The organism is Sphingobacterium ginsenosidimutans, assembly GCF_039536865.1.
Classification (GTDB): Bacteria; Bacteroidota; Bacteroidia; order Sphingobacteriales; family Sphingobacteriaceae; genus Sphingobacterium; species Sphingobacterium detergens.
On record NZ_BAAAZK010000007.1, the window covers coordinates 1 to 115,343 of the forward strand.

Annotated in this window: 96 protein-coding genes and 3 tRNA genes (1 of these 99 running past the window's edge); 53 read left to right on the forward strand and 46 right to left on the reverse strand. The window is 40.0% G+C overall.

Annotation, left to right across the window (positions count from 1 at the left end; translation table 11 throughout):
* Window positions 1-25 precede the first annotated feature (25 nt).
* From ABFX33_RS12300 to pfkA, 5 genes are all read right to left on the reverse strand, one after another.
* Window positions 26-98 (reverse strand) — tRNA-Gly (locus tag ABFX33_RS12300).
* A 52-nt stretch (window positions 99-150) separates the two neighbouring features.
* Window positions 151-223 (reverse strand) — tRNA-Phe (locus ABFX33_RS12305).
* 175 nt (window positions 224-398) lie between these two features.
* Window positions 399-1,397, reverse strand: a complete 999-nt coding sequence (gap, locus tag ABFX33_RS12310) for a type I glyceraldehyde-3-phosphate dehydrogenase (RefSeq protein WP_120258102.1) — start codon at window positions 1,395-1,397, stop codon at window positions 399-401.
* Window positions 1,398-1,401: 4 nt separating this feature from the next.
* A complete protein-coding gene (locus ABFX33_RS12315) occupies window positions 1,402-2,253 on the reverse strand; it encodes a hypothetical protein (protein WP_257089875.1) in 852 nt (283 codons plus the stop codon).
* Between the two features lie 18 nt (window positions 2,254-2,271).
* Window positions 2,272-3,249: a 6-phosphofructokinase gene (pfkA, locus tag ABFX33_RS12320; protein ID WP_410528652.1), complete on the reverse strand. Its 978-nt coding sequence runs from the start codon at window positions 3,247-3,249 to the stop codon at window positions 2,272-2,274.
* A 185-nt stretch (window positions 3,250-3,434) separates the two neighbouring features.
* Between pfkA and ABFX33_RS12325 the strand changes: the two genes are divergently transcribed.
* From ABFX33_RS12325 to ABFX33_RS12355, 7 genes are all read left to right on the forward strand, one after another.
* Window positions 3,435-4,106 carry an NUDIX hydrolase gene (locus tag ABFX33_RS12325; RefSeq protein WP_120258099.1) on the forward strand — a complete coding sequence of 224 codons (672 nt, stop codon included), beginning with the start codon at window positions 3,435-3,437 and terminating at the stop codon, window positions 4,104-4,106.
* 172 nt (window positions 4,107-4,278) lie between these two features.
* Window positions 4,279-4,878 (forward strand): TetR/AcrR family transcriptional regulator, encoded by a 600-nt coding sequence (locus tag ABFX33_RS12330; protein WP_346086286.1) that lies wholly within the window; start codon window positions 4,279-4,281, stop codon window positions 4,876-4,878.
* 28 nt (window positions 4,879-4,906) lie between these two features.
* Window positions 4,907-6,223 carry a TolC family protein gene (locus tag ABFX33_RS12335; protein WP_346086287.1) on the forward strand — a complete coding sequence of 439 codons (1,317 nt, stop codon included), beginning with the start codon at window positions 4,907-4,909 and terminating at the stop codon, window positions 6,221-6,223.
* A 14-nt stretch (window positions 6,224-6,237) separates the two neighbouring features.
* Window positions 6,238-7,293 (forward strand): efflux RND transporter periplasmic adaptor subunit, encoded by a 1,056-nt coding sequence (locus ABFX33_RS12340; RefSeq protein ID WP_346086288.1) that lies wholly within the window; start codon window positions 6,238-6,240, stop codon window positions 7,291-7,293.
* Window positions 7,294-7,358: 65 nt separating this feature from the next.
* A complete protein-coding gene (locus ABFX33_RS12345; protein WP_346086289.1) occupies window positions 7,359-10,499 on the forward strand; it encodes an efflux RND transporter permease subunit in 3,141 nt (1,046 codons plus the stop codon).
* Window positions 10,500-10,649: 150 nt separating this feature from the next.
* The gene (gene glmS, locus ABFX33_RS12350) at window positions 10,650-12,491 is read left to right on the forward strand and encodes a glutamine--fructose-6-phosphate transaminase (isomerizing) (protein WP_346086290.1); all 1,842 of its coding nucleotides are present in this window, start codon (window positions 10,650-10,652) and stop codon (window positions 12,489-12,491) included.
* Between the two features lie 8 nt (window positions 12,492-12,499).
* Entirely contained in the window at window positions 12,500-14,680 is a 2,181-nt protein-coding gene (locus ABFX33_RS12355) for a DUF4954 family protein (RefSeq protein ID WP_257089881.1), read from the forward strand.
* A gap of 90 nt (window positions 14,681-14,770) precedes the next feature.
* On the opposite strand, the gene ABFX33_RS12360 is transcribed toward ABFX33_RS12355, so the two are convergent.
* From ABFX33_RS12360 to lgt, 4 genes are all read right to left on the reverse strand, one after another.
* Window positions 14,771-15,343: a helix-turn-helix domain-containing protein gene (locus ABFX33_RS12360; protein WP_120258092.1), complete on the reverse strand. Its 573-nt coding sequence runs from the start codon at window positions 15,341-15,343 to the stop codon at window positions 14,771-14,773.
* A gap of 162 nt (window positions 15,344-15,505) precedes the next feature.
* On the reverse strand, window positions 15,506-16,048 hold the full coding sequence (locus tag ABFX33_RS12365) for a L,D-transpeptidase family protein (RefSeq protein WP_346086291.1): 543 nt from the start codon (window positions 16,046-16,048) through the stop codon (window positions 15,506-15,508).
* Between the two features lie 118 nt (window positions 16,049-16,166).
* Window positions 16,167-17,357: a tryptophan synthase subunit beta gene (gene trpB, locus ABFX33_RS12370; protein ID WP_346086292.1), complete on the reverse strand. Its 1,191-nt coding sequence runs from the start codon at window positions 17,355-17,357 to the stop codon at window positions 16,167-16,169.
* Window positions 17,358-18,016: 659 nt separating this feature from the next.
* Complete coding sequence (lgt, locus tag ABFX33_RS12375; RefSeq protein ID WP_346086293.1) at window positions 18,017-18,832, reverse strand: prolipoprotein diacylglyceryl transferase; 816 nt, start codon at window positions 18,830-18,832, stop codon at window positions 18,017-18,019.
* Window positions 18,833-18,994: 162 nt separating this feature from the next.
* On the opposite strand from lgt, the gene ABFX33_RS12380 reads away from it, so the two are divergent.
* The 16 genes from ABFX33_RS12380 (at window position 18,995) to ABFX33_RS12455 (ending at window position 36,438) form a co-directional block, all read left to right on the forward strand.
* A complete protein-coding gene (locus ABFX33_RS12380; protein ID WP_346086294.1) occupies window positions 18,995-20,113 on the forward strand; it encodes a M42 family metallopeptidase in 1,119 nt (372 codons plus the stop codon).
* A gap of 36 nt (window positions 20,114-20,149) precedes the next feature.
* Window positions 20,150-20,491: a DUF3467 domain-containing protein gene (locus ABFX33_RS12385; protein WP_120258089.1), complete on the forward strand. Its 342-nt coding sequence runs from the start codon at window positions 20,150-20,152 to the stop codon at window positions 20,489-20,491.
* 151 nt (window positions 20,492-20,642) lie between these two features.
* Window positions 20,643-22,151, forward strand: coding sequence for a carbon-nitrogen hydrolase family protein (locus ABFX33_RS12390; protein ID WP_120258088.1), 1,509 nt, complete (start codon window positions 20,643-20,645; stop codon window positions 22,149-22,151).
* 68 nt (window positions 22,152-22,219) lie between these two features.
* Window positions 22,220-24,262 (forward strand): M13 family metallopeptidase, encoded by a 2,043-nt coding sequence (locus ABFX33_RS12395; RefSeq protein WP_346086295.1) that lies wholly within the window; start codon window positions 22,220-22,222, stop codon window positions 24,260-24,262.
* Window positions 24,263-24,410: 148 nt separating this feature from the next.
* The gene (rplU, locus tag ABFX33_RS12400) at window positions 24,411-24,722 is read left to right on the forward strand and encodes a 50S ribosomal protein L21 (RefSeq protein WP_028068281.1); all 312 of its coding nucleotides are present in this window, start codon (window positions 24,411-24,413) and stop codon (window positions 24,720-24,722) included.
* A gap of 43 nt (window positions 24,723-24,765) precedes the next feature.
* The gene (gene rpmA / locus ABFX33_RS12405; RefSeq protein ID WP_046672918.1) at window positions 24,766-25,029 is read left to right on the forward strand and encodes a 50S ribosomal protein L27; all 264 of its coding nucleotides are present in this window, start codon (window positions 24,766-24,768) and stop codon (window positions 25,027-25,029) included.
* Between the two features lie 290 nt (window positions 25,030-25,319).
* Window positions 25,320-26,063 (forward strand): hypothetical protein, encoded by a 744-nt coding sequence (locus ABFX33_RS12410; RefSeq protein ID WP_346086296.1) that lies wholly within the window; start codon window positions 25,320-25,322, stop codon window positions 26,061-26,063.
* Between the two features lie 5 nt (window positions 26,064-26,068).
* Window positions 26,069-26,659, forward strand: a complete 591-nt coding sequence (locus ABFX33_RS12415; protein WP_346086297.1) for a hypothetical protein — start codon at window positions 26,069-26,071, stop codon at window positions 26,657-26,659.
* 324 nt (window positions 26,660-26,983) lie between these two features.
* Entirely contained in the window at window positions 26,984-27,952 is a 969-nt protein-coding gene (locus ABFX33_RS12420; RefSeq protein ID WP_346086298.1) for a formylglycine-generating enzyme family protein, read from the forward strand.
* Window positions 27,953-27,980: 28 nt separating this feature from the next.
* Window positions 27,981-29,294, forward strand: a complete 1,314-nt coding sequence (locus ABFX33_RS12425) for a Gfo/Idh/MocA family oxidoreductase (protein WP_346086299.1) — start codon at window positions 27,981-27,983, stop codon at window positions 29,292-29,294.
* Window positions 29,251-30,330, forward strand: coding sequence for an FAD:protein FMN transferase (locus ABFX33_RS12430; RefSeq protein WP_346086300.1), 1,080 nt, complete (start codon window positions 29,251-29,253; stop codon window positions 30,328-30,330). The genes ABFX33_RS12425 and ABFX33_RS12430 overlap by 44 nt, the downstream gene beginning before the upstream one ends.
* A gap of 15 nt (window positions 30,331-30,345) precedes the next feature.
* Window positions 30,346-31,269, forward strand: a complete 924-nt coding sequence (locus ABFX33_RS12435) for a hydroxypyruvate isomerase family protein (RefSeq protein WP_120258081.1) — start codon at window positions 30,346-30,348, stop codon at window positions 31,267-31,269.
* A 94-nt stretch (window positions 31,270-31,363) separates the two neighbouring features.
* Window positions 31,364-32,608, forward strand: coding sequence for an MFS transporter (locus ABFX33_RS12440; RefSeq protein WP_346087896.1), 1,245 nt, complete (start codon window positions 31,364-31,366; stop codon window positions 32,606-32,608).
* 42 nt (window positions 32,609-32,650) lie between these two features.
* Window positions 32,651-34,336 (forward strand): GMC oxidoreductase, encoded by a 1,686-nt coding sequence (locus ABFX33_RS12445; protein WP_346086301.1) that lies wholly within the window; start codon window positions 32,651-32,653, stop codon window positions 34,334-34,336.
* A gap of 19 nt (window positions 34,337-34,355) precedes the next feature.
* Entirely contained in the window at window positions 34,356-35,789 is a 1,434-nt protein-coding gene (locus ABFX33_RS12450) for a Gfo/Idh/MocA family protein (RefSeq protein ID WP_120258079.1), read from the forward strand.
* Between the two features lie 19 nt (window positions 35,790-35,808).
* Window positions 35,809-36,438: a gluconate 2-dehydrogenase subunit 3 family protein gene (locus tag ABFX33_RS12455; RefSeq protein WP_346086302.1), complete on the forward strand. Its 630-nt coding sequence runs from the start codon at window positions 35,809-35,811 to the stop codon at window positions 36,436-36,438.
* 58 nt (window positions 36,439-36,496) lie between these two features.
* Here ABFX33_RS12455 and ABFX33_RS12460 read toward each other — a convergent pair whose 3' ends face one another.
* The gene (locus tag ABFX33_RS12460) at window positions 36,497-37,222 is read right to left on the reverse strand and encodes an acyl-[acyl-carrier-protein] thioesterase (RefSeq protein ID WP_259178626.1); all 726 of its coding nucleotides are present in this window, start codon (window positions 37,220-37,222) and stop codon (window positions 36,497-36,499) included.
* Between the two features lie 324 nt (window positions 37,223-37,546).
* Between ABFX33_RS12460 and ABFX33_RS12465 the strand changes: the two genes are divergently transcribed.
* A complete protein-coding gene (locus ABFX33_RS12465) occupies window positions 37,547-37,813 on the forward strand; it encodes a hypothetical protein (protein ID WP_175991998.1) in 267 nt (88 codons plus the stop codon).
* Window positions 37,814-37,935: 122 nt separating this feature from the next.
* On the opposite strand, the gene ABFX33_RS12470 is transcribed toward ABFX33_RS12465, so the two are convergent.
* The 6 genes from ABFX33_RS12470 to panB all read right to left on the reverse strand — a co-directional run bounded on the left by ABFX33_RS12470 (window position 37,936) and on the right by panB (window position 45,251).
* Complete coding sequence (locus ABFX33_RS12470) at window positions 37,936-39,237, reverse strand: TolC family protein (RefSeq protein ID WP_346086303.1); 1,302 nt, start codon at window positions 39,235-39,237, stop codon at window positions 37,936-37,938.
* A gap of 7 nt (window positions 39,238-39,244) precedes the next feature.
* Complete coding sequence (locus ABFX33_RS12475; RefSeq protein WP_120258075.1) at window positions 39,245-42,328, reverse strand: efflux RND transporter permease subunit; 3,084 nt, start codon at window positions 42,326-42,328, stop codon at window positions 39,245-39,247.
* Window positions 42,329-42,334: 6 nt separating this feature from the next.
* Window positions 42,335-43,396, reverse strand: coding sequence for an efflux RND transporter periplasmic adaptor subunit (locus ABFX33_RS12480; protein ID WP_120258074.1), 1,062 nt, complete (start codon window positions 43,394-43,396; stop codon window positions 42,335-42,337).
* 185 nt (window positions 43,397-43,581) lie between these two features.
* Window positions 43,582-43,737: a 30S ribosomal protein THX gene (locus ABFX33_RS12485; RefSeq protein ID WP_257089904.1), complete on the reverse strand. Its 156-nt coding sequence runs from the start codon at window positions 43,735-43,737 to the stop codon at window positions 43,582-43,584.
* An 85-nt stretch (window positions 43,738-43,822) separates the two neighbouring features.
* Entirely contained in the window at window positions 43,823-44,425 is a 603-nt protein-coding gene (locus ABFX33_RS12490; RefSeq protein WP_346086304.1) for a hypothetical protein, read from the reverse strand.
* A gap of 10 nt (window positions 44,426-44,435) precedes the next feature.
* Window positions 44,436-45,251: a 3-methyl-2-oxobutanoate hydroxymethyltransferase gene (gene panB, locus ABFX33_RS12495; protein ID WP_259178638.1), complete on the reverse strand. Its 816-nt coding sequence runs from the start codon at window positions 45,249-45,251 to the stop codon at window positions 44,436-44,438.
* Window positions 45,252-45,334: 83 nt separating this feature from the next.
* Here panB and ABFX33_RS12500 point away from each other — a divergent pair, with 83 nt between their 5' ends.
* The 6 genes from ABFX33_RS12500 to ABFX33_RS12525 are packed head-to-tail and all read left to right on the forward strand — an operon-like array spanning window position 45,335 to window position 51,563.
* A complete protein-coding gene (locus ABFX33_RS12500; RefSeq protein ID WP_120258070.1) occupies window positions 45,335-46,078 on the forward strand; it encodes an RluA family pseudouridine synthase in 744 nt (247 codons plus the stop codon).
* Between the two features lie 19 nt (window positions 46,079-46,097).
* Window positions 46,098-46,691, forward strand: a complete 594-nt coding sequence (locus ABFX33_RS12505) for a TlpA family protein disulfide reductase (RefSeq protein ID WP_346086305.1) — start codon at window positions 46,098-46,100, stop codon at window positions 46,689-46,691.
* 19 nt (window positions 46,692-46,710) lie between these two features.
* Window positions 46,711-47,547 (forward strand): orotidine-5'-phosphate decarboxylase, encoded by an 837-nt coding sequence (gene pyrF / locus ABFX33_RS12510; protein ID WP_346086306.1) that lies wholly within the window; start codon window positions 46,711-46,713, stop codon window positions 47,545-47,547.
* A 42-nt stretch (window positions 47,548-47,589) separates the two neighbouring features.
* Entirely contained in the window at window positions 47,590-49,140 is a 1,551-nt protein-coding gene (gene guaA, locus ABFX33_RS12515) for a glutamine-hydrolyzing GMP synthase (protein WP_257089907.1), read from the forward strand.
* Window positions 49,097-50,380 carry an ABC transporter substrate-binding protein gene (locus ABFX33_RS12520; RefSeq protein WP_346086307.1) on the forward strand — a complete coding sequence of 428 codons (1,284 nt, stop codon included), beginning with the start codon at window positions 49,097-49,099 and terminating at the stop codon, window positions 50,378-50,380. The genes guaA and ABFX33_RS12520 overlap by 44 nt, the downstream gene beginning before the upstream one ends.
* A gap of 7 nt (window positions 50,381-50,387) precedes the next feature.
* Entirely contained in the window at window positions 50,388-51,563 is a 1,176-nt protein-coding gene (locus ABFX33_RS12525) for an RsmB/NOP family class I SAM-dependent RNA methyltransferase (protein ID WP_346086308.1), read from the forward strand.
* Window positions 51,564-51,654: 91 nt separating this feature from the next.
* Here the strand turns inward: ABFX33_RS12525 and ABFX33_RS12530 are convergent, their stop codons facing one another.
* A complete protein-coding gene (locus tag ABFX33_RS12530; protein ID WP_120258064.1) occupies window positions 51,655-52,128 on the reverse strand; it encodes a universal stress protein in 474 nt (157 codons plus the stop codon).
* Window positions 52,129-52,202: 74 nt separating this feature from the next.
* Here ABFX33_RS12530 and ABFX33_RS12535 point away from each other — a divergent pair, with 74 nt between their 5' ends.
* The gene (locus ABFX33_RS12535; RefSeq protein WP_257089912.1) at window positions 52,203-52,976 is read left to right on the forward strand and encodes a C40 family peptidase; all 774 of its coding nucleotides are present in this window, start codon (window positions 52,203-52,205) and stop codon (window positions 52,974-52,976) included.
* A gap of 57 nt (window positions 52,977-53,033) precedes the next feature.
* Here ABFX33_RS12535 and ABFX33_RS12540 read toward each other — a convergent pair whose 3' ends face one another.
* The 6 genes from ABFX33_RS12540 to ABFX33_RS12565 all read right to left on the reverse strand — a co-directional run bounded on the left by ABFX33_RS12540 (window position 53,034) and on the right by ABFX33_RS12565 (window position 57,768).
* On the reverse strand, window positions 53,034-53,621 hold the full coding sequence (locus ABFX33_RS12540) for a porin family protein (protein ID WP_120258062.1): 588 nt from the start codon (window positions 53,619-53,621) through the stop codon (window positions 53,034-53,036).
* 313 nt (window positions 53,622-53,934) lie between these two features.
* The gene (gene dnaJ, locus ABFX33_RS12545) at window positions 53,935-55,092 is read right to left on the reverse strand and encodes a molecular chaperone DnaJ (RefSeq protein WP_120258061.1); all 1,158 of its coding nucleotides are present in this window, start codon (window positions 55,090-55,092) and stop codon (window positions 53,935-53,937) included.
* A 10-nt stretch (window positions 55,093-55,102) separates the two neighbouring features.
* A complete protein-coding gene (locus ABFX33_RS12550; RefSeq protein ID WP_120258060.1) occupies window positions 55,103-55,651 on the reverse strand; it encodes a nucleotide exchange factor GrpE in 549 nt (182 codons plus the stop codon).
* 158 nt (window positions 55,652-55,809) lie between these two features.
* Window positions 55,810-56,490, reverse strand: a complete 681-nt coding sequence (locus tag ABFX33_RS12555) for a cell division ATP-binding protein FtsE (protein WP_346086309.1) — start codon at window positions 56,488-56,490, stop codon at window positions 55,810-55,812.
* A gap of 5 nt (window positions 56,491-56,495) precedes the next feature.
* Window positions 56,496-56,699 (reverse strand): fructose-6-phosphate aldolase, encoded by a 204-nt coding sequence (locus ABFX33_RS12560; protein WP_120258058.1) that lies wholly within the window; start codon window positions 56,697-56,699, stop codon window positions 56,496-56,498.
* Window positions 56,700-56,754: 55 nt separating this feature from the next.
* Window positions 56,755-57,768: an acyl-CoA reductase gene (locus ABFX33_RS12565; protein ID WP_257089913.1), complete on the reverse strand. Its 1,014-nt coding sequence runs from the start codon at window positions 57,766-57,768 to the stop codon at window positions 56,755-56,757.
* A gap of 157 nt (window positions 57,769-57,925) precedes the next feature.
* On the opposite strand from ABFX33_RS12565, the gene ABFX33_RS12570 reads away from it, so the two are divergent.
* Both ABFX33_RS12570 and ABFX33_RS12575 read left to right on the forward strand, forming a co-directional pair.
* On the forward strand, window positions 57,926-58,276 hold the full coding sequence (locus ABFX33_RS12570) for a 4Fe-4S dicluster domain-containing protein (protein WP_046672889.1): 351 nt from the start codon (window positions 57,926-57,928) through the stop codon (window positions 58,274-58,276).
* A gap of 175 nt (window positions 58,277-58,451) precedes the next feature.
* The gene (locus tag ABFX33_RS12575; RefSeq protein WP_346086310.1) at window positions 58,452-59,888 is read left to right on the forward strand and encodes a dicarboxylate/amino acid:cation symporter; all 1,437 of its coding nucleotides are present in this window, start codon (window positions 58,452-58,454) and stop codon (window positions 59,886-59,888) included.
* 81 nt (window positions 59,889-59,969) lie between these two features.
* Here the strand turns inward: ABFX33_RS12575 and ABFX33_RS12580 are convergent, their stop codons facing one another.
* From ABFX33_RS12580 to ABFX33_RS12620, 9 genes are all read right to left on the reverse strand, one after another.
* Window positions 59,970-60,350: a YchJ family protein gene (locus ABFX33_RS12580; RefSeq protein ID WP_257089916.1), complete on the reverse strand. Its 381-nt coding sequence runs from the start codon at window positions 60,348-60,350 to the stop codon at window positions 59,970-59,972.
* Between the two features lie 11 nt (window positions 60,351-60,361).
* Entirely contained in the window at window positions 60,362-61,174 is an 813-nt protein-coding gene (metQ, locus tag ABFX33_RS12585; RefSeq protein WP_120259248.1) for a methionine ABC transporter substrate-binding lipoprotein MetQ, read from the reverse strand.
* A 200-nt stretch (window positions 61,175-61,374) separates the two neighbouring features.
* Window positions 61,375-62,028 carry a methionine ABC transporter permease MetI gene (gene metI, locus ABFX33_RS12590; protein ID WP_346086311.1) on the reverse strand — a complete coding sequence of 218 codons (654 nt, stop codon included), beginning with the start codon at window positions 62,026-62,028 and terminating at the stop codon, window positions 61,375-61,377.
* A complete protein-coding gene (locus tag ABFX33_RS12595; protein WP_346086312.1) occupies window positions 62,021-63,040 on the reverse strand; it encodes a methionine ABC transporter ATP-binding protein in 1,020 nt (339 codons plus the stop codon). Before ABFX33_RS12595 ends, metI begins: the two co-directional genes overlap by 8 nt.
* A gap of 166 nt (window positions 63,041-63,206) precedes the next feature.
* Entirely contained in the window at window positions 63,207-64,067 is an 861-nt protein-coding gene (locus ABFX33_RS12600; RefSeq protein ID WP_257089919.1) for a fumarylacetoacetate hydrolase family protein, read from the reverse strand.
* Window positions 64,068-64,125: 58 nt separating this feature from the next.
* Window positions 64,126-65,058: a TIGR01777 family oxidoreductase gene (locus ABFX33_RS12605; RefSeq protein WP_346086313.1), complete on the reverse strand. Its 933-nt coding sequence runs from the start codon at window positions 65,056-65,058 to the stop codon at window positions 64,126-64,128.
* A gap of 288 nt (window positions 65,059-65,346) precedes the next feature.
* Window positions 65,347-66,189 (reverse strand): DUF3347 domain-containing protein, encoded by an 843-nt coding sequence (locus ABFX33_RS12610; protein WP_346086314.1) that lies wholly within the window; start codon window positions 66,187-66,189, stop codon window positions 65,347-65,349.
* Window positions 66,190-66,910: 721 nt separating this feature from the next.
* The gene (locus tag ABFX33_RS12615; protein ID WP_346086315.1) at window positions 66,911-69,286 is read right to left on the reverse strand and encodes a hypothetical protein; all 2,376 of its coding nucleotides are present in this window, start codon (window positions 69,284-69,286) and stop codon (window positions 66,911-66,913) included.
* A 54-nt stretch (window positions 69,287-69,340) separates the two neighbouring features.
* A complete protein-coding gene (locus tag ABFX33_RS12620; protein WP_346086316.1) occupies window positions 69,341-70,210 on the reverse strand; it encodes a hypothetical protein in 870 nt (289 codons plus the stop codon).
* A 228-nt stretch (window positions 70,211-70,438) separates the two neighbouring features.
* Between ABFX33_RS12620 and ABFX33_RS12625 the strand changes: the two genes are divergently transcribed.
* The gene (locus tag ABFX33_RS12625) at window positions 70,439-72,460 is read left to right on the forward strand and encodes a hypothetical protein (protein ID WP_346086317.1); all 2,022 of its coding nucleotides are present in this window, start codon (window positions 70,439-70,441) and stop codon (window positions 72,458-72,460) included.
* Between the two features lie 92 nt (window positions 72,461-72,552).
* Window positions 72,553-73,041 (forward strand): YdcF family protein, encoded by a 489-nt coding sequence (locus ABFX33_RS12630; RefSeq protein WP_346086318.1) that lies wholly within the window; start codon window positions 72,553-72,555, stop codon window positions 73,039-73,041.
* Between the two features lie 65 nt (window positions 73,042-73,106).
* Here the strand turns inward: ABFX33_RS12630 and ABFX33_RS12635 are convergent.
* Window positions 73,107-73,196 (reverse strand) — tRNA-Ser (locus ABFX33_RS12635).
* 127 nt (window positions 73,197-73,323) lie between these two features.
* Window positions 73,324-75,441, reverse strand: coding sequence for an HD family phosphohydrolase (locus ABFX33_RS12640; protein ID WP_346086319.1), 2,118 nt, complete (start codon window positions 75,439-75,441; stop codon window positions 73,324-73,326).
* Between the two features lie 152 nt (window positions 75,442-75,593).
* On the opposite strand from ABFX33_RS12640, the gene rpe reads away from it, so the two are divergent.
* The 4 genes from rpe to ABFX33_RS12660 all read left to right on the forward strand — a co-directional run bounded on the left by rpe (window position 75,594) and on the right by ABFX33_RS12660 (window position 82,771).
* On the forward strand, window positions 75,594-76,274 hold the full coding sequence (rpe, locus tag ABFX33_RS12645; protein ID WP_257089937.1) for a ribulose-phosphate 3-epimerase: 681 nt from the start codon (window positions 75,594-75,596) through the stop codon (window positions 76,272-76,274).
* A gap of 365 nt (window positions 76,275-76,639) precedes the next feature.
* Window positions 76,640-79,402, forward strand: a complete 2,763-nt coding sequence (locus ABFX33_RS12650; RefSeq protein WP_346086320.1) for a bifunctional aconitate hydratase 2/2-methylisocitrate dehydratase — start codon at window positions 76,640-76,642, stop codon at window positions 79,400-79,402.
* 51 nt (window positions 79,403-79,453) lie between these two features.
* Window positions 79,454-81,721, forward strand: coding sequence for an aconitate hydratase (locus ABFX33_RS12655; RefSeq protein WP_346086321.1), 2,268 nt, complete (start codon window positions 79,454-79,456; stop codon window positions 81,719-81,721).
* Between the two features lie 177 nt (window positions 81,722-81,898).
* Window positions 81,899-82,771 carry a hypothetical protein gene (locus ABFX33_RS12660; RefSeq protein WP_346086322.1) on the forward strand — a complete coding sequence of 291 codons (873 nt, stop codon included), beginning with the start codon at window positions 81,899-81,901 and terminating at the stop codon, window positions 82,769-82,771.
* 109 nt (window positions 82,772-82,880) lie between these two features.
* On the opposite strand, the gene ABFX33_RS12665 is transcribed toward ABFX33_RS12660, so the two are convergent.
* Window positions 82,881-83,717, reverse strand: a complete 837-nt coding sequence (locus tag ABFX33_RS12665; RefSeq protein WP_346086323.1) for an MBL fold metallo-hydrolase — start codon at window positions 83,715-83,717, stop codon at window positions 82,881-82,883.
* Window positions 83,718-83,962: 245 nt separating this feature from the next.
* On the opposite strand from ABFX33_RS12665, the gene pckA reads away from it, so the two are divergent.
* Window positions 83,963-85,579, forward strand: coding sequence for a phosphoenolpyruvate carboxykinase (ATP) (gene pckA / locus ABFX33_RS12670; protein ID WP_346086324.1), 1,617 nt, complete (start codon window positions 83,963-83,965; stop codon window positions 85,577-85,579).
* Window positions 85,580-85,653: 74 nt separating this feature from the next.
* Here pckA and ppk2 read toward each other — a convergent pair whose 3' ends face one another.
* The 4 genes from ppk2 to ABFX33_RS12690 all read right to left on the reverse strand — a co-directional run bounded on the left by ppk2 (window position 85,654) and on the right by ABFX33_RS12690 (window position 92,039).
* Window positions 85,654-86,463, reverse strand: coding sequence for a polyphosphate kinase 2 (ppk2, locus tag ABFX33_RS12675; protein WP_346086325.1), 810 nt, complete (start codon window positions 86,461-86,463; stop codon window positions 85,654-85,656).
* A 729-nt stretch (window positions 86,464-87,192) separates the two neighbouring features.
* Window positions 87,193-87,555 carry a hypothetical protein gene (locus tag ABFX33_RS12680; RefSeq protein ID WP_346086326.1) on the reverse strand — a complete coding sequence of 121 codons (363 nt, stop codon included), beginning with the start codon at window positions 87,553-87,555 and terminating at the stop codon, window positions 87,193-87,195.
* A gap of 167 nt (window positions 87,556-87,722) precedes the next feature.
* Window positions 87,723-91,265, reverse strand: coding sequence for a chromosome segregation protein SMC (smc, locus tag ABFX33_RS12685; protein WP_346086327.1), 3,543 nt, complete (start codon window positions 91,263-91,265; stop codon window positions 87,723-87,725).
* Window positions 91,266-91,334: 69 nt separating this feature from the next.
* Complete coding sequence (locus tag ABFX33_RS12690) at window positions 91,335-92,039, reverse strand: DsbA family oxidoreductase (RefSeq protein ID WP_257089946.1); 705 nt, start codon at window positions 92,037-92,039, stop codon at window positions 91,335-91,337.
* A 110-nt stretch (window positions 92,040-92,149) separates the two neighbouring features.
* Here ABFX33_RS12690 and ABFX33_RS12695 point away from each other — a divergent pair, with 110 nt between their 5' ends.
* Window positions 92,150-92,965: a patatin-like phospholipase family protein gene (locus tag ABFX33_RS12695; RefSeq protein WP_167457200.1), complete on the forward strand. Its 816-nt coding sequence runs from the start codon at window positions 92,150-92,152 to the stop codon at window positions 92,963-92,965.
* Between the two features lie 91 nt (window positions 92,966-93,056).
* Here the strand turns inward: ABFX33_RS12695 and ABFX33_RS12700 are convergent, their stop codons facing one another.
* Window positions 93,057-93,902 carry a glycerophosphodiester phosphodiesterase family protein gene (locus ABFX33_RS12700; protein WP_346086328.1) on the reverse strand — a complete coding sequence of 282 codons (846 nt, stop codon included), beginning with the start codon at window positions 93,900-93,902 and terminating at the stop codon, window positions 93,057-93,059.
* Between the two features lie 427 nt (window positions 93,903-94,329).
* Here ABFX33_RS12700 and topA point away from each other — a divergent pair, with 427 nt between their 5' ends.
* From topA to cmk, 3 genes are read left to right on the forward strand one after another with little or no spacing between them, the layout of a single operon-like run.
* A complete protein-coding gene (gene topA / locus ABFX33_RS12705) occupies window positions 94,330-96,729 on the forward strand; it encodes a type I DNA topoisomerase (RefSeq protein ID WP_346086329.1) in 2,400 nt (799 codons plus the stop codon).
* Window positions 96,730-96,731: 2 nt separating this feature from the next.
* Window positions 96,732-97,145 (forward strand): hypothetical protein, encoded by a 414-nt coding sequence (locus tag ABFX33_RS12710; RefSeq protein ID WP_120258027.1) that lies wholly within the window; start codon window positions 96,732-96,734, stop codon window positions 97,143-97,145.
* Window positions 97,145-97,840, forward strand: coding sequence for a (d)CMP kinase (gene cmk / locus ABFX33_RS12715; protein WP_346086330.1), 696 nt, complete (start codon window positions 97,145-97,147; stop codon window positions 97,838-97,840). The genes ABFX33_RS12710 and cmk overlap by 1 nt, the downstream gene beginning before the upstream one ends.
* 59 nt (window positions 97,841-97,899) lie before the next feature.
* Here the strand turns inward: cmk and ABFX33_RS12720 are convergent, their stop codons facing one another.
* The 4 genes from ABFX33_RS12720 to ABFX33_RS12735 all read right to left on the reverse strand — a co-directional run bounded on the left by ABFX33_RS12720 (window position 97,900) and on the right by ABFX33_RS12735 (window position 101,090).
* The gene (locus ABFX33_RS12720; protein WP_120258025.1) at window positions 97,900-98,193 is read right to left on the reverse strand and encodes a hypothetical protein; all 294 of its coding nucleotides are present in this window, start codon (window positions 98,191-98,193) and stop codon (window positions 97,900-97,902) included.
* Between the two features lie 162 nt (window positions 98,194-98,355).
* Window positions 98,356-99,555, reverse strand: coding sequence for a pyridoxal phosphate-dependent aminotransferase (locus ABFX33_RS12725; RefSeq protein WP_346086331.1), 1,200 nt, complete (start codon window positions 99,553-99,555; stop codon window positions 98,356-98,358).
* A gap of 96 nt (window positions 99,556-99,651) precedes the next feature.
* On the reverse strand, window positions 99,652-100,026 hold the full coding sequence (locus tag ABFX33_RS12730) for a DUF1573 domain-containing protein (RefSeq protein ID WP_077434338.1): 375 nt from the start codon (window positions 100,024-100,026) through the stop codon (window positions 99,652-99,654).
* A gap of 98 nt (window positions 100,027-100,124) precedes the next feature.
* Window positions 100,125-101,090, reverse strand: a complete 966-nt coding sequence (locus ABFX33_RS12735; protein ID WP_257089950.1) for a KpsF/GutQ family sugar-phosphate isomerase — start codon at window positions 101,088-101,090, stop codon at window positions 100,125-100,127.
* 101 nt (window positions 101,091-101,191) lie between these two features.
* Here ABFX33_RS12735 and recQ point away from each other — a divergent pair, with 101 nt between their 5' ends.
* From recQ to ABFX33_RS12750, 3 genes are all read left to right on the forward strand, one after another.
* On the forward strand, window positions 101,192-103,381 hold the full coding sequence (gene recQ / locus ABFX33_RS12740; protein WP_346086332.1) for a DNA helicase RecQ: 2,190 nt from the start codon (window positions 101,192-101,194) through the stop codon (window positions 103,379-103,381).
* An 18-nt stretch (window positions 103,382-103,399) separates the two neighbouring features.
* The gene (gene kdsA / locus ABFX33_RS12745; RefSeq protein ID WP_346086333.1) at window positions 103,400-104,215 is read left to right on the forward strand and encodes a 3-deoxy-8-phosphooctulonate synthase; all 816 of its coding nucleotides are present in this window, start codon (window positions 103,400-103,402) and stop codon (window positions 104,213-104,215) included.
* Window positions 104,216-104,295: 80 nt separating this feature from the next.
* Window positions 104,296-105,390: an SGNH/GDSL hydrolase family protein gene (locus ABFX33_RS12750; protein ID WP_346086334.1), complete on the forward strand. Its 1,095-nt coding sequence runs from the start codon at window positions 104,296-104,298 to the stop codon at window positions 105,388-105,390.
* Window positions 105,391-105,546: 156 nt separating this feature from the next.
* Here ABFX33_RS12750 and ABFX33_RS12755 read toward each other — a convergent pair whose 3' ends face one another.
* Both ABFX33_RS12755 and ABFX33_RS12760 read right to left on the reverse strand, forming a co-directional pair.
* Complete coding sequence (locus ABFX33_RS12755; RefSeq protein ID WP_346086335.1) at window positions 105,547-106,842, reverse strand: DEAD/DEAH box helicase; 1,296 nt, start codon at window positions 106,840-106,842, stop codon at window positions 105,547-105,549.
* Window positions 106,843-106,895: 53 nt separating this feature from the next.
* Complete coding sequence (locus ABFX33_RS12760) at window positions 106,896-107,228, reverse strand: DMT family transporter (RefSeq protein ID WP_346086336.1); 333 nt, start codon at window positions 107,226-107,228, stop codon at window positions 106,896-106,898.
* 222 nt (window positions 107,229-107,450) lie between these two features.
* On the opposite strand from ABFX33_RS12760, the gene ABFX33_RS12765 reads away from it, so the two are divergent.
* The 6 genes from ABFX33_RS12765 to ABFX33_RS12790 all read left to right on the forward strand — a co-directional run.
* Window positions 107,451-109,697 carry a tetratricopeptide repeat-containing sensor histidine kinase gene (locus tag ABFX33_RS12765; protein WP_346086337.1) on the forward strand — a complete coding sequence of 749 codons (2,247 nt, stop codon included), beginning with the start codon at window positions 107,451-107,453 and terminating at the stop codon, window positions 109,695-109,697.
* 13 nt (window positions 109,698-109,710) lie between these two features.
* Window positions 109,711-110,343, forward strand: a complete 633-nt coding sequence (locus tag ABFX33_RS12770; RefSeq protein ID WP_346086338.1) for a response regulator — start codon at window positions 109,711-109,713, stop codon at window positions 110,341-110,343.
* 98 nt (window positions 110,344-110,441) lie between these two features.
* Entirely contained in the window at window positions 110,442-112,496 is a 2,055-nt protein-coding gene (locus ABFX33_RS12775) for a hypothetical protein (protein WP_346086339.1), read from the forward strand.
* The gene (locus ABFX33_RS12780) at window positions 112,489-113,772 is read left to right on the forward strand and encodes a hypothetical protein (RefSeq protein WP_346086340.1); all 1,284 of its coding nucleotides are present in this window, start codon (window positions 112,489-112,491) and stop codon (window positions 113,770-113,772) included. The genes ABFX33_RS12775 and ABFX33_RS12780 overlap by 8 nt, the downstream gene beginning before the upstream one ends.
* A 97-nt stretch (window positions 113,773-113,869) precedes the next feature.
* Window positions 113,870-114,871, forward strand: coding sequence for a YihY/virulence factor BrkB family protein (locus ABFX33_RS12785; protein ID WP_257089969.1), 1,002 nt, complete (start codon window positions 113,870-113,872; stop codon window positions 114,869-114,871).
* Window positions 114,872-115,029: 158 nt separating this feature from the next.
* Window positions 115,030-115,343, forward strand: the 5' portion of a protein-coding gene (locus ABFX33_RS12790; RefSeq protein ID WP_346086341.1) for a DUF3592 domain-containing protein. It continues 91 nt past the right edge of the window; 314 of the gene's 405 nt are visible here — the first part of the coding sequence; it begins with the start codon at window positions 115,030-115,032; its stop codon lies beyond the right edge, outside the window.

Consider the following 115,343-nt stretch of genomic DNA (forward strand, 5'->3'; position numbering starts at 1 on the left):
ACCAGTTCCACCACCTAGGCAGGTGAGCGAAAAACGAGATTCGAACTCGCGACCCCAACCTTGGCAAGGTTGTGCTCTACCAGCTGAGCTATTTTCGCATTGGAATTATTTTTCAAAGTATCACAGAACATCGCGTTCCGCTTCTTTCGGTGGTGCCAGCTGGATTCGAACCAGCGACACAAGGATTTTCAGTCCTTTGCTCTACCAACTGAGCTATGGCACCTTTTCAATGTTAGCTGTTTGCCTTATTGATGCTGCAAATATAGAGGGATTATTTGAAATTCAAAAGGCAAAAGTGGTTTTTTTTGCGTTTAAACGCCAACCCGCTGATTCCTAAGCGGAAAAAATAAGGGCTATTCGATCTGAATAGCCCTTTGATATTGTCGAGGTGGATCTTATTAAGATAATTTACCAACTTCTAATACTAAATCAACGATTTTGTTTGAATAACCCCACTCGTTGTCATACCAAGATACAACTTTAACAAAGTTATCATTCAAAGAAATTCCAGCTTTAGCATCAAAGATTGATGTACGTGCATCACCCAAGAAGTCTGAAGAAACAACCTCATCCTCTGTGTAACCCAAGATACCTTTTAATTCGCCTTCAGAAGCTTCTTTCATAGCAGTTTTGATATCTTCGTAAGAAGCACCTTTATTTAAACGTACTGTTAAGTCAACAACTGAAACGTCAGCAGTAGGAACACGTAAAGACATACCTGTCAATTTACCTTTCAATTCAGGAAGAACCAAACCTACAGCTTTAGCAGCACCTGTAGATGAAGGGATGATGTTTTGGTAAGCACCACGGCCACCTCTCCAGTCTTTCACTGAAGGACCATCCACAGTTTTTTGAGTAGCTGTTACAGCGTGTACAGTAGTCATCAAACCTTCAACGATACCGAATTTATCATTCAATACTTTAGCGATAGGAGCTAAACAGTTTGTTGTACAAGATGCATTTGAAACGATATGTTGATCTGCTTTTAATTCTTTGTGGTTTACACCCATTACGAATGTAGGTGTGTCATCTTTTGCTGGCGCTGACATAACAACTTTTTTCGCACCTGCATCAATGTGTTTTTGAGCCAACTCTTGAGTCAAAAAGAAACCTGTAGATTCGATGATTACTTCAGCACCTACTTCATTCCATTTCAAGTTTGCTGGATCTTTTTCAGCAGTTACACGGATTGTTTTGCCATTCACGATCAAGTTGCCGTCTTTAACTTCAACAGTACCGTCAAATTTACCATGTGTCGAATCGTATTTCAACATATAAGCCATATAATCCGGCTCAACTAAGTCATTGATACCAACAATTTCAATTTCTGGACGATTGATAGCAGCTCTGAATGCTAAACGACCAATACGGCCAAATCCGTTAATTCCAATTTTCATATTCTTAATTTTTATTGATATAATATTTAATTAAATTATGTATCGGCTCCTTGACCACAGTGCCAATACTGATATTAAATTCTTCTGTTGCCACCTCTCGCAGGATGTTTTCATAATTGAAAGCTACCGAACCTGTAAAATTCACATCGCTATCCGGATACTCTTTCATTAATGGTTTAATGTATGTTTTAATGAAAATGCGCAGTCCGTTTTTGATCAGCTGGTTGATAAATAGGTGATCTTTATTTTCAAGTACAAAATCGGTAAATGAATTTAAAAAGTTGGTTGGTTGTGGTGCAATATAGACCTTCTCCAAAATACTTTTCTTGTCCAACGTAAATTCTTTTTCCAATTTATCCTTCAGATCGACCGGAAGCGTGTCTGTCATATAATGCTTCAGCAATTGCTGACTGTTCCAATTTGTGGCCCCTTCGTCTGCGAGAATGTAACCCAAGCCATAGTTGTTTTCAATGATTTTCTTTCCGGTGTAGTATGCGGCATTCGATCCACTTCCGATAATACCTACAATCCCTTTTTCATCTCCAAAGGTTGAAATGGCCGAAGCAATGACATCATGGTCTACTTTGACACGGGCATTGACGAAAAAACGCTCGAAAACATTTTTGATCTTATCTTTACGTTCTTTTGATGATGAACCGGCACCAAAAAAATAAATACGTTTAATTTTTTCGGCATTATTGATCAAATTGGTATTTCTATTTAAATGCTGTAGTATGGACCGCTCATCCTGGAGATAGGGGTTGATGCCAGTCATGCGAAATCCAGTGGTTATCCGGCCTTTATCGGCCAACCGCCAGTCTGAGAATCGAGATCCACTGTATACTACTGCTATCATAGTCTGCTTTATTTTATATTATAAAATCTCAGCCATTTCCAATAGATCAGGGCTAAGTTTAATTTCCTTATTGCTGATTGCTTCTTCGATCGGAGTAGTTTTGATTTCATTGCCACGGAGACCAACAGTGATCCGCGTGTTTCCTGCCAAAATTTCATTAACGGCAGCAAAACCCAATCGACTAGCCAACACGCGGTCAAAACTCGTTGGAGATCCACCACGTTGTAAATGCCCTAATATACTAACTTTCGTGTCGTAATGATCAAATTTTTCCTTTACTTTTTTTGCGACATAATAAGCACCTCCGTTTTGATCACCTTCTGCGACAATAACAATGGACGAAGATTTCTTTTTGATGGCTCCATCTTCCAAATGGCTGATTAAATCATCTATAGCCGTCTCTTTTTCTGGAAGCAAGATCGCTTCTGCACCACCGGCAATTCCAGCGTTTAATGCAATACATCCTGAATCTCTACCCATGACTTCAACAAAGAAAAGGCGCTCATGTGATGCTGCCGTATCCCTGATTTTGTCAATGGCCTCAATAACAGTATTGTTGGCTGTATCATAACCAATGGTATAGTCAGATCCGTAAAGGTCGTTGTCAATCGTTCCGGGGATTCCTACAATAGGAATCTCAAATTCTTTGGAGAAAAAATTTGCACCAGTAAAAGTCCCGTCACCACCAATAACCACCAACGCATCTATTTCTGCTGCTTTTAAATTGTCGTATGCGATTTTTCGTCCTTCAGTTGTTTTAAACTCAAGACAACGAGCTGTTTTTAGTATTGTACCACCACGCTGTATGATGTTGCTCACAGAGCGGGTATCCATTTCTTTGAAATTTGCGTCAATCAAACCCTGATAGCCCTGGTAAATTCCAGTGACCTGAAGGCCTTTGTGAAGCGCTGTACGGACAACTGCACGAATGCAAGCATTCATGCCGGGGGCGTCACCGCCAGATGTTAATACGCCTATTTTTTTTATTTCTTTTATCACACTCTATATTTTAGGTTCTACGAATATAAGATTTTTATAGTGTATATTCTACACTTTGAATAAATTTTTCATTATTTTTTTGCGCATCACGTTTAGGAAGCGTATAATTGTTACAGGTAACCCGATGATTAGTAGCCAATAAATTTAGCTCAGTATATTGCACATAAATAAATTTAGAAGTTTTGTATAGTAATTTTACCGTAGACTGCGTCATATTAGGCTTTCATGAAGGAGAATTAAAGGTTCTTTTGGCTGAAAGAAATGAATATCCTTTTAAGGATTGGTGGGCATTGCCAGGCTTCTTCGTGGATAATGACGAAGAGATGGAAGATGCCGTAAAGAGAATTTTGTATGAAAATACAGGTTTGAAGGATGTATTTATGGATCAATTGCATTCTTTTGCGGGCTTGAAACGGCACCCAAAAGGACGTATTCTGACAGTGGCTTACTATGCCTTGGTCCAGCTTGATAGTACAAAACTTAAAACAAAGCCTGTTACAAACTACATGAAGCAGGCGAAATGGTTTCCTGTTAGAAATGTTCCTGAATTGGCATTTGACCATAAGCAGATTTTGGATTTATGTTTGGAAAGATTGCAGCGTCGTTTGGCCTACAAACCGATCGCTTTTGAATTGCTACCTGAAAAATTTACCCTGACCCAATTGCAATTGGTGTATGAAGGTATCTTGAATAAAACATTGGATAAACGTAATTTTCGAAAGAAAATGCAGAATTATGGCTTTCTAAAGGAGTTGGATGAGGTCCAAACGGGTGTCGCTTATCGGGCGGCAAGGTTGTATAAACTGGACAAAAGAAAATTCCTCAAACATTTCCAGAATACTGTAGCGTTTTAATAAAATCTGAGTTATTAAGAAAAGGCAAACTTCTAAAGTTTGCCTTTTTTTGTTGTCAACTAAATATCAAATTAACAGCGATTTCAAAATATATTTTGTACGAGAAGTTACTTTTTATATTTTTGAACAATTTCTGATAAAAGTCAGAAAGTAGAAAGGAGTTTTTTGAAGAATGGAAGATAGAAAAGACCAGATCATTGATGCAGCTATAAGACGCTTTATGCATTATGGTTTTAGTAAGACAACAATGAATGAGATTGCGGAGGATATAAAAATCACCAAAGCGAATTTATATTATTATTACTCGGAGAAGAATGCGCTTATACGGGATGTTATTATACGCTTGACGGATGAGTACAGGGAAGAGGAAGAGAAGTTGGTCGCCGTGCATAAAGGTACAACCTACGATCTGATCATGAAGATTTTGGAATTACGCGATGCTTTTGTACGCAAGTATTATATGTTGCATATGAACGAAAACCTGGAATGGATTAAAGGGCTTTCGATGCAGGAGTTTTTTCAGTGTCTCCACAATCGTGACGTACAGGCACTTTATGAGATACTTAAGGGAGGCGCAGAGAAGGGGGAGCTCAATGAAGAGCATCTCTATGAAACAGCGGAAATCTATGTGGAACTGATGAAGAGCTTATCCTTGATGTGCAATATTTCCGATATCATTTCTGGAATACCAAATCAGGATCGTTTTGATGAAGTTTTACAGAAACAAAAACTGGCTACTAAGCTGTTTTTTAATGGTATAAATAAAAAGTAGATATAAAATTAGGACAAATAAATTAGGAATGAAAACAATCAGAATACTAGCCAGCCTTTTATTAGGTACGATGGTTTTCCAAAGTCATGCACAGCAGCAATTAAGCCTAAGTGATGCGATCAAATTTGCTTTGCAGAATAAAAAGGAAGCTAAAAAAGCTAAATTGGATCTCGAAAACTCACAATACCAGATTGATGAGGTGAGAGGTAGTGCATTGCCTCAGATTACCGCAAATGGTTCCCTGAAACACAATGTGTTAATTCCAGAAATGGCAATAGAATTTGGAGATCAGATTATTACTGCTAAAATGGGCCAAGCCTGGAATTCGGCAGCAATGGTTTCGCTCAATCAGCAGTTATTTAATCAGTCGATTTTTACAGGGTTAAGAGCAGCCAAAACAACAAAAGAATTTTATCAGATAAATGCACAGTTAACAGATGAGCAACTTATTGAAAAAGTAGCTAATGCCTACTACGATATCTACCAGGAACATCTTAAACTGCAAACAATAGAAAATAACCTACAAAGTACCACTAAAACCAAAGATGTAACAGAGGGACTTGTCAAAGCTGGATTAGCTAAAAAAATCGATCTTGATCGTCTTGTGGTCAACGTAAACAATCTGGAGGCACAGAGACAGCAGACGAGCAGCGCTGTGCAGATCAAGGAAAATGCACTGAAATTTGCGATTGGTAAATCAATAGAAGAGGATATTGAATTGTCAAACGAGACTTTTGAGATCAATCCGGTATTGGCAATGGAATCGGACAATATTGAGAATCGGACCGAGGTACAACTGATGAAGAAGCAGATTGAACTATATGACTTGAACAAGAAATCCAAAGTGGCAGATCTTTATCCAAAATTATCCTTGGGTGCTGACTTTGGTTTCAATGGTTTTGGTAAAGGATTTCCGATCGGTGGTAATTTTAACTGGCCAAAAACCTCGAGTATCGGCCTTAATCTTTCGGTGCCAATATTTACAGGTGGGACTACCAAAGCGAGAATCAATCAGGCTGATATCCAGATCAGACAGGCTCAGGTCGATTTAGAAGATACAAAGCTTGGTCTTAGTTTGGCAAAAGAAAATGCTAAATCTCAGATTAAGATCAGTTTGCTAACCATCGACAACAATCGTCGGAATGTTAAATTGGCCAAAGGTGTCCTAGATGATACAAAAAACAATTTCAACAACGGTTTGGCAACTTTAACGGAGTTGCTGGATGCGGAAAGAGCATTGGCTGATGCAGAAAATAACTTGAATACAAGCTTATTGAACTATAAGGTAGCCGAAGTACAGATTATTAAATCGAATGGCGAGTTAAAATCACTAATTAAAGAATAATTGACTAATACAATATGAAACGCGGAATTATTACCCTACTTATTATTGCTGCTGGTCTTGCAGGAATATTTTTTGTGTTAAATAAAAATAAAAAGAAAAACGAAGCGGAAACGGCTGAGGTTGCGAAAACAAATGCGGCAATTGCGGTCCGTATTGATACGGCAAAAGTAAGCTCAATGGACCTACGTTACACCGCTAATGGAACTTTTGCGCCAAAGCAAGAGGTCACTGTATCTGCAGAGACTGCGGGTAGAGTTGTGAAAGTATTGGTCGACGAAGGTTCCCATGTAAGTGCTGGACAAACCCTGGCAATTATTGAAGGTGACAAGCTGAATGTAAATGTAGCTAATGCGCAAGCCGCATTTACGAATGCACAGGCCGACTTACATCGCTTTGAAAGTGCTTTTTCTACTGGTGGTGTTACCAAACAACAGCTGGATCAGGTGAAATTGCAATTTGAAAATGCTAAGAATAATTTAAGAGCATCAAAATTGAATGCTGGTGATGTAACCATCAAGACATCTGTTTCGGGTGTGGTCAATGCACGTAAAATTGAACCTGGAACTTATTTAAATATTGGCGCTGCGGCTTTTGATATCGTTAATGTTGGTACCTTAAAATTACGCGTCAATGTTGATGAGAAAAATGTGGCTACGTTACGAGTAGGCCAGTCTGTTGATGTATCAGCAAGTGTATATGCAGACCAAAGATTCACAGGTAAGGTGACGTTTATTGCTCCTAAATCTGACGGAAGCTTGAATTTTCCGGTAGAAATTGAAGTCAATAACTCATCGAACCAATTGCGTGCCGGTATGTATGGCACAGCAATGTTTGGAGAAGGGGCCGCCAGTAATACATTGATCGTACCTCGCAATGCATTTGTCGGTAGTGTGAGTGATAATAAAATATTCGTTCTTAAAAATGGTAAAGCAATCGAAACCAATGTGAAATCCGGAAGAAATTTTGGCGATTACATTGAAATCTTGGGGGGGCTGCAAAATGGCGATCAAGTGATTGTTTCAGGTCAAATCAACTTGTTTGATCAGAGCCCTGTTGAAATTATTAAATAATGTATACTGAAAAACAGTAGCAAATGAAGTCGTGGTTTCATTACCATTAAAAACAAATAATTCTAATGAAAATTACCGAAATATCGATAAAACGTCCCAGTATAATTATCGTATTATTTATAATACTGACATTAGGTGGGTTGTTTTCCTATACTCAATTGGGGTACGAGTTAGTCCCTAAATTTGAGATCAACGTAATCACGGTGCAGACGGTCTACCCAGGGGCATCACCCTCCGAAGTAGAAAGCTCGGTGACTAAAAAAATTGAGGATGCAATTTCCTCGCTGGAGAGTATTAAGAAAGTAGAGTCGACTTCGCTGGAAGGTGTATCCATTGTGATGATTACCTTAAATAACGGGGCTGATGTCAACTTTCTGCTTACGGATGCGCAACGGAAGATCAATGCGGTTGTCAACGATCTACCCGATGATGTGAAAACACCATCATTGTCCAAATTCTCTTTGGATGATGTTGCGATTATGAGTCTAGCAGTAACATCTAATTTATCTGAGAAAGAATTGTATGACTTGTTGGACAACAAGATCCAGCCAGTTTTTGCGCGGATCAATGGGGTAGCCAAAGTGGATATGATTGGGGGCGAGGAACGTGAAATTCAGATTTCTGTGGATCCTAAGAAAATTGAAGGTTATGGCTTAACAATCGCTCAGGTACAACAGACTGTTGCCTCTTCAAATCTTGATTTTCCTACTGGTAACGTAAGCACACGCGACAACAGAACAACAATCCGTTTGGCGGGTAAAGTAACATCAATTGAAGAATTGCGTAATCTACCGATTACGACACCAGCAGGTGTACAGATATATTTACGCGATATCGCTGATGTGCAGGACGGAATCAAGGAAATCGAGAAAGTGGCCCGTTTGGATCGTCAGAACACCATCTTGTTACAGGTCTTTAAGCAATCGGATGCCAATGCAGTAGCCGTATCTGAAGGTGTTAAAAAGACAATTGGACAGGTGGAAAAAGATTATGCAAGCAACAAGATCAAGATTCTTGTCGCAAATGACTCTTCTGATTTTACATTGAATGCTGCCAATAACGTAATCCATGACTTGATGATTGCGATTGCCTTGGTAGGTTTTATCATGTTGTTCTTCTTGCAAAGTTTGCGTAATGCTGCGATTACCATGGTTGCTATTCCATTATCATTGATTGCGACATTTATTGGATTGCTGCTGATGGGCTATACCCTAAATCTGATGTCTTTATTGGGATTATCACTGGTTGTCGGTATTCTGGTGGATGATGCGATCGTTGTTATCGAAAATATCCACCGTCACATGGAGATGGGGAAAAATAAAGTGCGTGCAGCATTTGATGGGGCTTCGGAAATCGGTTTTACCGTAACGGCGATTACCTTAGTTATCGTGGTGGTGTTCTTGCCGATTGCGATGTCTACCGGTTTGGTGGCAAACATCCTCGCTCAGTTTTGTGTGACCGTAATTATTTCTACTTTGCTGTCCTTGCTGGTTTCATTTACAGTTGTTCCTTGGTTATATTCCCGTTTCGGAAAACTGGAGCATTTAAGCAAAACTTCTTTCTTCGGACGTATAATCCATGGATTTGAAAGTGGTTTGACAGCTTTTACACATTGGGTATCTGGATTGTTGGTTTGGGCATTAAAAAGCCGGATGAATAAATTGGCAACACTGGGACTAGCAGTAGGCTTATTGGTTGCTTCTTTTATGCTTGTGGTCAAAGGTTACATCGGTTCGGACTTCTTCCCTGGAATAGACCGTAAGGAATTTTTCATCCAATTGGAATTGGACAAAGATGCTTCTTTGGAGAAGACCAACTTATTGACGCAAAAGGCTGAAGCTTATATCAAATCTAAGCCGGATGTCAAAGAGATCATCACCACTGTAGGACAGTCTTCGGATGGTATGGCTTCGACAACAGGCTCACGTTATAAATCCGAAATCCACGTTATCATGGATAAGGAAAATTTTGAAGGTAATTCTCAGGTGTATTCTGCGACTTTAAAGCGTGAGCTGGAAAACAAGCTGATCGGTGCGAAGATTAAAACCGTGAATGTCGGTATCATGGGGGCTGAGCAGGCGCCGTTGAAATTAACCATCATCGGTTCTTCGGTAGAAGATGCACAGGAATTTGCGGAGAAAGCGGCAGATCAATTGCGTAAGATCCCAGGAGCAGCAGGAGTGAAGTTAACTTCTGAAGCTGGTAACCCTGAGATTAATGTGAAAATTGACCGTGATAAGATGACGTCTTTGGGATTGAACGTATCGACAGTCGGTATGACGATGCAGACTGCCTTTTCTGGAAATACAGACAATAAATATAGAGCGGGTGATAATGAGTATGATATCAATATCCGTTATACAGAAAGTGGTCGTGCGAGCATCGACAATGTTCGCGATTTGAAATTTATCAATAACAAAGGTGCTTCAATTTCATTGGAACAATTTGCAACAGTTTCTTATGGTTCAGGACCTACCTTATTGGAGCGTCGCGATAAATCTCCAGCGGTATCTATTCAGGGGCAGGCAATCGGTAGACCAATGGGTACCGTGGCACAGGAATGGCAGGCTCAATTTGAGAAACTGCCACGCAAACCCGGAATTGTCTTCATTTGGGGTGGTAACATGGAAAATCAGTCGGAAGGTTTCGGAACATTGGGAATTGCATTATTGGCCTCAATTATCTTGGTATACCTTGTGATGGTGGCGCTATATGATAGCTTTATCACACCTTTTGTGGTATTGTTCTCCATTCCATTGTCGTTTATCGGTGCTTTGTTGTTCCTCGCATTGGGTAATCAGACGTTGAATATCTTTACCATTTTGGGTATTATCATGCTGATTGGTTTGGTGGCCAAGAATGCGATCATGCTAGTCGATTTTGCAAACCACCGGAAAGAAGCTGGTGATAGCACTCACGACGCACTGGTCGCTGCTAACCATGCCCGTCTTCGTCCGATCTTGATGACGACAATTGCCATGGTATTCGGTATGATTCCGATTGCCATTGCTACAGGCGATGGTGCGGATATGAACAGAGGTCTGGCAATCGTTATCATCGGTGGTCTATTGTCGTCGCTATTCTTGACGCTCGTTGTCGTGCCGGTGGTATATTCGATCTTTGACCGCTTTGGCAACAAGAAGAAGAAGGACTATGATGCATTGATTGTAGAGGAGTATGATCATGTTGATGTAGCAGAACATTAAACATAAATCAATTTTACAAAAGAAAGGAGGCTAAGTCATTGGTCTCCTTTCTTTTTGTGTTAATTTTAGGTTAATCAATCGATTGCGTAAATATTTTTTATTACATTGCGGCGCATTAACAAAATATATATACTTAAAATTGAGACAAGCATGTGTGGAATTGTAGGATACACAGGTTACCGTCAGGCGTATAGTATCGTCATTGATGGATTGAAAAAATTAGAATACCGTGGCTATGACAGTGCTGGAGTGGCGCTGCACAAAGGTGAACAGGTTGATGTTTACAAAAAGACCGGAAAAGTAGTGAATCTAGAAGAATTCGTTTACGGTCAAGATCTCCAGTCAACAACAGGAATAGGGCATACACGTTGGGCCACCCATGGTGAACCTTCTGACCGCAATGCCCATCCACATTATTCAAACAGTGGACGTATCGCGATGATCCATAATGGTATCATTGAAAACTATGCTTCCCTAAAATCAGAATTAATTAATAAAGGTTACCAATTCAAAAGTGATACGGATACTGAAGTACTTGTTAACTTTATCGAAGAGATCCAATCACAAAATGAATGCTCCCTAGAAGAAGCAATCCGTATTGCTTTAAAAAGGGTGGTGGGTGCCTATGTGATCCTTGTATTGGAAGCTGGTCATCCAGATCGGATTATTGCCGCTAGAAAGGGAAGTCCCTTGGTTATTGGAATAGGTAAAAATGAGCATTTCTTGGGTTCAGATGCTTCACCGATGTTAGCTTATACCAAAGAAGTTGTTTACATCAATGACTATGAACTCGCGATTATCACACCCGATGAACTAATCCTCAAGAATTTGGGAAATGAGCGGATTACACCGTACATCCAAAAATTGGATCTGGAGTTATCCGCTATTGAAAAAGGTGGTTACGATCACTTTATGCTAAAGGAGATCTTCGAACAGCCACATACGATCTACGATTCAATGCGCGGTCGTCTGGATCTGCAGGCGAAGCAAATTATTCTGAGCGGAATTGAGAAGTACGCGAATGAAATCAGCGGCACCAATCGGATTGTCATTGTTGCCTGTGGTACGAGTTGGCATGCTGGCTTGATTGCCGAATATGTCATCGAAGAACTATGCCGCATCAATGTTGAGGTGGAGTATGCTTCGGAGTTCCGCTACCGCAATCCTGTGATCCATCCTGGAGATGTAATTTTAGCCATCTCACAAAGTGGTGAGACTGCCGATACATTGGTGGCGCTGGAAAATGCGAAAAAACAAGGTGCAATCATTCTAGGCGTGGTTAATGTTGTGGGATCTTCCATCGCACGTCTTTCTGATGCAGGTGCTTATACGCATGCCGGACCTGAAATCGGGGTGGCAAGTACCAAAGCTTTTACCGCACAGCTAACGGTTCTAAACCTGATCGCATTAAAAATTGCAGCCCTAAAAGGATCAATTTCTGAAGAACGTTTTCTGGAACTATCAGAGGAATTGCACGAAGTTCCTGAGAAAGTACAGTGGATCTTGGATACACAGATCGAAAAAATCCAACAAATTGCAAAAAAATATAAAGACGCAAGGGATTTCTTATTTCTTGGTAGAGGGTATAACTTCCCTGTTGCACTGGAAGGTGCACTAAAGCTAAAAGAGATCTCTTATATTCATGCCGAAGGTTATCCTGCAGCGGAAATGAAACATGGCCCTATTGCTTTGGTCGATGAGAACTTGCCTGTTGTTTTCGTGGCAACCAAGGATGCCTATCATGAAAAGATTGTTTCCAATATCCAGGAGATAAAAGCAAGGAAGGGCAAGATTATTTCTGTAGTTACCAGAGGTGACGCCGTTTCCGAAGGGCTGTCGGATGACTTTATGGAAATTCCGGAGGCAGATGAGATTATTGCGCCTTTAATCTCTGTTGTTCCTTTGCAGTTATTGTCTTATTATATTGGTGTGGAGTTAGGCTTAGATGTTGACAAACCTCGTAATCTCGCCAAATCTGTCACAGTAGAATAAGGAGGCGCATGAGTGTATTAAAGAAAAGACCTTTGGAGCATTTGGGATATGATTTTATCCCAAGTGAATTTCTTCAGGAAGGGCAGGATGAGTATACCCTGCGTTTTCAGCAGAATCCACGCAATGATTACCGTGACCTTACAGTAAATGAGGTTCAGGAGCTGATCGCCAATGGCAATTGGTCCAGTGACTGGTCTAAAGTCAAGGTATCCGCAATTTTTGATCCCAAGCAAATCCAAGGATGTAAATTCTATGGTTTGGTGCGTATTGGAAATCTCAGCCCGAGCTATTTGGAATACCGCAATCTACAACTTCCCATCGGCTTATATCATTCGACTATTATCAGTTCGGATTTTGGCGATGATGTGGCTGTACATCATGTGGGCTATTTATCCTATTTTATTGTGGGTAATGAAGTGCTGTTGAGTCAAATCAAAGAGATGGAGACGGGCAGCACCGCTAAATTTGGGAACGGAATTCTGCGGGACGGTGAAGAATCGGGCAAACGTATTCAATTGGAGCTCTGCAATGAAAATGGTGCCCGCTCGGTGTATCCTTTTGATGGAATGCAGGCGGCAGATGTCTATCTGTGGACACGAAATCGTCATGATCGGGCGTTACAACATCGTTTTGAAGAACTGACCGACCAAAAATTTGGCACACAACGTGGATATTATAGCCAGATCGGTGATCGCTGCGTTATCAAAAATACGTTCACGATCAAGAATGTTAAGATCGGTACCGATGCCTACATCAAAGGGGTGAATAAGCTTAAGAACGTAACGGTTAACTCTTCACAGGAATCCTATACGCAAATTGGTGAGGGCTGTGAGCTGGTCAATGGGATCATTGGCTACGGTTGCCGTATATTCTATGGAGTCAAAGCGGTACGTTTTATTTTGGCCTCTTATTCGCAGCTGAAATATGGTGCAAGGTTGATCAATTCTTATCTGGGTGATAATTCGACGATATCCTGCTGTGAAGTGCTCAATTCCCTCATTTTTCCAGCGCATGAACAACACCATAATAATTCTTTCCTATGTGCTGCATTGGTGATGGGACAAAGTAATATGGCTGCTGGGGCTACCGTTGGGTCAAACCATAATTCCAGGGCAGCTGATGGTGAGATTATTGCAGGGCGTGGTTTTTGGCCGGGCTTATGCGTGAGCCTCAAACACAACTCGAGATTTGCCTCTTACTGTTTAATTGTCAAGGGCGATTTTTTACATGAGTTGGATATCCAATTGCCTTTTACGCTGGTAAGTAACGATGTACAGCATGATAGGCTTGTACTTATTCCAGGGTATTGGTTTATGTATAATATGTACGCCTTGGTACGTAATGCCAATAAGTACGAAGCACGAGACAATAGGCATTTTAAAAATCAATATTTTGAGTACGATATGTTGGCTCCTGATACGGTCAATGAGATGTTTTCTGGAATGGAAACACTTGCTTTTGCGGTATCGGAAAGCCTTCAACAGGAAGAGGATAAGACACGGGAGGAGCGTATTGTGGCTGGGCGTGCCTTACTTGCCAATAATATTGATCTAAAAGATAAGACCATTGTTTTATCCGGAGCAGAGAATTCGCGCCGACCTACAGTGATTCAAAAAGTTGGCGAGGCCTATCATCTTTATCGCTCATTCATCAAGTATTATGGTGTTTTGCACCTGATGGATGCATTGGAGGAAGGTCGATCACTCGATGATATCATCGAGAGCCTTGCTGGCGAACAACGGACAAACTGGGAAAATATCGGTGGACAGCTTATAGAAAGTACTGCATTGCAGGTTTTTCTGGATGATATCAAGTCCAAAAAAATAGACTCCTGGGATGATATTCATGAGTTTTATCATGAGCGTAGCAAGGATTATCCATTAGATAAACGAAAGCATGCCTTATTGTCACTGATTGAAATTTTGACTTTGGAAGGTATGGAAATATCCAGAGATAAAATTGTATCTTTGTTGGATCAGGCTTTGGGACACCGAATCTGGATAGGCGAGCAGATCTATAAATCCCGCGCTAAAGATTACAAAAATCCGTTCAAGAATATGGTGTATGCCAATGATGAGGAACGCGATATAGTCGTCGGGAAGTTGACAGAAAACTCCTTTATCAATCAACAACAGGAAGAATTAGAGATATTTAAAATAAGGGTTGCTAATTTGAAAGGGCAATTTTAAAAGAAAGGCTTCCGCTCGGAAGCCTTTTCTTTTTTATCTTTAGGTACCAGATAGCGATCTGATCGGTTCTACGCATATATGCAGGAAAGTTTATCCAGCATCTTGAATCTTATCCAAGGGTTTCCGTTTATTTTCTTTGATATGCTTAAAATGACTTGGTGTCAGCCCAGTTACTTTTTTGAACTGATTGCTTAAATAAGCAACACTGGAGTAATTCAGTTGATAGGCGATCTCGCTTAGAGTCAGTTCATCATAGACCAGTAACTCCTTGACATATTCGATTTTCTGGCTGATGAAATATTTCTCAATCGTCATGCCTTCGACATCCGAAAATAGATTCGAAATATAGTTGTAATCGTGATAAATCTGATTACTTATTATTTCCGATAAATTGAGATTGGTGTTGTTGTTTTGGTTGCGGATTAGATCCAGCACCAAATGTTTGACCTGTTCAATAAGTACTGTCCGCTTGTCGTCGATCAATTCAAAGCCAAGGGCGGAAAAGCTCTCGGCCAATTGAGCAGACTGTTCTCTGTTTAACGTTTCTTCAATTTCGACCTGTCCTAAAGAAATATGTTTAATGTGAAGATTAAGCTTGGCCAATTCATTTTCGACAACCATGATGCATCTATTGCATACCATATTCTTTATTGCGAGCTTCATTCGATTTTTTTTAATACAAGTTACAAATCTAAACCCAAAAATCGCAAATTAATCGGACATTCTGTTGTAAGATTTGGGGCATATGTTGTAGAGTTTTGGTGCAGTAAAATCGCATGATCGAGATGCAGTAGTTTTAGATGGCTAAAATGTGCGGCGTTGACACTATGGATTAATCTCAATAGGGGTGCCTATAGGAACAGCGCGGTAGAGCTCATCAATTTCTGTGTTGGTCAATGCCATACAGCCTAAGGTCCAGTCTACACAACGTTGTAGTTTACCAATAAAGCCCATTCCGTTTCGCAGCCCATGAATTTTGATGTCACCACCGGCAGTTTTCCCTAGAGTTTTGGCATGGGCAACATCCTTTTCATTGGGATAGGAGACCCCTAAGTTTTTATGGTAGTCACTGTATTGATTCTTATCGTTGATATAATATAATCCTTCGGGAGTTTTTAGGTCACCCTCAATCTCTTTTGCGCCTACGGGCTGTCCACCGAGTGAGACCTGGTAGGATTTGAGTAATTTCCCCCGCGCATAAGCCAATAAGGTCCGTTTGGACTTATACACCACAAGCCTGTCGATTACAGCATTTTTTGATAAACGGGATTCCGGATAGAGGTTGTAGACTGTCAGCGCCAAAATGGATAGGAGCAATACGACAATACCTACTTTTAGCCAGTTGCCTGGACTCTTGCTTCGCTTCATAGGATCTATGTTATTTATATATCGTTTTGTGTATTTGACAGCTGTCTGATCCGCGTCAATGTAAGATACAAAGTCCCTGCAAAAGGGACTTTGTATTGTTATTTGAAATGGTCAGTTGTTAAAATTCACGATCCACATCCTTGTCGCCACGTCCGGATAGATTGACGATAGCAAGCTTATTTTTGTCTTTTAGCAGCTTAATGGCCAATGCAACAGCATGTGACGATTCGATTGCCGGAATAATTCCCTCTAATTTTGAAAGCAGTTTATACGCTGCGATGGCTTCATCATCTGTTACTGGGTAATAGTTTGCTCTATTGCTGTCCTTTAAATCTGCATGTTGGGGTGATATACCCGGATAGTCCAGTCCTGCAGATACCGAAGTAGAAGGAATTGGGTTGCCCGCATCGTCAACCAGGCAATAGGAATATGTGCCCTGGAATACAGTGGGGTTACCAAAAGATAGGGTAGCGGCTGTTTTAGGGTAGGTTCCCGAACCACCACCTTCGCCACCATTGATTTCAACTTCCTGATCTTCTAGGAAACCTGAAAATAATCCAATGGCATTTGATCCACCGCCTACACAGGCAAAGATACTATCTGGAAGACGTCCTTCTTGTTCAAGAATCTGTTGTCTGGCTTCTTTCCCGATAACGCTCTGAAAATATCCAACCATTTTTGGGTAGGGATGTGGTCCGACATGTGAACCCAAAAGGTAATAGGAAGAAGGGTTTTCGACATAGTACATCAATGCTGCGTCAACGGCGTCTTTAAGTGTACGGCTTCCGAGGTTTGTTGTGACAACCTGAGCGCCCAATAGTTCCATCCGTTTTACGTTCAATGCCTGACGGGCAGCATCAATCTCTCCCATAAATACCTTACAGGGGATATTTAACAATGCCGCCGCTGTGGCTGTTGCAACACCATGTTGCCCTGCACCGGTTTCAGCTATGATCTCGGTAGCACCCATTTGTTTGGCCAATAAAATCTGACCAATGCAATTGTTTATTTTGTGTGAACCCGTATGGTTTAGATCCTCCCGCTTTAGATAGATTCTGGAACCAACATATTCACTTAGGTTCTTTGCAAAATACAAAGGTGATGGACGTCCTACATAGTGTTTAAGGATGGAAATAAATTCTTTTTGGAATTCTTCTTTCTGTACATGGCTATCGAAAAATTCAGCTAACTTGTTTAACTGACTTTCCAGAACAGGTGGGATAAAAGATCCGCCATACTCACCATATTTACCATTGTATTGAAGCATGTTTTCGTTCGCTTCGACAGATGCACACTTTTCTAGACTCATTTTAGGCTTAAGTTTTCTTGTTGTAAAAATGTTTGATAATAAAAGAAGCCTAAATATAGTAATCTTTGTAGGTTTTGGATAAAAAACAACAAAATATGTTTATGAGTTGGATGTAGATAGTTGAATCAGGTTCATTCCCTTCACAACGATTTTAGGAATTTCAATATAATTAGCAAGACTTATATACTATCTATTTGTATAGAAAAAGCTAAATAATACGTGTTTTGTGTATTTTATTTCTATTCAAAAGAATTGTATTGTTATATAAATGTATGCTTATTATTTTTAATTATATATAATTAGTTTATAGAGTCCGTGTTCCAAGCGTTATTTGACAATTGTTTGTACCTTATCTGAGACTGATTCGGCCCTGATTCGCCCCTAGAAGCAGGTTTGAGCATGGTGCAAACAATATCAGTCTACACTTAATCCGTGTCTAACACGGACTCAACACGGATTCATGGTGGACTCAGTACGGTTTCATGGCGACCAAGATGTGACGCTGTGCAGGAGCAGGTTGCTACTGTGGTCAAGCAGAAACCGAAGCATTGACGAAGCAAATTTAGCTTTCGAATAGGACTATAAAAAAAGGCACCTTTCTCATAAAAGGTGCCTTGTGAAAGAGGTGTTTTGCGAACAATAGTCGATTATAGCCTGTTTTACGCTTTTGGTTTGCGGAAAATAAAATAGATCCCCACCAAAATAAAAGGTATACTCAGCAATTGCCCCATATTGAGTAGCATGCTTTGTTCAAAATCTTCCTGATCAATTTTAAAATGTTCCAATACCATCCGTGCACCAAATAACAAGACCATAAAAATGCCGAATAATTTTCCTTTTTGACGATTCGGGTTTGACTTGAATAGGGAGCCGATAATAATAAAGATGATAATATAAGCGATGGCTTCATAGAGCTGACCTGGATGGCGAGGGATGTTGTCATGACGGTCAAAAATGATTGCCCAAGGTAAATCTGTAGGGGTACCGACCATCTCAGAATTGAAAAAATTTCCGATACGGATCAGTGCACCAGCAATAGGAACGACCACAACCAATCGGTCTGCCAACCATAAAAAGTCTGTTTTTGTTTTGCGGCAGAAGAGGTAAAGTGCCGTGAGGATACCGATAGCCCCACCATGAGAAGCTAATCCGGCGAAACCTGTGACCTGAAATCCGTTTTTATCCCATTTGAAAGGAAGGAAAATTTCTAGAATATGGTCTTTATAATAGTCAAAATCGTAGAACAGACAATGACCAAGTCGTGCGCCAATCAACGTGCCGAGGAAGATATAGATGGAAAGTTGATCCAGTTGTTCTTGTGTGCGGCCTTCTTTTTTGAAAATACGCAACATAATGACATAGGAAACAAAAAAAGCGAGGAGCCAACATAAGGCGTAGTAACGGAGGGCAAACGCGCCAAGGTTGAACATCTCGGGATCAATATTCCAATGTATAGCACTTAGTATTGAATTCATATATTTTATGTCTGTTTAAATTACCATGGTAAAGATAAGGTTTAATCTTATTTTTCAATAAAATCAAAGTTAAATGTAAAAGGAATATTCCAAAAAACATTTTTACTTTTGCATTTCATTGAAATTTTCATATTTTGACGAAAGTAAATAGAAAAGGAAAAGATGGCTGAAAAGAATAAGAAAAAAGAACAGAAAACGACTGCGGTCGTAACAAAAGAGTCGCTTTCATTTTTTGAAAAATATATAAACAACGCTTCTCCCACAGGTTTTGAATGGGAAGGTCAACGTTTATGGCTGGATTATCTGAAACCTTATGTGGACGAAACATTCGTGGATAATTATGGTACCGCAGTTGGTGTTATCAACCCCAAAGCAAGTTATAAAGTAGTGATCGAAGCACACGCCGATGAAATCTCCTGGTTTGTTAATTACATTACAAAGGATGGATTGATCTACGTGGTGCGTAATGGTGGTTCTGATCATCAGATTGCACCTTCCAAACGCGTGAACATTCATACAGAAAAAGGAATCGTGAAAGCAGTATTTGGCTGGCCCGCCATTCATACACGTTCGGGGGAGAAAGAAGAGAATCCTTCGTTGAAAAATATCTTTTTGGATTGTGGATGCAGCAGCAAAGAAGAGGTAGAAGCCTTGGGTGTACATGTGGGTTGTGTGATTACCTATGAAGACACTTTCTCAATCTTAAATGACCGTTACTATATCGGACGGGCCCTGGATAATCGTGCAGGAGGCTTTATGATTGCTGAGGTTGCACGCCTGTTAAAAGAGAATAAAAAGAAATTGCCATTTGGATTATATATCGTAAATTCGGTGCAGGAAGAGATTGGTTTGCGTGGTGCTGAAATGATTGCAGACCGTATAAAACCGAATGTTGCCATTGTGACAGATGTGACACACGATACCCAGACGCCGATGATCAACAAGATCACACAAGGAGATTTATTCTCCGGAAAAGGTCCGGTATTGTCTTATGCGCCAGCAGTTCAGGTCAATTTGAATAAACTGTTGGTTAAAGTTGCTGAGGAGAACAATATCCCATTCCAACGTCAGGCATGTTCACGTTACACGGGGACAGATACAGATGCTTTTGCATACAGCAATGGTGGTGTGCCTTCAGCGTTGATTTCTTTGCCGTTGCGTTATATGCATACAACGGTTGAGATGGTGCATAAAGAAGATGTTGACAATGTGATCCGTTTGATCTATCAAACATTGTTGAATATCGAGGATGGACAGGACTTTAGAACATTTACAAAATAAAATTTAGGATTATATTAACTTACATTTAGAATTATTATGGAAAATAACCAAAATCAAAACGAATTGAGCATCGAGTTGACAGAAGAAGTAGCAGAAGGAATCTACTCAAATCTTGCGATTATCACTCACTCTAATACAGAATTTGTGGTTGACTTTATCCGTGTGATGCCAGGAGTGCCAAAAGCAAAAGTGAAATCAAGAATCGTTTTGACTCCAGAGCACGCAAAACGCTTGTTAGGTGCATTGGTTGATAACGTGAATCGTTTCGAAGCATTGAACGGTCCGATTAAAATGGATATGGGTGTTGCTGAACAACCACAACAAGGTGGTGATCCAACAGTAGCATTTCCTTTCGGAACTCCTCAAGGTCAAGCATAGTCAATAGCATAATCTATCGATAATTAAGGCGCCAATAAAACAATTGGCGCCTTTTTTTGTCTCCATTTGTGGGTATTATACTACCCTGATGTTTGGGCTTGGGCCCGACTTTTGCTATTTTTAGGAAAACTTATTTCAAAAGGAGATTTATATGGATATTCAAGTGCGCAACTTGACAAAGAAAGATTATGTTGGTTTGAAGAAATCAATGGAGCAAGCTTATGATGGCGTGGGGGAGACCTGGTCAAGGGAAAATATTCAGGATTTGATTGAAATATTTCCTGAAGGACAATTGTGTGTGGAGATAGATGGCCAAGTCGTTGCCTGTGCCTTATCTATTATCCTCAATTCTAAAAAGAATAATATCTATGACAGTTATTATGATATTATTGATGATGGTAAATTTACCAAACATAGTGATGACGGTGATACTTTGTATGGTATTGAAGTATTTGTACATCCAGAACATCGTGCATTGCGCTTAGGACGTCGTCTATATGATGCGCGGAAAGAACTGTGTGAACAGATGAACTTAAAATGTATTGTCGCTGGTGGCCGGATTCCCAACTACCATAATTACGCGGACAAAATGAGTCCAAGGGTTTATATTGAGAAGGTAAAACGCAAGGAGATCTATGATCCGACACTGACATTTCAACTTTCCAATGATTTTCATGTCAAAAAGATCCTGAAACATTATTTGCCGGAGGATGCTGAGTCGATGGAATTTGCGACCTTACTGGAATGGAATAATATTTATTATGAATCGGAGACCCGTTCGATTTCGACAACAAAACAAACCATTCGTCTAGGACTGGTGCAGTGGCAGATGCGCTTATTTGATAATATTGAAGCTTTCTATGACCAGATCGAATTCTTTGTGGATACCGTTAGTGATTATGGAACAGATTTCATCATGTTTCCGGAGTTTTTTAACACACCGCTAATGAGCCCCTATAATGACCTTCCCGAACGATTGGCGATGGAAAGATTGGCACAGCATACTTCCGATATTATTGATCGTATCCAGCAGTTTGCAGTTTCCTATAATGTGAATATTATTGCCGGATCTATGCCACTGATGGAAAATAAGAAGCTTTATAATGTTTCTTACCTCTGTCATCGAAATGGTAAGCTGGATGAATTTAAGAAAATTCATATTACACCAAATGAATTTAAATATTATGGCATGGTGGGCGGAAGTGAGGTAAAGGTATTTGATACAGACTGTGGTAAAGTTGGCCTGTTGATCTGCTATGACGTAGAGTTTCCGGAGCTGAGCCGCATTCTGGCCGATCAGGGAATGCAGATCCTATTTGTACCTTTTATGACCGATACACAGAATGGCTATATTCGGGTCAGAACCTGTGCACAAGCTCGTGCCATTGAAAACGAATGTTATGTGGCCATTGCGGGGTCTGTGGGTAACCTGCCACGCGTCAATAATATGGATATTCAATATTCGCAATCCGCGGTCTTTACGCCATCAGATTTTGCATTTCCAAATAATGCAATCAAAGCCGAAGCAACCCCCAATGCAGAAATGGTGCTGATCGCGGATGTGGATCTTTATGCATTACGTGATCTACATGAATATGGTACTGTAAAAGTCAAAAAAGATCGACGCAAAGACCTATATGAAGTAAAACTTTTGAAATAATTACGCTGTATTTTTGATGCGCTTCAAAATATGCTTAGCTTTAATTATATTCTTTAATCTAATAAAGTATGATACAAAAAGTCAAATGGGGGACGCTCTCAATCGTCTTAATGATGCTGTCATGTCAGTCCAATAAGAGCAAGGAGGGTGCACAAGAAGTCAGAACCAATTTTTTTGATGTTTCTGGCATGGACACAACAGTCAATCCTGGTGACAACTTCTTCCAATATGCGAATGGTGCATGGATGAAAAATACCCAGATACCGGCTTCCGAAACGGGCTGGGGCTCATTTTATATTCTAGCAGATGAAAATTTGCAGAAATTAAAAACAGTATTGGAAAATGCCGCTCAGTCGAACAGTGCGAAAGGGTCAGATCAGCAGAAAGCCGGTGATTTCTACGCGAGCGGTATGGATACCGTCACCATTGATAAACTTGGCGCCAAGCCGATAGAAGGAACGATTCAGAAAATCAATGCATTGAAAACTGTCGATGAACTGATCGCCTATGCGGCTGATGGATTTAAAGATGGCGATGGTGACCTTTTTAGCTTTTATGTGGCGGCCGATGATCGGATCAGCAATAAAAATGCACTTCAGTTTTTTCAAGGTGGTTTGAATCTGCCAGAGGCCAGCTACTATTTGGATCAGGATGATAAAGCCAAAAAGATCAGGGAAGCTTATGTGGCTTATTTAGTTAAATTGTTTGGATTAATCGGTGAGGGGGCCAATGCGCAGAAATCTGCTGAAGAGGTACTAAAACTGGAAACGCAAATCGCGAAATCACATTTAACGCCTGTTGAATTGCGGGATCCGATCAAAAACTACAATAAATTTGCCGTTCAGGATTTCCAGAAGCAAACCCCAAATTTGAACTGGAAAGATATTCTTGGGCGATTGGAGGTGAAGACTGATACGATTTTGGTACAGCAACCTAAGTTCTACCTCGCCTTAAACAATTTATTAAAATCACAGCCTGTAGATGTTTGGAAAACAAAACTAAAAGCTGATTTGGCAAACGCTTCTGCAACTGCGCTGAGTAAGGAGTTTCGCGATGCAAAATTTGAACTATTCGGCAAGACGCTCAATGGACAAAAGCAACAAAAAGAACGCTGGAAGTTGATGGTAAGCTCAGCGGATGAAAACCTGGGTGAGATTGTCGGTAAACTTTATGTCGATGACTATTTCAAGCCTGAAGCAAAACAGCGCATGATGGAATTGGTCGATAATTTGCAAAAAGTCTACAAGACCAGAATTGAGAAATTAGACTGGATGACACCGGAAACCAAGAAAAAGGCAATCGAGAAATTGGAAGCTTTTGTCAAGAAAATCGGTTATCCGGAAAAATGGAAAGATTATAGCGATGTAGAAGTTGCAAAAGATACATATTATGCGAATCTGCAGTCTTCGGCTAAGCATGCTTATAAGGAGATGGTCGGCAAGATAAGTAAGCCTGTCGATAAGAAGGAGTGGCTCATGACAACACCGACCGTAAACGCTTATTATAATCCACCGTATAATGAGATCGTATTCCCTGCGGGAATCCTACAATTCCCTTTCTTTGATGCCAATGCGGATGATGCGATCAACTATGGTGCTATTGGAGCTGTGATCGGTCATGAGATGACACATGGTTTTGATGACCAAGGTAGGCAGTATGATAAAGCGGGCAACTTAAATGATTGGTGGACAGCCGTAGATGCCAAACAGTTTACCGAGCGTGCAAATCAGGTAACGAAATTGTATGGAAGCTTCACCTTATTGGATAATCAACATGTCAATGGAGAATTAACGCTTGGTGAGAATCTGGCTGATATCGGTGGATTGAACATTGCTTATGATGCATTTAAACTGACCAAACAAGGGCAGGGGAATGAGAAGATTGACGGTTTCACAGGTGATCAGCGATTCTTTTTAAGTTTTGCACAGGTATGGCGGGTGAAAAGCAGCGATGAGCGCATGCGTTTACGTTTGAAAGTTGATCCACATAGCCCGGAGCAGTTCCGTGTAAATGGCCCTGTCTATAACATGGAAGCATTTTATAAGGCATTTAATGTGCAACCTACGGCTAAAATGTATGTTGCGCCGGAAAAAAGAATTTTAGTCTGGTAGGAGGTTAATGCTTGCTAGTCTGTTATTTCCGATGGAGATACATACGGATTGACGAAAAATGAAGGGAAAAAGATAGATTTATCTTTGAATTGTGATAAAAACTAATTACTTTTGCCCTTCATTTAATAACACATTTAATTAATTAACAATGTACGCAATAGTAAATATAGCAGGACAGCAATTTAAGGTTGCAAAAGACCAGTTCCTTTTTGTACACCGTTTACAAGGAGATGAAGGCGCTAGTATTGAATTTGACAATGTATTGTTAGCAGAAGACGGTGGTAAATTTACCATTGGTACACCTAGCGTTGCTGGTGCAAAAGTTTCGGCTAAAATTTTGTCTCATTTAAAAGGCGATAAAGTTATCGTTTTCAAGAAAAAACGTCGTAAAGGCTACAAAAAGAAAAACGGTCACCGTCAACAATTTTCTAAAATCCAGATTACTGGTATTACGTTATAATTGAATTTTTAATCAGACATTAGTCTTAAATTAAGATAAAGAAATGGCACACAAAAAAGGTGCGGGTAGTTCTAAGAACGGCCGTGAGTCACATAGCAAGCGTTTAGGTATCAAAATCTTCGGTGGTCAACAAGCAATCGCTGGTAACATCATCGTACGCCAACGCGGTACACAACACAATCCTGACACAAATGTTGGTATTGGTAAAGACCACACATTGTTCGCTCTAGTAGACGGTAAAGTAGTTTTCCGTAAAAAAGCTAACAATAAATCTTATGTATCTGTAGTTCCTACAGAACAAGCATAAGGTTTGCAACAATATTTGAAGAAGGCATCAAGCAATTGATGCCTTTTTTTGTGTGTATTACTTTTTGTTGTCAAATTTTATTTTTAACAGATTCAATGTCCGACTGAAATCAGGGAATGTTCCATCTGATTGGATCAGAGTTGTTTGCTGGTTCGAAAGCTCGTAGATGCTCTCATAAGAGAAAAAAACCGGACCTTTATTTATGAAGTAATCTGTTATTTTCTGTTAAATGTAACTGGTTTGGTACAATTTTTATAAGGGATATGTGTTTTTAAGATAAATACCGATTTATGAAATACAACAAGTTTGGATATGGTTTGTGTGCTGGGTTGTTTGCCTGTTCATTATATTCCTGTAGTTCGATCTATATGCCCAATGTGCCTTCGGCACCTATGTTTACAGAAGCTGGTGAGGTTTATGTTTCCGGAAATATCAATACAAAGGCAAATGTATCTGCAAATTTAGGGGTTGCAGTAACAGATCACGTTGCTGTGATTGCTAATGGATCCTATGTGGACAATAGATCCAATACTAAGGACTACGCACAGAAAATGGGGGAAGCGGGGATAGGTTACTATACACGGTTTGGTAAAAAAAATAATCGGGTATTTGAAGTATATGGTGGGTATGGACTAGGGACCACAAGTGTAATTGATAAAAGGTCGTCAACAATGGGGCAGGCAATTGTGGAAACGCAAGACATGGACTTTGACAAAGTTTTCGTGCAGGTGAACTTTTCATCGGAAAAAAAAGATGCCCTGAAATTGTTTGGTAATAGACATGATATCGACTACGGTACGATCATTAGGCTGAGCAATATGCGTATGAAGAATTTTGCGATTGATGGTCTTCCTGTCGAGAAAGAAGATAATATGCTTATTGAGCCTGTGTTTTATACCAGAATGGGGCTTGGAAAAGGGTGGAAGTTGCAATACACAAATGGCATGGTTTTCGGTTTTAAAAGCAATACGTATTTAAAAGCTGGTTACCCATTGTTTACACTGGGAGTTTTGTATAAATTTGGAGGAAAATAGCAGCTATGAGCAAGAAAATTTTATTTGGATGTTTGGTGTTTTTGGGTTTATTCATTTCCGGATGCGGAGTAAATAGACAAAAAGCACAGATCGAGAACTTGGCGAAATGTAAGTTTGACGTGGAATCAGTAGACAGTATTCGATTGGCGGGAACATCGCTGCAGCGTTTGATCAAAAATAATCAGATCGACCTCGGAGCGGCACCGAGTCTGGCTTTGGCCTACTTACGAAAGGATATTCCTTTGGATGCCGTAATTCGTCTTAAAATAGATAATCCAACACTAAAGAAAGCATCAATCAATAAGTTTCAATATATCATTCTATATGGTGGTCAGCAGCTTGTCGAAGGAATTGTCAATCAATCCTTGCAAATTGAACCCGGCGAGTCTACCGTAGCTAATGTACGTATTGCAACCAATATTTATGACCTTTTGGTGAATTCGGACCTACAAAATTTTTTAATGTCCAGCGATGAGAATAAAAAGGGAATATTTACGTTAAAAATTAAACCTTCGATCAATATTGCTGGCCAATCGGTATTCTACCCTGGATATATTACCATAGACAAGACGGTGAGCCGAAAAATCCTGCTATAAAGGATACGGATCAGTAAAGAGATAAAAGGTTTTCCATTCGTATGGAAAACCTTTTTTTTCTGAATTGTCTGTTTTCTATTGGTCAGAAAGAACCTTCAGTTGACTTTCATGGCTGTTGGTGCTTATAGGAGCATGAAAGTTTTAGTGAAGGGACTATTTTTAACAAACCTAAGCCTCCCTGTGGAGTGGCCAAGTCTGCTTGCTAAACCGTTATTACGAATGGTTACTTTTGTTAAGAATTAAACTGTAATAAAAAAGTTATAATGTCAAAGTGTAAACTATACACCTTATTTTATATTTTAGTCTTTAAATAGAAACCTAAATATGTTAAAAAGATTCTTAATTCCTGTTTTGCTGTTTGCTGGGGTACATGCTATCGCTCAAAAGAAGTTCGATCCTTATGAGCAAACCATTGAAGGGACCAATCTTTCGTTTAAAATGGTGGCAATTCCGGGCGGAAGCTTCAAAATGGGGTCTGTTACTGGAGGGAAGGATGATGAAAAGCCAGTACATGAGGTTAAACTCGATCCGTTCTGGATGGGGCAGTATGAAGTGACCTGGGACTTGTTTGAGCCCTTTCTGTACAAAGATTATGAAATCGCAAAAAGCAAGGACGGGAAGGTTGCGCCGGAAATAGACGCTGTAACCAGACCTACGAAGCCCTACCTTGATATGACCTTTGGTTTTGGTAAAGAAGGGCATCCAGCACTTGCCATGACGCACTATAATGCGATCCAATTTTGTAAATGGTTATATGTACGTACAGGTGTGTTCTATCGTCTGCCAACTGAGGCGGAATGGGAGTATGCTGCACGCGCCGGTGCTAAGACTGCTTACTTTTTTGGCGATAAAGAAGCTCAACTGGGTGAGTATGCCTGGTATAAAGATAATTCGGAGCAAAAAACACATGCTGTAGGAGAGAAGAAACCTAATCCATGGGGCCTTTATGATATTTATGGTAATGTGGGTGAATGGACCTATGATCAATACAAAGCCGATAGCTATAATGAAGGTAAGGATAAGGTGTTAACGAATCCTGTTGTCGTTCCAACAACCTTATATCCGCATGTTGTCCGTGGGGGAGCTTTCGATAACGTTGCAGCTGATCTCCGTTCAGCTGCCCGGAACGCCTCAGACCCGGTTTGGAAACAATTGGACCCTCAGGTTCCAAAAAGTAATTGGTGGTTTCCGGAGGCACCATTTGTCGGTATGCGTTTAGTACGACCATTGAATCCACCTAGCCATGAGGAAATAATGGCTTATTATGATAAAAAACCAATTAAAGATTTTTAAAAAATAAAATAATCAATATAAAACTGTTATGGAAAATCTAGAAAGAAGAGATTTTATTAAAACTTCTGCCGTGGTTGCTGGCGGTGCCATGTTAAGCTCGCTGCCTTTATCCGGAGCCTATGCTGCTGGTTCTGATGTTATCAAAGTCGCTTTAGTAGGCTGTGGGGGTAGAGGTACCGGTGCTACATTTGACGCCTTAAGCTCAGGAGCAAATATTAAAGTTGTTGCATTGGCTGATGCATTTAAAGATAATTTAGATAGTACATATAATACGCTTAAAGAGAAATGGCAAGATAAAATCGATGTCAGCGATAATCATAAATTTGTAGGGTTTGACGCTTATAAAGAGGCGATCAAATTAGCAGATGTTGTTATTTTAGCAACGCCTCCAGGGTTTAGACCAACACATTTTGAAGAGGCAATTCGTCAGGGAAAACATGTTTTTATGGAGAAACCTGTCGCTGTTGATATTCCAGGTGTACAACAAGTTATACGTGCCGCTGCTGAAGCTAAGCGCAAAAAATTAAATGTTGTCGTCGGTTTGCAACGTCGTTATCAGACCAACTATCGTGAAGCGATCAAGCGTATTCACGATGGTGCAATCGGTGATATTACTTCTGGACAGGTGTATTGGAATTCAGGTGGTGTATGGGTACGTCCACGTAAACCGGAGCAAACAGAAATGGAATATCAGATGCGCAACTGGTATTATTTCAACTGGCTGTGTGGTGACCATATCGTAGAACAGCACGTACACAATATCGATATTGCTAACTGGGTGAAAGGTTCTTATCCGGTATCCATCCAGGGGACAGGAAGTAGAGCACACCGTACTGGTAAAGAATACGGCGAAATCTATGATAATTTTGCACTTGAACTGACTTATGCGGACAACAGTGTGGTGTATAGCCAATGTCGACATTTTGAAGGGATACAAAACCGTGTTGATGAGCAGTTTCAGGCAACAAAAGGCCGCGTATATCTTTCGGCTGGTGGACAGGCTGTATTGTATGATTGGAAAGGTAAAGAGATCTATCGCCATGACGCGAAAGGTAATCCAAATCCATATCAACAAGAGCACAAGGAACTTTTTGAAGCGATCACGAAAGGCGAGTACAAGTTTGACAACGCAGAGTATGGCGCTTATAGTACTTTAACGGGGATCATTGGGCGTATTGCTTGTTATACAGGCAAGGTTATCAAATGGGATGAGGCATTGAAATCAACAATCAAATTGGGACCAGATGTACTGGCTTGGGATGCTAAACCAAAGTTGCTTCCTGATACAGAGGGTTTTTATGCCGTGGCAAACCCTGGTCAAAATACAAGCCTTTATATTTAATAGCAGTGCAGTGATGGGGCTAAATAGGGAAATCTGCTGTATATTCTTTTTTATTATTGGAGCGCTTGGTTTACAGGCACAGACTGGTTCAAAAGAGTTAAGCAAGATTCGCCTGGAAGGCCCTGCACAAGGCACGCAATTTCACGTTACTTATTTCGCCTCGGATAGTCTTGTTAGGCGCTCGGAGATTGATAGCATCTTAAAAGTTATCGATCTATCCATGTCGATCTATCGCAAGGATTCAAAAATATCCTTGTTTAATCAAGACAGCGTTATGCAGATTGAAATGGATAAGCATATGGCTCATGTCATTGCGGCTTCATTCCGATACAACAAACTATCTAAAGGCCAATTCGATATTACTATTGCCCCATTGGTCAACCTTTGGGGCTTTGGTATTAAAAAAAGCGCGGTTGCTCCGGATTCGGCAACAGTTTATGCCGCCAAGCAATTTGTAGGTATGCATTATCTTAAAGTCAAGCGCAAGCAGCTAATCAAAAAAAAGCAGGGGGTTAAGATTGATGTCAATGGTATCGCACAAGGGTATACTGTCGATGTACTGGCTGATTATCTCGGACATAAAGGAATTTCCAATTATATGGTGGAAGTAGGTGGTGAAATTAGAACTTCTGGAACTCCGCCGGGACAAAAGGGCTTTTCCATCGGGATTGTCCAACCCGACGAAAGTAAGCAGGAGGATATCATGACAGCGGTTGTCCAACTCAAAACCGGTGCACTAACCACAGCAGGTAGTTTTGAGAAATTTATTAAATATAAGGATAAAAAAATGGGGCATCATATCAATCCGGTGACAGGTTTTCCTTATACAACTAGTGTATTAAGTGTTACAGTATATACCAGAACCGCCATGGATGCTGATGCTTTGGACAACTACTTTATGGGAATGGAACCGACAGAGATTATCGCGAAGGCCAAAAAAATGAAAGACGTGGAAGTTTTTGTCATTTATAAAAATAAAAACCAAGCCATTCAGACGATTTATTCAGAAGGATTTGGTAAATTATTTAAAAATTAATCAACTATAAACAAAATGAAAAGATCTGATTTTATCAAAGGTGGCCTTTTGGCCGCTGGAGCCGGATTATCTGGGCATACATTTGCCTCAACAAACCAAAATGCAACCAATATGATGGATAAAGGAAAGACATTCAATCTAAATTATGCACCACATCAGGGGATGTTCAAGAATCATGCAGGGGACAACTTCCTGGACGAAATCCGTTATATGCATGATTTGGGTTTCCGGGGAATTGAAGATAACGGTTACCTCGGCCGCACATTGGATGAGCAAAAGAAAGTAGGGGACCTACTGGCCAAGTTGGGAATGACGATGGGCGTATTTGTCGTTGATGGTGGTCAAAACTGGATGCCTTCCTTAGCAACAGGCAAAAAGGAGTTCTTAGATAAATTTGTCGAAACCTGTCATAAGTCGGTGGAAGCGGCCAAACGCTGTAACGCAAAATGGCTTACGGTGGTTCCCGGATTCTATGAGCGGAGATTACCTTGGGGAAATCAATTCAGCAATATCCTTGAGGCGATGCGTAGAGGAGCAGAGATCTTCGAACCACATGGTCTGGTGATGGTACTGGAGACTTTAAGTGATACACCGGAATTATTTTTACAGCAAACGCATGAAACCTATGCCATGTGTAAGGCTGTCAACAGTCCTTCGTGTAAGATATTGTACGATATCTACCATATGCAACGTACAGAAGGAGATTTGATTGCTAACATGAACCGTTGTTGGGATGAAATTGCGTATATTCAAATTGGTGATAATCCGGGCCGTAAAGAACCAACTACAGGAGAGATCAATTATAAAAACGTATTCAAACATATTCATAGTAAAGGATATAAGGGTATAATGGGTATGGAGCATGGTAATTCTAAGCCTGGTAAAGAGGGTGAAGATAGATTGGTAACAGCCTACCGTGAGGTCGATAGCTTTTTGTAATATTTTAATAGTGTACTATTGACAATTAGATTTAATTTCTTAAATTGAGCAGGTAAAACCAATTAGTAGTATTGTAAAACACCATTTATTTATGATTTCATCAACAATAAAATTTAAACTATCCTTCATGATGTTCCTTGAATTTTTTATTTGGGGGGGATGGTTTGTCACATTAGGCACTTTTTTGAGCAAAAATCTGCACGCAACGGATTTCGAAATGGCTAATGTATTTTCGACGCAGTCATTGGGTGCGATCATCGCTCCCTTTATCGTAGGAATGATTGCCGATCGTTATTTTAATGCCGAGCGTATTTTGGGTGTTTTGCACTTGGTCGGTGCCGTATTAATGTATCAGATGTACGGTGCGGCCGATATGTCTACTTTTTATCCCTATGTATTGGCCTATATGGTTTTATATATGCCTACATTAGCTTTAGCAAGCTCGGTTTCATTTCGCCAATTAACAAATCCAGAAAAGCAGTTTTCGGCTATACGTATCTGGGGAACAATTGGTTGGATTGTGGCAGGTCTAGCAATTAGCTATATCTTCAAATGGGATGCGGCAGCTTCTGATGGCGCGCTGAAGAATACATTCTTGATGTCGGGTGTAGCTTCTTTGGTATTAGGGGTATTTTCCTTTGCTTTACCAAAAACACCTCCAGTTAAACTGGATGAAGGTGAGAAACCATCATTTGCATCAATCATTGGCTTAGATGCCATCAAATTGTTGAAAGACAAAAACTTTTTGATCTTTTTTGTATCCTCCGTTCTAATCTGTATTCCTTTAGCATTCTATTATTCAAACGCGAATCTATTCCTTACAGAAATTGGTTTGGAAAACCCAACTGGTAAGATGACGATCGGTCAGGCTTCAGAGGTCTTGTTCTTATTGGCTCTTCCGGTTTTCTTTACAAAATTCGGATTCAAGAAAACGATCCTAGTAGGAATGTTGGCATGGGTGATCCGTTATCTATTGTTTGCTTATGGCAATGCCGGTGAACTTTCGTTCATGTTGCTTATCGGTATCGCATTACACGGAATCTGTTATGACTTTTTCTTTGTTTCAGGACAGATTTATACAGATAGCAAAGCTGGTATTAAATACAAATCTGCAGCACAAGGATTGATTACACTGGCAACATACGGTGTTGGTCAGTTGATCGGCTTCTGGGTAGCAAGTTATGTAGGTGATAAATACAAAGATTTGAAAGCAACAGATTTAGCTGCATTTTGGAATCATACTTGGGTCGTTCCCGCAATTATTGCCGCAGTGGTGTTTTTTATCTTTTTAGCGCTCTTTAAAGATGAGAAGGTAGATAATGCCAACGCTGCACACTAAACAGAAAAAATAACTATTTAAAAACAAATAATTAGAAGAGAGATGGCAACAAATACTTATGACGCGATTGTAATCGGTTCTGGGATAAGTGGTGGATGGGCTGCGAAAGAATTGACAGAAAAAGGACTGAAAACAATTATGCTAGAGCGTGGTCGTAACATCGAACACATTAAGGATTATACTGCGCCAAACAAAATGCCATGGGAATGGCCTCATGCTGGTGGTCGTACCCAGCAGATGATTGAGGATTATCCAGTATTGCGCAGAGATTATCCATTGAACGAAAAGAACCTTGACTTTTGGGTGAATGAGAAGGACAGTCCTTATACAGAAGTGAAGCGTTTTGATTGGTACCGTGGGTATCATGTAGGTGGTAGATCATTAATGTGGGGTAGACAATCTTATCGCCTTGGTGACCTTGATTTCGAAGCTAACTTGAAAGATGGGCATGGGGTAGATTGGCCAATCCGTTATAAAGATATTGCACCTTGGTATAGCTACGCGGAAAAATTTGCTGGTATCTCTGGAAATAGAGACGGGGTTGCTTCGCTTCCTGACGGGGATTATATGCCACCGATGCCAATGAATATTGTCGAGAAGGATTTGGCTGAACGATTGAAAAAACAATATGGTGGCAAGCGTCATTTCATTATGGGACGGACTGCGAATATCACCGTGCCACATGAGGGCCGTGTCAACTGTCAATACCAAAATCAATGTTGGTTGGGTTGTAACTTTGGTGCTTATTTCAGTACGCAATCAGCAACTTTACCAGCAGCAAAGAAAACGAACAACCTAACACTACGTCCGTTTTCTATTGTTACAAAGATTATCTACGATAAAAATACGAAAAAGGCGAAGGGTGTTGAAATTGTTGATGCTGAAACAAACAAAACCTATGAGTTCTTTGCGAAGGTCATTTTTGTGTGCGCATCAGCACTAAATTCGACTTGGGTATTGATGAACTCTGCTACCGACGTATGGGAGGGTGGTCTTGGAAGCAGCAGCGGTGAGCTTGGTCACAACCTAATGGATCACCACTTCCGTTGTGGTGCCGGTGGTAAGGTCGAGGGCTACCTGGACAGTTATGTATTTGGTCGTCGTCCAACAGGTTTATATGTGCCACGTTTTGTAAACGTTGATGGCGATACAAAGAAACGTGATTATGTCCGTGGATTTGGCTATCAAGGTGCTGCAGGCAGAGGCCGTTGGTCTGGTGCTGTCGCAGAGATGGAAGTTGGTGGCGCATGGAAAGATGCGATCTGTGAACCAGGTGACTGGAACGTGGGCTTCACGGCTTTCGGAGAAACCTTACCGTACCATGAAAATAAAATTACGCTTGATAAAAGCAAAAAGGATAAATGGGGCTTACCTGTATTATCATTTGATGCCGAAATCAAAGATAATGAATTGAAGATGCGTGCTGACATGCAAAATGAAATGAAGGAAATGCTGGAAAGTATTGGCGTAAAAGATACCTATACATATGACAATGTATATGGACTTGGCCAAGGTATCCACGAGATGGGAACAGCGCGTATGGGTCTCGATCCTAAAACATCGGTATTGAACGGTAATAACCAGGTTTGGGATGCATTGAATGTATTTGTTACAGACGGTGCATGTATGACTTCTGCTGGTTGTGTCAACCCTTCACTTACTTATATGGCACTTACTGCACGTGCGGTCGATTATGCGGTTAGTGAATTGAAAAAAGGTAATATCTAATAGCTAAAGATTGATAACAATGGAAAATAACTCAAATAAGTCGAGCAGAAGAGATTTCTTAAAGACTGCGGCAACCGCTGCGGCAGCTTTTATGATCGTTCCTCGTCATGTATTAGGAGGAAATGGTTTCATCGCTCCTAGTGATAAGTTACAAATAGCTGGTATTGGTGTAGGGGGTAAAGGGTTCAGCGACATTAACTCGTTTCATGATTCAGGTAAAGCGGATCTTGCTTTCCTATGTGACGTGGATGATCGTCGTGCTGCAGGTGCGTTGAAACGTTACCCAAAAGCAAAATATTATAAAGATTATCGTGAGATGTTGGACAAAGAGCATAAACGCATAGAAGCTGTTTCTGTTTCTACTCCAGATCATCAACATGCAATTCAAGCGTTGGCTGCCATGCAACTTGGCAAGCACGTCTATGTTCAGAAACCATTGACTCATGATGTTTGGGAAGCAAGAGCACTGACACATGCAGCGAAGAAATATAAAGTTGTCACCCAGATGGGAAACCAAGGGGCTTCCAATGATGGACCACGTTTTGTTCGTGAATGGTATGAAGCTGGTTTAATCGGTGATGTACATACGGTATATTGTTGGACTGACCGTCCGGTATGGCCTTCTGGTATTGCATGGCCTACAGGTAAAGCTGAAATTCCGAAAGAATTGGATTGGGATCTTTGGTTGGGAACTGCTCCTCACAAGGAGTATGTAGATAAATTGGTGCCGTTCAACTGGCGTGGCTGGTGGGATTATGGTACTGGTGCATTGGGTGACATGGGTTGTCACTTGCTGGAAGTTCCTTTTAGTACTTTAGGTCTGACTTACGTACAAGATGTACAGGCAACTGTAGGTTCTGTTTATGTGGATGAGTTCAAACGTGGTTATTTCCCTGAGAGCTGCCCTCCATCGAGTCACGCGACATTGACATTCCCTAAAACACCACGTACAAATGGTCCTGTAACGTTACATTGGATGGATGGTGGTATTCAACCTGCACGTCCGGATGAATTGGGTCCAAATGAAATCTTCGGTGATGGTGGTAATGGTATTTTGCTAGTCGGTACCAAAGGTAAGATCCTTGCGGATACCTACGGTCAAAATGCACGTTTGTTACCAACATCAAGAAAAGATCAAGTGGCGCAGAAATATGCACGTGTACCGGGACAAGAATCTGGTCACTATGCACAATGGGTGGAAGCTTGTCAAGCTGGTTATGGTAAAAAAGAAGTGAGTTCACCATTTGAAATTGCTGGTCCATTGACTGAAGCTTTGTTGATGGCGAACCTTGCGATCAGAGGTGCTGATTTACGTTTAGATGGAAAATATCCAGGACGTAATCTAAAATTGTTATGGGATAATGACAATATGCGTGTGACAAACTTTGATCATGTGAATCAATATGTCAAACGTAATTACAGACAAGGTTGGGAAATGAAATATAATTTCTAAAATTAAGATATTTAGTAGTATGAATAGAAGAGAAGCATTACAACGAGTTGCCTTGATTTTAGGAGGTACCGTTATCGGCGCCAATTTATTTTTGGAAGGCTGTACGCGTTCGGCTACAAAGGATGTGGAAGGCTTATTTGAAGCAAAAACGACAGATTTGTTGGGCGATTTAGCTGAGGCTATTTTACCTGCAACCGCTACTCCTGGAGCTAAAGAAGCTGGTGTAGGAAGCTTTATTCCTGTGATGGTCCGTGACTGTTACACTGAAAAACAACAGAAAGCATTTGTAACTGGTCTTGCAAGCTTGGATAGTAAAGCAAAAGAAGTCAAAGGAAAACCTTTCCTTGAGCTTTCGGCTGCAGATCGTACAGCGGTAGCAGCAGCTTTGGATAAAGAAGCAAATGAGTTCAATAAGAAACAAGCTGAAGATCAAAAGGACATCCTGGAGAAAAACAAAGAAAAACAAAATCAATTGTATAATTATGTAGAAAATGATCCACCACACTGGTTCACGATGTTTAAGCAATTGACATTGACAGGTTTCTTTAACTCCGAATTGGGTTGTACAAAAGCACTACGTTTTGTCAAAATTCCTGGAAAATATGACGGGAACTTTCCTTATAAAAAAGGAGACAAAGCATTTGCATAGTAACTATGCGCTGCGGAAAATAACAAAGGAGGCTCAAGCCTCCTTTGTTATTTTATCGTTATTTAGTTTCTACTTCGAGGGCAAAATGAATACGTTGTTGTTTCGTCACAGTCATAAAATAGCCTTTATCCGTCGAATCACCGTTAATGTCCACAGTGTCATTGTAACGCAGTTCTCTGAGGTAGTTCATCTCCAACGACTTGATCTGATTGGTCAGAACGAGTTCGATCGGGAGTCTATCCATACACCAGTCCAGGTATTTGACATTATTGGCATGATTAACAATATCAAGATCAGATAACTTGACGATATATTGATCTATATTTTTGACAAGCTGAGAAATATCCAGTTTTGAGAATGGTCGTTGTGTCGCAGGGCGATCGGGGTAAGTTGTAAAACCTGCTGCTGAAATGGCCAGATCTTCGGAACTTCTTTTTACGGTATTGATTACCGCCCAATAGCTTGTGGCCGTAACATACACCTGTCCATTCACCAAAATTTCAAAATTACGTGTAGAGCGCGCACCTTCCAGTTCCTGTATCCATGTTCTTACCTGAACAATGTCCATCCATTTGGGCAGTCTGTTGATTTCAATACGCATTCGGCTGAGCACCCAAGTTTGGTTGTGTTTGGCCATTTCTTTAAAACCGAAACCAACATTGGTTGCATGTTCACCCGCAGTAAGTTGAAGAATATTTGACAAGTCGGAGAAACGGATACGACCATTGGAGTAACATTGTGTGAAATAAATTTCCCAGTTTTTCTCAAAGACTGATTTTTCCATCTGTTGTTTAGTTTTTTGCAAAATTAGGCAATATGACTGATTTGTGCCTTAAATTCAAAATGAAATGACATAATTTTAAGATATTCAGATAATATGAACTGTTGGGCTGTTTTTGGGCATAAATAGACAAAAAAAACGGAAAGCTGCCAATCGTTTTTTTATTGTAAAATAAATGATAGTTTTCAATTATTTAATTGATTATTATCATCAGATTAGGTAGATTTAAATAAGCCAATGGCATAAAATAATAAAATAAGATTGGTTTTATCACGTTATATCTAGTATAGCGCGAAATATTAAATTTACACATTAAATGCTAATATTATGGTTGGAGAACTAATAGCTAAAGAGGAAATTCCTCAATTTAAATTTATCCCTGCGAGTGAAGATAAGTCAGCGAGTTTTATGGATAAATTGAAAGGGGCCCTTCGGTTGGGAAATGAATTTAAATCCAAAACTGAAATAGCCTTTCAAACAGATTCTGGACCAAAGCGTATCGAAACCACCGTGTGGTCATTAACCGATAGATATATTCAGATCAAAAGTGGCGTATTGATCCCACTTCGGTCTATTATTGCAATTGACTATTAATTAATAAGAACGACTTCCGATAAAAAAAGCTCCTGAAATTCTCAGGAGCTTTTTTCTTGCCTAATTTCCAATGCGAACGGATTGGTTTTGCAGGCCGGTGGCGGCCTAATAATTCAGGCGAATTAATAGGTTTCGCCTGTTAATTCTTTCAAACGTATTTCCGAAACCTTTGCATCGTATTGCGCGGTATAGCTCCGCGTCATGGCATTGATGTAATTTAATTGCGCTGTTCTAACCTCGAGTGTCGTGATTGTTCCGATGCGAAATTTATCCATGGTGATATTTAGATTTTCTTTGGCGAGCTCCTCATTCTTTTTTTCTACATCCGCTAATTCGATGTTGGTGATATAGGTTTGAAATAGGGTCCTAACTTGTGCCTGTATACTTTGTTTTTGTTGTTGAATCTGTATTTCGGTGCTTTGTACCTGAAATTTGGCAATCCGTTCATTCCTGTTTTGAATAAATCCATTAAAGATATTCAGGGAAGCGGTGACGCCATAGTTGAGACCTTTATTTTTATTTTCGGTGGAGAAACCCAGTGAGGAGTGGGATTCATTCCAATTATAGCCTGTAGTCAGGCCTATTTTGGGATAACGTTCCGCCTTTACAGATTTTAGGTTCAGTTCGGCAACCCGTCTATTGATAAGAGCGAGCTGTACCTGCGGATTTTGTTGGTCAGCAATCTGGATCAGATCGCCCAGCTTAAGGTCGGTATCCAGTTTCATTTCGTCTTCAACCTGAAAATCTATGCCCAGATCACGGGTCATGAGCTGGTTTAGGTAGGTCTTCGTATTTTGAAAACTTTCCCGTTGACGCAATAAATTCGTCTGATCGGTATTTAGATCTACTTTTGCATTCAGTAAATCTAATTTAGATCCTTTTCCGATCTCCAAACGGTTCTCGGCTAGGGTAACGCGATATTGAGACAGGGTAATGGTCGTGTCTAAAGCATTCAATAAACGTTTTTGTTGCACTAGACTGTAATAGGTAGCGATAACTTCACTCAATTGGCTGATTACCTCAAATTTGATTTCGGCTTCACCCTGGCGCTGTATTTCTTTGAATCTATCCCGACGGGCAAACATACCGAACCCGTCGAAGACAGTCCAGTTGAGATTTACACCATAGGACATATTGTCGTTTTTCGCATTGGAAATCTGTTGTACCTGACCATCAGCCCGTACCTGTCGGGAGTTTTGAATCGAGTTGCTCCGACTGAAATTACCCGTAACCGCTGGAAGCATGCCGGCACTACCGAGGCTTGTGTTTTCAATGTCTATTTTGTTGTCATTTTTCGCCAAAAGGATATTAAAGTTGTTGCTCAAAGTTGTTGTTAATGCTTCTTCTAGCGTCAACATTTGTTGTGCACGAGCTTGAATTAGGATGAAACTAAGCAGCAGTGTTATGATTACATTTCTCTTCATGTCTGATCTATTCGTAGCTTTTAATGTTATCAAATTCAGGTCTGTGTTTCTTTGGTCTTGACCACATGTAATAAATTGCCGGGATAATAAACAAGGTCAATATCAGTGAGAATATGGTGCCACCGACGATGACAACCCCCATGCCGATACGGCTCGTAGAAGCTGCACCCAGGGACATCGCAATGGGTAATGCACCCAGCGCAATGGCTAGACTGGTCATTAAGATCGGCCGCAGGCGTGATTCGGCCGAATGCATGATTGCTTCAAATTTTTCCATTCCTTCTTCACGCATCTGGTTGGCAAATTCAACAATCAAAATCCCGTTTTTCGTCACCAGACCTATCAGCATGATGGTTCCGATCTGGCTGAATATATTCCAGGTCTGATCAAATAACCATAGACTGATCAGTGCACCAGCTACGGCCATTGGAACGGTAAGGATGATGATAAAAGGATCCAGGAAGCTTTCAAACTGAGCGGCTAATATCAAATAGATCAACAGTAGGGCCAATCCAAAAGCAAATAGGGTATTGGAACTACTTTCGACAAAATCGCGGGATTCGCCACTGAGGTCAGTGGTAAAACTTTGATCCAATACTTTCTCCTTGATACGGTCCATCGCCGCAATACCGTCACTCATACTCATGCCCGGAGCCAGACCTGCAGAAACTGTCGCTGACATATACCGATTATTGTGGTATAGTTGGGGTGGACTACTTTCCTCTTTGACATTGACAACGTTATCGAGTTGTATGAGCTGTCCGATATTATTGCGTACATAAATTGAGGTCAGATCTGTTGGCGTTGCCCGTCTATTGTTATCAACCTGTCCAATCACCTGATATTGCTTGCCATCGCGCATAAAATAAGCAAAACGCTGACCACTTAACAACAATTGAAGGGATTGCGATACATCGAGTACAGATACACCCATACTCAAGGCTTTTAAGCGATCGATCTCGACATGAAGTTCGGGTTTGTTAAACTTCAGGTTGATATCCGTTGTTGAGAATGTTGGATCATTATTCACCTCATTCATAAATTCCGGTATTTTTTCCTGAAGCTTTTCAAAATTTTGTGCCTGAATAATATATTGCACAGGTAAGCCGCCTCGACGGTTCATCGAAATGGTTGGTGTTTGCGATACATTGACACGAACACCATCGTATTTTTTTGTCCATTTGGTCAGCTCTTTCGCCACATCATCTTGTGACCTTGTACGTTCTTCAGGATCGACCAGGGTCATCCGAATACGTCCAGAGTTGACCGAACTGGCTCCAAAACCTGGAGAGGTGATATTCAAACTGATCTTATTTTCGGGAATCGAATCGTAAACCAGTTTATCTAATTCCTGCATATAGCGATCCATGTATTCATAGGTTGCGCCCTCGGGGCCAGTAACATTGACCATGATGGCACTCCGGTCGTCATAAGGAGCTGTTTCTTTTTTGATCGAGGAGAAAATCACCGCAATGATGACAAAACAGATCAATAAGATCGGAAAGCTTATCCATTTGAATCTCATGAATTTATCCAGGGAATTGGCGTAACCTTTGTTCATTTTTACAAACATCGGCTCAGTCCATTCATAAAAGCGGGTCTTTTTGTGGCCGCCGCCCTTAATCAGATAAGCATTTAGCATAGGAGTTAACGTCAGTGAAACAAAGGCTGATACCAGTACGGCCGACGCGATGACCACACCGAATTCCCGAAACAGTCGCCCGACGAATCCCTCCAGAAATATGACAGGTAAGAAAACAGAAGCTAGTGTGATGGAAATGGAAATAACAGCAAAGAAAATCTCCTTTGAACCCTTTAACGCAGCTTCGATAGGGGACATGCCTTCCTCAACTTTCTTAAAAATGTTTTCGGTAACGACAATCCCATCATCGACTACGAGTCCAGTTGCCAATACAATCGCAAGCAGGGTAAGTACATTGATTGAAAACCCAAAAATGTACATGATAAAAAAAGTTGCGATCAATGAAACCGGGATATCCAATAGCGGTCGCAAGGCTATTCCCCAATCGCGAAAGAAGAAATAGATGATCAGCGTAACCAGGATGATGGAAATCAGTAAGGTCTCAGCAACCTCTACAACGGATTTTTTGATGAATTTGGTGTTATCAGATGCGATATTGATACTGATATCTTGTGGAATATCTTCTTTCATCTGATCGAGCATCTTGTAAAAATTGTCGGCGATATCAAGGTAATTTGTACCGGGCTGTGGAATAATGGCAACGCCGACCAGTTGTTTGCCATTACTGACCATTTTGGTCTCCAAGTTTTCGGCGTCAATTTCTGCACGGCCAATGTCTATAAACTTAACCAAGCGCGTGCTATCTGCTTTTAGGACAATATTGTTAAACTGCTCGGGTGTGGAAAGGTTACCTACGGTTTTTACGGTTAATTCAGTGGTATTACCAACAATTTTACCGGAAGGTAATTCGACATTTTGGTTATTCAATGCGGTACGGATATCCGAGGCGGTAATACCATAGGCCGCCATCCGGTCAGGATTGAGCCAGAGCCGCATGGCATATCGTTTTTGGCCATAGATTTGCGTGCTACTGACGCCAGGGATGGTCTGTAATCTTTCGGAGATAACATTTTCGGCATAGTCACTCAAGGAAAGTTTATCTCTCGTTTCGCTTTGCAGGGTGAGCGTAATGATGGGGTCGGAATCTGCATCTGCTTTTGAGACTACGGGCGGAGCATCGATATCCTGCGGCAAACTTCTCACTGCCTGGGATACCTTATCGCGGACGTCATTGGCAGCCTCTTCCAGATTTTTCTTTAAATCAAATTCGATGGTGATATTGCTGGATCCCTGATTGCTGGAGGATGATATGTTGCGGATTCCATCGATGGAGTTGATTGCTTTCTCTAAAGGTTCGGTGATCTGGGATTCGATAATATCGGGATTGGCGCCAGCATAATTGGTGCGCACCGATACGATCGCCGGATCAATAGAAGGGTATTCACGTACACCCAAAAAGCTAAAGCCAATGTAGCCAAATAGAATAATCGTAATATTGACGACAATGGTTAGCACAGGGCGCTTAATAAAAACGGCAGATAAATTCATGTACAGTTAGTTAGCTAATGATACTTTAACTTTCACTCCATCTTTTAATGCGAGAACACCTGTTGTCAATACAGTATCTCCAGCACTTATACCCGATAGGATAACAATCTCCTTATCGGTACGGGCACCAGTTTCAACTTTGGTTTCTTTAGCCAGCCCATTCTGTAATATAAAGACTTTTTTGCCATCTTGAACTGGAACTATCGCTTCTGTTGGGATAGCAATGGCGTCATTTTCTACTTCTATCGGAAGGATGACATTGACAAAAGAGCCTACCCGAAGTCGACCTTGTTCGTTTGCTGCCCGTGCACGGACAGTCAGGGTACGCGTATTCAGGGATACCTCGGGTTCTATGGCATAGATATTCGCTTTGATGACTGTAGGGTCATTGGCAACACTAAATTCGATGGGGGTGTTTAGTTTGATTACGTTGCTGTATTTCTCTGGAATAGCGAAGGTAATCTTAACTGAATTGTCCTTGACTAAATTTGCAATCAGTGTATTGGATGAGACGATAGCACCAACAGAAATATTCCTTAAGCCGATCATTCCACTAAATGGTGCACGTACGGTTGTTTTGGAAATCTGCGCCTGAATCAGCTGGATCTGCGCCTGTGAAGTTTTAAGTGCAGCACTGGCGATATCAAATTCTTCCTGGCTGATCGCGCCTTTTTGAAGCAACAGTTTTGCGCGCCGCTCATTCTCAGCATTTAGCTGATTTGTTGTTTGCGCCTGTTTAAGCTGTGCCTGTAACTCGATATCATCAATCTTGATCAAGGGCTGTCCCTGTTGGATCCGCTGCCCCTCAGAAAAGTAGATTTTTGTAATTCGACCACTAACTTCGCTTCTGATCTCCACCTTTTCTTCGGCATCAATACTTCCAGATAAATTGATGGAACGATCCGCTACAGATGACTTTGCAATAATCGCCTGTGCAGGGATAGGAGCATCCTTTTTGACAGCAGATTTATCGCTTTCTTTCTTATCTTTTTTTGGATTTAAGAGGAAATATCCCCCTCCAATGACAGCACAGGCTAAAATGATGTAGAGGGTCGTTTTTTTATTCATGCGGTATAGTCCTTATGTGGTTTTTTGATTTGACGGATAAAGATAGGTTTATTCTAATGATGATACCGGTTGTCAAAAGGATTTTACAATACAGACTGCAAGATAACAATGAATTTGCCCGCATATCCGTTAACGGGACTACATAGAACAAAAAAAGCTAGAAACATGTTCTAGCTTTATGCTTACTATTTTTTCGCTTTAGTTGCTTTCTTTTCAACTTCTTTTGGCGCGGCATCACCTACTTTTGGCTTGATGGAAGCTTTCGATAAATGTGGTCTTCTTTTTCCAAAAGAACCATTTGATATTTTTCCTCTTCTGGTTTTGATATCACCTTTTCCCATAGTATAAAATATTTTGGTTTTAACAATGTACTTTTGATTAACCTAAATATACCATTTTTCTTTTGTATCTGCAATCAGCTAACTGTTAAATGATTGGGAAAATTCTTTTCTGTGTTTCAATTTTAAAGTTTTGGGAGAGGGTATCAAAAAACAGCTTGTTGGCCGGTTTGTTTTCAGCCAGCAAATAGGGGATTTCCAAAAGCTGATCTTTTAGTTTTATCCGATAATAGCCATAGAGCAAGCCTCTTGTTGTTTGAACAGATTCGATTTTTTGCACTGCCTGTACATCCTGGAAAATGTTAAAAGCATAGTTTTCCGCTTTAAGCTGTTCAACAAAAACTTCATTTGTTTTGGCGTTAAACCAAATTTGTTGGCTTTTGATCTTGCTGAAGTGATTGTTGAAAAGAAAAAGGTACCCAATTAAAAAGAAGGCAATTGGGAGGAGAAGCAACACGATTTTAATTTTGACAAAGAGTAATACCGTGATGAGAATCAGCACCAGGCCCATAATGACATTGGAGATTGTTTTCTTTAAGGTGGATTGAATAAGCGCAGCTGGTGCTTCTATCAATTGAAAACCCGATTTTAAGTTTTTGGAATTCGTATCTGATGCTTCGAAAAAATTAAACTTTTTTCGAAGCATCAGGTAGGCGACAAGGAGAATTAGTCCTATGATCAACAATCTCATGGCGCTTTACTTAGTATTGTTCTTCAGAGTTAGGATATTGCACTGCCTTGACTTCAGCAACATAATTGCTTACTGCCGTAGTGATCTGCTCATGTAGATTGGCGAAATGCCGCATAAACTTAGGTTTAAAGTCAGCATTCATGCCCAGCATGTCATTGATCACAAGCACTTGTCCATCACAATCGGCGCCAGCACCGATTCCAATGGTTGGAATGGCCAATTTTTCGGTTACTGTCTTTGCCAGAGCAGCTGGGATTTTCTCCAATACGATGGCAAAACAACCTGCTTCTTGCAAAGCTAGGGCATCTTCAATAAGTTTAGCGGCTTCTTGTTCCTCTTTGGCACGTACACCAAAATTTCCAAACTTATTAATGGATTGTGGCGTTAGGCCCAGATGTCCACAAACAGGGATTCCACCAGAAATAATTTTTCTGATATTTTCGATGATCTCCAGGCCACCTTCTAATTTCAATGCATGGGCACCGGATTCTTTCATCATGCGAACAGCAGCATTATAAGCCTCGTTGGCTGATCCTTGATAGCTACCAAAAGGTAAGTCTGCTAAGACCATGGCGCGTTCGGTACCCCGGGTCACTGCTGCTGCGTGATAGATCATATTGTCGAGGGTAATCGGCAGGGTAGTTTCATAACCAGCGAATACATTGGCTGCAGAATCTCCGATCAGAATGACATCCACGCCAGCGCTATCCACCATTTTGGCCATGGAGTAATCATAGCTCGTCAGCATAGAAATCTTCTCTTTACGATCTTTCATTGCTTGTAGCATCGCTGTGCTTACTCGTTTTATTTCTTTGTTTACAGACATCTTAACTTATATTATATGCCCAAAAGTAAGGTTTTTATCATACATTGGCCAATATTCTGCCTTGTGTTTTGTATTTTTGTAAAATGATACAGAATGAAACCCGTCTATTTAAATTTCCTAAATTTTCAGAATTAATAATCCATGAGGATGAAAATTTGATTGTTATAAATAAACCACCTTTTGTTGCTTCTTTGGACGAGAGGGAAGGCGGAGAGATTAACATTCTCCGTTTGGCAAAGAAATATCATGCTGATGCTCAAGTCTGCCATCGTTTGGATAAGGAGACTTCAGGTATTTTGTTGATTGCGAAAAATCCGGAAACTTACCGCTCGATTTCCATCGCATTCGAAAAGAGGAGAGTCAACAAAATCTACCATGCAATCATTGGTGGTACACACACCTTTCAGGATCTCGTGGTTGATTTGCCTATTTTGAATCAGGGTAACAAAAGTGTTTCTATTGACCGTGCCAATGGTAAACCTGCTGAAACTATCTTTAATTCGCTTAAATATTATAAGAATTACACCTTAGTCGAGTGTAAACCGATCACTGGACGTATGCACCAGATCCGTATCCACTTGGCAACGCAGCACGCTGCCATTGTAGGAGATAGTATGTACCGTGGTAAACCTGTTTATTTGTCGCAAATAAAGAAAAGAGGCTATACCTTATCCAAAGATGAAGAGGAGCAACCGATCATGAAACGTTTTGCCCTACATGCCAAACATGTGGAGTTTGAATTGAACGGTGAGAAGATGGTGTTCGAGGCACCTTATCCAAAAGACTTCGCGACTTTGCTCAAGTTGTTGGATAAATTTGACGCTTAACCTGCCGTAATTATTCTTTATGAATCCAAAAACAAAAAAGATAATCGGGAATGTTGTATTTGTGATACTTATTGGTTTATTAATATGGCCAACGAGTAGGAGCTATTTTCAACAGATGCTGATGAAAATTGGTTTATTTAAACCGACATTGGAAGTGCCAAAAAAGGCTGCTGAGCCGATTGATGCTGGAGGGAAATCTGCCAGCAATACCGTTTCTTTTGTTAACCATCTGGGCGAAACCGTTCAGGTAGCAGACTTAAAGGGCAAGGTCGTTTTTATCAATTTTTGGGCAACCTGGTGTGGGCCATGCCGAGCTGAGATGCCTTCTATTAATGTGCTTTACGATAAATTTAAGGACAATCCGAATATTGTATTTCTGATTGTGGAGATAGAGGGTGACAAGGAAAAAGCTGCTGCTTTTGTCAAGAATGAGAAGTTAACCTTGCCGATCAGTTATCCAAACAGCGATATTCCCAAAGAATGGCTTTCAGAGTCTATTCCAAGTACCGTGATTTTGGACAAGGGAGGTAACCTTGCTACACGGCACGAGGGTATGGCCGATTATTCTACACCCGATGTGGCAACCTTTATTCAAGATTTAATCAATAAATAATTACGATCTATACATTAGCATGACCAGAGCAGAACTTATTCATCAAATTAAAGAGAAACGTTCGTTTTTATGTGTCGGACTGGACACAGACCTTACTAAGATTCCTGAGCATCTTTTGGATGATGAGGATCCGATCTATAGTTTCAATAAAGCTATTATTGATGCTACAGCTGATTTATGTGTCGCTTATAAGCCTAATATTGCCTTTTATGAATGTTACGGATTAAAGGGATGGCAGTCGCTTCAAAAAACTTGGGCAGCATTACCTAAAGATTGTTTTAGTATTGCTGACGCCAAACGTGGTGATATCGGAAATACCTCAGGTCGTTATGCCATGGCTTTTTTTGATGAGTCAAACTCCGGTCTAGGATTCGATAGTATAACCATTGCTCCTTACATGGGAAAAGATTCCGTTACACCTTTTTTGGAGTTCAAAGATAAATGGGCCATTGTATTAGCATTGACCTCTAATGAGGGAAGTTTAGATTTTCAGAATTTTGAAAATAAGAAAGGTCTTCAGTTATTTGAACAAGTCATTGATAAAGTAAATACCTGGGGCAATATCGACAATTTAATGTATGTGGTTGGTGCAACCAGAGGCGAGGGCTTTATTAAAATTCGTGAGCATGCTCCAGAACATTTCCTATTGGTGCCGGGCGTCGGTGCACAGGGTGGTTCATTAGAAGATGTTTGCAAATATGGGATGAATAAAGACTGTGGACTCTTGGTCAATAGCACTAGAGGAATTATATATGCTTCAAAAGGACGTGATTTTGCGGAACGCGCACGTGAAGAGGCCCTAAAACTACAAAAAGAAATGGAAATTGAACTGTTAAAAGCCGGTATTATTTCCTGATTTGACATTTAATAATTCATTCGTAATACTTACCTTTGCAGCATGCCAGAAAAAATTATCATTCTAGACTTCGGGTCTCAGTACACGCAATTAATTGCAAGACGTGTCAGAGAACTAAATGTGTATTGTGAGATACACCCGTTTAATAAATTGCCAGATTTTGACGAATCTGTGAAAGGTGTTATATTCTCAGGAAGTCCCTTTTCCGTTCGACAAGAGGATGCACCTCAAATTGATTTTGTCGCTATTCAGAAGCGTTTTCCACTTTTAGGAGTTTGTTATGGAGCACAATACATCGCTCAACAATCGGGCGGAGATGTATTACCATCTGAAATCCGTGAGTATGGTCGTGCAAATCTGCAATTTGTCAATAGTGAAAATGAATTATTGGCAGGTGTACCTGTGCAGTCTCAGGTATGGATGTCGCATGGTGATACGATCAAAGAGGTGCCGGCAAATTTTGATATCATTGCTAGCACAGACAAAGTGCGTGTTGCAGCATATCAGGTTAAAGGAACACGTACTTTTGGTATACAGTTTCACCCAGAGGTAACACATAGTACAGATGGTGCTATCTTGTTAAAAAACTTTGTTGTTGGTATCTGTGGTTGTGTGCAAGACTGGACTCCAGATGCATTTGTGGAGACTACTGTAGCATCACTGAAAGAGCAGTTGGGTAATGACCATGTGATCATGGCTTTATCTGGAGGTGTGGATTCTACTGTTGCCGCAGTATTGTTACACCATGCAATTGGACAAAAATTACATTGTATTTTTGTGGATCATGGTTTGCTTCGTAAAGATGAATATGAGCAAGTATTGGATTCTTACAAAAATATGGGTTTAAATATTAAGGGAATTAACGCAAAAGACCTATTCTATGGTCGCTTGGCAGGGGTTTCTGAACCTGAGGAAAAACGTAAGATCATTGGTAATTCCTTTATTGATGTGTTTGACGAAGCTGCGAAGGAAATTCAAAAAGAATTGCCAGAGGGCATCGAAGCGAAATGGTTGGGACAAGGTACAATCTATCCCGATATCATAGAATCAGTTTCGGTTAAAGGACCTTCCGCAACAATAAAATCACATCATAATGTCGGCGGTTTGCCTGATTTTATGAAACTGAAAGTTGTTGAACCATTAAAGACTTTATTTAAAGACGAAGTCAGAAGAGTTGGGAAGGCATTAGAGGTAGATCAGGCGATTTTAGGTAGACATCCATTTCCAGGTCCTGGTTTGGCCATTCGTATTTTAGGTGATATTACAGCCGAAAGAGTAAGAATTGTTCAGGAAGCAGATGCAATCTTTATCAGTAACTTGAAGGAATCAGGATGGTATGATAAAGTATGGCAAGCTGGTACAATCTTTTTACCTGTGCGTTCGGTAGGGGTAATGGGTGACGAACGTACTTACGAGCATGTTGTGAGCTTAAGAGCTGTAGGATCTCTTGATGGAATGACTGCAGATTGGATACATCTACCATATGACCTGTTGGCAAAAATTTCAAATGAAATTATCAACCATGTGAAAGGAATAAACAGAGTTGTATATGATATCAGTTCAAAACCACCCGCTACGATTGAGTGGGAATAAAATATGGGTTGCAGCAGTCGTGGCATTATGCCTTGCCAGCTGTACAACCAAAAGGAGCACGGTATTGCGTTCGCCCTCTTCTAGTCGGGGCGAACAGCAAACTGCTGTCACCAAACCAAACAGTGAGAAAGATAAGCCTGCTGTCAAAGTAGGCGATGTGCAAAATGTAAACGGCCATTCGGTTAAAAACAATAAAATTGCACTTCTTTTACCGTTTGAACTAAATAGCATTGCTAAAACGGTGACTACTGAAGATGTCGAGCGATCTGCTTTGGCATTGGACTTTTACCAAGGTTTTCAAGCAGGTCTAGACAAGATTGCTAAAGATGGAATGCTGTTTGATCTGCAGGTCATCGACTCGCGCGATAATGTAGCTTATAACGCGTCTTTGGGGACAGCAGCAACGGTAAAAGATGCTGTACTTGTTGTTGGTCCCGTTTACCCACGGGAAATCAGAAGTTTTGCACAGACCTTTGCGAATAAAAATGTTCTCCAGGTGTCTCCATTAGCAGCTACCATGGCTTCGGAATTTAGTGTTCCTAACTTGGTGTCCATGACACCATCGATACGGACGCATTCCGAAACAATGGCGAAATATGTCGCTGATCAGTATTATAATGGAGATCAGATCTTGATCTATGATGCCGGAGATGATGAAAGCAAACAATTCCTGGTCAATTTTGCCAGCGAGGTCACAAAAGCGAATACACAAGCAAAAGTAAAAACGGTTATGAGCGTTAATGAGCTCAATAATAGTCTCGTGCAGACTGGAACAAATCATGTTGTATCCGGAACCGCTAATAAGAACTTGGTAAAAGGATTGTTGGATGCTATGGATGAGCGTTTTTTGAGTTCTGGCAACCAATTTAAGTTGTATGGTCATCCAAATCTTTCAAAACTTTCTTTTGAAAATTTTGAAAACATGGATTTTTATAGTTTGACGGTTACTTCTTCGAGCTTAGCTAGTGATTCCGATGGTGATACGAAAAAGTTCATATCAAATTACAAATCACTGTATAAAGTAGATCCTTCTGAGTTTTCTTATAAGGGTTATGATGCAGCAGTTTATTTTGGCCGTCTACTTCATAAATACGGTGTTGATTATGTAAGCCATATGACTCAGGAGAAATTCTCTGGACTCAATAGCGATTATAGGTTTGAGTTCTATCCGAAGTGGGGGTATGCCAATAGAGCTTTGGGGATCATGGTTTATCACAACAAGAAATTTGAAAGAAAATAATCTTTGAATGGCTGAATTCAGTGAGAAACGTGTTTACCAACAAATACGTAATTTTGAGCGGGCGATGGATGGTTTCGAAGGAGATCAACCGTTTTCGCGGTATTTAACAACTTTTTTTAAGGAGAATAAACAGATGGGGTCTTCGGATCGTCGGTCCACTTCCCGTCTGTGTTATAACTATTTCCGCTTGGGGCTAGCAGCTTCACAGTTGTCACAGCAACGACGATTGATGCTTGCGGAGTTTTTATGTGAAAACGAGAGCCCTTTGGTCAATCTACTTGAACCTGCTTATAGTGATAAGCTGGGCCTATCTTTAGATAAGAAGATTGCTTTTCTTGAATCTGAAGGACTGCTAAAACGTGAGGACCTATTTCCTTTCACAGCCTATTTCTCGCCTCAGATTGATACCAAACTATTTTTGAAGAGCCAACTGGTTCAGCCTCATCTGTATATTCGGGTAAAACGAGGTAAGACTAAGATCGTTCGCGCAATTTTGGACGAAAATCAGATTCCTTATAGTGAATTGAGTGATCAGACCATCTCTTTGGCCAATGGTACCTCTTTACAGCGCTTTTCAACATTGGAAGGACTGATTGAAGTACAAGATTTATCCTCACAGCGTACGCTTGAATTTATGAAACCCGAGGATAGAGAATCCTGGTGGGATGCTTGTGCTGCATCGGGAGGTAAATCTCTTTTATTAATGGATGTATGCCCTTCTGTTAATTTATTGGTATCTGATCTTCGCATGAGTATCCTTCGTAACCTGGATGAGCGATTTGATCATGCTGGTATTAAACATTACCGTAAGAAAATATTGGATCTGACAAAAGACCCTTATCCAATATTGGGGAACGAGAAATTTGATGGGGTACTATTGGATGCACCTTGTACAGGCTCGGGTACCTGGGGACGTACACCAGAGATGATCCGGGAATTTAAAACGGCTAAGATTGAAGAATTTAGTGCATTGCAGAAAACTATCGCTAGCCATGTTGCGGGATATGTGAAAGTAGGTAAGCCGCTGGTTTATATTACATGCTCTGTATTTAAAGCGGAGAACGAGGATGTTGTGGACTATATCTTAAACAATTTGGGATTTGAACTGGAAAGTATGCGTTGTCTGGATGGTTATACAGAAAGAGCAGATAGCATGTTTGTTGCTCGGTTGATCAAAAAATAGCCAGATTGGCCTAAAAATATAGAAGCGCCTATTCTTAGAAAAAGAATAGGCGCTTTATTTTAGTGCCAGCTATTTCATCATCGCATATCCATTAATCACATTTGCTTGGTATGACCAATACTGGACAGGTTGCTTTGCGAATCACAGATTCAGATACGGAACCCGAAATGAAATGATCAAATCCGGTTCTCCCATTTGATCCCATAATGATCAGGTCTGCCGACCATTCATGGGAGGCTGCAAGAATTTCTTCTTTGATGGACCCAATTCGGTTGAAAAGATATACTTCACCGTAATCGGTAAATTCCCGACTTAATTTTTCAAGATATTTTTGCGCATTTTCCTGCTCCATTTCGGATACTTCCGGCACAATAATAGGCTGCTGACCCAATAGTGGATCTGCTCCGAAATTTGTTGGGGAGGTCGGGGGAATAACAGTGACAAGGGCAACAGAGGCACCAAATACCTGAGCCATTTCTCTAGCATATAGAATGGCTTTCTCAGAACATGGAGCATCATCGACTGCAACGAGTATTCTTTTGAATTTTAAATTTGTATTCTCCATATCTACTATAATTAATTTATCTTCGTTTTATAATATATAATCATAGATTTGACAATTTTGTTTTTATTTGGCCTATGAAATATGGCATTTGTACACTTGCTTTGGTTCCTTTGCGTTCGGAGCAGGCACATCGGAGCGAGATGGTTTCTCAGGTGTTATTTGGTGAATTATTTGAAATTATGGAAGTTGAGACTGACTGGACAGCGATAAGGATGTTGGAAACAAACTATGAGGGCTGGATCCAGAATGGTCAGTTTATAGTCGTTGATCCAGAAGAAATTGAGCACTATTTTGCAGGAACGCCAAGTTTGGTCGGAAGGGAAGGCGGATTGCTTTTTAATGATGAGAATCAACTTCATCTATGCCACGGCACAAAACTTTATATGGATAAGGCTAATAGGTTTACTTTAGGTGAGCTGGATCTAGCTTACCAAGGCCATGTCAATCCCTTTTCCAGATCTGATTTTGAGACTGAGGTTGCTGAACTCGCCATGAGTTATAAGAATACACCCTACTTGTGGGGTGGACGCTCGCAATGGGGAATAGACTGCTCAGGTTTTTCTCAACTGATTTATAGTTGCTTTGGGATCAACCTGCCAAGAGATGCATATCAGCAGGCGGAAATCGGGGAGACTGTTGATTTTATTTCGGAAATTAAGACGGGAGATTTAGCTTATTTTGACAACGCGGATGGACGCATTACACATGTGGGTATCATGTTGGATAGGGATACCATTATTCATGCTTCAGCTAAAGTGCGTATTGATCGAATGGATAATGAAGGGATCTTTAATCGGGAATTGAATAAATATTCGCATAAACTACGTATTGTGAAGCGTTATCGCTAGCCATAAAAAAGGCTATAAGTATTCATACTTATAGCCTTTTTTGTTATTAACTACTGACTAGAAGTGGAATTGCACGCCTAAAGTCGGCGCTAAAGAGTTTACGTTCAAACCGAATGTGTTTGTTGTAATATCGTTAGTTTTGTCTTTGTTGTAGTTGTAGTATAAACCTCTAACTTTTAGTTCGATACCGATTTTGCTCGTAGGAAAGTACGCCAAACCTGGAGCCAATTCAACACCGTATCTTTCAAATTTGTTTTTTGTCTCAACGTTATTTGATTCCACGGTTGTTTTTCCCCATGCCATTGGAACTGACAATTGAGCGAAAAATCTCACTGGTCCTTCAGCGGTATATTTTCTAACGAATGGAGATACTTGGAAAGCATCTGTTTTTGTGCTGTTGTCTTTGTTCGTTTCATTTTTACTCCAATCGTAACCAACACCAGTACCTACTGCCCAGTTGTCGCTAACGAAGTAACCAACAGTGGGGTTGATGGAGAATGAATTATTTTTGAAGTCAGTATCTTTAACTTTAGAAGTTTGGAAGCCAACTTGACCACCAACCATGATTTTACCTTTTTCAGTTTGTGCGTTTGCTGCGATTGTTAAACCTGCAATGGCAGCTAATGTAAGTAAAACTTTTTTCATGTGTTTTTATTTTAATAGTTTGTTCTAATAAGCCAGCAATTACTTCCTGACTTTTTTAATTTGTTAGTCAAATGTCGGAAAGTTATTTTATTTTATTGTCACTGGATTGTCTAGATATTTTGTCAAACTCGTAATTGATAGTGGTTCAATTGTTTAAATTTTGCTATTTTTTGACCGATAGGCCTTTCATTTTTTAAATGCCTATATTGTATTGACTTTTTGTTATTATTTGTCAGTTTGATGTAAGAAAGCAAAAAAAGAGCCATTGATCAATTGGATCAATGGCTCTTTTTGACATCGGGTTAATCCGAATTTATTCGAAATATTCTTTTATACGTTCAAAGAATGATTTTTCACTTTTACCAGGTTGTGGTTTAAAGTTTGGTGATTCTTTGAGTTTATTCAATAGTTCTTTTTCTTCGTTGGATACCGCTTTTGGAGTCCAGATATTCACGTAGACAAGCTGATCACCTTTATGGTAAGAATTGACTTCAGGAATACCTTTTCCTTTCAGACGTAATATTTTACCACCTTGTGTTCCAGGTTCGATTTTTATTTTAGCTTTTCCATCAATTGTCGGAACTTCTACGCTTGTACCTAATGTGGCATCGACAAAATTAATGTACAGATCATAGATCACATTAAGGCCGTCACGTTTTAAGCTTTCGTGTGGAACTTCTTCGATTAATATAATCAGATCCCCTGGTATACCGCCACGTGGAGCTGCATTTCCTTTGCCGCTCATAGAGAGTTGCATTCCTTCGCTTACGCCGGCGGGGATATTGATTGCGATTGTTTCTTCACCACGCTCTAATCCTTCACCTCTACAGGTTGTACATTTTGCGGTAATTTCAACACCTTCACCATTACAGGTAGGGCAGGTGCTGGTGGTTTGCATTTGGCCCAGGATGGTATTTGTTACTCTGCGTACTGATCCTGATCCACCACAGGTTTTACAGGTATGGAAAGAAGATTTGTCTTTCGCTCCTGAGCCATCACAGCTATGACAGGAAACTTGTTTGTTGACCTTGACTTTTTTCTCAACACCTTTAGCGATTTCTTCAAGAGTTAATTTAACTTTAATACGCAAGTTGCTTCCACGTGCTACGCGACGGCCACCACGTTGACCTCCGCCACCACCACCGAAGAAACTTTCGAAGGGGTGTCCGCCACCAAAGATATCACCAAACTGGCTAAATATGTCATCCATATTCATGCCACCACCACCGCCGTAGCCACCACTAGCTGAATTACCAGCATGGCCAAATTGGTCATAGCGTTGACGTTTTTGTGGATTGCTCAAGATATCGTATGCCTCAGCAGCCTCCTTAAATTTTTCCTCCGCTTCATGATCACCGGGGTTTTTGTCCGGGTGATATTTAATCGCTAATTTGCGATAGGATGATTTAATCTCCTTCTCGTCCGCTGAACGCGCGACACCAAGTATATCGTAATAATCTCTTTTTGACATCGTCTTAATATTATTGACCTATAACTACTTTAGCGTGACGAATCACTTTGTCACCCAAATAGTATCCCTTTTCGATTACGTCCACTACTTTGTTTTTTAAATCTGCTGTAGGTGCCGGAATAGATGTAATAGCTTCCTGTAATTCAGGGTCAAATGCCTGGCCGGCAGTTTCCATTTCTTTTAATCCCAATTGAGACAGGGTTTGTCTTAATTTGTTGTTGACAATATCCATCCCTGTTTTAACGGATTCTACGTCTGTAGCTGTTTCCATCGCATTTAATGCACGGTCAAAATCATCTAACGTAGGTAATAATTTACTGATCACATCTTTTCCTGCGGATTGAATCAATTCAACACGTTCTTTGCTTGTACGTTTTCTATAATTGTCAAATTCAGCAGAAAGACGAATGTATTTATCCTTCGCCTCTGCCAATTCAGCTGCCAACTTCTCTTCAGTAGACAATTCTACCTGATTATCCGAAGGCTGCTCTTGTTGATCAGAAGAATTAGTTTCTACTTGATCTTGACTCTCATCATAATAATTATCTTGCTCATTCATATCTTCAATGCTAAAATAGATTCAAAAATTTTCTATATCTTCTTTTCTCAAAGTTTTTGCCAAACAATAAAATTCCGACAGCTTGTCAGATTTTAATAAAAAAGCCTAACAATTTGTCGGAATTTGCAAAAATGTCTTTTTACTTGTCAGTTTTTCGTTTAGATGCTGACATTATCCTGCAGAATGCCGTCGCCAGTTTTGATAATCCGGGAAGGCATATTGCGAATAATTGTATAATCGTGAGTAGCCATTAAAATTGCTGTTCCAGAATTGGCGATATCGCGCAACAATAGGACAATTTCCTCGGAGGTGGCAGGATCCAAGTTTCCGGTAGGCTCATCCGCAAGAATAATCTCTGGGTTATTCAGTAGGGCACGGGCAATAACAATCCGCTGTTGCTCACCACCGGAAAGCTCATGGGGCATTTTCTTTAATTTAGAACGAAGTCCAACTTTTTCCAACACGTCCAGAATACGTCCATCAATCATTTTTTTATCTTTCCAGCCCGTCGCCTTTAACGCAAACTCGAGGTTCTTCTCGATCGTTCTGTCGGATAGCAAATGAAAATCCTGAAAAACAATTCCCAATTTCCGGCGTAAATAAGGAACATCATTTTCGTGAAGTTTCTTGAGGTCAAATCCAGCGATCATTCCCTCACCATTACCGATATATAAATCGCCATAGATGATTTTTAATAAACTACTTTTTCCGCTGCCAGACTGTCCGATAAGATAGAGAAATTCTCCCTTCCCGATGTTTAAATTGACATTGGATAATACTAAATGTTTCTGTTGGAAGATATCAACGTTCTTTAATGTAATTACTTTATTTTCAATCATGGGCGTTAAAACTCTAATTTTTTAATTTGACCAAAAGGCATTTCTCTTACCAATTGCATGATATATTCCGTCTTTTCTCCCAATCCGATTTTGTCAAGGGATTTGTCAGGTCGATCCACTCTAAAATATGCCAACAAGGTGAAGGCATCATCTCGCAGCTGAACATAGTCGGGAATTTTGGCGACACCTTTTACTTTAATGATATACATGATTTCAAAGTTAGTATTTTTAATGCAATTTCTTTACTATGAATTTAACGGAAGCTTACTGGTTTGCAAATAAAAAGTCCAGCGTATTTATGCCATCTGCATAATCATCCAGGGCCGGACATTGACTTTCACCAAAATGAAAGACTGGCGACTGTATGTTCAACTGGACTTCGGAGACAACACACTGAATATTTTCAGCTTGCTGATTCAGCTCGTTTTCGACATCTTTAAGACGGTTGTACTCCTCGTAATAAACCACGGATAGTGGAGAGGCTGCACGTTGGTCCTGTTTGAGCAAAAGAAATCCATTATCAAAATGCTTGTCTCCGTTGATCAGATAGATCGATTTATTATAGTCGTAATTATTATTGTATTTATAGTGTTCGGATACATCTTTAAAACCTGCTATTCCTTCGAAAAAATGTGCTACGGCATAATCTTTTGGAATGAAAAGTTTGGAAACCGAGCGACAGCCGAGACCGAAGTAATCAAAGATATCGTGACCTAAGGCCTCCAGTTGTGCTGGAGATTCCTGTCCTGTAATGACAGCAACACTATTTCTATTCCTCCGGATAATGTGGGGTTTAGAACCAAAATAATAGTCAAAATAACGGGCTGTATTGTTTGAGCCAGTGGCAATGACCAAGTCGAAGTCTTTGAGTTTATCAACAATTTCAAAAGCTGCTTCAAAAGCGGGTTCGATTTGTTTTAAGCTATTGAGTACACAAGTCGTTAAACCGGCATCATCTGAGGATACTTTAATTTTCGCTTTAAATCCACTGATTAGGACACAAAGGATATCATGAAAACCAACAAGTGGAATATTTCCAGCGAGAATTAAACCTACGGTTTTAGCTGACTCGCTATCTGGATAGGCTTGCAGCCAATGATTAAGCCGCTCTTGTGTTAAGTTCGATGAGATTGCAAGAAGGGCACTTTCAACATTTTTTACGGTATACCAAGGGTTTTTATGTTGCGCCAGTTGAATGATCTGAGTAAGATCTTCAGGCTGCTTTTTCAACAGTTCACCCAGTTTTACAAACGCATTTATTCGTTGTTGCTTTGTCAAAATATTAAATTTTTAAAAGATGAATACACAAATTTGTGTTATATTTGTGCTGTTAACATTAATCAACGTGAATCAACTAGCCTTATTGTACAATCAGACTTTGTTTTCATATTGATAATGCAAAAATAGTTTATTTATCATAATTGTGAGGTTATAAATGGCGATTAAAATTACAGACGAATGCATTAACTGTGGTGCTTGCGAACCGGAATGCCCAAATAATGCAATATACGATGCTGGTGTAACTTGGAAATTCTCAGATGGGACGGCTTTGGACGGTGTTATTGATTTTGGCGATGGCGTTACGCTTGACGCGAATGAATCACAGGAAGCGATCTCAAATGAAGTTTATTATATTGTTTCGGATAAATGTACAGAATGTGTAGGTTTTCATGATGAACCACAATGTGCTGCCGTTTGTCCGGTAGATTGTTGTGTGGATGACGAAGATGTACGTGAATCCAACGATGAACTACTAGCGAAAAAAGCTTGGTTACACGCGGAATAATTTTTTTATTCCGTTAAAATATAGAGCAGGGTAAGAAATTATCCTGCTTTTTTTTGTACGATAGCTTTTGTTAAAATCGGTATTTTGTTGCGAAAGTTGGGCTATTTAAATAATAATATTTGCAAAAGCATAGTATTTTTTTATTTTTGTTCTTTTGACCATTAAAATCTTTTAAATGTTAAAAACCAAAATAGGGTTAATCACCCTCATCACAGTTACATTAGCTTGTATCATTGCAGTATTGTACGAATTTAAAGTTGTGGGCTTTTCGCATGAATTTCTAATGGCTGTCCGTTGGATAGTTGCCACCGTTTTGGTTGTAAATGCGCTTTATAAGAAAAATTTGACCACATGGATTTTAACCTGTATGATCCTGGGCATTTTTGTTGGACTGGATTTTCCCAATCTGGCAATTTCCCTGCAACCACTGAGTAAAGGTTTCATCAAATTGGTAAAGACCATTGTTGGGCCTATTCTTTTTGCAACGCTTGTCTATGGTATCGCAGGCCACTCTGACTTGAAACAAGTAGGACGTATGGCCTGGAAGTCCATGCTGTATTTCTTTTGTGCCACTACCTGTGCTATTTTTATTGGTTTAGGTGCAATCAATCTGACTAAGGCAGGGGTAGGTGTAGACGTTGCCCATATGCCACATGAAGAGCTGCCAGTGCCTAAAGAAAGTTTGGACGAGCATGTATTGAAATCCCTTCCGGATAATGTACATCCAGTTTATAAATTCACTGCATTCGTCCGTGATCTTTTTCCTGAGAATATTGTAAAGTCAGTTGCTGACAATCAGGTATTACAAATTGTTGTATTTTCGGTGTTATTCGGAATTGGCCTAGCGATGGTCGATGAGAAGAAGCGGAAGCCACTGGTAGATTTTACCGAGAGTATGTCTGAGACGATGTTTAAGTTTACGAACATTATCATGTATTTTGCTCCGGTTGGGGTAGGAGCAGCAATGGCATACACCGTGGGGCATCTCGGTGTTGATATTTTGAAAAACTTATTTATGCTGTTGGCAACGTTGTATTTTGCCTTGTTTTGCTTTTTGACGTTGGTGTTGCTTCCTGTTGCACTTTATTTAAAGATTCCTGTCAAACGTTTTATCAACGCTATCAAAGAGCCGGTTTCTATTGCTTTTGCAACGACAAGTTCGGATGCTGCTTTACCTAAAGCCATGAGCGCAATGGAGAAATTTGGCGTGCCGCGTAAGATCGTTTCATTTGTTATCCCCACTGGTTATAGCTTCAATCTAGACGGAACATCCCTTTATTTATCATTAGCTGCAATTTTTGTTGCGCAGGCAGCTGGTATTCACTTGACGTTTGGACAGCAGCTCATGATTGCTTTCACATTAATGATTACCTCTAAGGGGGTGGCAGCAGTGCCACGTGCTTCATTAATTATCCTAATAGCAACAGCTGATCAGTTCGGTCTGCCAACCTTCGTTATCGCTGCTATTTTGGGTATTGACGAATTGATGGACATGGCGCGCACCTCTGTCAACGTTGTTGGTAACTGTCTTGCAACAGTTGTTGTCGCCAAATGGGAGGGTGAGTTTGATGAAGAAGCACCTTACCGAGAAGATACAGAAGAATTGGTTTAATACAGCCAATCACCTTATAAAAAAGCTGCTCCAATACGTAATGTATTGGAGCAGCTTTTTTTGGAGACTGAAGCCAGAAATTTATCGGCCATCTACATAGTACCAAAGGTTACCTTGCTGTTTAAATGTCGATTTTTCGTAATGGATCTGTACCTCCATTGTTGCATCCAGATAATGGGCTTCAAATTCCACGGTTGAAAAGGTAGCTTTCAGGATACTTAACTGCATCCATTTATTTTCTTTAGCCCATTGCTCAATAGCATTCTTATTTTGGAATCTTCTTGTTGTAGGGTGGAATGTGTTGTACAAAAAGTCAATGTTTCCCACAACAAAAGCACTGTAACGAGCTCGCATAAGCGCTTCGGCTGTAGTTGCCTTGGCATGGGTATGGTGAATTTGTAGGCAGCATTCGCCAAAAGTTGCACCCGAGCCACATGGGCATGAATGAGTCGCTGCTATCATGCTTTTTTGGGTTACCAGCCTTTTATGGCACCATTTTTAAATACTTTCTTTGCTGTTGCTTCTACCTCAGGTGACTGATAGGATTGTATAAACTGCTGTACTTTTTCATCATTTTTATTATCTGCCCGAGCAACAATTAAATTGACATAAGGAGATTCTTTATCCTCTGTAAATAAACCTTGTTTTTCGGGGTCTAATCCGGCCTGTGAGGCAAAGCTGTTATTAATGATCGCAACAACAACCTGAGGGTCGTCAAGTACACGAGGTAGCTGAGGGGCTTCCATTTCAATGATTTTAACCTGTTTTGGGTTGCTTACAATGTCTGTTACTTTTGGTTGTATGCCAACATTTTCCTTTAAACCAATGATTCCCTCACGCTGAAGAAGTAATAACGAACGCCCGCCGTTTGTTGGGTCATTTGGGATAGCGATAGTCGCACCGGGCTGAAGTTCGGTGATGGTTTTGATCTTTTTGGAATAGGCAACAATCGGGAATACAAATGTATTTCCCACAATGGTCAGTTTGGTGAAACCGCGTTGTTTGGATTGTTCCTGAAGATAGGGTTGATGCTGGAATACATTGACATCGATATCACCTTGATTCAGGGCTTCATTGGGGACGACGTAATCATTGAAGGCAACCAGTTCCACATCTAGATTGAACTTTTCTTTTGCAACTTTCTTAGCCGTCTCCGCAAGTTCCTTTTCAGGACCTGTCACCACACCAACTTTAAGGGTGTTTTCTTTCTTTTCCCTGTTGTTACAAGCTACAATAGTCGTCAGACTAAAGGCTAGAATTGCAAATGCATAGTTCAATTTTTTCATCTGTTTAATTTGTTTATTCATTAATCAATTTTCCCTTTAAGGCATTCATGCTGCCTTCGGCGGTTTCAGTTGTGATGAAGCTATCAGATTTAATCATCGAGTGTATGTTTTAAGCGGGATTCATGAGTTCGCTTTGTTCGGTTATTCACTCTACAGTATGATCGAATAAATCAAGATGGTTTCATATGATACAATTAATGTTAACGATGGTTTACTTTTTTAGCTATGTAATCGCCTGTATATTGCAACAGGAATACAATTAAAATTAATAAAATAAGGACAGCATTCATGATGAAGGTATCATAACCAACATAGCCGTATTGGTAGCCAATCTGTCCCAGTCCGCCGGCCCCAACAGCGCCACCCATAGCCGAATAACCTACAAGTGTAATTAACGTTATTGTCACATTGTTTACCAGTGAGGGTAATGCCTCCGGAAGCAACACTTTAAAGACCACCTGCTGTGTACTTGCGCCCATGGCTCTGGCAGCTTCAATTAATCCATGGGGGATTTCCAATAAGCTGTTCTCTACCAATCGTGCAATAAAAGGAGCTGCGCCAATGCTTAAAGGGACCAATGCTGCTGACATACCAATGGATGTTCCTACGAGCTGACGTGTAAATGGAATCATCCATACAATGAGAATAATGAATGGAATAGATCTGAACACGTTCACTAGCAAGGAAACAATCTGGTGCATGGTTTTGTTTTCCAACAACTGATGTTTTCTGGTCAAGAATAGGTAGATTCCAAGCGGAAGTCCGAGCACAAAACCAAAGAAACCTGACAGGAAAGTCATCATTAATGTTTCGAGTGTTCCTGATAATAGTAAATCTAGTACTTGATCAGACATAACCTAATATTTTAGTTTGCGGATGCTGTTCTTTTAAATAGGAGAGACTCGCCGTTATGTTGTCGGTATCACCTGACAATTCGGCTAATATAACGCCAAACTTCATTTCGCCAATGTAATCGATCTGTGCGGTAATAATATTTGTTTTAACCTGATATTGGCGTTCCAAATGTTGTATAAACGGAATAGAATCTTCACTGGAGGTCATGTAAATCTCGACAAGTGGATTGCCCCTGTCTTTTAACCGCTCCTGAAAACCTAAGGGAATATCGACCTGCAAAGAAGATTGGATAAAGTTTTTGGTAGTTTCCTGCTGCGGATTTGCGAAAATGGTTTCAACAGAACCGCTCTCAATTAAAATTCCCTGATCCAGTACTGCGACTTGATCACATATTCTTTTGATCACATCCATTTCATGGGTAATCAATAAGATGGTCAGTCCAAGTTGCTTATTGATTTTTTTTAATAAGGTGAGGATGGATTTTGTTGTTGCAGGATCCAGGGCGCTGGTAGCCTCGTCACAGAGTAGAATATGGGGGGCATTTGCCAGTGCACGAGCTATAGCGACCCGTTGTTTCTGTCCTCCGGATAGATTTGCCGGATAACTCTCCGCTTTATCTTCCAGTCCAACCAGGCTTAGCAGCTCTGAAACTTTTTGACGGATAAATGCCTTTGATTTACGTTCCAGTTGTAATGGAAAAGATATGTTCTCAGAGACTGTTAGTGATGACAAGAGATTGAAATGTTGGAAGATCATTCCGATATTTCTTCGTTTCATCATTAAATCTTTGGAAGACATCGACATCAGATCCTCATTCTCAATAATGACTTGACCTGTGTCCGGTCTTTCCAAGAGATTGACACAACGAATCAATGTGCTTTTGCCGGCACCTGAAGCCCCTATGACGCCAAATATTTCTCCCTTGGCAATGGATAGGGAGAGACTCTTCAATGCATCTATTCGTTTGGATTTAACCTCGAATGATTTAGATATGTTGTTTAGTTGAATCATTGACCCTATAGGGATTTATGCATTTATGTTAACAAAGTGGATGCCGATATAAATGTACACAAATGCGGTTGATAAATTACAATGAAATGACGAAAAAAATAGCCGTAAACCGATCTTTCCGGACAAAAAATAAAAACAGGAAAGATCGGTCTATAGCAGCAGGATGTTAGGATAGGGAGTGAGCAGATATCACTTGTTTCCCAGATCCAAGTCCTTCGATACCATATTCAATAATATCGCCATCGCGAAGGAAGCGTTGTGGGGATTTTCCCATACCCGAACCGGCTGGTGAGCCTGTTGAGATGATGTCACCCGGAAGTAGGGACATGAACTGACTTAAATACGATATAAGCTTTGGAACACGATAAATAAAATCGCTTGTGTTGCCATCTTGCATCAAGTCGCCATTTAATTTAAGCCAAATTCTCATATTATCGACATCTTGAATTTCATCTTTTGTGGCGATAAAAGGACCAATAGGAGCGAATGTATCACAACCTTTACCTTTGTCCCAGGTGCCGCCTCTTTCGATCTGAAACTCCCGTTCAGTAACATCGTTATGCAGCACATAGCCAAAAACATAATCCAAGGCTTCTTCTTCACTAACATAGGAAGCTTTCTTACCTATAACGATAGCAAGTTCTGTTTCCCAATCGGATTTCACGGAGTTTTTAGGTAGTGTAATACCATCGAAAGGACCGTTAAATGCCGAAACAGATTTCATGAAAACAATAGGTTCTGCTGCTTGCTGCAATTTGGTTTCCTTAACGTGATCGTCGAAGTTGAGTCCAACACAGAGAATTTTGGAAGGAGCCTCCAAAGGAGTGCCGATACGTTCATCTGCAGCGATCTCTTTTAGACTTTCACGATTCTGTTCTACATATACTTGAAGTTTCTCCAAATTTGCCGTATTTGCAAAGAAATCACGGTTATATTGAAAATTTCCTTCTGAAACATCATATTTCTTTTCATTTAAAATGACTCCCGCCTTTTCGGAGCCCTTTGCGCCATATCTAAAAATCTTCATAAGCCGCAAATATACGGATTTTGTCCCAAAAAGGGTCGAAATTAAGGCGAATTAACAGTTAACCGATGTGTAAATTATCTATACAATTATTGTCCAAAGTCGGGTATTTAAAGGGGAATTTTTCCTGAAGTATCTTTTTATTACTCACCCATGTGCCATTGAGTATCATTTCCTGACCTTTTTTTCCAAGAAACAGCTTAATCAAGAATGCAGGAGCAGGAAAAGGTATGTAGCATATTCCGTACCGCCGCCTTGCAATGCGTCTGGTGAATTGACCAAGCGGCATCGGATCAGAGGAACAGGCATTGTATACACCAACAAGGGCATTGTTTTGTATAGCAAATAGCAGCATTCGGGTGAGGTCTTCCATGTGGATCCAACTTAACATCTGTTTACCTGAGCCCAGGATAGGGTTGACCCGAAAACGTAACAGTTGGTTGACTTCTTTCAATAATCCCTGGTCTTTACTGATCACTACACCAAATCGGAAGACAACGAGTCTTTTCCCTAAGGTTTCAATAGGCTTTACGCTGTCTTCCCAAAGCTTACAGACCCAGGATAAAAAATCACCACCTTGGGGATCTCCCTCTTCAAAGGGTTTTTTATGATAACTGTCATCGGCGCCATACCAGCCGGTTGCTGATGCTGATATAACGGCTTTTACTTGGTTTGGGACCTGTTTTAATGTCTGATAAAGCAGTTGTCCACTTTCCACTCTGCTCGATATAATTTCTTGTTGATAAGCCTTGGTCCAACGTGATCCATTGAGATGGGCGCCTGCTAGATTGATGATATAATCCGCTTCCTGTATCGACTTTATATCAATAACTTGTTTTCTGGGGTTCCAATGAACATATCGAACGTTAGCTTGTGGAGGATAGGCCTTCGGATCCCGTGTGAAGATGATTACTTCATAGAAGTTGGCGACCAGTAATTTGGTCAAATGAAGGCCAATGGCACCTGTTCCTCCTGTAATGATTACTTTTTCCATGGGTTAAATCTCAACTTATTTGATCTCGATATCTTTATTATTCTCCCTAATTATCTTTTGTATGGTTAGCCTGATGCTCCTCCTAATATACTATTTTGAATCAATAAATGAAGGGATAATTTAAGGTTTATCTTTCAAAAAAAAACAGTTTTGAAGGATTTCGTTGGTAATTGATATTTCCCTGTCAAGATAGAGTGGCCAAATGGGAGAGGTCATAAAAAAGGTCCGTCTGCGTTGCGGACGAACCTTTTGGTATGGAAACCGATCTCTTCGAGATATTGGTCTCTTTTATTGTATCGTTTGGATTGTACTTCCACATGTTAGCATCTGGGCGCCATAGTATGGATTTTTGACGTCCTTATTGAGGCTCAACCAAGTTGCTCCTTTGCCACCGTTAAACATGGGGCATTTTTGTTGATAAACTGGCAGTGCAGGTTTGGAGTTTTTTGCCAGCTTATAGACCTCTTCGGAGAGCGATACAAATGCCACGCGTTGTTTTGCAAGATCATTCGCCTCCTGGAGCGCCTTGCTGTGCTGTGTTATGCTGTTTGCCTGTGCTTTCCATGCTTGTTGCTCGGCAGGAGTTAAGTCAGACGATTTTAACGTCGTCAGGAGGCCTGCAAGTTTTGCAGCACCTGTCGCTACTGTCTTATGATCTGAGGCAACCAGTGCATCTTTTAATTGGAAATACTGGTCATAAATCGGCTGGAAGTTGCCTGACTTAGCGACAGATGAGGATCCTATGTTTTCTTCTTTGCTTTCAGGAGTATTTTCAGGGTTGGCGGGAGGAGCACTTAAGGTTCTGTCATATTGACAACAGCCATGCAGGTCGGCATAAGTCGTTGCCGGAGCCAGGTATTTTTCATTGTCATAACCCGCCAATGCAACCTTTTTCAAAATGGCATCCAGCGAGGTTTTTTCGGCATTAAAGGAGACATTTGCTGTCTGGTTATCCTCGTTCCAAACTACTTTGGAGTCCGCGGAGTTTCCAGCTTTTTCTATTGTTTTTTTACACATCCCACAATTGCCGCTTATTTTGACGGTTTGGGTTGTCATCGTATTATCCTGTGCATAGCTGTATATGCTGGTAGCTAAAAGGCAGGCTGTTATGATATTATTGAGAAGTCTCATGTGTTCTGAATGTTGTAATACGTGTATGGATCCCTGCGGAATGCGATCTGTTTTCGTTGATCGGGATAGGGCAGGTTCTTTAAATTAATAAGGAGATTTACTTTTCCAAAAAAGCATTCTCTGTGTTATCTAGGCTATTTTAGGGGGAACCCAAGGGTAAAAATAACCATCTGAAAGATAGACGGACAATAGACTGCTATATAATCTTTTAAAGATTGAAAAGGAAATTTTTGGCAGCTGAACGGGAGGAGTAGAGATCGCTAATATACTTGTCGCTGAGGCGCAATGACAACTACAATCCCGGCATTGTTTGTGGTGCTGACATAACTGCTTTTTCTTCGCTTTTTGGCAGCAATCAAGTTTTTTGCTTGCATGATCCCGACTGTCTATAGGACAGGTTTCTGCCTTGCTTTGATGGCAGGAAAATACCGCAGTCGGCTTGGCCCATAAGCCAAGAAAAAGAATTAGTCCGATGAGATATTTTAGTACCACCACAGTTCAAATATAGCTTTTTTTGAATAAGTATTAAATCCGCCATCGAGATGGCTGTTTCTTATTCCAGGTGCGGACTTTGCAGTGCTCGTGGCTGCAGTATGGAAAACGCATGTTATGGGCGGAGAATCTGGGTAGGAATGAGAGGGGTATATTACATAGAAGCGTAGTAAACAGATCAAATGGTTTACTACGCTTCTTTTATTATTTAAGTTGGGCGAGGAATTCGTTAGAACTTAAAGTTTGATAAGAAACCCGGTTTCTTCCAGGTCTTTTTATATTCGTCTGCCAGTGCACTATGGTCTGAATAAGCCAGTACTTCATTGAGTAAACTGTGTGCTTTTTTTAGGTTCCCCGTTTTGTAATTAACAAGTGCTTCAGCCAACTTTATGGATTCACAGTCGTCATCATAGCCCCATTCATTTTGTGCATAGATGCCGTTAAAGACCATTACATTGCGATTGATTTCGGCCAGGTTTTCCTGTTCAGCAAGCAACATGATTCCGAATTTTAACCAAAGTACATAATCTTCGGGATCCATGACGGTGGCAACCCAAGCATCATGACGTTGAAATACTTCTGCACCCGATCTAAATTCGGAGAGAAAATAGTGCCCTTTGATAATCAGATATAAAGTCTTTGCTTTGTCAAAGTCATCGATGATAAATTCCTTTTTATTTTTGAGGTAAGTTTGTGCTGCAGCAACGATAGCGCTATAGTCGGATATCTCATTGTAAAGCTGCATGAGGATATACTGCGGTTGTGCTTCATGCGGATATTGCTGTGCCATATCTGAATAATACTGGATACGGTAATCACGATCGTTAGGCTCAAGGATATCATAAATAATACCCTCCACTCCATTTTTAGCGGCCTCAAAATCCCTATAATGATAGTCGTTTAGCGTAGGGTGATTGATGTAGAACTGATAGATGTGCTCCAGAAGATATTGTGCTTCTCCCTGTATATCAGAAGAAAGTCCCAGATGATAATTTACTTCAAGCTGATACACAAACATTTGATAGCAACTTGGGAATACCAGATCTGATTCATCCTCAGTAGATTGATCTTCCATTAGCTCATTACGCATTTCATCAAGGTCGCTCAAAGTGACTTGGTAAGTGTCGAAATATAGTACGAGGGCGTCTTTTAAACGGTCATAATCCTCCAATTTCGACAATGCGTCTGTTCGTGTCTGATGTAGTTCTTCAAAGTCTGAGTAGTTTAGCCCTTCAGTTGCGACTTGATAACTCTCTTCGAGGAGATCCACATTCTTTAATGCAATTGCCAGGTTATTGCAATTCATTGCACGATTGTGGTTTCCACCGAAATAATCACTTTCATATTTTCCCTGTTCGAAATAAGCTGCAAAGGCATCATAGGCTTGGCGGTAAACAGCAAGGTAAAGCTGTCTCAGCGCCAGTGTATCTTCAGCTGACAGGGTATCTAATTCATCGACAAAGTCAGACAAGTGAATCGCTTCATTATAGAGATCACGTGGTAAGTCATCGAACGTTGGAACCTGTGTATATACTTCGCCTTTTACTAAGTACGTACATTCGACAAGACGGCGCCAAGATGTTGCATTCCAATGTCTTTCGCCCAACTGATAGAGGTAAGGTAAGGCTGCTTGATGTTGTCCATCGTCATAAAGGTATGCGGCAGCAAAATGATAGCCGACGTATAAGTCGGGATATTCGTCAATCAGTTTTAGTGCGTGTAGATAATAATAGTCTAGCGGTATCCCAATATCTTCTGAATAATTGCGTTCAATGATAAGCTGGTAATAGAACACCTCAGGATTTTCATAACCGTCGGCAATAAGCTCTTCAAAGCGACCATGCCATTTGACCAGTTCCTTATGGATATGGGCCGCTGAATTATCGCCCTTAATAAGTTTTAATAATGCTTTTAAGGCCAGATCTATATCTTTGTTTTCATAAGCGATCTCTGCAAGGTCCACATATTGCATTTCACTACCAGTGACAAAACGATCAAATTGCTCTCCTATTAAAGCCGTTAGCGCTGCACCTGAAATCTGTTTGCTGCGGTCTAGAAGGTATATTTTTTTTATCCAGAATATGGAGAAATTTTGATCGGCAGCTTCGCGATCGTCCTTAAAAGTTTCATTGAAATAACCGATCCCCTCATCCAATAAAGCTAATAGGGCGGTATCATCCTGAAGGCTCTCATAAATATCTGCAAGGAAGCCGTAGCCATAGGGAGCCATTTTAGGTATTTCGATCAACTTTTTTGCGTAACCGATAAATTGGTCTTTGTTGTTCTCGTCGATGTGTTTTCTTGGACGATTGATCTGCGCTAAGCTAGCTTGGTTGCCTAAGACGTAATTGAGCATGTGATAGAGCGTTGTTTCATTTTCTGGCTCTACCTGGAGTGCTTTTTGGAGGTAGGGGATCATCTTCTCCTGTATGATATCAAAAATAGCTTCGTGTCCATCGTAAAATACTTGGTCATGATAGGCAACCGCGAGATGTGTCCAGAGTGGGACATCCTGGTCGTTTTGCTTTAATTGATTTTCACCTTCTATAATAAACAGATCAAGGTCACCACTGTAGAACAAATCGTAAATATTTTTCTCTTCCATTATTTGCTTATTTCTTTTGTTGTTTTTACTAATATGTTAAATTTTATTGAAAAGTTATTTCGATAGGGTAAGTTTTACGAACTTATCACCATCCCATTGAAAATATTCTTCTCTTTTCAAAATGCGATAGTCGGGGTCAAGGGTGCTATCATCTTTCGCTTCACCTTCTTCGATGTATTTATAGATCAATTGGTTATTTCTTTTGTGTTCTGAGGGAAATAGGATTTTTTCATCGTAATAAAAGACGCCAGCATCACTAACGGAGTACCTATTGGGGAGGTTGATCAATTTCTGACCAGTCCAGGCCATGTAATTATACTCGGTGGGAACTCCGCAGGCACCGGATAAAAATTCCATGCGTAAGATTTGCTTTACGTTATTTAGTCCCATAGCTGGTAGCAACTTACTTTGTGAGCTTAGCTGACCAGAGAATACAAATGGGTAAGATTGACTGGTGATTAATGAATCATGTGCATCCAATAATTTAACTGTGGTTAAATAGTGGTCCTGTTGTCCCTCATTTTGTTGTTTGATGAAACGTTCAAAGCCGAATAAATACTGGAGGCCGTCATTGTTGGTCTGCTTACCGAGCGCCAATAACCCGAGCCAGATGAAACCCTGTTTAAGCTGACCATCGCTATGATAGCTGATCTGATACCATGGAGCATAAAAATTTTTGATGGTATTACCTTTAAAAGGGGCACTGGCAATGGTGATATTTTTGCCAAGTGTCAGTGAGTCTACCACTTTCGTGTTGAGTCCCGGCCCAGAGCGTATGTAGGCCTTTTCAACAAAAATGGAAGCTGTTTGTCCTTTTTCGATATTCCATAAGTTAAAATCATCTTCAAATGTGATGCCGTCCTGTGCTTTTAATAGCATGGGAAATAGACCTAAACATAGTATCGCAAAACTTGCCGTTTTCATTTTTATTCTGTTCACTATTGCAAAAATAGTAGAATTTAGGGGCATGCTTATCACTGGTTTCAGGTATTTTCTTGCCAGTGATATAACGCATCGCAAGCCTTGTAAGATAACAGGTCAGCGGAAATAGATTTTATGATTTTCAAAACAATTTTGTCTTAAATGTGGTATCTTAAGACGTGAAAGTTTATACAGCTAATAAATGCTATTTTAGACGAATAATAGGAATTTATGAAAGAAAAAAAAGGTCAAAAACAGCAAGTAAGTGCGCTATTTGATCGTTATAGGAATCAATTAGATAATCCCGAATATGTAGAAATTGAACTTTTGGTTTTAATTGTCGCGATAATTCGACCAAAAAAAGTTCAGTTATTCTATCAGGTTGATATCCAGTTTTTTCTTGATTTTCTACAGGAGTCAGCGGATTGCAGGAATCAATTTATTTACTACCTTAAACGGGTTCTCAGGCAAAGAGATCTTGATCAACTGGTGTCTGATACGGGCATTATCAGTTATGCAGATTTTATCTATGAGCTCAGGAAGCGGATAACAGAACGTTATTTACCCTATCAACCAGCAAAATCAACCTTACAATATTTGCTGAATCAGGTATTTTACTCCCCCAAAGATGCGGATTGGATATCCACTATTTCAGCCGAGCAATTGTATGAACTATTTCGGCTATGTGAGTTTAATTCCATTTATGATGATCAAACGGGTTTTGAAATGATTGAGATCTTGTATGGGATCGAGCTGTTGGTACAACGTATTACTGGCCGGGCAATGGAAACTGACGTCAATAAAATGGTGCCCGAGTTTCAGAATTTCGATAGCCCCTTTATCGCAATTATGCGAGAGTTTACGGAGTTAAATGACCGTATTTTGCAATCGGAGAGGAAATACATCAGCTCAGAAGATCTTTCGTATAAACAGTTACTCGTGCTTCATCGACAATGTGAGGCCTATATAGAAACCGCATTTGGTAATTCGCACCGTTTTGGTATTTCTATTAAGGTGAATCAGTCCTTATTGCGGATCCGTCAGCAACTTGAGCGTATCAAAGAGATGATCTCTTTTTTGGTGATTGATATGGAATCCCAAAAAGTAGAGAAGACGATTCATCTGGCGAAAACGGTTATTGGTTATAATTCGAGAAAAAGCAATATACGTAAATTAATAGGGCAGAGTACTCAATTGTTGGCTTACGAAATTACGCATCATACCGCACAGACAGGTGAACATTATATTACCTCAACCAACCAGGAATATTGGAAGATGTTTCGCTCTGCCTGTGGAGGGGGCGTAATTGTTGGTGGGATGTGTATTGTGAAATTACTGTTGGGAAAAGTCGGTACGAGTGAATTCGGACATGCATTTTTGTATAGCCTGAATTATGCGATTGGCTTCACGGTTATTTATCTTTTTGGCGCTACCTTAGCGACCAAGCAACCGGCGATGACGGCCTCATCGCTGGTGAGCGCTATCGAACAGGGGGCGGCAGATCAAGGTGTCGACAGGCACCGGTATTGGATATTTGCGCAATATTTCGCGCGTTTATTTCGCTCGCAGTTTATCGCTTTTGTAGGGAACGTGATTATGGCATTTCCCGTCAGCCTGCTGTTCGTATGGGGGATACAGCAACTCACAGGTGTGAATATTGCAAGTGCCAAATGGTTGCATTTGGTCGATGATTTAAATCCCGCCAAAACACCTGTCATCTTGCATGCTTCCATTGCCGGCGTATTTCTATTTCTGTCGGGGATTATCGCCGGCAGTATTTCAAATCGCGATAAACATAATTCGGTTTACTATAGGATTCAGGAGCATCCCTGGTTGAAGAAGTTGTTCGGAAAAACAAAGACCGATAAGATCGCCGCCTTTTATGAAAAGAAATGGGCCGGAATTGTATCAAATCTTTGGTTTGGTGTTTTTATGGGGTCAACAGCTTCCATAGGCATGTTTCTCGGTTTAAATTTGGATATTCGGCATATCACTTTTGCAAGCGGTAATTTGGCGCTTGGTCTTTTTGGGCATCAGATGGAATTATCCACAGATATCTGGATATGGGGAATTCTGGGTATAGGAATTATCGGACTTTTTAATTTTTTGGTGAGCTTTGGACTGTCGTTGGTACTCGCATTCCGTTCGAGAAACCTGTCTTCTAAAGAGCTGACGAAAATGGCGAAAGCGGTATGGATTTATTTTAAGATGAATCCCAAGTCGTTCTTTTTTCCACCTAAATCTAAAGAATAAAGTTGTTAAGTCTTTGGGTACTCCCACTGCACAGGCGATGTCAGATTTGGTAAGGCATTGCAAAAATTTAGTAATTTCTGTAGATTACTGGTATGAATAATATAATTATAGTGCTTGGTGCTCCAAATGATGCTAGGGGCAATCTATCTCAGATCGCTCAGGACAGGCTGAATTGTGCCTACAATTTATATCAGGCAAATGGTAGTTTTCGGATTGTATGCACCGGAGGTTTTGGAGCGCATTTTAATCCCACGGAAAAACCACATTATTTTTATGCACAAAAATTCCTTATCGAAAAAGGGATTCCGGATCATGCTATCGCCACAGGTGTCCCCTCGACCAATACCATAACGGATTTTCAATTATCGAAGAAATTGATTGTAGAGGAAAACCCGGACATCTTAATTATAATAACGTCTGACTTTCATATTGAAAGGGCTCAAATTCTTTACAAACGATATATCGCTTATCCTAAAGTTGTATTTATCCCTGCCATCTCATCCTTATCGAAAGCTGAACTAGTACCGCTGATTGAACATGAATCATGTGCTGTAAAAAGGTTAAAGGAAGAGGAGGTTTAGCAGATCATTTGCTTCTTACAGCAGAAACAAAAAAAGCTCAACATTAGTTGAGCTTTTTGTAGTCTTGGCGGAAGAGGCGGGATTCGAACCCGCGGTACCGTTTCCAGTACGACAGTTTAGCAAACTGTTCCTTTCGGCCACTCAGGCACCCTTCCGTGTTTTGACATTGCAAACATAAGGCAATTATTTGAATCTGCAAAGCCTAAATATCAAAAAAAATGCAAAAAAAACGTAACGTTACAATAAGCATTTGAATTTCAATTTGTTGTTTAGCAATTAAAATTACATTGTTTTTTTACTCAAATCATAATCCACCCGAACATGGTAGATACTTTTGAGCATAGCCTTGAAAATAACGGCCGATTCGGTGATATCTTTCAATGTGATATTACTATTGTTGAACTGTCCGCGCATCAATTTGTGTTCAATTATTTTATCAACCAGATTATTGATAGACTCCTCCGAGGGTTCTTTTAAAGCTCTGGATGCTGCTTCAACTGAGTCGGCCATCATCAGTACTGCCGTTTCTTTAGAGAAAGGGATGGGGCCGGGGTAGGTAAATAAAGATTCGTCCACGAGTTTGTCTGGATTATTTTTAACAAATAAATTGTAAAAATAGTCTACACGTGTGGTACCGTGGTGTGTTCGGATAAAGTCAAGGATAACCTCGGGAAGCTGATGTTTCTTGGCGACATCAACACCTTTGATGACATGGGAGATGATGATCTGTGCACTTTGCTCGGGAGAGAGTTCATCATGCGGATTTTTCTCTGTTTTTTGATTCTCAATGAAAAATTGCGGATTGGTCAATTTACCGATGTCATGGTACAAGGCACCAGCACGGACCAATAAGGGATTACCCCCGATTTTATAAATTGCGGCTTCCGCCAGGTTGGCTACCTGTAGGGAGTGCTGAAAAGTGCCTGGAGCTTTAAAAGAAAGTTCCCGCAATAATTTGGAGTTACTATTGGTAAGTTCCATCAAAGTTAAATCGGAAACAATGCCAAAGAGTTTCTCGAAGGCATAGATCATTGGATAGGCGAGCAGCGTGATCATAACACTTACCAGGAAAGGAAGGAGGTCTGTCCAGTAAATGGTATCAATAGAGCCATTTCTTGTGACCACTAATCCAATGTAAGCGATCCAGTATGTCCCCAGGATGATCGCTGATGAAACGAACAACTGTTCCCGTTTGACCAATGTCTTGATGCTGTATATCGCGACGATGCCCGCCATAAATTGTAAAAAGACAAACTCAAAACTGTTTGGTACAAATAGCCCCGCCAATAGGACCATCAATAGATGGATGTTCAATGCGACTCTGGTGTCGAATAGGATACGAATGATAATGGGGACCGCACAAAATGGAATATAGTATAGGTTTGGTATTTTGATCTTGATAGCCCAGGAAAGCACAGCAAGCATACCGATGATGACGATCATAATAATCATCAATAACCTGTTGTTGAAATAGATGTCTTTACGGAAAAGAAACAGAAATACCATGAGTATGGAAAGAGCAAGGGATATAATGAGAAATTGCCCTAGGGTTACATAGTTTTGATTTCCACTTATTTTCCCTTCGTCTTCATATACCTTGCGTAGCGATTCTAGCTTTTGGTAAGTCTCATTGGATATAATCTTTTCTTTTTCAGCGATCAGTTCACCTTTTTGGACAACCCCCCGGGTAGCGGATATATTGGCGATGGCATTTTGTTCCAAGGCTTCGGTCTGCTGGTCGTTATAAATATAATTAATCGTGATATAGTTTTTTAATGTTTCCTCTAACCAGCCTTTTTGTTTTATTTTGGTCAGCTTAGGCATTAATTCGTCCATATAGCCATAGGAGCTTTCGATCGTATAGCAATCCGCTGTGTTTTTTTGCGAGGCAACTTTATCTTGTATTAAGGTAAAATTGTAATGTTTTGAAGCCGGAGATTTTTCGTTGTTGCGGTTTTGAAACCGATTATTCAACGAGAGTATCCCTTTTCCATAGAGATGGTTTAATATCGCATTTCCGGCACTGCGGTAATCGTTTATATTTTCATGTGTCGTGTCGAGTTTGCTACTTTGCCATTTTTCGGACAGATCCGTATTGAACTGATCAATCTGTTCTTTGCTTGTTGTTGTATTGGCGTTATAAATTGGCTGGATCGTATTCAATATGCCTTTTTTGTCCGCATTGAGCTCCTCCTGCGTCTTCAGGATCGCAAAATTGTAAGGGGATATTAAATTTTCATGGTTCCATACTTTCCCTTTCTGGAATTCATAACGGAATCGCGGTTGTTTGGGAAGAAAAATACAGATCAGAACGATGGTGATCAATATTAGTCCAATTTTTCGGATGAGATTTTCGGTCGTGTTTAATTCTCTTTTATATTTTATTTTTAATCTTCCCACAGTGAACGATGTTTTTATATAAAGTTAATATACAAATGTAGTTATAATTTATTTTTTTGTGGATTCTGCCGAATGCGATTTGAATCATGTTAAATGTAGTGAATGCTGTGTTGAACGGAAAATACTTGTTATCTTTGCAAAAAAAACACAACATGTCAACAAAATCACATCTAATTGCACCATCCGTTCTTGCTGCAGACTTCGCAAAACTATACGATGATATCATCATGGTAAACAATAGTGAGGCTGATTGGTTTCATATCGATATTATGGACGGCGTTTTTGTGCCGAATATCTCGTTTGGATTTCCGGTTATGCAAGCTATTGCGAAACATGCCACCAAACCATTGGATGTACATTTGATGATTGTTGATCCTGATCGTTATTTACAGGTATGTAAGGATTCAGGAGCAGAAATAATTACCGTACATTATGAGGCTTGTACGCATCTGCACCGTACATTGGCGGCAATCAAAGAGTTAGGCTGTAAAGCTGGTGTTGCATTGAACCCACATACACCTGTAGCACTTTTGAAAGATGTTTTGGCCGATCTAGATCTTGTGTGCCTGATGTCTGTCAATCCTGGGTTCGGTGGACAGAAGTTTATTACAAATACGTATGCCAAAGTACAGGAACTCCGTGGAATGGCTAAAGGTGTCAACGATGGTTTGCTGATTGAAATTGATGGAGGAGTTACCACTGCTAACGCCGCTCAACTATTAAAAGCTGGTGCAGATGTATTGGTTGCAGGTTCTTTTGTATTCAATGCTGCGGCGCCTTTGGATACCATTAAATCGCTGAAAGATATCGATATAAATATAGAAAATATATAAAGATAAGAAGAGGTGATTTAGTAAAATAAATCGCCTCTTTTTTTTAGATGGATAACACGAAAAAAATAGTTTCAAAAAAAATGGCTGGATTGCATAAGTTCTGTTTAGAACAATTCCAAATTGATTTAAATAAATGGAATGCATGCGTTTAAAGTTGGATTTTCACTATTTTTGTATTTAGTCAATATAGTTGATTTACGGTAAATGAGTCAACTTAAAAATGCGAACTGAACGGGCAATTTATAATTTAAATGTAGGAAGGCTACACAGGTTATATATTCGCTTAATTATATTACAGACACGGTAGTGTAGGAAGATAGGAGTATATCTGCTAAACTACCCTTAAAATAGAAAGATTGATATCTATGAGTATTTACAACGATTACGTACAAGAGGTTGTAGAACGAGAAGGCCAAGGATTACATCCTAAGCCTATTGACGGAGCAGAATTACTAAGTGAAGTAATTGCTCAGATTAAAGATTTAAATAATGAAAATAGAGCAGAATCTTTAAGATTGTTTATCTATAATACCTTGCCGGGCACAACCCCTGCAGCCGGTGTTAAAGCGCAGTTCTTAAAAGAAATTATTCTGGGTGAATCAGTTGTTGCTGAGATCACACCTGATTTTGCTTTTGAGCTATTGTCTCATATGAAGGGAGGCCCTTCTATCAACGTATTATTGGATCTTGCTTTAGGTGCTGATGCTGCGATCGCAAGTCAAGCTGCGGAAGTACTTAAAACACAGGTTTTCTTATATGATGCAGATACTGCTCGCTTGAAGGACGCTTTTGAACAAGGCAATGCTATCGCAAAAGATATCTTGGAAAGCTACGCGAAAGCTGAATTTTTCACGAAACTTCCTGAAGTAACGGAAGAAATTCAGGTGGTTACTTTTATCGCAGGTGAAGGTGATATCTCTACAGATTTACTATCTCCGGGTAACCAGGCACACTCGCGTTCTGATCGTGAATTGCACGGTAAATGTATGATTACGCCGGAAGCACAACAACAAATCCAGGATCTACAGGCGCAGCATCCAGGTAAAAGTGTGATGTTGATCGCCGAAAGAGGAACAATGGGTGTGGGATCCTCACGGATGTCCGGTGTGAATAATGTGGCTCTATGGACTGGTAAACAAGCTAGCCCTTATGTTCCTTTTGTAAACATCGCCCCAATTGTAGGTGGTACGAATGGCATTTCGCCAATTTTCTTGACAACAGTGGATGTGACAGGTGGTATTGGTATCGATCTTAAAAACTGGGTGAAGAAAGTTGATGAAAACGGAAATGTAGTTCGCAATGACAAAAATGAGCCTGTTTTAGAGGAGGTTTATTCTGTTGCTACAGGTACTGTTTTAACGATCAATACAAAAACAAAAAAATTATATAATGGTGAGCAGGAGCTAATTGATATTTCAAAGGCATTGACACCACAAAAAATGGAATTTATCAAAGCGGGTGGTTCTTATGCTATCGTATTTGGTAAAAAAATCCAAACTTTCGCAGCGCAAACGCTAGGTATACAAGCAGCTACAGTATTTGCTCCTTCGAAAGAAATCACCATTGAAGGTCAAGGTTTAACTGCTGTAGAAAAAATCTTCAACAAAAACGCAGTAGGTGTAACACCAGGTAAAGTATTGCATGCTGGTTCTGATGTTCGCGTGAAAGTGAATATTGTCGGTTCTCAAGATACGACAGGTTTAATGACTGCACAGGAGTTGGAAGCAATGGCTGCTACAGTAATTGCTCCTACGGTTGACGGTGCTTATCAATCAGGTTGTCATACGGCATCTGTTTGGGATAAGAAAGCGCAAGCGAACATTCCAAAATTGATGAAATTTATGAACGATTTTGGTTTGATTACAGCACGCGATCCAAAAGGAGTTTATCACTCCATGACAGATGTGATCCACAAAGTATTAAATGATATTACGATTGATGAATGGGCAATCATCATTGGAGGTGACTCCCATACACGTATGTCTAAAGGTGTTGCTTTTGGAGCTGACTCGGGTACTGTTGCATTGGCATTGGCTACAGGTGAGGCTTCGATGCCGATTCCTGAATCTGTAAAAGTTACGTTCAAAGGTAGCATGAAGGAACACATGGATTTCCGTGATGTTGTACATGCTACACAAGCACAGATGTTGCAACAATTCGCTGGAGAAAACGTTTTCCAAGGTAGAATCATTGAGGTTCATATCGGTACATTACTTGCCGATCAGGCCTTTACTTTTACGGACTGGACAGCGGAGATGAAAGCAAAAGCATCCATCTGTATTTCACAGGATGATACATTAATTGAATCGTTAGAAATTGCTAAAAACCGTATCCAAATCATGATTGATAAGGGTATGGAAAATAAAAACAACGTTTTGCAAGGTTTGATCGATAAAGCGAACAAGCGTATCGAAGAAATCAGATCTGGCGCTAAACCAGCGTTGACACCAGATAACAATGCGAAATACTATGCTGAGGTTGTCGTTGACTTGGATCTTATCGAAGAACCCATGATTGCGGATCCAGATGTAAATAACGCAGACGTTTCTAAGCGTTATACACACGACACCATTCGTGATCTTTCTTACTATGGTGGAAACAAAAAAGTAGATCTAGGTTTCGTAGGTTCATGTATGGTGCATAAGGACGATTTGAAAATCGTTTCGAAAATGTTGCGGAATATCGAACAGCAAAAAGGTGTTGTTACTTTTGAGGCACCATTGGTTGTTGCGGCTCCGACTTATAATATCATTGATGAGTTGAAGGCTGAAGGCGATTGGGAATTCTTGCAAAAATACTCTGGATTTGAGTTCAGTGATGCATTGCCAAAAAGCACGGCCCGTACGGAATACGAAAATATTATGTACCTAGAGCGTCCTGGTTGTAACTTGTGTATGGGTAACCAAGAGAAAGCTGCTAAAGGTGATACGGTGATGGCTACTTCAACACGTTTGTTTCAAGGCCGTGTCGTTGAGGATAGAGATGGTAAAAAAGGAGAATCCCTATTAGCATCTACACCTGTTGTTGTACTTTCAGCTATTTTAGGACGTATTCCTAATATTGAAGAATACAAAGCTGCTGTCGAGGGTATTAACTTAACTAAATTTGCACCCATTCCGACAAAGTAAAAAGCTATCAGGATTTCAGTAACTTAATTAAATAACATAAATAAGAGAGATATGGCTTTTGATGTAGATATGATTAAAAAGGTGTACAGCCGTTATGATGAGCGCATTGCTGCGGCTCGTCAGGTGGTGAACAAACCTTTGACTTTATCTGAGAAAATTTTATATGCCCACCTTTGGGATGGTACTGCGACAGAAGATTACAAACGTGGCGTTTCATACGTTGATTTTGCCCCTGATCGTGTCGCGATGCAAGACGCAACTGCACAAATGGCTTTATTGCAATTTATGCAGGCTGGACGTCCAAAGGTAGCAGTTCCTTCTACCGTTCACTGTGATCACTTGATCCAGGCGAAAGAAGGTGCAGATAAAGATTTAGCTCGTGCTAAAAACGAAAGTTCGGAAGTATTTAACTTCTTGAGCTCTGTTTCAAATAAATATGGTATAGGTTTCTGGAAACCAGGTGCAGGTATTATCCACCAAGTTGTATTGGAAAACTATGCTTTCCCGGGTGGTATGATGATCGGTACGGATTCACATACTGTAAATGCTGGCGGTCTAGGTATGGTTGCCATCGGTGTGGGTGGAGCTGATGCCTGTGATGTGATGGCAGGTTTACCTTGGGAGCTAAAATTTCCAAAATTGATCGGTGTTAAATTAACCGGTAAATTGAGTGGTTGGGCTGCTGCAAAAGACGTGATCCTAAAAGTTGCTGGTATTTTAACTGTAAAAGGGGGAACTGGCGCTATCGTTGAATATTTTGGCGATGGTGCAGAGTCTTTATCTTGTACAGGTAAAGGGACAATCTGTAATATGGGCGCCGAAATTGGTGCCACGACTTCAACATTTGGTTACGATGACTCCATGGAGCGTTACCTTCGTGCGACAGGTCGTGCTGAAGTTGCGGATGCTGCCAATGCCATCAAACAACACTTGACCGCCGATGCTGAAGTTTATGCTAATCCGGAGCAATATTTTGATCAATTGATTGAAATCAATCTTTCGGAACTAGAACCTTCGTTAAATGGCCCATTCACGCCAGATTTATATACGCCAGTGTCACGCATGCGCGAAGAGGCTGATAAAAATGGCTGGCCATTGAAAGTGGAGTGGGGATTGATCGGATCCTGTACAAACTCTTCGTATGAGGATTTGTCGCGCGCCGCTTCTATTGCCAAACAAGCTGTTGACAAAGGATTGATCACCAAAGCTGAATTTGGTATCAACCCAGGCTCTGAGCAGGTTCGTTTTACTGCAGATCGCGATGGTTTATTAAAAACATTCGAAGATCTTAATGCAACGATATTCACAAACGCTTGTGGTCCATGTATCGGTATGTGGGATCGTGTGGGTGCGGACAAGCAAGAGAAAAACACTATTGTTCACTCGTTCAACCGTAACTTTGCAAAACGCGCAGATGGGAATCCAAATACTTACGCATTTGTTGCTTCTCCAGAATTGGTTGCTGCAATTGCAATTTCCGGTGATTTGGGCTTTAATCCTGTTACGGATACATTAACGAACAATAAAGGTGAGCAGGTGAAGTTGGATCCTCCTGTGGGAGATGAATTACCAACAAAAGGATTTGCTGTTGATGATCCGGGATATCAAGCCCCTGCAGCGGATGGAAGTGCTGTTGTTGTTGACGTAGCGCCGACATCAGACCGTCTCCAATTGTTGGAACCTTTTGCAGCTTGGGAAGGTACAGACTTAAAAGGTTTGAAATTATTGATCAAAGCAAAAGGTAAATGTACGACGGATCATATTTCTATGGCTGGTCCTTGGTTGAAATACCGTGGTCACTTAGATAATATTTCCAATAATATGCTGATCGGTGCGGTTAATTTCTTCAACGAGAAAACCGATAATGTGAAGAATCAATTGACAGGTGAATATGGTCCTGTTCCGGCAACGCAACGTGACTATAAAGCACATAACATCGGATCAATTGTGGTAGGGGATGAGAACTATGGTGAAGGGTCTTCGCGTGAGCATGCTGCGATGGAACCTCGTCATTTGGGTGTCCGCGCAGTATTGGTTAAATCTTTTGCCCGTATCCACGAGACAAACCTGAAAAAACAAGGTATGTTGGGCTTAACTTTTGCGAACAAGGATGACTATAACAAAATTCAAGAAAATGATACAATTGATATCCTTGGCTTGACGGAGTTTGCTCCTGGCAAACCATTGACTCTTGTCTTGCACCATGCAGATGGAACGCAAGAGGAAATCTTGGCAAACCACACCTACAATGCACAACAGATCGAATGGTTTAAAGCCGGTGGTGCTTTGAATATCATCCGTAAGAATCAAGCGAAATAAATTGATTCCATAAAAATTTAGTTAAAAAGCTGCTTTCATCCGAAAGCAGCTTTTTTTATGCAAGTTCAAGCGATGAAACATTTCTGTGATCTTCGTCATATTTTCCTAATTTCCATATAATTTATTTGGTTATAAAATAGAATGAGGGTACTTTTGCCCAACGTTTTTAGCGCCGATATGAGAAAAATATTTTTGACGATTGGAGCACTTGCATTAAGTGTTTCGAGTTTATTTGCACAGGAAAATCCAGAAATAGGAAAAAGCATTTTTAAACCAAGGAATTTAAGGACAGAAAGTAATAAAGGGAAGTTTTTCTTTTTTTGGGGGTATAACTTTTCTTCTTACGCAAAATCTGATATACATTTTACAGGTCCAAATTATGATTTCATCCTCCATGATGTAAAAGCGGGTGATCGCCCGACGAAATTTGGATCGACCTATTTTGATCCAGGGCGTTTGACTATTCCACAATTTAATCTGCATTTCGGTTACTATATCAAGGACAATTACTCTATTTCCTTAGGCTGGGATCATATGAAATATGTTGTGGATATTCCACAACAGGTTAAGATTACAGGTTATATTGGTGACGAAATCTCAAAACCTGGCATACCGACCGGAAATCGTGCGGGACAATATAATGGCGAAAAGATCACGGTGGATTCTGCAATGTTGACTTTTGAACATACGGATGGCTACAACTTTGCCTCAGTAGGGTTGGAGCGATACGATGATATTATCAACAACCGTAAAGGTCAACAGGTACTCACCATGGAGTCTGGCGTAGACGTAGGACTTTTGATTCCGCGTTCGGATGTACATCTTTTTGGTGAAGGCGGTAACCACTTCTGGAATATCGCCGGATATGGTGCTTCGGCAAAAGTTGGTTTACACTACCGTTTTTATAAAGGACTTTATTTACAAGGAAACTTTAAAACAGGTTGGACAGATTTGTACAATATTCGCACAACCGGTAGAAGAGGTGTTGACAAAGCAACACAGCAAATCTGGTTTTTTGAAAACTATTGGGCCTTGGGCTTTAGATTCTAACGATTTCAATTTATACTATCATAGGAAAGGGGCTGTCCAAAAAACAGCCCCTTTCTTATGATATTTCCATCGGGAAACAAGATCATTTCATAAGCGAATCGAGGTTTTCCTAAATATCACTTAATTTAAAGATATCCTTTACCCGGATTCCTTTCTCCGTATGTTGCAAGGTACAGCATTCATTAATCGGATCATGCTCAAAGAAGAGAATATATTCATTTTCGACGATTTCATTCCAATAGCTATTACGTTCTTCCATCGTGACTAGTGGCCTCACATCATAGCCCATGACATAGGGGATGGGGATATGACCAACAGAAGGCAAGAGATCTGCCATATAAAGCACCGTCTTTCCCTTATATTGAATCTGTGGTAACATCATCGCTTCGGTATGGCCGTTGGCATAGCGGATGCTGATCTCCTTACCAAAGGGATCTTCACTATCTTCAACGAATTTCAATCGGCCGCTTTCTTGAATAGGAAGGATATTCTCTTTTAGAAATGATGCTTTCTCTCTCGGATTGGGGGCTGTAGCCCAGGCCCAATGGTCACTATTGCTCCAAAAATCTGCATTTTTAAAAGCAGGAGATAATTTTTCCCCTTCGCGGATAATCGCACCACCACAATGGTCAAAATGCAAATGTGTCAGGATAACATCCGTAATGTCGTTTCTGTCAAAACCAATATTTTTAAGAGATTTGTCTAAGGTAGCATCACCGTGTAAATAGTAATAACTGAAGAATTTTTCGTTTTGTTTATCGCCAAGCCCTGTGTCCACCAGCAGTAATCTGTTGCCTTCCTCAATGAGGAGTAAACGATTGCCCCATGTGCACATATTGTTGGAATCAGCCGGATTTGTTTTATTCCAGATACTTTTGGGAACCACTCCAAACATGGCACCGCCATCCAATTTAAAGAAGCCTGTTTCTATCGCATGTAATTTCATCTTATTAATATTTGTAAAGCTTGGAACAATTTACGAAAAATATAAATTATATGGACGGTACACGAACGGATTGTGCTAAAAAAATATGCTAAAAAGTTTAATTTATTTTACCTTTATAAGTAACTGATAGTTAGCTTGTTGGTTTTGTGTTTTTTATACAATAAGCCTGATTTTTAGATAATTAAGTTTTGTTTTTAGCGAAATTTGCCTTTAACTTTGGGCACATTTTAAAACAAACAAAAAATATGAAAAAGGGTAACATTGGAAACGCGCCTGATTTGAAATATTTGAAAATTGATTATACAGGAAATGTATTTTATCAATTACCTGTTTCAGAGTTGGTCGAACATGCTTTAGCGAATCAAGAGGGAAGACTGTCTGACACTGGAGCATTAGCCGCTGATACAGGGAAATTTACTGGAAGATCCCCCAAAGACCGGTTTTTGGTTGAGGATTCCTTAACTAAGGATGCTGTATGGTGGGGTGAAATCAATCAGCCGATGACCTCGGCCAATTTTGATGCATTATTTTCAAAGGTTGCTGCACATTTGAGTAACAGAACAATTTATGTTCGGGATTGTGCAGCAGGGGCTGACCCAGCATATCAATTATCCATTCGTGTTATCACAGAGACAGCTTATCAGAGTATTTTTGCCAACAATCTGTTTTTGAGATCTGTGGGTGATATCGATAGTCAACCGCAATGGTCAATACTCGCTGCGCCGACATTACTTATCGAGGATCCGCAACACTACGGTATTCGCAACGAAAATTTTGTAGCCATTGATTTTACAAAAAAGATGGTGTTAATTGCGGGAACGGGTTATACAGGTGAAATCAAGAAAAGTATCTTTTCCATTTTGAATTTTATTCTACCGCATGAACATAATGTATTATCCATGCACTGCTCGGCGAATACGTCCAAAGATGGTAAAACAGCCTTATTCTTCGGGCTTTCCGGAACGGGTAAGACCACATTATCTGCGGATAAAAACAGGAAATTGATCGGTGATGACGAGCATGGTTGGAGCGAGAAGGGGATTTTCAACTTTGAAGGTGGTTGTTATGCAAAATGCGTAGGACTTACAGAAGAAAAGGAACCTGAGATTTACCATGCTATCCGTTTTGGTTCCTTGCTTGAGAATGTTGTTCTGGATGAGTTTGATCGACCAGACTATGACGATATCAGTAAAACCGAAAATACGCGGGTTTCCTATCCGATCGATTTCATGGAAAACGCTGAGATGACGGGAATAGGTCATGCACCTGAAAATATTTTCTTTCTGACTGCAGATGCTTTTGGTGTATTGCCACCGATTTCATTGTTAACAGTAGATCAGGCAGTCTATCATTTTGTGAGTGGTTATACGGCAAAAGTAGCTGGTACCGAGGTAGGGGTGAAGGAACCTACTGCAGCCTTCTCAACATGTTTCGGTCAAGCATTCTTACCTCTACACCCAGCGAAGTATGCTGCGTTACTGCGGGCTAAACTGGAGCAAAATCCCAAGATCAAAGTATGGTTGGTTAATACAGGTTGGATTGCCGGTCCTTATGGTATCGGACGTCGTATTAAACTGAACTATACACGGGCTCTAATTCGTGCTGCAATGGATGGCTCACTATTGGAGGCTCAATTTAATAAGCATGAGATTTTTGGATTGGATTATCCGACCAGCTGTGGCGAATTTGTTCCTGAACAGATTCTAGACGCTAGAGGATTATGGAACAATAACGAAGCCTATGACATGCAAGCTAAACGATTAGCAAAATTGTTTATCGAAAATTTTGAAAAATTTGATCATTCAATGCCAGCTTCGGTACAGATGGCTGGTCCTCGGATCGCAACGACAATACTTGTTTAAAAGTATAGCATTAATTAGCGTGCAAAGCCTTCAAAAAGACATTGTCTTTTTGAAGGCTTTTTTATAGACGCATTTTAATTGTGTTTGTTCACAAAAGAATCCAATTTCTCCTGTTCATTTCCGGCAATTGCATTGATAATTATCCGAAAAGCTGCTAAGCGAGCTTTCTTTTTATTGTCTTTGTCGATTTCAAACCAAGGCGACTTTTTGGTGGCGGTCGTTTTAAAGAGTTTTTCAATATAACCCGTATAAACATCCCATTTTTCCTGTGCCTGTTGATCCAAAACCCCAACCTTCCAGTGCTTTAGGATATCTTCTTGTCGCTCCTTTAAGCGTTCCGCCTGCTCTTCTTTACTGATGCTCAGAAACAGCTTGATTAGGATAATACCATCATCAATCAATTGCTTTTCAAATTCCGGTACCTGTTGCATAAATAATTCATGCTGCTCCTTTGTACAAAAATCAAATACAGGCTCTACCACCGCACGGTTATAATAACTACGGTCGAAAATGACCATTTCACCGGCATTGGGTAGATGCTTGATATAGCGTTGAAAGTACCACTGACCATTCTCCTCAACAGTTGGCTTAGGTAATGCCACAACACGTACCTTTTTGGGATTTAAATGCTCGGTCACCCGACCAATTGTACCTCCCTTTCCAGCAGCATCTCTTCCTTCAAATATAATGACAACACGTTTCCCTTTTTCAATGATATCATATTGTAATTTGAGCAAGGTTACCTGTAGATCATAGAGCTCTTTTTCATAGTCATAGACATCGTTAAATTTTTTGATTTCCAAAATCCCATGTTGCTCTAAATAGTCAAGAACATCTTTGTTTTGACGGATTTTTTCAAGCTCTTTTAAATCGTATTCTGCCATATTAATTGGTTTTTTCAAGTTCGTTCACCTAAAGTTACTTATTGAATTGTTAAAAAATGTCAAAATTGAAATAAATCAGACCAACACATGTAATATTGATCCAAAAGCCAACGTTATAAGGAAAAGCAATGCAAAAGGATGCTTTGATTAAGAATTGGACTTTTCATAAATTTAGGTTAATAATTGGTTAGGTTAGCCCGGAGTTCTCAACTTCGGGCTTTTTTGTTTTTATGCAGTAAAGTTTTTCGGGTATCCAATTAGCTCTCCGGTGAAAGACTTGAACTTAAATCTGGTACGAATATACCATAGGTTAGGATCGTGTATTGTTGAATCGTTTTCAGGTATTCAATTTGCTTTCCAGCAAACGTCTTCGACTCGCAGGTCCCCATAATTATCCAAGGCTGAGGGGCATATATTGTTTTCGAATATCCCGCCTGAGCCTCCGACGAACGACTTTGGTTTGTATGCTCTCCTAAAAATAGGAAGGATAGGAGAGTTATTATTTAAATGTTAAAAAATGTTAAAGAAATGGTAATCATATAATTAATTGAGATATGCTTCGTTTTAATTTCAAATACTTTTCATAAAATAGGTTAATATATGGCTAACGAAAGCTCAGGGTTCCCCACTCTGAGCTTTTTATTTTTTGATTAATCAGAATGGTCTTTTAGTGAAGAATAAATGGCCTCTAATAAAAATAGGAAGTCGTGCCTATTATAGATTATCCGTTTATAGGTTATCCGTATGCTGGATAATTTTCGAAGAGTGATTGTAGACTTTCAGCTTTATGCCAACTTCCTGCCCGGAGGGGTTTTTGATGGACACACTTCCTTTATGCCCGATGTTCAGGGAATATTCTATGTCTTTTTTCATGATGATTTCACTGGTGTCAGTCGCTAACGCTATGGTATTGCTCGATTTATTGACGGCCTCGATAGAAAATGTGCTCGCGTTCTCTGTCGAAATCTTTAAGAATTTATGTGCTGGGACCACTGTATTGATATACAATGTGTATTTATCTTTTTTGCCTAGCTTGTTTATTTGGCAAGACTGTAAGATTGCGCAGGTCAATAGCGCAGCTAATAATTTCATAATTTAACCGTTGATAATTAGAAATTAAAAAATAAAGTTCATTTATCCTAATATTTACTTATTCAGGTTGCTCAAAAAGCCTAACTTAAAGAGGGGAATATGATGTGGCGTAAAAAAGCCCTACAATTTGCTTGTAGGGCTTTACTATTCTTTTAAATAAAATAACGTTAAGCTACTTCTCTTAAATCTACTGCAACTACACGCGATACACCTTGTTCAACCATGGTCACGCCATAGATAATATCTGTACTTGCGATTGTTTTCTTATTATGGGATACAACAATAAACTGTGAGTTTTTGGAAAAATCACGAATGATATTGTTGAATTTATCAATATTGGTATCATCCAGCGGAGCATCCACCTCATCAAAAATACAGAAAGGTGCCGGCTTTGACAGATACAAGGAAAATAACAATGCCGTAGAGGTCAAGGTTTTCTCACCACCCGATAGCTGGTTGATGGATAATGGGCGTTTTCCTTTTGGCTGAGCTATGATATCAATATCCGAATCCAATGGATTGCTTGGATCAGTCAAAACGAGATCACAGCTGTCTTCTTCATTGAATAATGAACGGAATACTTTAACAAAATTGTCCCGTACAGCATTGAAGGTAAACATAAACTGCACCTTTGCGGTATCATCTATTTCTTTGATTGTTGCCATTAATGAACCTTTTGCTTCGATCAGATCTGCTTTTTCCTTATTGATAAAGTCATAACGCTCATTCATCTCATCAAAGGCCTCTTTGGCCATTAAATTGATCGTTCCAAACTCATCGAGCTGCTTTTTGAGTTTGCTGCATTTTGTCACTAAACTGGATTGATCTTCGGCTATTTCAGGTACATCCTCACGTTCGATCAGATCTTTCAATTCGATATTAAATTCGACCGATAGACGTTCTTTTAGTGCATTGAGATCAATTTGTAAGGCTGTTTTCTTATCCTTAATCTCACCGATAAGAAAGTCACTCTGTTCTTTTGAGCGGCGTTGCTGCGTCAATGAATCTTCCAGATTATTGATCTGTTGCTTGTCCGCATAATACGTTTCCTCTAGCTCTTTTAGGCCGTCTTCCAATGAAATCTTCTGCTCATACATAGCAATAAGATCTGCATCTTCTTCGTCCTCAAATGGAATCGTAGTTCGCAATGCTTCCTGTACTTCAACGAGTTCAATACTATTTCGCTCGATACGGATTTCATGATCATCTTTTTGGGTCTCTCTGAATTCGAGATCCTTGCTAATATTAGCGACTTTATTCAGTTGTTGATGATAACTGATATTTTCCTGATTATAGGCAATGGATTTTTCGTTTAATATTTCTGAAATTTCATGGAATTGATCCTGTAATTCGGAAAGTTCAGTTACACTTTGATCTTTTTCTATACGTAATTCCTGAAGCTGAGGTTCGGCAACCGTAAGATCCGACTCGATAGTTGCAATTTTTTCCTGGATATCTTTTTTCCGTATTTGCGAATTGTTGATGAAAGCTTGATATTGCTCCTGTTTGGTTTTTACCGTAATCAACTCATTGTTGAGTCTGTTCAGTTGAAAACGTAGTTCATCAATAAGTTCTTTTTGGGAGTTGCCACGCAAAGTCTCCACACGTGCTGTTTCAGCCGTTATTTTGTCTTCAAGTTTTGCAATCTCCAGATTAAGCGCTTTAATTTCCTGTGAGAGAACCTCCAGGTTTTTCGCTCTGCCGATACGTTTTCCTTCGAATAATCCGACCGATCCGCCCGAAAGGCCTAAATGATGCTTGGCGTAACGGCCATTCTTCTGTAGGATGACCTGTCCAGCTTCAGGAAGTTTCTGCTCCATTTCCTTTTCGCCTTCCTGCTTTAAAATAAAGACATGCTGAAGGAGTAGGGTACAAAGCGCTTTATATTTTTCATCCACAGTGATCACATCCAGAGCGGACATGAGATTGTCATGTGAAGGAAGGGGCTGTTTAACGGTTGTATCTATGGCATCCAGAACAAAGAAATTGGCACGGCCTTTTGCGGCGTCGCTCAATAACTGGATGGCCTGTACGGCATCCTGTTGGGTCTCGACAACATAATGGTTCATGATCGGTTCCAGGTAATTTTCAATTGCAACACGATAGTCTTCCTGGCAAAATAGCACATCGGAGAAGAGCGGTGGCTGCTTTTTCCAACCCGCATTTTTCTTCAAGAATCGAATAGAATCTGGGAAACCCTCTAAATTGTCAATAAGGGATTTTGTCAGATTATATTCATTCTGTTTGGCATCAACCAATCTAAGGTCTTTCGCAAGTTGTGCTTTAAACTCCTCCAAATTTGTCTGACATTGAAGGATCTGCATTTGCAGTTCTTCCTCCAGTTGATTGGACGAATCATACTGCAACTGCTGCGCTTCAACACGACCTTCCAATTCCGCTACAGCACTGTTAAATTGCTGTAATTCTGCTTCCTTCGATTCGGTATCCACATTGTTGCGGACAGCTTCCTGAAGAAGGGCTTCTTTTTGGATATTAAAAACAGCGAGATCCTTCTCGAGTTTATAAATCTTAGCCTGAAGTTCCGCATTGCTTTTGTTGAAGATATCCAATTTCCCCTTGGCAGATTGTTGTTGACCCCTCAGGGCATCTACCTCAGATTTATTGGATTCCAGATTGTCTTTGAGTGAATCAAGTTTATTCTGTTCATCAAATAGCTCCTCATTCAGTCTTTTAATGGTATAAAGGACGTGATTCAGTTGTTGCTTGTCGCTATTGACATCAAGATTTAATCGATTTTCTTTATCCTGAAGATTTTTGACTTTCTCATTTTTGATCTTCTTTTCCGATTCATAGCCACGGATTTTGTTAACAAATTCTTGTGTAGCCTTTTGTTGTACAGAAAGGTTCTTCTCCTGCTCCAAATTTACCTGACGCAGTGATTGAAGTTCAGTTTCCGCATGGAGAATTAATTGCTGGGAATTTGCGGAATCCTTTTGGACTTTAGATTCCTGCGTTTGAAGTCGATCAAGTTCAGTCGAGAAATCAGCAATTCTATAATAAGCAAGATCAATGCTACTTTGGCGATATTCCTGCTTGAGTAGGGTATATTTCTCCGCCTTTTTAGCTTGATTTTCTAACGATTTAAGATTTTTCGTGATCTCATAGAGCAAATCGTCTACCCGGCTGAGGTCAGCTTCCGTATCTTTTAATTTTGTTAGTGTCTGTTTTTTGCGCACCTTGTATTTTGAAATACCGGATGCTTCCTCAAAAAGATTTCTACGTGAATTGTCTTTGTTATTGATGATCTCATCGATCATTTTCAACTCGATGATGGAATAACTATCTGCACCGACCCCTGTATCCAAAAATAAATCCGTGATATCTTTTAAACGACATTTTACATCATTCAAACGATACTCACTATCCCCATTTCGGAATAGTTTACGTGTTACCGTAACAGTAGAGAATTCTGTTGGGAGGATATTATTGTTATTATTGAAGGTCAAGGAAACTTCCGCAAGATTAGCTGGTTTTCTGTTCTTTGTTCCGTTAAAAATAATGTTTTCCATTTTATCCGAACGCAGCATCTTTGTACTTTGTTCACCAAGTACCCAGCGTATTGCATCCACCACATTGGATTTCCCACATCCATTTGGTCCGACAATCGCGGTAACACCGTCATTGAAGTTGATCGTGATCTTGTCTCCGAAACTCTTAAATCCCTTTATTTCTAGTTTGGTTAACTGCATTTATACCAAATTTGTTTGTCGTTATAAGCTTGCGAAAATAGTAAATTAAAATAAAACTTTTTTCTTTCTTTACTCACATTTTCCTGTTTCAGGATCGCAAGAAGGCCCTTCTTCACCTCTTTGTTGTAATGGGACGGATTGGCTTGCCAAACACTCTTTGATCGTATTGTGAAAAACTTCCATAGGTTGTGCACCGGGAATTGCATACTTCCGGTCAAAGACAAAGAATGGTACACCACGAAGACCGAGGTTGACACCTTCCTGAATGTCCTGACTGACATCGTAAGCATAGTTGTCAGACGCTAAAAGCTCCTGAACCGCTTCAACAGGGAGACCTACTTGTTTCGCCAGTTCAACAAGGGTTGCATTATCGTTGACATCTAAACCGTCGGTAAAATGGGCTTTGAATAATGATTTTTTCAAAGCAGTTCCTTTTTGATGGGTCTGCGCAAAATGAAGAAGACGATGTGCTTTTTTGGTATTGACGACAATTGCTTTATCAAAGTTTAATGCGATACCAAGTTCTTTACCTTGCGCACTGAGTTGTGCCGTCATTGCCACGACATCATCCATACTCATCCCTTTTGTACGGACAAGGTAATCGTAGGTTGGCATTCCCGGAGCGTCTTCGGGAAATTCTGGATTGAGCTGATAGGATTTCCAGGTAATCTCTGCTTGTACATCTTGCTCAACTTCCTGTAGGGCCGACTCAAGCTTTGTCAAGCCAATATAACAAAACGGACAAATGATGTCCGACCAAATTTCTATTTTCATATTTCTTATTTTACTCCGTATATTGTAATCAAAAATACATATAATAACGGTGATTATCGGATTACATTGTTGGGTCAATGTCAACATCATTATATTGCAGGTCTAAGTATATGTCAGAGAAAGATTTTTTAAATCGTAAAGTAACACTCGTCCTCGGGGGCGGGGGAGCGAGAGGATTGGTACATATCGGTATTATCCGCAAACTAGAGGAAATGGGCTTTGAGATCGATGAAATTGTGGGTTGTTCCATTGGCGCATTGGTCGGCGGAATTTATGCCCAGGGAAAGATGGATGTGCTGGAAGACTGGATGCATAATCTAACAAAGAAATCGGTTTTCAATATGATGGATTTCAGCTGGAAGGGTCTGGGAATGATGAAAGGGATTAAGGTTTTTAATGCCTTGAAATCGGTTATTCCCGATGCGAATATAGAAACGTTTCCTATTTTATTCAAGGCTGTTGCTACTGATCTGAATTATGAAAAAGAAGTCGTACTCGATTTTGGAAGTATGTATGACGCAATACGGGCTTCTATTGCAATACCGGCTGTTTTTACAGCAGTAGAGGAAGACACGCATGTCTATGTGGATGGCGGAGTTCTCAATCCATTACCCATCAACCACGTCACACGAAAAGAAAATTTAATTATAGCGGTCAATCTGGAATCAAAACCGGATAAACAGTATTCTGTTATCAAAAAATTGGATACAAAAACCTCAAATTCGCTGGATATTCTACAAGCTTCCTATTATGTGATGCGCAGAAAAATGAGCCGTATGATTATTGATCTCTATCGTCCGGATGTTGTTGTCAACATCCCTTATAACATCTGTAATTTGTGGGACTACCACCGTGCAGAGTTTTTAGTTCAAAAAGGCAGGGAATACATTGATAAAGCCCTTAAAAGTAAGACCAAAATAGAGTAGTGCACTGTGCACTACTCTATTTTGGTCTTTCATATTTAGATCATCAAGAATTGAACAGGGAGCTCTTTGATCGTTGTCAAGAAATCAAGGATTAAAACAGATTGGGATAGTCACTGATAATTCCATCTACTTTCAGTACCTTCAATTGCTCAATCTCTGTTTTATTATTTACTGTCCACGGAATTACCTTGACATTTGCTTTATGGTATTGTTTGACAAATTCGCTGGTCACCAGCTTATAGTGTGGGCTAATGATGAAAGGAGTAAAACCTAATGCTGCGATTGTCTCCTGTGCATTTTTTGTATAGTTGCCATCGATAAGATAAGAAACTTTTAATTGTGGGTAGGCTTTGTTTAGATACTTGACTGCCCGAATATCAAAGGATTGAATGATGGTACGAGCTGCAATTTTTTTCTCTGTGATCACCTGTACCATTAAATCAACGAATTCTTCTACTCTGGGATGATAGATGCCGTCTTTATCCTCTTTACTTTTCACCTCAATATTATAAAACATAGGCGCTGTTCTCTTTTGGAGGGCATAGGCTTCTGTACTATCGATGAGGTCGGCGAGTTTTGCAATACGCGTAACTTGTTTTTTCTGTTCTGGAAACTCCTTATAAAATTTGGAACCAATATCGTACTTGATCAGGTCTTTATAGTTCATTGCATATATTTTCAATGATTTATCTTTTTCGGAAATCTCAGTGCCATCTGGTTTTAATACAAATTTGGGATTGAGATAATCGTCGTGAAAAACAACGACTTTCCGATCTTTTGTAATGTGACAATCCATTTCCAGTGTTGTTACCCGGGGCAGATCAATTGCATTTTTCATGGCAGCAATAGATTCTTCGGGGTAGAGGCCACGTCCGCCACGATGTGCTTCCAAACTGAGTTTAGGGAAGCTGTTGGTTGTTTTTTGGGAATCTTTCATAACTGAACAAGACACAGATGATAATAGCAGACCAAAAAAGGCTATTCTAAGAAGACTTCTTTTCATTATTATTATATTTAAACAAAATAAGGGTGAATTACCCCGTTTTGAATAGGCGAATATACATAACCTATTTTACTTTGAAGGTTTCGCATGCTTGATTTTATCTTTTTTCGAATGTGTTTTCGAAACAGAACAAACTAAAATGAATCGTTGAAATTATTGAAGTGAAGAAAAACGAAGTTTTAAAGGTCTGTTAAATATCATTCTTTACAAGAAGAAAGCCTTTTCGGAACGATTACAGCGGAATCGAAAATCGGATAGTACACTTATATGTTAAGGCGAAATCTATTTTTTTTGTCTTTTTTGCAAGAAATTATTGTCATTCCTTTTAGAATTCCCTTTATTTGCACAAATCTCAAATTAGATGGCGAAAAATTTATTGATAGTTGAGTCTCCAGCGAAAGCAAAAACGATAGAAGGATATTTAGGTAGTGATTTTTTGGTAAAGTCAAGTTATGGACATATCCGTGACCTGGTGAAAACCGATGATGCAATTAATACAGAGAATAATTTCGAACAGAAGTACGAAGTTCCCTCTGATAAAAAGGCTGTCGTAAGCGAGCTGAAAAAATTAGCTAAGGCAGCAGAAACTGTATGGCTCGCATCCGATGAGGACCGGGAGGGGGAAGCTATCTCTTGGCATTTATTTGAGACATTGGGACTGAAAGATGAAAGTACTAAACGTATTGTGTTTCATGAGATCACGAAACCAGCCATACTAAAAGCCATCGACAATCCCCGTAAAATAGATTATAATCTCGTTAACGCACAACAGGCGAGACGCGTATTAGATCGATTGGTGGGCTTTGAGTTGTCACCCGTTTTATGGAAAAAGGTGAAACCATCTTTATCTGCGGGCCGTGTGCAATCTGTTGCCGTGAGGTTGATCGTCGACAGGGAACGTGAGATTAACAAATTTGAACCTGAGGCTGCGTTTAAGATCGTTGCTTTCTTTCATACAGGTAAGGTTAAAGATAGTTTTAAAGCTGAACTTCCACAACGATTTGCGACAGAAGCGGAGGCTACACAATTTTTGGAAGACTGTAAGGCGGCTTTGTTCTCCGTTAAAAATCTGGAGACAAAACCATCGAAACGTTCGCCAGCAGCTCCATTTACTACTTCTACCTTACAACAGGAAGCGAGTAGAAAACTTGGATTCTCTGTGGCACGTACCATGCAAGTTGCCCAGCGTCTGTATGAGTCCGGACGTATCACCTATATGCGTACCGACTCAGTCAATTTGAGTGATACTGCAATAGACGCAGCTGAAAAAGAAATTAAATCGGCATATGGTAACCAATACCATAAAGTAAGAAGATATAAAACAAAAACTTCGGGCGCACAGGAAGCGCACGAGGCTATACGTCCTACTTATTTTTCTGAACATACCATTGAAGGCGATTCTGCTGAAAAGCGATTGTACGAACTGATTTGGAAGCGGGCAATTGCTTCCCAAATGAGTGAAGCTGAATTTGAGCGGACACTAGCGAAAATTTCGATTTCTACACGTTCAGAAGATTTAAACGCTTCGGGTGAGGTGATGAAATTTGATGGTTTTCTGAAAGTCTATATGGAATCTGTAGATGATGATCAGGAGACAACCCTTGATGAGGACAGTGATAATGCAATCCTTCCACCATTGACAGTTGGTTTACAACTGACCTTAAAAAGTATGTCTGCGACGGAACGTTTTACAAGACCTCCGGCACGTTATACTGAGGCTGCATTGGTGAAGAAATTAGAGGAACTGGGTATCGGAAGACCTTCGACCTATGCACCAACAATTTCTACGATCCAAAATCGTGGCTATGTTGTGAAAGAAGAAAGAGAGGGGCGATCACGTGATTATCGTGTGTTGACACTAGAGAACACGGAATTAAAAGCTGTCACTAAGACGGAAATAACAGGAGCAGAAAAAGGGAAAATGTTCCCAACGGATATCGGTATTGTTGTGAATGATTTTCTTGTAGAGCATTTCAATGGTATTGTAGACTTTCACTTTACTGCGAATGTGGAGAAAGAGTTTGACGATATTGCACATGGATTGACCGAATGGACAAAAATGTTGCACGATTTCTATGGGCCGTTTCACTCTGAAGTTGAAGATACATTGGAGAATGCTGATCGGGCCAACAATGAGCGTGAGCTAGGTGTAGATCCGGTTTCAGGTAAACCAGTCTCTGTACGTATTGGGAAATTTGGGCCTTTGGTTCAGATCGGTTCTCCTGATGACGAAGAAAAACCTCGATTTGCATCCCTACGTAAAGGACAGATGATTGAAACAATCACCTTTGAGGATGCGATGGAGTTATTCAAATTGCCCAAAAAAGTTGGGGTATTTGAAGAAAAGGAAATGACCGTTGCTATTGGTCGATTTGGGCCTTATATCCGTCATAACTCGGCTTTCTATTCCTTGCCAAAAGGAGTAGATCCTTTGGATGTAACCGAAGAGGAATGCATTCAGATCATTCAAGAAAAACGTCAGAAAGATATTGAAAAAGTGATCCGCGTTTTCGATGAAAATCCGGATGCGCAGATTGAACAAGGCCGTTGGGGACCGTTTATTCGTTTTGGTAAGCAGAATTTGAAAATTCCGAAAGGAACGGAAATCGAAAAGATCAGCTACGAAGATGTGTTGAAGTGGGCCGAAGCGGATGCTCCGAAGGGGAAAGCCGTGAAAGCAAAAACTGCCGAAAAGAAAACAGTTGCTAAAAAAGCAACAGCAAAGAAGGCTCCAGCTAAGAAAACGACAAAGTCTAAATAAGGATGAAAGCAGATTTGCCAGAAAATATAGTAAAAGATATCATGATAGCCGTGGTTTTGGAGGGCGAGACCGTGGAGACGAAAAACTGGACAGTGTATGTTATCAACGATAAGAATATCGCAATACAGAATGTGCTGATCAGTTCAAAAGGGTATGGTGAAAAGGATGGGAGACAGGTCACCACAACAACATTACGGCATTTCATCGGAAATATAGAGCCTAAATCCTTTGATCGGGTTGAAGCGATCGATGAGCAGGTATTTGGGCTAACCAACGAATATTGGTTGAGCTTTTATATTGACAATATTATTTACGATAAAAAATATATCTTTTTACCAGAAAGCATCGTGGATGGTAATTTAACTAAAGTACCTTTAGTGAATAAGCCCGGTGTCATCATAGGAGGAAATGAATAATGAGTGGAAGACACAATTTTATTATCGCCATAGATGGCTTTTCCTCTTGTGGAAAAAGTACGCTTGCCAAAGCTTTAGCTAAAAAGCTGAAATTTGCCTTTATTGACAGCGGCGCGATGTACAGAGCGGTAACGCTTTATTTTATTCGTCATACTATTGCACTGGATGATCAGGAAGCAATTGATCAGGCATTAAATGAGATCCATATTGACTTTATTCCAAATGCTGTCAAAACGGAGATTCACCTCAATGATGAAGATATTTCGGAAGAAATCCGTCAAATGTACATTTCTGATAAAGTCAGTGATGTAAGTGCAATTAAAGCAGTACGAACCGCAATGGTGGCGCAACAACAAAAATTGGGTAGCCGGAGAAATATTATTATGGATGGCCGGGATATTGGTACTACCGTTTTCCCTGATGCCGATCTGAAGATCTTTATGACTGCAGATCCGAAAGTTAGGGCAGCTAGAAGATACCTGGAATTGACCGAGAAAGGGGAGGATGTCACACTCGAAGAGGTTGTTGAAAATCTTGCCAATCGGGATCGTATTGATAGTACACGCGCTGAGAGCCCACTGCGACAAGCCGAAGATGCTATCGTATTGGATAACTCAAATTTGACTCCAGAACAACAACTACATTTTGTTGAAGAGGAGTATCTGAAAGTCAAAGCAGCAAGAATACAAGCTTAAACGCGATATAACAAAAAATGCCGATTGAAAAATCGGCATTTTTTGTATTTTGAAGACAACTATTTTATACTATTGATTTGTTGTTGCTCCAATAACTTTTCTACATTGTTTTTCTCACCAAACTCTGCTGTCTGTTCTTGAAAAGATTCCAGAAGCGCTTTGATAGCGTCTGAATTATCTGCTGTACGTTGATAGATTTCGGGAATTGTCTGTTCAATCTTCTTATCACCGAGTTCGATGTTATCAACTTCGATTTTGCCTATCTTTTCTAAAACAGCTTGTTGGCTATTTCTGACATCTTCTAATTCTCTCGCTATTTTTTCCATCAATTGGAATTTCTTCAATTTATCCATATGCAATATCTTTAGTTATACTGTAATAAGAACAATGTCGCTAGAAAGTTTGTTTTGTTTTTTTTAAAATTGATAAGAAAACTGCCCTTATGATAGCGCTGAGGCATAAAAAAGCCAGTCCAAAAAAGGGACTGGCTCTAACAACATATAATTGTTGTTTTTTTAAATCGTTCTTCCTGGATATACTTCTAGTGCTTTCTCCAAACAGATCAATGCGTTTTTAAGATCATTTTGATTCAGGACGTAAGCTAGGCGAACCTCATTGGTTCCGGCACCTTCTGTGCTATAGAATCCTGTTGCCGGAGCCATCATGACCGTTTCGTTATTGTAGGAAAACTCCTCCAATATCCATTGGCAGAATCTATCCGCGTTGTCGATCGGCAACTTAGCAACCACATAAAATGCACCTCCCGGATTAGGAGAGTATACACCATCAATTGCATTTAATCCACTGACCAATGCATCTCTTCTGGCCGTATATTCTTTAGATACTGCCTCAAAGTAGCTGTCTGGAGTATCCACAGCAGCTTCGCCGGCAATTTGTCCCTCCAAAGATGGACTTAGGCGTGCCTGAGCAAACTTCAATGCCGTCTGATATAATTCTTTATTTTTGGTGATAATACAGCCTATACGGGCACCACATGCTGAATAACGTTTTGAAACCGTATCAAAGATAACAACATTATTCTCGAGGCCTTCCAAGTGCATCGGAGATATAAACTCTCTGCCATCGTAACAAAATTCGCGATAAGCCTCATCGGAGAAAAGATAGAGATCATATTTCAGACAAAGCTCTCTTAATGCTTCCAGCTCTTCTCTCGAATAAAGATAACCTGTCGGATTGTTGGGATTACAGATGCAGATTGCTTTGGTTTTCTCGGTAATTACTTTCTCAAATTCAGCAATGGAAGGTAGTGCAAATCCACTTTCAATATAAGACATGATCGGTTTGATCACAATGTCCGAAGAACAGGCAAAACCATTGTAGTTTGCATAAAACGGTTCTGGGATAATCACTTCCTCACCTTCATTTAAGCAGGCTTGCATGGTGATTGTGATCGCTTCTGAGCCACCATTGGTTACCAGGATGTCAGTAGGTTCAATATTGTAATTTAGCTTGTTATAATACTCGGCTAATTTTTTTCGGTAGGTGGCGGTACCTTCAGAAGGTGTATAAGCCCATACTTTGAAATCAATATTTTTCAAAGCATTAAGCATAATTTCAGGTGTTTGGATATCTGGTTGCCCGATATTTAAGTGGTATATTTTTTTACCTTCTTTTTTTGCTTGATCAGCATAAGGCGTCAGTTTTCTGATGGGTGACGCAGGCATATTTAGCCCTTTTTCTGATATTACTGGCATTATAGTTTTTTTAAAATTAGTTGTGCAAAGCTAACCAAAATAAAACGAAAAAAGCCACATCTAGATGTGGCTTTTTTCGTTTTATCTGTTGGATTTTTATTCCACAATCCCTTTAATATAAAGCGTCTTTACAGGTGTTTTGGTATTCGATTGTACCGTAAAACTTTTGGTAAATGGCGCTTTGGCCGCGGCGTTATAAGTTACCTTGATTGTTCCTGTTTCTCCTGGTTTGATTGGAGTTTTAGTGAACTCGGCTACCGAACAACCACAAGTCGGGACTACATTCGAAATGATAATAGGCTCACTGCCTGTGTTTGAAAATTTAAAATTATATGATACAGGTGTTCCAGCCGGAATCTTGCCGAAATCATGTGTTTCTTTTTCAAATTTAAATTCCCCTTGTCCAGCTTGCATAGACGAAAAACCGATAAAGGAAATGATCACTGCTAAGATTGTTATATACTTTTTCATGCTTCTAAGATATTACTTTGTGATTAAACTAGTACAACTGATATGCCAAATGTAATATTTATTGTCAATTTATTACACATCTAACAACTTTATTACAGTTAGATTATCCCCTCTTTAAGCAGATCTTGGATATGGATCACCCCATCATAGTTTCCTTGATCTGATACCAATAATTGCGTGATGTTGTTTTCCCGCATGATATGAAGCGCATTGGCTGCAAGTTCATTTTTATCGATCACCTTTGGTGATTTGCCCATAATATCCGCTGCACTGACCGTTGCGAGGTCAGTATGTCTTTCGAGCATGCGACGGATATCCCCATCGGTAATAATACCCTGGATCTGCGCGCCGTCTAAGACAGCTACTGCGCCCAGTCTGAAATGGGTGATAGTGATGATAATATCTCTGACGTTAGCATCCAATTGTACGCTAGGTTTACCATTTTGATCAGATAAGTCCGCCACTTTTAAGTAAAGCTTTTTGCCCAGGGCACCACCAGGGTGGTACTTCGCAAAATCTTGGTCTGTAAAATCACGACATTCCTGTAGCGCAACAGCTAGAGCATCACCCATAGCTAATTGTGCCGTTGTGCTGGAGGTTGGTGCCAAATTATTTGGACAAGCTTCTTTCTCAACAGTGGTGTTTAGTATGTAATCTGCATTTTTCGCCAAGTAGGACTCCGTGTTACCAACCAAAGCCACCAACGTATTTTTCGTTTGTTTTAGAAATGGAACCAAGACCTTGATTTCAGGTGTATTACCGCTTTTGGATATGGCAATAATTAAATCATGCTGTTGGATAATACCCAGATCCCCATGGATGGCATCAGCTGCATGCATAAAGATAGAAGGCGTGCCTGTCGAATTTAATGTTGCAACAATCTTTTGTGCGATAATGGCACTTTTTCCTATACCTGTGACGATTACTCGCCCCTGAAGATGCAGGATTTTATTTATAACGGTAACAAAATCATCGTCAATATATTGAGCCAGAGCAGCTACTGCCTTGGCTTCTTCTTGAATAGCTTGAATAGCTATATTTTTTATTTCGTAGTTGTTTTTCACAAAAAATACTCTTACTTTTATGTATTAGAATAGATTGCAAAAATAGATTATTTTTCAGGATTATTTCTTCATTTATCTATCTTATTTTTGCCCAAGGCGCAATGGAAATAGAAAAATCACTTTTCGACAATTTACAGGATTTTTTTGGTTTTGATACTTTTAAAGGAGATCAAGAGGCTATTATAACCAGCATTCTTCAAAAGAAGGATACGTTTGTTATTATGCCAACCGGGGGAGGGAAATCAATTTGTTATCAACTGCCAGCACTCATGAGTGAGGGAACTGCAATTGTAATTTCCCCGTTGATTGCTTTAATGAAAAATCAAGTAGATCAACTTCGCGCGTTTGGCGGCGAAGACAGTATCGCTCATTTTTTAAACTCCTCACTGAACAAGAGTGAAATCACCCGTGTAAAGGAGGATGTGCTTGCAGGAAAGACCAAGTTACTCTATGTAGCTCCAGAATCACTTGCTAAGCAAGATAATGTAGAGTTCTTGCATCAGATTACCGTGTCTTTTGTTGCCGTAGATGAAGCACATTGTATTTCAGAATGGGGACATGATTTTAGACCGGAATACCGCAAAATACGTCAAGTTATTAATGAGATAGGCGCTAATATTCCAATTATTGCTTTGACAGCAACAGCGACTCCAAAAGTGCAATCCGATATCCGTAAAAACTTACAGATGAATGATGCTGTGCTATTTAAATCATCATTCAATCGGAGCAATTTATACTATGAGGTACGTCCCAAAAAAGACGTGGTCAAAGAAATTGTGCGCTTTATCAAGACAAAACCAGGCAAAACAGGTATTGTCTATTGCTTGAGCAGAAAGAAAGTTGAAGAAATAAGCGAGGTATTGAACCTAAACGGTATTAAAGCGCTACCATATCACGCAGGCCTTGATGCGAAAACAAGGGCTGATACGCAAGATAAATTCTTGATGGAGGATGTGGAAGTGATTGTCGCAACAATCGCCTTTGGTATGGGGATTGACAAACCGGATGTCCGTTATGTTATCCACCATGATATTCCAAAATCCATGGAAGGCTATTACCAGGAAACAGGGCGCGCTGGCCGTGATGGGGGCGATGGCTATTGTTTGGCTTTCTATTCGGAGAAAGATGTTGAAAAGCTGACAAAATTCATGAAAGATAAACCTGTGGCCGAACGTGAGATCGGTACACAGATCCTGAAAGAAGTCATCGATTATTCCGAATCTGCCGTCTGTCGTCGTAAACAGATTCTTCATTATTTTGGAGAAAACTTTGACGAAAAGGGCTGTAGTAACATGTGCGATAATTGCCGTTCGGAAAAAGAATATTTTGAAGCCGAAGAATCCCTAAAAGATGTATTGGGCTTTATTAAAGAACAGGGCGAAAAATTTGACGATCACCATGTCATTAACGTGATGATCGGGCAGAACAATCAACCTGTATCTTCCTACAAACATGACGAACACCGTCTATTTGGTTCAGGAAAAGAAAAAGGTACTATCTATTGGAAATCACTGTTACGACAAGCCGTATTGGACAACTTCGTTGAGAAAGATATTGATCACTATGGTTTGTTGAAATTAACGGATATCGGTCGGAATTATATAGAAAATCCTTACCAGTTAAAGTTTGTTTTAAACCGCCCTATTGAGAGCGCAGAAAGTACGGCTGGAGACGAGGCTGGTCATGGGACCGGAGCACTCGACACGACCTTACTGGGTATGCTCAAAGATCTGCGTAAAAAGATCGCTAAGAGTAAATCATTGCCACCATTTGTGATCTTCCAAGATCCTTCCTTAGAGGAAATGTGTACACATTATCCGGTCAATATCGATGAATTAAAACAGATTCAAGGGGTAGGGAATGGTAAGGCGATAAAATTTGGAGCTTCCTTTATTGCGCTGATCAAGGACTATGTGGAGGAAAATGAAATCGACCGACCTGTAGACCTAGTTATCAAAAGTACAGCAAATAAATCTGCGTTGAAAGTGGCGATCATCCAAAATATTGACCGCAAGCTTGCGCTGGATGATATTGCCGCTGCAAAGGGGATTACCTACGAGGAAATATTAAAGGAAATTGAAACGATCGTTAATGCCGGTACCAAGATAAATATCAATTATTTTATTGACGAAATTATTGATGAAGACCGTCAGGACGAAGTGTACGATTACTTTAAAACAGCTGAAACTGATTCGATCAATGATGCGCTTAAGGAATTAGGAGGAGACGATTATAGTTTTGAAGACCTTCAATTGATGCGTATCAAATTTTTATCGGAATTGGGTAATTAAAATTTTTATATAATTCATATGATTAACAAATACATTCCTGAAATAAAGAATGGAACTTCGCAGAATTTCTTTTTAATGGCAGGGCCATGTGCAATTGAAGGGGAAGAAATTGCTTTGCGGATTGCTGAAAAGATTGTTACTATTACAGATAAACTCAATATCCCTTATATTTTTAAAGGTTCATATCGTAAGGCCAACAGGTCTCGTTTGGATTCTTTTATGGGTATCGGAGATGAAAAAGCGCTGAAAATTTTGGAGAAAGTAGGGAAGACCTTCGGCGTTCCTACAGTAACGGATATCCATGAAAGTCATGAAGCGGAAATGGCAGCAGCCTATGTAGATGTTCTTCAAATTCCTGCATTTTTATGTAGACAAACGGATTTATTGGTCGCTGCAGCAAAAACCAATAAAGTCGTTAACGTAAAAAAAGGACAGTTTTTAAGTGCAGGATCCATGAAGTTTGCCGTAGACAAGATTGTAGAGTCTGGTAATGAAAAGGTATTTTTGACCGATCGTGGTAATACATTTGGCTATCAGGATCTGATCGTTGACTATAGGGGAATTCCTGAAATGCGTGCCTTTAATGTGCCGACTATAATGGACTGTACACATTCACTTCAGCAGCCAAATCAGACTTCAGGGGTAACAGGTGGAAAGCCTGCCTTGATCGAAACAATTGCCAAAGCGGCGATTGCTGTTGGGGCCGATGGCCTATTTATAGAAACCCATCCTGATCCTGCAAATGCAAAATCTGATGGAGCAAATATGTTGCACCTCGATCTACTTGAAGGATTGATGGAAAAACTAATACGTGTAAGACAAGCTATTTTATAGTATAATAAATAAATCGTAATAGAAAGGAGCCAATTAGGCTCCTTTTTTTAATCAATTCAAATTTAAACCTAAAGTATCGTATGTTTTCAAAAGTTTCTCTCATCGCTTTGATGCTGTTCTCGCTTTCGATTGTCAAAGGACAGCAAAATTATACCTGGTTTTCACCTCTTGATGATAAACATGTTGAAGGCCGACTTGACAATCAGAAGCTTACAGCTTTTGGTCGACTGCCGGATGAGCTGGAAAAGCAGGTACGCAAACCAGTCTGGGAACTGGGACAAAATTCTGCTGGACTCTATATTGATTTTCGGACATCAGCTTCGGAAATTACAGTGCAATATCAAGTTTCCGGCGGATTGAATATGCCCCATATGCCTACTACCGGTGTGAGTGGACTGGATCTTTATGCCTATGATACAACGAATAAAGTTTGGAAATGGGCTTACGGTAATTATGATTTTTCAGACACGATTTCTTATACTTGGAAGAATATAGGCAAGAATAGTAACTTTAACTATCGCTTGTATCTGCCTTTATATAATACGGTTAAATGGTTGAAAATAGGTGTTCCTAGTGATGCGAAGTTAACATATACACATACCGCTACCTCGAAACCTATCGTGGTCTATGGCACTTCTATAGGACAGGGGGCATGTACCAGCCGGCCGGGTCTTGCCTGGACAAGTCAGGTAGGTAGAGCTGTTAATAACGAGATGTTGAATTTATGTTTTTCGGGTAACGGTCGTCTTGAACAGCCTATCCTAAATGTAATGAATCAGGTGGACGCCGCATGTTATATTTTGGATTGTATTCCCAATCTCGCGATTACTAAATCACTCAGCGAAAAACAATTGGATTCGCTATTGGTCAATGCGGTTACCTTTTTAAGAAAGGAACATCCGACAACACCGATCGTATTGACACAGCATAGTTCTGGAAATATCAATACTGTATTTAACGAAGACAAAAATAAAGAATATCAGCAAAGCAGCCGGGTACTGAAAGCAACTTACGAGAAATTACAGTCACAGGGTGTTCGGCAGATTTTTATGCTATCGAGCGGGGAACTGGGGTTGGACCTAAACTCAACAGTAGATTATGCGCACCCCAACGATCAGGGGATGGAACATATCGCAAATGCCTATATTAAGTTGTTAAAAAAGGTGTTGAAATAAAGCTATTATATGTTTGCAGCCAGTCCTAACCTTGAAACTCGCCGGGGTTTTCTTTCTGATCAATAAACTCAGCGTAACGAGCTCATCGATGCCTCAAAGAATCAATAAAAAGCTGACATTTAAATAAAAAAGGGAAGTTAAACTTCCCTTTTTTATTTATTTCTTTTTCAATTTCATCGTCATTTTTGCTTTTTCACCACCTCCATAATTGAAAGTTTTGGCATTACTTTCCTTCTTTTGGTGAAAAGCTCCACCACGGGAACTATCTTCTTGTTCCTCCTTGGTTGATTTTTTCTTTTTATCACTTGTGGGATTGTAAATCTGCAGATCCTCAGGAAGATCCAGGACATCCATTCGTTTACCCACAGCCTGTTCTATTTTTCTGACCATCGGAAGTTCAAGGTCGGTCGTAAATGTCAATACCACGGAGTCCTCATTTTCGTCATTTTTGACTAAATGGTTTAAAAATTCCTCTTTTTCATTTGGCAATTCAAACTGAAAAATAAAAGGAATATTTGCGAGATCAACTGCATTGGTGTTTTCCCGGGCAATGATCAAAACACGAGTTTGCTCACTCTCTATAAAATCTGCTGTTGTTTCAAAACCAAAATCATCATAAAATAGCGGATTTAGAATAGCGATTTCCTCTTTCCCTTGTTGAAATAGGCTAGTAGCAAGCTTTTGTGCGGTAAGCTTTGAATTTACAAAAACAATCACTTTTTGAAAAACCTCTTTGTCTTGTAGAAGGTAATTCAGTAGATTGATTTTTGTGGTGAAATTGGGAAGATGGTACAATAAAAGATCTAAAGTGTCAATGGTTTCATTCTCCAATTCATCCACTTCAATCACAGCATAATCCTCATTTAGATGCTTATCAATCATGTCATACAGCTTCTGATGTTCAACAGTACTGAAGACCAGGTGCTGTACTTTACCACAACTTTCTGCTAGTTCTCTTACAGGATTTTGCATGCCCTGTTTGATGATTTCTTCTGCATCATCAATAATTAACGTTTGGATACGGTTTAGATTGAGGGCTAATTTCAGATAGATTGCCCTTGCACGGTTCGGTGTCGCGACTACAATGTCCTTTCCAGCAACTAGTTCTTCTATTTCTTCTTCCATACTTCCCCCTGCACGCAATCCAATAATACGAAGATCTCTATTTTTGCTTAGTTGGTAGAATTTTTCAACGATCTCGTCGATGCGTTCTTCATTGGGAGCCAAGATTAAAAACTTAGGCGCTTCATCATCCGTGAATTTTAATTTCATCAAGGTTGATAATACATAAGTTGTGGTCTTGCCCGCTCCTTCAGGAGCAATCGCAATAACATCCTGTCCGCCAAGAATTCTGGAAATGCATCTACTCTGAACTTCCTTTGGAGCCAAATAACCGAGCTCGGTCATCGTAGCAGTCAATCTTTTGCTTAGTTTTAGTTTCTCTAACGACACGTATCCTTTAGTTTATGTAAGTTGCAAAAATACACATTTAGTTTTTAGATCAGCTAATGTGCGCCCATTTTTGAAAAGACATTGATAATAATTACTCCAGCGACGATCAATATCATTCCGATTATTGCTGGTGTATCAGGAATCTGTTTAAACAAAATCATCCCTATCAATGTAATGGCAACGATACCAACCCCCGACCAAATAGCATAGGATATTCCGACAGGAAGGTATTTCAATGTGATGCTCAGGAAATAAAAAGCGATAATGTAACCAATGATACAGATAGCGGTAGGTTTCCATAAGGTAAATCCCTCAGATTTCTTTAGGAAAGTCGTAGCGAAAATTTCTGCCGCAATAGCAAGAAACAGGTATAAATATTTTATCATTACAGATTCTTTTCTGATCAAGTGAAGTACTATATGCAAAGCTACACTTTTTGCTATTCACTTCGCCTCAATGGTATTGTATTTAGGAAATTGCAGTTATTGAGTTGGTACAAATACAGTGCATTTACAGCGATCAGGGTAATTTTGACGGTAATTATAATTGTTTATAAGGGTAAATTTATCTAAGTTTGACCAATCCACTAATGGGAATTAATAGACTTTATGAGGTATATTCGTGTTTTTTTTAAAACCTTTATTATATGCTTAGTTTCTCTATTCTCTTGCTGTCAGCTGTATGCCCAAGAGCAGTTGCAGGAGCTACAGAAATCATACTACAATCTTCCGCTAGGGAGTAAGGAACGGTTTCTGTTGACCGGAAAATATGCGCAGGCCCTATATTTCGCCAATGAGAAAGCATTGGCAAGTCAGTTGCTCAATGATAATATTCAATTGGCCAAAAATTACCCCGACAAACAATACTACGCCTATTTGAATTGCATCGCAGCAATGAATAGTTATAACGATCGCCTCTTTGAGAAATCGCGGTTTTACCTTGAACATGCAAAATCTGTTCTTCCCATAATCAATGATAACGGTATCAAGGGATATATTCATTATTGTGATGGCTGGATTATGACAAGGCAGAACAAGGAGGATCAGGCTGTTTCGCAGTTTCATAAAGCAATTTCTTTTTTGGAAAAGGCCCCCCAGACTGATGCAAATATAGCCCGCAAATTGGCGATATATAAAGAATTGACGGCTATTTATGCCAATCAGCGGAATTACGAATTTCAGGAGAAGTATACGAACCTTCTATTGGAGACAGCAAAAGCAGGTCAGAATGCGAACAGTTTATTTGATGCCTATATGCAAGCTGGTTACCTATTTGAGGAGGAATATCGGTCAAACCGAGCAGATCAGCAACTTTTGAAGAAAGCCGAAGAACATTATCTGGAAGCTTACCGAATAGCAAAAACTAACCAGAAAAATCTTGTTAACCCGACAGATATGGCCTATGTCTCGGTGAATCTAGCCAATCTGTATCATGAATTTTATCCTGAAAATGGTGCTAAAAAAGCGATTTCATTTGCCCAGCAGGCCTTAGAAATTGCACAGGAAACGGGACAGTATGCCATTTCTATTCCTGCCTATGGTGTATTGGCTGACGAGGCATTTAAAAGCGGCCATCGGGAGCAGGGCAAAAAGTATCTGCAACAAGCGCTTTACCACTTGCAAAGAGAGCCACATTATGATTACCAAATGGGATTAAGTCTTTTTAGTAGACTGGCTGAAGTGAGTGTCGAAGAGGGAAAATATGAAGAGGCATTTCAATATCAAAAGAGTTATATCAATGTTTTCGAGGAGGCATTCAACTCGGATAAATTGGATAAAACCAAACAACTTGAAATAAAATATGAGCGGGAACTGCAAAATCAAAAATTAATGCGTCTTCGTTTAGAGGGGGAGAAAAAGGAACAGCAGATCAAATTGATGAAAGCGCTAAATGATCGACAGAATCAACTGGTTGAAAATTTAAAATTGAACGAACTAAACCGTACCCAACAGTTGAAAGTGCTTCAACTTGAGCGCGACAAAAAGGAACAGGACTTGCAATTAAGCCGCTTGGAGAATGAACAGCGATTGCAGGAACTTGATGTTTCTAAACAAGAGATTGCCTTTAAATCACGTATGAATTCGATTTATATCTGGTTATTTATTAGCTGTTTAATCGCTGTCATTTTATTGTTCTATGCTTATTGGCAACGCTCCAAAACATTAAAGCAAAAGGAACACTTGCATGGGCTTGAAATCGAAAAAAATAATCAACAGCATGCCATTAAAAATCTAACGGCGATGTTGGCAGGGGAAGAGAAGGAGCGGACACGTTTGGCTAGAGACCTGCACGATGGCTTAGGCGGATTGTTGTCAAGTACAAAATTGGGCTTATCCTCGATCAGCGATGGCGGGGCCGAACAGCCTTCGGTTAAGGATGGTATTGCGCGGAGTATCGAGCTGCTGGATGATGCTGTGGATGAATTGCGTCGACTTGCACATAACCTGATGCCGGATCTAATTGTCAAATATGGTCTAGAGGAAGCCTTAAAGGATTATGCCGTACGGATGAGTCAACCGAATTGTCAGGTAGAATGTGAATTCATCCAATTTGAATCAAAATTAAGTGTAGAACATCAGATTTCCTTATACAGAATAATCCAGGAACTGGTAAATAATGCATTGAAGCATGCTGCAGCAAGTAATATCTTTATACAACTTTCTGTATATAATGAGCGTTTACATATTACTATTGAAGATGATGGCAAGGGATTTGATACCGAAAAGATAGATTTACAACATTCAGCAGGCATGCACAATATACAGTCGAGACTTTCTTTTCTACATGGTGATATGAAGGTTATATCCGCCATCGGCGAGGGAACTACCATTGAAATTGAAATGCCTGTTGTTTAATTAATAATTTAAGATGATAAAAATAGCCATTACAGATGATCACCCGCTGTTGTTGGAGGGTTTAAAAAATATAATCAATTCCCACGAAGATTTTGAAGTTGTAGGGATGTATGCAAGTTCAGCAGAACTATTTAAAAACATTGTAACAGACGCACCGCTTGTATTGTTATTGGATATCAATCTTCCCGATGCAAATGGAATCGATCTGGTCAAGGGATTGAAAGAAGCACATAAAGAGCTGAAAATAGTAGCCTTTAGTGTACATAATGAGTTGGCGGTTATCAATAGTATTTTGAATGAGGGGGCAGATGCTTATCTTCAAAAAAATGCCACCGGTAATGAAATCATTACTGCTATATCCGATGTTTTGGTGGGCAAGCGGTATATCTGTGAGAAAACCCAGGCTATACTCAACAAGAAAACAGATTCCGGACTGAAACAAGTTCCTAAACTTACACGTCGTGAAAAGGAGATATTGACCTTTGTAGCCAAAGGAATGACAACCAATCAGATTGCCGAATCCCTGTTTATTAGTTCCCATACCGTGGAGAGTCATCGTAAAAACTTAATGGAAAAATTTCAGACGAAAAGTGTGACTGCCGCGGTCAAATCCGCTATAGAATATGGTTTGATACGCGAAGCTTAGTAGAAATTCCCGAATTACCTGAATTCAGGGATGAGAATAGCCTATTGCATTTGATACTTTTGATGGTATAGATAAATAAGAGAAAGTATCAAATGTATATGGTTATATCAGCTAGTTTATTAGGCCGTTCGGGGAAAAAAATACTTCCCTATTGTTTTGGGGTTATGTTGTCTTTGGGTTTTGGTTCGGTGCAAGCGCAGAGCTTTGACACTAAAATACCCGAAGGATCAAATACAGTAGTGGCTATTAATCTGGCTAAAGTCGTGGAATACGCAGAAGCTTCCACATTGAATAGGTTACTGGATCGGGTTGCTTTTTTCAAATATTTTGAAAAGAAAAGTATTAACCTGCAAAAGGATTTCCAGCAGACAGGAATTGATTCGAAGGGAATGGCTATATACTACAGAAATGATAGGGATAGTTTGTTATATGGAGAGATGATTATCCCGATCAATGCGGTCAGCCGTTTTGAAAAGTTGCTGCATATGCAGGGGACTTCGCTTCCGGCCTTGAACGGTTATAGCCGATTTAGAACCGCGGATGGTCAATTGCTCGCTTGGAATGCAAAGGAGTTTAGAATTTTAAAAGGTGAGGTTGGTACGACCTATTTTGCCAACGATTCCATTGCCGCATTATATGGTATCGAAAATATAGATTATGCCGCCGCTGCGGTATCTGCAGCCAGTGCGGCGGCAGATGAGGCCGAAGCCGCAGCTAACTGTGCGGATTCTGTACTAATGGATTCTACAACGATGGAGTGGGATGCATTTGATTTTGATACATTGCAAGCTGAGTTACAGCAAGAGGAGGGGGAACCTTTGGACGTTTATGCCAGTACAACCGATGCTGATACAAGTCTCTATGAAAATCATATCAACTACGATTCACTTGATACAGCTTTTGAGGAAGTGAACAGACGAAATGATTCTATCAAGAATATATTATTGGAAAAATGGTTACTGCTTGAGCAGGAGCAATTATTGAGCGGTAACTATCCAAATATACCTACACATGAGCAAGCGCGTTTTCTAAAGAATGTGGATATTGCACGTGTATGGCTGCCTAAAGTCGAAGGTCTCTATGACGGACTTCGTTCCGTGCGTTCTATGGTAGATGCGTATTATCATACAAGCAGTTTCTCTTTGGGAAATGACTATAAGGACATGTTCTTTGACCTGACACAAAGGGAAAATAAAATTACGCTAAAAGCAGGTGTAACCTTGGGCAAAGATTTAGTGAAACTGACTAAACAATTGTATGCAAGGAAGCCTAATTCGAAGTTCGCAAAGTATTTGACAGAGGAAACATTAGGATATTTTAATGTCAATGTGAATTCCGAAGCGTACCTAAAAGAAATACCGGCATTTTTTACAAAAAATATGAAAAAATATTTTGGAAAGGAGAATGAGGTACTTGAGTTGATGGCCCTTGGACTTGAAATTGCACTGGATGAAAAAGCCGTTGCCAAAATTATGCCCGGGGACAATTTGGTCGTTGTCAATGGAATCACTAATCTGAAGATCGACTACGTTGATTACGACTATGATGATAATTATGACGTAAAGGAAGTTAATAAGACAAAGGAAGAGAAAGTGGTGTCTTTTATCTGGATGTTTACATCCGAAGATCAAAGGATTATCAAAAAGGCATTGGATGTCGCGGTATCAAAGTCCGATGCAAGTTTTGCGGGTGGGATCTATAAAATCAAACAAGGTAATGGCAAAGATTTTCCTTTATACCTGATGTTCAATGAAGATCTAGTGATGATCAGCAACGATAGCCTGCAGTTAAATAAAATTTTGCACAAGGATAACTATCCGACCAAGCCCAATAAATCTTTTGCTAAGCTTATGAAAGGAAGTAAGTTTTCGGCAGCTTTCCAAACAAAGAAAATACCAGCACTGACAAAAGATCTGAATCTCGTGTTGGGCAATAGCTGGCGTTCTACATTAGCAGAATTGAATAATTATGGTAATTTTACTTTGAGTTCTAAAGGAATTGTGGGCGATAGACTGGAAACTGATTTGCAACTTGAACTGCCAACAAACGCAAACAATGGCTTACAGTTTATGATCAACCAACTGCTCGATGGCGTTGTGCCGAATGAACAACCTGAACTGGACAACCCAATTGATATAACTGACAATGATTAAAAAAGGAATAATTTGGACTTTAGGTATTATCATAGGATTAGTGATAATAGGCTGGGGAACTTATATCATGCGACAACAGCAGTCGTATAAGTCTGTCGTCCATAAAAAGAGTAAGGCTTTATTGACAATTTCTCTGGATGATATCCTTCTGAATCAATTCTTCGATAAATGGCAAACGGCACCGAAAGGAGGGCAGGACTTTGCTAAAAAATTGACTAAGCTAAAAGACAATGGAATAGATATCATGGCCAATGTATTCCTTTTTTCTCTGGAAGACACGACAAAGAACTTTTATGCTTTTTTTAATTTGAAAGATGAGAAGCAATTTCTGACATTCTTAAAAAAGGGGCTGGAAGTTGATTCCATTGAAAATAGTGTCGCTCCCGGAGTAAATTATGCTTATCAGGATACCAATAAAATTGCATTTGTTTGGAAGGGTAACACCCTGTTGGTGGGACTGGGTTTTAATCTCGATAAAAAGAAAGATGAAATGATCCGGTTGATCCAGTCGGATACAGAGCGGGTCTCTATTGAGAATTTCATCAATCACCCGAGCGAACTAACCCGTAAATCATTGCGTTATAACGATATTTCTTCCAAAAATTTTATTGAATTTGACCTGAAAGGTAGCCGTATTGAGATCGCAGGTGAACTCCAATCTGATACTTGGAATTTTCCACAGGAATATCTCATCCGGGAATTGGTAAACGAAAACTACATCAGCAAAGGCTGGATCAATTTTCCAAATGAACAGTTAAAGGCAGCCTTAAAAGACATGCTTGTTGATCTACCGGTTTCGGCAGATTCGATTATGGCCCATGCAAATGGGAATTATGTTGATATCGAAGTTTTAAAAAACCAGGTCGTACAGACAGATACCATTATTAATTATGCTGTGAATGACGATTTTGAAACAGTAGAAGAAAAAACTGCCTATGAAAGTAAAGTGCCAAATGTTAGGTTTGGAATTCGGGGAGATGAGAGCTTACCTAAGTTTCTTCCCAATAAGCTATTTTATCAATGGTTTCAGAAAAATGATGGTCAATTCAATATATTATCGACGGCCTCAACGATAGGCAAGATGCAGGCAAAATATATGAAAACCAATAGTCTTTCACATGTCGCAATTCATCTTGTGGATTGGCCGAATGCCTTAAAAGTCACTCCGATTTTAATGTTGAAGGCGATCGCTTCGGATATGGATTTCACCTTAAAAGTCGCGGGTACCAAACAACTTGTTTTCCAGGGGACTATTCGGGACTATTCGCATGAATAATGTGGTAGCACAGCACCAGGTTACCGCCGTTTCTTTGTAAATCCAAAAACATTCTTTACCAGAAATTGGTTTATTCTTATTGACAAAAATGATCAATATGGATATAAGAACTAAAAGTAAAAGTAAGATAAAGACCTACTGGCGAATTTTGAAAAGCTCAGTTGCTGGGTTTTTGAATGAAGATTCAATGAAATATAGTGCTTCTTTATCTTACTATACAGTTTTTTCGATTGGCCCAATACTGGTTTTAATAATTGCATTGGCAGGTATATTTTATGGCGAAGACGCCATCGAAGGGAAGGTTTTTATGGAACTGCGTGGCTTAGTGGGAAACAGTGCCGCCAAACAGATTCAGGAAGTTATTCAAAATCTTGAACTGTCGGGCAAATCCAATATGGCACTGCTAATTAGTAGTATAACCTTGATATTGGGAGCAACCAGTGTATTTGGAGATATCCAAAATTCAATCAATAAAATCTGGCATGTACGGGCCAAGCCCAAGAAAGGCTGGTTAAAACTGATTCAGGATCGCTTGTTGTCCTCTTCCTTAGTCATTGGTCTGGGATTTTTACTAGTTGTCACCTTGATTATCAACGGTGTCATCTTGGCCCTTACAGGACAGTTGCAGCGTTATTTTCCCGACATGACAGTTGTACTGCTTGACGGGATCAACTTTGCGCTATCATTTGGTATTATATTCTTACTCTTTAGTATTATTTTTAAAGTACTTCCCGACGTGAATATTCAGTGGCGGACAGTTCGAGCAGGAGCGCTATTTACAGCGGTTTTGTTTATCTTGGGTCGTTATCTGATCGGAATATATCTTGAACATTCAGCGACCCAGGACACCTATGGCGCTGCGGGTTCATTTGTCTTGATTCTGCTGTGGGTGTACTATACCGCTGCTATCTTATATTTTGGAGCGATTTACACAAGAGAATACGCAACGGTGATGGGGATTCCGATCGAACCAGCTCAATTTGCCGTACATGTGGAGACCCAGGAAATCGAACGTGCAGGAGGGGAGATTCCTCCAGCTCCGTTGACGCAGGAAGAGAAGCGGGTAGAGGCCGATCCGGTAGATGATCCCAAGACCTAGGATTCTTGTTATACATGCATCTGGGGTCAAATAGATTCCTGTCGCATGCTAAGCAATAGTTAGTGGTATTGGAATTTATACTATATTCGTATCGTGTAACTTATGGTTTGTAAAGCCCAGCTATTTGGCGTTGTATGTTTGACATTAATAGAAAAAATATGTGGCAATATTACCTAATGGTCGGCCTTGGATTGGTACTGCTTTTTTTCGCTTTTCTTACTTTTAGAAATGTCCTTTTATTTTTGAAAAAGGCGGAAAAAACGACAGCTACCGTTATTAGGCTCCGGATAATAGAATCCGATGGTGAGGTTTATTCTCCAATTTTCCGTTTCCGTACATGGGATGAAAATGAATATGAGTACGAACTAGCCGAGGCGAGTAACCCCGCAAGCTGGTCTGTTGGCGAAACAGAAACGATTATTTATGATCCGGCTGATCCCACTAAGGCACAACTATATACCTATTTTCGCGT

Excerpts from the sequence above, each read along its gene's own strand:
- gap (WP_120258102.1), bottom strand. The coding sequence starts at position 1,397 with ATGAAAATTGGAATTAACGGATTTGGCCGTATTGGTCGTTTAGCATTC.
- ABFX33_RS12315 (WP_257089875.1), bottom strand. The coding sequence starts at position 2,253 with ATGATAGCAGTAGTATACAGTGGATCTCGATTCTCAGACTGGCGGTTG.
- ABFX33_RS12330 (WP_346086286.1), top strand. The coding sequence starts at position 4,279 with ATGGAAGATAGAAAAGACCAGATCATTGATGCAGCTATAAGACGCTTT.
- ABFX33_RS12335 (WP_346086287.1), top strand. The coding sequence starts at position 4,907 with ATGAAAACAATCAGAATACTAGCCAGCCTTTTATTAGGTACGATGGTT.
- ABFX33_RS12340 (WP_346086288.1), top strand. The coding sequence starts at position 6,238 with ATGAAACGCGGAATTATTACCCTACTTATTATTGCTGCTGGTCTTGCA.
- ABFX33_RS12345 (WP_346086289.1), top strand. The coding sequence starts at position 7,359 with ATGAAAATTACCGAAATATCGATAAAACGTCCCAGTATAATTATCGTA.
- glmS (WP_346086290.1), top strand. The coding sequence starts at position 10,650 with ATGTGTGGAATTGTAGGATACACAGGTTACCGTCAGGCGTATAGTATC.
- ABFX33_RS12355 (WP_257089881.1), top strand. The coding sequence starts at position 12,500 with ATGAGTGTATTAAAGAAAAGACCTTTGGAGCATTTGGGATATGATTTT.
- ABFX33_RS12360 (WP_120258092.1), bottom strand. The coding sequence starts at position 15,343 with ATGAAGCTCGCAATAAAGAATATGGTATGCAATAGATGCATCATGGTT.
- ABFX33_RS12365 (WP_346086291.1), bottom strand. The coding sequence starts at position 16,048 with ATGAAGCGAAGCAAGAGTCCAGGCAACTGGCTAAAAGTAGGTATTGTC.
- trpB (WP_346086292.1), bottom strand. The coding sequence starts at position 17,357 with ATGAGTCTAGAAAAGTGTGCATCTGTCGAAGCGAACGAAAACATGCTT.
- lgt (WP_346086293.1), bottom strand. The coding sequence starts at position 18,832 with ATGAATTCAATACTAAGTGCTATACATTGGAATATTGATCCCGAGATG.
- ABFX33_RS12380 (WP_346086294.1), top strand. The coding sequence starts at position 18,995 with ATGGCTGAAAAGAATAAGAAAAAAGAACAGAAAACGACTGCGGTCGTA.
- ABFX33_RS12385 (WP_120258089.1), top strand. The coding sequence starts at position 20,150 with ATGGAAAATAACCAAAATCAAAACGAATTGAGCATCGAGTTGACAGAA.
- ABFX33_RS12390 (WP_120258088.1), top strand. The coding sequence starts at position 20,643 with ATGGATATTCAAGTGCGCAACTTGACAAAGAAAGATTATGTTGGTTTG.
- ABFX33_RS12395 (WP_346086295.1), top strand. The coding sequence starts at position 22,220 with ATGATACAAAAAGTCAAATGGGGGACGCTCTCAATCGTCTTAATGATG.
- rplU (WP_028068281.1), top strand. The coding sequence starts at position 24,411 with ATGTACGCAATAGTAAATATAGCAGGACAGCAATTTAAGGTTGCAAAA.
- rpmA (WP_046672918.1), top strand. The coding sequence starts at position 24,766 with ATGGCACACAAAAAAGGTGCGGGTAGTTCTAAGAACGGCCGTGAGTCA.
- ABFX33_RS12410 (WP_346086296.1), top strand. The coding sequence starts at position 25,320 with ATGAAATACAACAAGTTTGGATATGGTTTGTGTGCTGGGTTGTTTGCC.
- ABFX33_RS12415 (WP_346086297.1), top strand. The coding sequence starts at position 26,069 with ATGAGCAAGAAAATTTTATTTGGATGTTTGGTGTTTTTGGGTTTATTC.
- ABFX33_RS12420 (WP_346086298.1), top strand. The coding sequence starts at position 26,984 with ATGTTAAAAAGATTCTTAATTCCTGTTTTGCTGTTTGCTGGGGTACAT.
- ABFX33_RS12425 (WP_346086299.1), top strand. The coding sequence starts at position 27,981 with ATGGAAAATCTAGAAAGAAGAGATTTTATTAAAACTTCTGCCGTGGTT.
- ABFX33_RS12430 (WP_346086300.1), top strand. The coding sequence starts at position 29,251 with ATGCCGTGGCAAACCCTGGTCAAAATACAAGCCTTTATATTTAATAGC.
- ABFX33_RS12435 (WP_120258081.1), top strand. The coding sequence starts at position 30,346 with ATGAAAAGATCTGATTTTATCAAAGGTGGCCTTTTGGCCGCTGGAGCC.
- ABFX33_RS12445 (WP_346086301.1), top strand. The coding sequence starts at position 32,651 with ATGGCAACAAATACTTATGACGCGATTGTAATCGGTTCTGGGATAAGT.
- ABFX33_RS12450 (WP_120258079.1), top strand. The coding sequence starts at position 34,356 with ATGGAAAATAACTCAAATAAGTCGAGCAGAAGAGATTTCTTAAAGACT.
- ABFX33_RS12455 (WP_346086302.1), top strand. The coding sequence starts at position 35,809 with ATGAATAGAAGAGAAGCATTACAACGAGTTGCCTTGATTTTAGGAGGT.
- ABFX33_RS12460 (WP_259178626.1), bottom strand. The coding sequence starts at position 37,222 with ATGGAAAAATCAGTCTTTGAGAAAAACTGGGAAATTTATTTCACACAA.
- ABFX33_RS12465 (WP_175991998.1), top strand. The coding sequence starts at position 37,547 with ATGGTTGGAGAACTAATAGCTAAAGAGGAAATTCCTCAATTTAAATTT.
- ABFX33_RS12470 (WP_346086303.1), bottom strand. The coding sequence starts at position 39,237 with ATGAAGAGAAATGTAATCATAACACTGCTGCTTAGTTTCATCCTAATT.
- ABFX33_RS12475 (WP_120258075.1), bottom strand. The coding sequence starts at position 42,328 with ATGAATTTATCTGCCGTTTTTATTAAGCGCCCTGTGCTAACCATTGTC.
- ABFX33_RS12480 (WP_120258074.1), bottom strand. The coding sequence starts at position 43,396 with ATGAATAAAAAAACGACCCTCTACATCATTTTAGCCTGTGCTGTCATT.
- ABFX33_RS12485 (WP_257089904.1), bottom strand. The coding sequence starts at position 43,737 with ATGGGAAAAGGTGATATCAAAACCAGAAGAGGAAAAATATCAAATGGT.
- ABFX33_RS12490 (WP_346086304.1), bottom strand. The coding sequence starts at position 44,425 with ATGAGATTGTTGATCATAGGACTAATTCTCCTTGTCGCCTACCTGATG.
- panB (WP_259178638.1), bottom strand. The coding sequence starts at position 45,251 with ATGTCTGTAAACAAAGAAATAAAACGAGTAAGCACAGCGATGCTACAA.
- ABFX33_RS12500 (WP_120258070.1), top strand. The coding sequence starts at position 45,335 with ATGATACAGAATGAAACCCGTCTATTTAAATTTCCTAAATTTTCAGAA.
- ABFX33_RS12505 (WP_346086305.1), top strand. The coding sequence starts at position 46,098 with ATGAATCCAAAAACAAAAAAGATAATCGGGAATGTTGTATTTGTGATA.
- pyrF (WP_346086306.1), top strand. The coding sequence starts at position 46,711 with ATGACCAGAGCAGAACTTATTCATCAAATTAAAGAGAAACGTTCGTTT.
- guaA (WP_257089907.1), top strand. The coding sequence starts at position 47,590 with ATGCCAGAAAAAATTATCATTCTAGACTTCGGGTCTCAGTACACGCAA.
- ABFX33_RS12520 (WP_346086307.1), top strand. The coding sequence starts at position 49,097 with ATGATATCAGTTCAAAACCACCCGCTACGATTGAGTGGGAATAAAATA.
- ABFX33_RS12525 (WP_346086308.1), top strand. The coding sequence starts at position 50,388 with ATGGCTGAATTCAGTGAGAAACGTGTTTACCAACAAATACGTAATTTT.
- ABFX33_RS12530 (WP_120258064.1), bottom strand. The coding sequence starts at position 52,128 with ATGGAGAATACAAATTTAAAATTCAAAAGAATACTCGTTGCAGTCGAT.
- ABFX33_RS12535 (WP_257089912.1), top strand. The coding sequence starts at position 52,203 with ATGAAATATGGCATTTGTACACTTGCTTTGGTTCCTTTGCGTTCGGAG.
- ABFX33_RS12540 (WP_120258062.1), bottom strand. The coding sequence starts at position 53,621 with ATGAAAAAAGTTTTACTTACATTAGCTGCCATTGCAGGTTTAACAATC.
- dnaJ (WP_120258061.1), bottom strand. The coding sequence starts at position 55,092 with ATGTCAAAAAGAGATTATTACGATATACTTGGTGTCGCGCGTTCAGCG.
- ABFX33_RS12550 (WP_120258060.1), bottom strand. The coding sequence starts at position 55,651 with ATGAATGAGCAAGATAATTATTATGATGAGAGTCAAGATCAAGTAGAA.
- ABFX33_RS12555 (WP_346086309.1), bottom strand. The coding sequence starts at position 56,490 with ATGATTGAAAATAAAGTAATTACATTAAAGAACGTTGATATCTTCCAA.
- ABFX33_RS12560 (WP_120258058.1), bottom strand. The coding sequence starts at position 56,699 with ATGTATATCATTAAAGTAAAAGGTGTCGCCAAAATTCCCGACTATGTT.
- ABFX33_RS12570 (WP_046672889.1), top strand. The coding sequence starts at position 57,926 with ATGGCGATTAAAATTACAGACGAATGCATTAACTGTGGTGCTTGCGAA.
- ABFX33_RS12575 (WP_346086310.1), top strand. The coding sequence starts at position 58,452 with ATGTTAAAAACCAAAATAGGGTTAATCACCCTCATCACAGTTACATTA.
- ABFX33_RS12580 (WP_257089916.1), bottom strand. The coding sequence starts at position 60,350 with ATGATAGCAGCGACTCATTCATGCCCATGTGGCTCGGGTGCAACTTTT.
- metQ (WP_120259248.1), bottom strand. The coding sequence starts at position 61,174 with ATGAAAAAATTGAACTATGCATTTGCAATTCTAGCCTTTAGTCTGACG.
- metI (WP_346086311.1), bottom strand. The coding sequence starts at position 62,028 with ATGTCTGATCAAGTACTAGATTTACTATTATCAGGAACACTCGAAACA.
- ABFX33_RS12595 (WP_346086312.1), bottom strand. The coding sequence starts at position 63,040 with ATGATTCAACTAAACAACATATCTAAATCATTCGAGGTTAAATCCAAA.
- ABFX33_RS12600 (WP_257089919.1), bottom strand. The coding sequence starts at position 64,067 with ATGAAGATTTTTAGATATGGCGCAAAGGGCTCCGAAAAGGCGGGAGTC.
- ABFX33_RS12605 (WP_346086313.1), bottom strand. The coding sequence starts at position 65,058 with ATGGAAAAAGTAATCATTACAGGAGGAACAGGTGCCATTGGCCTTCAT.
- ABFX33_RS12610 (WP_346086314.1), bottom strand. The coding sequence starts at position 66,189 with ATGAGACTTCTCAATAATATCATAACAGCCTGCCTTTTAGCTACCAGC.
- ABFX33_RS12615 (WP_346086315.1), bottom strand. The coding sequence starts at position 69,286 with ATGGAAGAGAAAAATATTTACGATTTGTTCTACAGTGGTGACCTTGAT.
- ABFX33_RS12620 (WP_346086316.1), bottom strand. The coding sequence starts at position 70,210 with ATGAAAACGGCAAGTTTTGCGATACTATGTTTAGGTCTATTTCCCATG.
- ABFX33_RS12625 (WP_346086317.1), top strand. The coding sequence starts at position 70,439 with ATGAAAGAAAAAAAAGGTCAAAAACAGCAAGTAAGTGCGCTATTTGAT.
- ABFX33_RS12630 (WP_346086318.1), top strand. The coding sequence starts at position 72,553 with ATGAATAATATAATTATAGTGCTTGGTGCTCCAAATGATGCTAGGGGC.
- rpe (WP_257089937.1), top strand. The coding sequence starts at position 75,594 with ATGTCAACAAAATCACATCTAATTGCACCATCCGTTCTTGCTGCAGAC.
- ABFX33_RS12650 (WP_346086320.1), top strand. The coding sequence starts at position 76,640 with ATGAGTATTTACAACGATTACGTACAAGAGGTTGTAGAACGAGAAGGC.
- ABFX33_RS12655 (WP_346086321.1), top strand. The coding sequence starts at position 79,454 with ATGGCTTTTGATGTAGATATGATTAAAAAGGTGTACAGCCGTTATGAT.
- ABFX33_RS12660 (WP_346086322.1), top strand. The coding sequence starts at position 81,899 with ATGAGAAAAATATTTTTGACGATTGGAGCACTTGCATTAAGTGTTTCG.
- ABFX33_RS12665 (WP_346086323.1), bottom strand. The coding sequence starts at position 83,717 with ATGAAATTACATGCGATAGAAACAGGCTTCTTTAAATTGGATGGCGGT.
- pckA (WP_346086324.1), top strand. The coding sequence starts at position 83,963 with ATGAAAAAGGGTAACATTGGAAACGCGCCTGATTTGAAATATTTGAAA.
- ppk2 (WP_346086325.1), bottom strand. The coding sequence starts at position 86,463 with ATGGCAGAATACGATTTAAAAGAGCTTGAAAAAATCCGTCAAAACAAA.
- ABFX33_RS12680 (WP_346086326.1), bottom strand. The coding sequence starts at position 87,555 with ATGAAATTATTAGCTGCGCTATTGACCTGCGCAATCTTACAGTCTTGC.
- smc (WP_346086327.1), bottom strand. The coding sequence starts at position 91,265 with ATGCAGTTAACCAAACTAGAAATAAAGGGATTTAAGAGTTTCGGAGAC.
- ABFX33_RS12690 (WP_257089946.1), bottom strand. The coding sequence starts at position 92,039 with ATGAAAATAGAAATTTGGTCGGACATCATTTGTCCGTTTTGTTATATT.
- ABFX33_RS12695 (WP_167457200.1), top strand. The coding sequence starts at position 92,150 with ATGTCAGAGAAAGATTTTTTAAATCGTAAAGTAACACTCGTCCTCGGG.
- ABFX33_RS12700 (WP_346086328.1), bottom strand. The coding sequence starts at position 93,902 with ATGAAAGATTCCCAAAAAACAACCAACAGCTTCCCTAAACTCAGTTTG.
- topA (WP_346086329.1), top strand. The coding sequence starts at position 94,330 with ATGGCGAAAAATTTATTGATAGTTGAGTCTCCAGCGAAAGCAAAAACG.
- ABFX33_RS12710 (WP_120258027.1), top strand. The coding sequence starts at position 96,732 with ATGAAAGCAGATTTGCCAGAAAATATAGTAAAAGATATCATGATAGCC.
- cmk (WP_346086330.1), top strand. The coding sequence starts at position 97,145 with ATGAGTGGAAGACACAATTTTATTATCGCCATAGATGGCTTTTCCTCT.
- ABFX33_RS12720 (WP_120258025.1), bottom strand. The coding sequence starts at position 98,193 with ATGGATAAATTGAAGAAATTCCAATTGATGGAAAAAATAGCGAGAGAA.
- ABFX33_RS12725 (WP_346086331.1), bottom strand. The coding sequence starts at position 99,555 with ATGCCAGTAATATCAGAAAAAGGGCTAAATATGCCTGCGTCACCCATC.
- ABFX33_RS12730 (WP_077434338.1), bottom strand. The coding sequence starts at position 100,026 with ATGAAAAAGTATATAACAATCTTAGCAGTGATCATTTCCTTTATCGGT.
- recQ (WP_346086332.1), top strand. The coding sequence starts at position 101,192 with ATGGAAATAGAAAAATCACTTTTCGACAATTTACAGGATTTTTTTGGT.
- kdsA (WP_346086333.1), top strand. The coding sequence starts at position 103,400 with ATGATTAACAAATACATTCCTGAAATAAAGAATGGAACTTCGCAGAAT.
- ABFX33_RS12750 (WP_346086334.1), top strand. The coding sequence starts at position 104,296 with ATGTTTTCAAAAGTTTCTCTCATCGCTTTGATGCTGTTCTCGCTTTCG.
- ABFX33_RS12760 (WP_346086336.1), bottom strand. The coding sequence starts at position 107,228 with ATGATAAAATATTTATACCTGTTTCTTGCTATTGCGGCAGAAATTTTC.
- ABFX33_RS12765 (WP_346086337.1), top strand. The coding sequence starts at position 107,451 with ATGAGGTATATTCGTGTTTTTTTTAAAACCTTTATTATATGCTTAGTT.
- ABFX33_RS12770 (WP_346086338.1), top strand. The coding sequence starts at position 109,711 with ATGATAAAAATAGCCATTACAGATGATCACCCGCTGTTGTTGGAGGGT.
- ABFX33_RS12775 (WP_346086339.1), top strand. The coding sequence starts at position 110,442 with ATGGTTATATCAGCTAGTTTATTAGGCCGTTCGGGGAAAAAAATACTT.
- ABFX33_RS12780 (WP_346086340.1), top strand. The coding sequence starts at position 112,489 with ATGATTAAAAAAGGAATAATTTGGACTTTAGGTATTATCATAGGATTA.
- ABFX33_RS12785 (WP_257089969.1), top strand. The coding sequence starts at position 113,870 with ATGGATATAAGAACTAAAAGTAAAAGTAAGATAAAGACCTACTGGCGA.